The sequence below is a fragment of the Marmoricola sp. Leaf446 genome (assembly GCF_001424755.1).
Lineage (GTDB): Bacteria > Actinomycetota > Actinomycetes > Propionibacteriales > Nocardioidaceae > Marmoricola.
The window spans coordinates 372,880-484,432 of the sequence record NZ_LMRF01000001.1; the positions used below are offsets into that span (position 1 = coordinate 372,880).

The 111,553-nt window shown below is 72.9% G+C and carries 120 protein-coding genes (1 of these 120 cut by a window edge); 76 read left to right on the plus strand and 44 right to left on the minus strand.

The features are described 5' to 3' along the window. The 3 genes in view from ASG49_RS01650 to ASG49_RS01660 are tightly spaced (at most 51 nt apart) and all read left to right on the plus strand, a layout consistent with a single transcriptional unit that may run on beyond the window. A protein-coding gene (locus ASG49_RS01650) for an NUDIX domain-containing protein (RefSeq protein WP_200936176.1) crosses the window boundary here: on the plus strand, positions 1–443 show its final stretch. The gene continues 457 nt to the left of window position 1, outside the view; 443 of the gene's 900 nt are visible here — the last part of the coding sequence; the start codon falls outside the window, past its left edge; it ends in the stop codon at positions 441–443. A 51-nt stretch (positions 444–494) separates the two neighbouring features. Next, complete coding sequence (locus ASG49_RS01655) at positions 495–1,763, plus strand: hydroxyacid-oxoacid transhydrogenase (protein ID WP_056536236.1); 1,269 nt, start codon at positions 495–497, stop codon at positions 1,761–1,763. 50 nt (positions 1,764–1,813) lie between these two features. After that, positions 1,814–4,603 (plus strand): FAD-binding and (Fe-S)-binding domain-containing protein, encoded by a 2,790-nt coding sequence (locus tag ASG49_RS01660; protein WP_200936177.1) that lies wholly within the window; start codon positions 1,814–1,816, stop codon positions 4,601–4,603. A 28-nt stretch (positions 4,604–4,631) separates the two neighbouring features. On the opposite strand, the gene ASG49_RS01665 is transcribed toward ASG49_RS01660, so the two are convergent. Next, positions 4,632–5,906, minus strand: coding sequence for a uracil-xanthine permease family protein (locus tag ASG49_RS01665; protein ID WP_056536238.1), 1,275 nt, complete (start codon positions 5,904–5,906; stop codon positions 4,632–4,634). A 260-nt stretch (positions 5,907–6,166) separates the two neighbouring features. Here ASG49_RS01665 and rpsL point away from each other — a divergent pair, with 260 nt between their 5' ends. From rpsL to trmB, 5 genes are all read left to right on the plus strand, one after another. Next, entirely contained in the window at positions 6,167–6,541 is a 375-nt protein-coding gene (gene rpsL, locus ASG49_RS01670) for a 30S ribosomal protein S12 (protein WP_027860526.1), read from the plus strand. Continuing rightward, complete coding sequence (gene rpsG, locus ASG49_RS01675; protein ID WP_056536240.1) at positions 6,541–7,011, plus strand: 30S ribosomal protein S7; 471 nt, start codon at positions 6,541–6,543, stop codon at positions 7,009–7,011. Before rpsL ends, rpsG begins: the two co-directional genes overlap by 1 nt. A 131-nt stretch (positions 7,012–7,142) precedes the next feature. Then, on the plus strand, positions 7,143–9,203 hold the full coding sequence (fusA, locus tag ASG49_RS01680) for an elongation factor G (RefSeq protein WP_056539549.1): 2,061 nt from the start codon (positions 7,143–7,145) through the stop codon (positions 9,201–9,203). Positions 9,204–9,270: 67 nt separating this feature from the next. After that, the gene (tuf, locus tag ASG49_RS01685; protein ID WP_056536243.1) at positions 9,271–10,464 is read left to right on the plus strand and encodes an elongation factor Tu; all 1,194 of its coding nucleotides are present in this window, start codon (positions 9,271–9,273) and stop codon (positions 10,462–10,464) included. 168 nt (positions 10,465–10,632) lie between these two features. Next, a complete protein-coding gene (gene trmB / locus ASG49_RS01690; protein WP_056539552.1) occupies positions 10,633–11,379 on the plus strand; it encodes a tRNA (guanosine(46)-N7)-methyltransferase TrmB in 747 nt (248 codons plus the stop codon). Between the two features lie 10 nt (positions 11,380–11,389). Here the strand turns inward: trmB and ASG49_RS01695 are convergent, their stop codons facing one another. After that, positions 11,390–11,836 (minus strand): hypothetical protein, encoded by a 447-nt coding sequence (locus ASG49_RS01695; RefSeq protein WP_056536246.1) that lies wholly within the window; start codon positions 11,834–11,836, stop codon positions 11,390–11,392. Positions 11,837–11,971: 135 nt separating this feature from the next. On the opposite strand from ASG49_RS01695, the gene ASG49_RS01700 reads away from it, so the two are divergent. After that, positions 11,972–13,303, plus strand: coding sequence for an MFS transporter (locus ASG49_RS01700; RefSeq protein ID WP_056536249.1), 1,332 nt, complete (start codon positions 11,972–11,974; stop codon positions 13,301–13,303). Position 13,304: 1 nt separating this feature from the next. On the opposite strand, the gene ASG49_RS01705 is transcribed toward ASG49_RS01700, so the two are convergent. Next, positions 13,305–14,138 (minus strand): RDD family protein, encoded by an 834-nt coding sequence (locus tag ASG49_RS01705; RefSeq protein WP_082533707.1) that lies wholly within the window; start codon positions 14,136–14,138, stop codon positions 13,305–13,307. Between the two features lie 32 nt (positions 14,139–14,170). Between ASG49_RS01705 and ASG49_RS01710 the strand changes: the two genes are divergently transcribed. Beyond that, positions 14,171–15,166: a stage II sporulation protein M gene (locus tag ASG49_RS01710; RefSeq protein WP_056536253.1), complete on the plus strand. Its 996-nt coding sequence runs from the start codon at positions 14,171–14,173 to the stop codon at positions 15,164–15,166. Positions 15,167–15,176: 10 nt separating this feature from the next. On the opposite strand, the gene ASG49_RS01715 is transcribed toward ASG49_RS01710, so the two are convergent. The 5 genes from ASG49_RS01715 to ASG49_RS01735 are packed head-to-tail and all read right to left on the minus strand — an operon-like array spanning position 15,177 to position 20,165. Beyond that, the gene (locus ASG49_RS01715) at positions 15,177–16,463 is read right to left on the minus strand and encodes a DUF58 domain-containing protein (RefSeq protein ID WP_056536256.1); all 1,287 of its coding nucleotides are present in this window, start codon (positions 16,461–16,463) and stop codon (positions 15,177–15,179) included. A 6-nt stretch (positions 16,464–16,469) separates the two neighbouring features. After that, the gene (locus tag ASG49_RS01720; RefSeq protein ID WP_056536259.1) at positions 16,470–17,453 is read right to left on the minus strand and encodes a MoxR family ATPase; all 984 of its coding nucleotides are present in this window, start codon (positions 17,451–17,453) and stop codon (positions 16,470–16,472) included. Next, positions 17,450–18,586, minus strand: coding sequence for a DUF4350 domain-containing protein (locus tag ASG49_RS01725; protein ID WP_056536262.1), 1,137 nt, complete (start codon positions 18,584–18,586; stop codon positions 17,450–17,452). Before ASG49_RS01725 ends, ASG49_RS01720 begins: the two co-directional genes overlap by 4 nt. Continuing rightward, positions 18,583–19,233, minus strand: a complete 651-nt coding sequence (locus ASG49_RS18835; protein WP_056536265.1) for a DUF4129 domain-containing protein — start codon at positions 19,231–19,233, stop codon at positions 18,583–18,585. Before ASG49_RS18835 ends, ASG49_RS01725 begins: the two co-directional genes overlap by 4 nt. Next, the gene (locus ASG49_RS01735) at positions 19,230–20,165 is read right to left on the minus strand and encodes a hypothetical protein (protein ID WP_156384145.1); all 936 of its coding nucleotides are present in this window, start codon (positions 20,163–20,165) and stop codon (positions 19,230–19,232) included. The genes ASG49_RS18835 and ASG49_RS01735 overlap by 4 nt, the downstream gene beginning before the upstream one ends. A 573-nt stretch (positions 20,166–20,738) precedes the next feature. Here ASG49_RS01735 and rpsJ point away from each other — a divergent pair. The 32 genes from rpsJ to rplQ all read left to right on the plus strand — a co-directional run bounded on the left by rpsJ (position 20,739) and on the right by rplQ (position 38,122). Continuing rightward, positions 20,739–21,047: a 30S ribosomal protein S10 gene (gene rpsJ, locus ASG49_RS01740; RefSeq protein WP_008360994.1), complete on the plus strand. Its 309-nt coding sequence runs from the start codon at positions 20,739–20,741 to the stop codon at positions 21,045–21,047. A 10-nt stretch (positions 21,048–21,057) separates the two neighbouring features. Further along, positions 21,058–21,729 carry a 50S ribosomal protein L3 gene (gene rplC / locus ASG49_RS01745; RefSeq protein ID WP_056536271.1) on the plus strand — a complete coding sequence of 224 codons (672 nt, stop codon included), beginning with the start codon at positions 21,058–21,060 and terminating at the stop codon, positions 21,727–21,729. Then, the gene (gene rplD / locus ASG49_RS01750; protein ID WP_056536281.1) at positions 21,726–22,406 is read left to right on the plus strand and encodes a 50S ribosomal protein L4; all 681 of its coding nucleotides are present in this window, start codon (positions 21,726–21,728) and stop codon (positions 22,404–22,406) included. The genes rplC and rplD overlap by 4 nt, the downstream gene beginning before the upstream one ends. Continuing rightward, positions 22,403–22,708: a 50S ribosomal protein L23 gene (gene rplW / locus ASG49_RS01755; RefSeq protein WP_056536284.1), complete on the plus strand. Its 306-nt coding sequence runs from the start codon at positions 22,403–22,405 to the stop codon at positions 22,706–22,708. The genes rplD and rplW overlap by 4 nt, the downstream gene beginning before the upstream one ends. A 25-nt stretch (positions 22,709–22,733) precedes the next feature. Further along, positions 22,734–23,570, plus strand: a complete 837-nt coding sequence (gene rplB, locus ASG49_RS01760; protein ID WP_056536293.1) for a 50S ribosomal protein L2 — start codon at positions 22,734–22,736, stop codon at positions 23,568–23,570. Positions 23,571–23,586: 16 nt separating this feature from the next. After that, positions 23,587–23,868, plus strand: a complete 282-nt coding sequence (rpsS, locus tag ASG49_RS01765) for a 30S ribosomal protein S19 (protein ID WP_056536296.1) — start codon at positions 23,587–23,589, stop codon at positions 23,866–23,868. Between the two features lie 28 nt (positions 23,869–23,896). Further along, entirely contained in the window at positions 23,897–24,328 is a 432-nt protein-coding gene (gene rplV, locus ASG49_RS01770) for a 50S ribosomal protein L22 (RefSeq protein WP_056536299.1), read from the plus strand. After that, positions 24,328–25,161 carry a 30S ribosomal protein S3 gene (rpsC, locus tag ASG49_RS01775; RefSeq protein ID WP_056536302.1) on the plus strand — a complete coding sequence of 278 codons (834 nt, stop codon included), beginning with the start codon at positions 24,328–24,330 and terminating at the stop codon, positions 25,159–25,161. Before rplV ends, rpsC begins: the two co-directional genes overlap by 1 nt. 2 nt (positions 25,162–25,163) lie before the next feature. Further along, positions 25,164–25,583, plus strand: a complete 420-nt coding sequence (gene rplP / locus ASG49_RS01780) for a 50S ribosomal protein L16 (RefSeq protein ID WP_056536305.1) — start codon at positions 25,164–25,166, stop codon at positions 25,581–25,583. Beyond that, positions 25,583–25,816 carry a 50S ribosomal protein L29 gene (rpmC, locus tag ASG49_RS01785; protein ID WP_056536308.1) on the plus strand — a complete coding sequence of 78 codons (234 nt, stop codon included), beginning with the start codon at positions 25,583–25,585 and terminating at the stop codon, positions 25,814–25,816. Before rplP ends, rpmC begins: the two co-directional genes overlap by 1 nt. Next, positions 25,813–26,091, plus strand: a complete 279-nt coding sequence (rpsQ, locus tag ASG49_RS01790; RefSeq protein WP_056536311.1) for a 30S ribosomal protein S17 — start codon at positions 25,813–25,815, stop codon at positions 26,089–26,091. The genes rpmC and rpsQ overlap by 4 nt, the downstream gene beginning before the upstream one ends. A gap of 13 nt (positions 26,092–26,104) precedes the next feature. Continuing rightward, positions 26,105–26,473 carry a 50S ribosomal protein L14 gene (gene rplN / locus ASG49_RS01795; RefSeq protein WP_056536313.1) on the plus strand — a complete coding sequence of 123 codons (369 nt, stop codon included), beginning with the start codon at positions 26,105–26,107 and terminating at the stop codon, positions 26,471–26,473. Between the two features lies 1 nt (position 26,474). After that, the gene (rplX, locus tag ASG49_RS01800; RefSeq protein ID WP_056536316.1) at positions 26,475–26,822 is read left to right on the plus strand and encodes a 50S ribosomal protein L24; all 348 of its coding nucleotides are present in this window, start codon (positions 26,475–26,477) and stop codon (positions 26,820–26,822) included. Next, complete coding sequence (rplE, locus tag ASG49_RS01805; protein ID WP_200936178.1) at positions 26,822–27,421, plus strand: 50S ribosomal protein L5; 600 nt, start codon at positions 26,822–26,824, stop codon at positions 27,419–27,421. The genes rplX and rplE overlap by 1 nt, the downstream gene beginning before the upstream one ends. A 1-nt stretch (position 27,422) precedes the next feature. Beyond that, a complete protein-coding gene (locus tag ASG49_RS01810; RefSeq protein WP_056536319.1) occupies positions 27,423–27,608 on the plus strand; it encodes a type Z 30S ribosomal protein S14 in 186 nt (61 codons plus the stop codon). Between the two features lie 79 nt (positions 27,609–27,687). After that, positions 27,688–28,092 carry a 30S ribosomal protein S8 gene (rpsH, locus tag ASG49_RS01815; protein WP_056536322.1) on the plus strand — a complete coding sequence of 135 codons (405 nt, stop codon included), beginning with the start codon at positions 27,688–27,690 and terminating at the stop codon, positions 28,090–28,092. Positions 28,093–28,114: 22 nt separating this feature from the next. Then, a complete protein-coding gene (gene rplF / locus ASG49_RS01820; protein WP_056536325.1) occupies positions 28,115–28,654 on the plus strand; it encodes a 50S ribosomal protein L6 in 540 nt (179 codons plus the stop codon). Position 28,655: 1 nt separating this feature from the next. Continuing rightward, on the plus strand, positions 28,656–29,039 hold the full coding sequence (gene rplR / locus ASG49_RS01825; protein WP_056536328.1) for a 50S ribosomal protein L18: 384 nt from the start codon (positions 28,656–28,658) through the stop codon (positions 29,037–29,039). Between the two features lie 40 nt (positions 29,040–29,079). Continuing rightward, a complete protein-coding gene (gene rpsE, locus ASG49_RS01830) occupies positions 29,080–29,700 on the plus strand; it encodes a 30S ribosomal protein S5 (RefSeq protein ID WP_056536331.1) in 621 nt (206 codons plus the stop codon). Beyond that, positions 29,700–29,882 carry a 50S ribosomal protein L30 gene (gene rpmD, locus ASG49_RS01835; RefSeq protein ID WP_056536334.1) on the plus strand — a complete coding sequence of 61 codons (183 nt, stop codon included), beginning with the start codon at positions 29,700–29,702 and terminating at the stop codon, positions 29,880–29,882. The genes rpsE and rpmD overlap by 1 nt, the downstream gene beginning before the upstream one ends. Before the next feature lies 1 nt (position 29,883). After that, positions 29,884–30,324 carry a 50S ribosomal protein L15 gene (rplO, locus tag ASG49_RS01840; protein ID WP_056536337.1) on the plus strand — a complete coding sequence of 147 codons (441 nt, stop codon included), beginning with the start codon at positions 29,884–29,886 and terminating at the stop codon, positions 30,322–30,324. Between the two features lie 137 nt (positions 30,325–30,461). After that, positions 30,462–31,757 carry a preprotein translocase subunit SecY gene (secY, locus tag ASG49_RS01845; RefSeq protein ID WP_056536340.1) on the plus strand — a complete coding sequence of 432 codons (1,296 nt, stop codon included), beginning with the start codon at positions 30,462–30,464 and terminating at the stop codon, positions 31,755–31,757. Continuing rightward, positions 31,757–32,332: an adenylate kinase gene (locus ASG49_RS01850; protein ID WP_056536343.1), complete on the plus strand. Its 576-nt coding sequence runs from the start codon at positions 31,757–31,759 to the stop codon at positions 32,330–32,332. Before secY ends, ASG49_RS01850 begins: the two co-directional genes overlap by 1 nt. A gap of 5 nt (positions 32,333–32,337) precedes the next feature. Beyond that, a complete protein-coding gene (gene map / locus ASG49_RS01855; protein WP_056536346.1) occupies positions 32,338–33,177 on the plus strand; it encodes a type I methionyl aminopeptidase in 840 nt (279 codons plus the stop codon). A gap of 9 nt (positions 33,178–33,186) precedes the next feature. After that, positions 33,187–33,918: a glutamine amidotransferase gene (locus ASG49_RS01860; RefSeq protein WP_056536349.1), complete on the plus strand. Its 732-nt coding sequence runs from the start codon at positions 33,187–33,189 to the stop codon at positions 33,916–33,918. A gap of 239 nt (positions 33,919–34,157) precedes the next feature. Next, positions 34,158–34,379, plus strand: coding sequence for a translation initiation factor IF-1 (gene infA / locus ASG49_RS01865; protein WP_056536352.1), 222 nt, complete (start codon positions 34,158–34,160; stop codon positions 34,377–34,379). A gap of 27 nt (positions 34,380–34,406) precedes the next feature. Beyond that, positions 34,407–34,520 carry a 50S ribosomal protein L36 gene (rpmJ, locus tag ASG49_RS01870; RefSeq protein ID WP_056536355.1) on the plus strand — a complete coding sequence of 38 codons (114 nt, stop codon included), beginning with the start codon at positions 34,407–34,409 and terminating at the stop codon, positions 34,518–34,520. A 182-nt stretch (positions 34,521–34,702) separates the two neighbouring features. After that, on the plus strand, positions 34,703–35,077 hold the full coding sequence (gene rpsM / locus ASG49_RS01875) for a 30S ribosomal protein S13 (protein WP_056536358.1): 375 nt from the start codon (positions 34,703–34,705) through the stop codon (positions 35,075–35,077). A 79-nt stretch (positions 35,078–35,156) separates the two neighbouring features. After that, positions 35,157–35,564: a 30S ribosomal protein S11 gene (gene rpsK / locus ASG49_RS01880; protein ID WP_030483007.1), complete on the plus strand. Its 408-nt coding sequence runs from the start codon at positions 35,157–35,159 to the stop codon at positions 35,562–35,564. Between the two features lie 30 nt (positions 35,565–35,594). Continuing rightward, positions 35,595–36,203: a 30S ribosomal protein S4 gene (gene rpsD / locus ASG49_RS01885; RefSeq protein ID WP_056536361.1), complete on the plus strand. Its 609-nt coding sequence runs from the start codon at positions 35,595–35,597 to the stop codon at positions 36,201–36,203. A gap of 74 nt (positions 36,204–36,277) precedes the next feature. Then, positions 36,278–37,291 carry a DNA-directed RNA polymerase subunit alpha gene (locus tag ASG49_RS01890; protein WP_056536364.1) on the plus strand — a complete coding sequence of 338 codons (1,014 nt, stop codon included), beginning with the start codon at positions 36,278–36,280 and terminating at the stop codon, positions 37,289–37,291. An 87-nt stretch (positions 37,292–37,378) separates the two neighbouring features. Next, positions 37,379–38,122 (plus strand): 50S ribosomal protein L17, encoded by a 744-nt coding sequence (gene rplQ / locus ASG49_RS01895; RefSeq protein ID WP_056536367.1) that lies wholly within the window; start codon positions 37,379–37,381, stop codon positions 38,120–38,122. 87 nt (positions 38,123–38,209) lie between these two features. Here rplQ and ASG49_RS18460 read toward each other — a convergent pair whose 3' ends face one another. The 3 genes from ASG49_RS18460 to ASG49_RS01910 form a co-directional block, all read right to left on the minus strand. Continuing rightward, on the minus strand, positions 38,210–38,548 hold the full coding sequence (locus tag ASG49_RS18460) for a GatB/YqeY domain-containing protein (RefSeq protein WP_056536370.1): 339 nt from the start codon (positions 38,546–38,548) through the stop codon (positions 38,210–38,212). Between the two features lie 88 nt (positions 38,549–38,636). Continuing rightward, the gene (locus ASG49_RS01905; protein ID WP_056536372.1) at positions 38,637–40,328 is read right to left on the minus strand and encodes an FAD-dependent oxidoreductase; all 1,692 of its coding nucleotides are present in this window, start codon (positions 40,326–40,328) and stop codon (positions 38,637–38,639) included. A gap of 21 nt (positions 40,329–40,349) precedes the next feature. After that, entirely contained in the window at positions 40,350–40,961 is a 612-nt protein-coding gene (locus tag ASG49_RS01910; RefSeq protein ID WP_156384146.1) for a hypothetical protein, read from the minus strand. 53 nt (positions 40,962–41,014) lie between these two features. On the opposite strand from ASG49_RS01910, the gene truA reads away from it, so the two are divergent. Beyond that, positions 41,015–41,872 carry a tRNA pseudouridine(38-40) synthase TruA gene (truA, locus tag ASG49_RS01915; protein ID WP_056536378.1) on the plus strand — a complete coding sequence of 286 codons (858 nt, stop codon included), beginning with the start codon at positions 41,015–41,017 and terminating at the stop codon, positions 41,870–41,872. Here the strand turns inward: truA and ASG49_RS01920 are convergent. Continuing rightward, the gene (locus tag ASG49_RS01920) at positions 41,841–42,236 is read right to left on the minus strand and encodes a single-stranded DNA-binding protein (RefSeq protein ID WP_056536386.1); all 396 of its coding nucleotides are present in this window, start codon (positions 42,234–42,236) and stop codon (positions 41,841–41,843) included. The two genes, truA and ASG49_RS01920, sit on opposite strands and share 32 nt — an antisense overlap. Positions 42,237–42,363: 127 nt before the next feature. Between ASG49_RS01920 and ASG49_RS01925 the strand changes: the two genes are divergently transcribed. Further along, complete coding sequence (locus ASG49_RS01925) at positions 42,364–42,966, plus strand: class I SAM-dependent methyltransferase (protein WP_056536389.1); 603 nt, start codon at positions 42,364–42,366, stop codon at positions 42,964–42,966. Positions 42,967–42,981: 15 nt separating this feature from the next. Here the strand turns inward: ASG49_RS01925 and ASG49_RS01930 are convergent, their stop codons facing one another. The 5 genes from ASG49_RS01930 to ASG49_RS01950 are packed head-to-tail and all read right to left on the minus strand — an operon-like array spanning position 42,982 to position 47,825. Continuing rightward, positions 42,982–44,322 carry an ABC transporter substrate-binding protein gene (locus ASG49_RS01930; RefSeq protein ID WP_056536392.1) on the minus strand — a complete coding sequence of 447 codons (1,341 nt, stop codon included), beginning with the start codon at positions 44,320–44,322 and terminating at the stop codon, positions 42,982–42,984. Further along, positions 44,319–45,458 carry a branched-chain amino acid ABC transporter permease gene (locus ASG49_RS01935; protein WP_082533709.1) on the minus strand — a complete coding sequence of 380 codons (1,140 nt, stop codon included), beginning with the start codon at positions 45,456–45,458 and terminating at the stop codon, positions 44,319–44,321. Before ASG49_RS01935 ends, ASG49_RS01930 begins: the two co-directional genes overlap by 4 nt. Beyond that, positions 45,458–46,336, minus strand: coding sequence for a branched-chain amino acid ABC transporter permease (locus ASG49_RS01940; RefSeq protein ID WP_056536395.1), 879 nt, complete (start codon positions 46,334–46,336; stop codon positions 45,458–45,460). The genes ASG49_RS01935 and ASG49_RS01940 overlap by 1 nt, the downstream gene beginning before the upstream one ends. 12 nt (positions 46,337–46,348) lie before the next feature. Beyond that, positions 46,349–47,053, minus strand: coding sequence for an ABC transporter ATP-binding protein (locus ASG49_RS01945; RefSeq protein ID WP_056536398.1), 705 nt, complete (start codon positions 47,051–47,053; stop codon positions 46,349–46,351). Position 47,054: 1 nt separating this feature from the next. Next, complete coding sequence (locus ASG49_RS01950; protein WP_056539560.1) at positions 47,055–47,825, minus strand: ABC transporter ATP-binding protein; 771 nt, start codon at positions 47,823–47,825, stop codon at positions 47,055–47,057. A 158-nt stretch (positions 47,826–47,983) separates the two neighbouring features. Between ASG49_RS01950 and ASG49_RS01955 the strand changes: the two genes are divergently transcribed. Further along, positions 47,984–49,213: a CdaR family transcriptional regulator gene (locus ASG49_RS01955; protein WP_056536401.1), complete on the plus strand. Its 1,230-nt coding sequence runs from the start codon at positions 47,984–47,986 to the stop codon at positions 49,211–49,213. Positions 49,214–49,216: 3 nt separating this feature from the next. Here ASG49_RS01955 and ASG49_RS01960 read toward each other — a convergent pair whose 3' ends face one another. The 4 genes from ASG49_RS01960 to ASG49_RS01975 form a co-directional block, all read right to left on the minus strand. Further along, on the minus strand, positions 49,217–50,479 hold the full coding sequence (locus ASG49_RS01960; RefSeq protein ID WP_056539561.1) for an Nramp family divalent metal transporter: 1,263 nt from the start codon (positions 50,477–50,479) through the stop codon (positions 49,217–49,219). Positions 50,480–50,565: 86 nt separating this feature from the next. Continuing rightward, positions 50,566–52,062, minus strand: coding sequence for a long-chain fatty acid--CoA ligase (locus tag ASG49_RS01965; protein ID WP_056536404.1), 1,497 nt, complete (start codon positions 52,060–52,062; stop codon positions 50,566–50,568). A 71-nt stretch (positions 52,063–52,133) separates the two neighbouring features. Then, positions 52,134–53,285: an acyl-CoA dehydrogenase family protein gene (locus ASG49_RS01970; RefSeq protein ID WP_056539564.1), complete on the minus strand. Its 1,152-nt coding sequence runs from the start codon at positions 53,283–53,285 to the stop codon at positions 52,134–52,136. A gap of 43 nt (positions 53,286–53,328) precedes the next feature. After that, on the minus strand, positions 53,329–54,081 hold the full coding sequence (locus tag ASG49_RS01975; protein ID WP_056536406.1) for an SDR family oxidoreductase: 753 nt from the start codon (positions 54,079–54,081) through the stop codon (positions 53,329–53,331). Positions 54,082–54,490: 409 nt separating this feature from the next. On the opposite strand from ASG49_RS01975, the gene ASG49_RS01980 reads away from it, so the two are divergent. After that, a complete protein-coding gene (locus ASG49_RS01980; protein ID WP_056536409.1) occupies positions 54,491–56,182 on the plus strand; it encodes an ABC-F family ATP-binding cassette domain-containing protein in 1,692 nt (563 codons plus the stop codon). Between the two features lie 32 nt (positions 56,183–56,214). Further along, positions 56,215–57,123: a DMT family transporter gene (locus ASG49_RS01985; protein ID WP_056536412.1), complete on the plus strand. Its 909-nt coding sequence runs from the start codon at positions 56,215–56,217 to the stop codon at positions 57,121–57,123. Here the strand turns inward: ASG49_RS01985 and ASG49_RS01990 are convergent. After that, on the minus strand, positions 57,107–57,778 hold the full coding sequence (locus ASG49_RS01990; protein WP_056536415.1) for a DUF2993 domain-containing protein: 672 nt from the start codon (positions 57,776–57,778) through the stop codon (positions 57,107–57,109). The two genes, ASG49_RS01985 and ASG49_RS01990, sit on opposite strands and share 17 nt — an antisense overlap. Positions 57,779–57,880: 102 nt before the next feature. On the opposite strand from ASG49_RS01990, the gene ASG49_RS01995 reads away from it, so the two are divergent. After that, the gene (locus tag ASG49_RS01995) at positions 57,881–59,482 is read left to right on the plus strand and encodes a long-chain-fatty-acid--CoA ligase (RefSeq protein ID WP_056536418.1); all 1,602 of its coding nucleotides are present in this window, start codon (positions 57,881–57,883) and stop codon (positions 59,480–59,482) included. 66 nt (positions 59,483–59,548) lie between these two features. Here the strand turns inward: ASG49_RS01995 and ASG49_RS02000 are convergent, their stop codons facing one another. Then, positions 59,549–60,880, minus strand: coding sequence for a citrate synthase (locus ASG49_RS02000; protein ID WP_056536421.1), 1,332 nt, complete (start codon positions 60,878–60,880; stop codon positions 59,549–59,551). 375 nt (positions 60,881–61,255) lie between these two features. Between ASG49_RS02000 and rplM the strand changes: the two genes are divergently transcribed. The 4 genes from rplM (at position 61,256) to ASG49_RS02020 (ending at position 64,293) form a co-directional block, all read left to right on the plus strand. Beyond that, positions 61,256–61,699: a 50S ribosomal protein L13 gene (gene rplM, locus ASG49_RS02005; protein ID WP_056536424.1), complete on the plus strand. Its 444-nt coding sequence runs from the start codon at positions 61,256–61,258 to the stop codon at positions 61,697–61,699. Between the two features lie 33 nt (positions 61,700–61,732). Continuing rightward, the gene (gene rpsI / locus ASG49_RS02010; RefSeq protein WP_056536427.1) at positions 61,733–62,236 is read left to right on the plus strand and encodes a 30S ribosomal protein S9; all 504 of its coding nucleotides are present in this window, start codon (positions 61,733–61,735) and stop codon (positions 62,234–62,236) included. 120 nt (positions 62,237–62,356) lie between these two features. Then, positions 62,357–63,703, plus strand: coding sequence for a phosphoglucosamine mutase (gene glmM / locus ASG49_RS02015; protein WP_056536429.1), 1,347 nt, complete (start codon positions 62,357–62,359; stop codon positions 63,701–63,703). Between the two features lie 158 nt (positions 63,704–63,861). Continuing rightward, complete coding sequence (locus ASG49_RS02020; RefSeq protein WP_056536431.1) at positions 63,862–64,293, plus strand: organic hydroperoxide resistance protein; 432 nt, start codon at positions 63,862–63,864, stop codon at positions 64,291–64,293. 174 nt (positions 64,294–64,467) lie between these two features. Here ASG49_RS02020 and ASG49_RS02025 read toward each other — a convergent pair whose 3' ends face one another. From ASG49_RS02025 to ASG49_RS02050, 6 genes are all read right to left on the minus strand, one after another. Then, entirely contained in the window at positions 64,468–65,589 is a 1,122-nt protein-coding gene (locus ASG49_RS02025) for a 5-methyltetrahydropteroyltriglutamate--homocysteine S-methyltransferase (protein ID WP_056536433.1), read from the minus strand. Positions 65,590–65,644: 55 nt separating this feature from the next. Then, positions 65,645–66,277: a hemerythrin domain-containing protein gene (locus tag ASG49_RS02030; RefSeq protein ID WP_082533710.1), complete on the minus strand. Its 633-nt coding sequence runs from the start codon at positions 66,275–66,277 to the stop codon at positions 65,645–65,647. A gap of 106 nt (positions 66,278–66,383) precedes the next feature. Continuing rightward, positions 66,384–66,776 carry a universal stress protein gene (locus ASG49_RS02035; protein ID WP_056536438.1) on the minus strand — a complete coding sequence of 131 codons (393 nt, stop codon included), beginning with the start codon at positions 66,774–66,776 and terminating at the stop codon, positions 66,384–66,386. Then, positions 66,773–68,284: a tripartite tricarboxylate transporter permease gene (locus tag ASG49_RS02040; RefSeq protein WP_056536442.1), complete on the minus strand. Its 1,512-nt coding sequence runs from the start codon at positions 68,282–68,284 to the stop codon at positions 66,773–66,775. The genes ASG49_RS02035 and ASG49_RS02040 overlap by 4 nt, the downstream gene beginning before the upstream one ends. Position 68,285: 1 nt before the next feature. After that, positions 68,286–68,825, minus strand: coding sequence for a tripartite tricarboxylate transporter TctB family protein (locus ASG49_RS02045; RefSeq protein WP_056536444.1), 540 nt, complete (start codon positions 68,823–68,825; stop codon positions 68,286–68,288). 82 nt (positions 68,826–68,907) lie between these two features. Next, the gene (locus tag ASG49_RS02050) at positions 68,908–69,948 is read right to left on the minus strand and encodes a tripartite tricarboxylate transporter substrate binding protein (RefSeq protein ID WP_056536447.1); all 1,041 of its coding nucleotides are present in this window, start codon (positions 69,946–69,948) and stop codon (positions 68,908–68,910) included. A 93-nt stretch (positions 69,949–70,041) separates the two neighbouring features. On the opposite strand from ASG49_RS02050, the gene ASG49_RS02055 reads away from it, so the two are divergent. Together ASG49_RS02055 and ASG49_RS02060 are read left to right on the plus strand one after the other, a co-directional pair. Further along, positions 70,042–71,685, plus strand: coding sequence for an ATP-binding protein (locus tag ASG49_RS02055; RefSeq protein ID WP_056536450.1), 1,644 nt, complete (start codon positions 70,042–70,044; stop codon positions 71,683–71,685). After that, positions 71,682–72,374 (plus strand): response regulator, encoded by a 693-nt coding sequence (locus tag ASG49_RS02060; protein WP_235561858.1) that lies wholly within the window; start codon positions 71,682–71,684, stop codon positions 72,372–72,374. The genes ASG49_RS02055 and ASG49_RS02060 overlap by 4 nt, the downstream gene beginning before the upstream one ends. On the opposite strand, the gene ASG49_RS02065 is transcribed toward ASG49_RS02060, so the two are convergent. Continuing rightward, positions 72,347–73,006, minus strand: a complete 660-nt coding sequence (locus ASG49_RS02065; RefSeq protein ID WP_056536454.1) for a methyltransferase domain-containing protein — start codon at positions 73,004–73,006, stop codon at positions 72,347–72,349. The genes ASG49_RS02060 and ASG49_RS02065 overlap by 28 nt on opposite strands. Next, positions 73,003–73,971, minus strand: coding sequence for a type I pantothenate kinase (gene coaA / locus ASG49_RS02070; protein ID WP_056536457.1), 969 nt, complete (start codon positions 73,969–73,971; stop codon positions 73,003–73,005). Before coaA ends, ASG49_RS02065 begins: the two co-directional genes overlap by 4 nt. A 62-nt stretch (positions 73,972–74,033) precedes the next feature. On the opposite strand from coaA, the gene glmS reads away from it, so the two are divergent. Continuing rightward, positions 74,034–75,878 (plus strand): glutamine--fructose-6-phosphate transaminase (isomerizing), encoded by a 1,845-nt coding sequence (gene glmS / locus ASG49_RS02075; protein WP_056539570.1) that lies wholly within the window; start codon positions 74,034–74,036, stop codon positions 75,876–75,878. Between the two features lie 19 nt (positions 75,879–75,897). Further along, positions 75,898–76,239 (plus strand): holo-ACP synthase, encoded by a 342-nt coding sequence (locus ASG49_RS02080; RefSeq protein ID WP_056536460.1) that lies wholly within the window; start codon positions 75,898–75,900, stop codon positions 76,237–76,239. 262 nt (positions 76,240–76,501) lie between these two features. Here the strand turns inward: ASG49_RS02080 and ASG49_RS02085 are convergent, their stop codons facing one another. Beyond that, complete coding sequence (locus tag ASG49_RS02085) at positions 76,502–76,882, minus strand: GIY-YIG nuclease family protein (RefSeq protein ID WP_082533712.1); 381 nt, start codon at positions 76,880–76,882, stop codon at positions 76,502–76,504. 160 nt (positions 76,883–77,042) lie between these two features. Here ASG49_RS02085 and ASG49_RS02090 point away from each other — a divergent pair, with 160 nt between their 5' ends. Genes ASG49_RS02090 through tsaB form a run of 5 tightly spaced genes read left to right on the plus strand, consistent with a single transcriptional unit; the run spans position 77,043 to position 82,218 of the window. Beyond that, positions 77,043–78,425 (plus strand): NAD(P)H-hydrate dehydratase, encoded by a 1,383-nt coding sequence (locus ASG49_RS02090; RefSeq protein WP_056536463.1) that lies wholly within the window; start codon positions 77,043–77,045, stop codon positions 78,423–78,425. 29 nt (positions 78,426–78,454) lie between these two features. Continuing rightward, a complete protein-coding gene (gene alr, locus ASG49_RS02095; RefSeq protein WP_056536466.1) occupies positions 78,455–79,633 on the plus strand; it encodes an alanine racemase in 1,179 nt (392 codons plus the stop codon). Then, positions 79,630–80,679 (plus strand): alpha/beta fold hydrolase, encoded by a 1,050-nt coding sequence (locus ASG49_RS02100; protein ID WP_235561859.1) that lies wholly within the window; start codon positions 79,630–79,632, stop codon positions 80,677–80,679. The genes alr and ASG49_RS02100 overlap by 4 nt, the downstream gene beginning before the upstream one ends. Continuing rightward, on the plus strand, positions 80,676–81,578 hold the full coding sequence (gene tsaE, locus ASG49_RS18115; RefSeq protein WP_235561860.1) for a tRNA (adenosine(37)-N6)-threonylcarbamoyltransferase complex ATPase subunit type 1 TsaE: 903 nt from the start codon (positions 80,676–80,678) through the stop codon (positions 81,576–81,578). Before ASG49_RS02100 ends, tsaE begins: the two co-directional genes overlap by 4 nt. A gap of 10 nt (positions 81,579–81,588) precedes the next feature. Next, on the plus strand, positions 81,589–82,218 hold the full coding sequence (gene tsaB, locus ASG49_RS02110) for a tRNA (adenosine(37)-N6)-threonylcarbamoyltransferase complex dimerization subunit type 1 TsaB (RefSeq protein WP_056536468.1): 630 nt from the start codon (positions 81,589–81,591) through the stop codon (positions 82,216–82,218). Here tsaB and ASG49_RS02115 read toward each other — a convergent pair. The 9 genes from ASG49_RS02115 to ASG49_RS02155 all read right to left on the minus strand — a co-directional run bounded on the left by ASG49_RS02115 (position 82,211) and on the right by ASG49_RS02155 (position 92,150). Further along, a complete protein-coding gene (locus ASG49_RS02115; protein WP_056536471.1) occupies positions 82,211–82,957 on the minus strand; it encodes a hypothetical protein in 747 nt (248 codons plus the stop codon). The two genes, tsaB and ASG49_RS02115, sit on opposite strands and share 8 nt — an antisense overlap. 9 nt (positions 82,958–82,966) lie before the next feature. After that, positions 82,967–83,740, minus strand: coding sequence for a DUF1295 domain-containing protein (locus tag ASG49_RS02120; RefSeq protein ID WP_235561861.1), 774 nt, complete (start codon positions 83,738–83,740; stop codon positions 82,967–82,969). Between the two features lies 1 nt (position 83,741). Next, positions 83,742–85,070: a cyclopropane-fatty-acyl-phospholipid synthase family protein gene (locus ASG49_RS02125; RefSeq protein WP_200936179.1), complete on the minus strand. Its 1,329-nt coding sequence runs from the start codon at positions 85,068–85,070 to the stop codon at positions 83,742–83,744. After that, positions 85,067–86,356: a cyclopropane-fatty-acyl-phospholipid synthase family protein gene (locus ASG49_RS02130; protein WP_056536474.1), complete on the minus strand. Its 1,290-nt coding sequence runs from the start codon at positions 86,354–86,356 to the stop codon at positions 85,067–85,069. Before ASG49_RS02130 ends, ASG49_RS02125 begins: the two co-directional genes overlap by 4 nt. Beyond that, positions 86,353–88,416 carry an FAD-dependent oxidoreductase gene (locus tag ASG49_RS02135; RefSeq protein WP_056536482.1) on the minus strand — a complete coding sequence of 688 codons (2,064 nt, stop codon included), beginning with the start codon at positions 88,414–88,416 and terminating at the stop codon, positions 86,353–86,355. Before ASG49_RS02135 ends, ASG49_RS02130 begins: the two co-directional genes overlap by 4 nt. Then, the gene (locus ASG49_RS02140; RefSeq protein WP_056536485.1) at positions 88,413–89,183 is read right to left on the minus strand and encodes an anti-sigma factor domain-containing protein; all 771 of its coding nucleotides are present in this window, start codon (positions 89,181–89,183) and stop codon (positions 88,413–88,415) included. Before ASG49_RS02140 ends, ASG49_RS02135 begins: the two co-directional genes overlap by 4 nt. Next, entirely contained in the window at positions 89,180–89,758 is a 579-nt protein-coding gene (sigK, locus tag ASG49_RS02145; RefSeq protein ID WP_056536488.1) for an ECF RNA polymerase sigma factor SigK, read from the minus strand. Before sigK ends, ASG49_RS02140 begins: the two co-directional genes overlap by 4 nt. 107 nt (positions 89,759–89,865) lie before the next feature. Next, complete coding sequence (locus ASG49_RS02150; RefSeq protein WP_056536491.1) at positions 89,866–90,513, minus strand: fasciclin domain-containing protein; 648 nt, start codon at positions 90,511–90,513, stop codon at positions 89,866–89,868. 83 nt (positions 90,514–90,596) lie between these two features. Further along, positions 90,597–92,150: a molybdopterin-dependent oxidoreductase gene (locus ASG49_RS02155; protein WP_056536494.1), complete on the minus strand. Its 1,554-nt coding sequence runs from the start codon at positions 92,148–92,150 to the stop codon at positions 90,597–90,599. A 90-nt stretch (positions 92,151–92,240) separates the two neighbouring features. Between ASG49_RS02155 and ASG49_RS02160 the strand changes: the two genes are divergently transcribed. The 6 genes from ASG49_RS02160 (at position 92,241) to ASG49_RS02185 (ending at position 97,928) form a co-directional block, all read left to right on the plus strand. Beyond that, positions 92,241–92,726, plus strand: a complete 486-nt coding sequence (locus tag ASG49_RS02160) for an N-acetyltransferase (RefSeq protein WP_235561862.1) — start codon at positions 92,241–92,243, stop codon at positions 92,724–92,726. After that, positions 92,723–93,778, plus strand: coding sequence for a tRNA (adenosine(37)-N6)-threonylcarbamoyltransferase complex transferase subunit TsaD (gene tsaD / locus ASG49_RS02165; RefSeq protein WP_056536503.1), 1,056 nt, complete (start codon positions 92,723–92,725; stop codon positions 93,776–93,778). Before ASG49_RS02160 ends, tsaD begins: the two co-directional genes overlap by 4 nt. Before the next feature lie 251 nt (positions 93,779–94,029). Then, a complete protein-coding gene (locus ASG49_RS02170) occupies positions 94,030–95,115 on the plus strand; it encodes an S-(hydroxymethyl)mycothiol dehydrogenase (protein ID WP_056536506.1) in 1,086 nt (361 codons plus the stop codon). Between the two features lie 38 nt (positions 95,116–95,153). Further along, a complete protein-coding gene (locus ASG49_RS02175) occupies positions 95,154–96,887 on the plus strand; it encodes a glycoside hydrolase family 3 protein (RefSeq protein ID WP_056536510.1) in 1,734 nt (577 codons plus the stop codon). A gap of 34 nt (positions 96,888–96,921) precedes the next feature. Continuing rightward, the gene (locus ASG49_RS02180; protein WP_056536513.1) at positions 96,922–97,533 is read left to right on the plus strand and encodes an MBL fold metallo-hydrolase; all 612 of its coding nucleotides are present in this window, start codon (positions 96,922–96,924) and stop codon (positions 97,531–97,533) included. Beyond that, complete coding sequence (locus tag ASG49_RS02185; RefSeq protein WP_056536516.1) at positions 97,530–97,928, plus strand: hypothetical protein; 399 nt, start codon at positions 97,530–97,532, stop codon at positions 97,926–97,928. The genes ASG49_RS02180 and ASG49_RS02185 overlap by 4 nt, the downstream gene beginning before the upstream one ends. Here the strand turns inward: ASG49_RS02185 and ASG49_RS02190 are convergent. Together ASG49_RS02190 and ASG49_RS02195 are read right to left on the minus strand one after the other, a co-directional pair. Further along, positions 97,861–99,336 carry an MFS transporter gene (locus ASG49_RS02190; RefSeq protein WP_200936180.1) on the minus strand — a complete coding sequence of 492 codons (1,476 nt, stop codon included), beginning with the start codon at positions 99,334–99,336 and terminating at the stop codon, positions 97,861–97,863. The genes ASG49_RS02185 and ASG49_RS02190 overlap by 68 nt on opposite strands. Then, positions 99,333–100,526 carry a class I SAM-dependent methyltransferase gene (locus ASG49_RS02195; RefSeq protein WP_056536519.1) on the minus strand — a complete coding sequence of 398 codons (1,194 nt, stop codon included), beginning with the start codon at positions 100,524–100,526 and terminating at the stop codon, positions 99,333–99,335. Before ASG49_RS02195 ends, ASG49_RS02190 begins: the two co-directional genes overlap by 4 nt. A gap of 230 nt (positions 100,527–100,756) precedes the next feature. On the opposite strand from ASG49_RS02195, the gene groES reads away from it, so the two are divergent. Further along, the gene (gene groES / locus ASG49_RS02200; protein WP_056539586.1) at positions 100,757–101,050 is read left to right on the plus strand and encodes a co-chaperone GroES; all 294 of its coding nucleotides are present in this window, start codon (positions 100,757–100,759) and stop codon (positions 101,048–101,050) included. 122 nt (positions 101,051–101,172) lie between these two features. Next, positions 101,173–102,795: a chaperonin GroEL gene (gene groL / locus ASG49_RS02205; protein ID WP_056536522.1), complete on the plus strand. Its 1,623-nt coding sequence runs from the start codon at positions 101,173–101,175 to the stop codon at positions 102,793–102,795. Positions 102,796–103,134: 339 nt separating this feature from the next. Here groL and ASG49_RS02210 read toward each other — a convergent pair whose 3' ends face one another. Continuing rightward, complete coding sequence (locus tag ASG49_RS02210) at positions 103,135–103,845, minus strand: FadR/GntR family transcriptional regulator (RefSeq protein ID WP_056536525.1); 711 nt, start codon at positions 103,843–103,845, stop codon at positions 103,135–103,137. A gap of 140 nt (positions 103,846–103,985) precedes the next feature. Here ASG49_RS02210 and ASG49_RS02215 point away from each other — a divergent pair, with 140 nt between their 5' ends. The 7 genes from ASG49_RS02215 (at position 103,986) to ASG49_RS02245 (ending at position 111,496) form a co-directional block, all read left to right on the plus strand. Next, positions 103,986–104,528 carry a gluconokinase gene (locus ASG49_RS02215; RefSeq protein WP_056536528.1) on the plus strand — a complete coding sequence of 181 codons (543 nt, stop codon included), beginning with the start codon at positions 103,986–103,988 and terminating at the stop codon, positions 104,526–104,528. A gap of 5 nt (positions 104,529–104,533) precedes the next feature. Beyond that, entirely contained in the window at positions 104,534–105,925 is a 1,392-nt protein-coding gene (locus tag ASG49_RS02220) for a gluconate:H+ symporter (protein ID WP_235561863.1), read from the plus strand. 212 nt (positions 105,926–106,137) lie between these two features. Then, complete coding sequence (locus ASG49_RS02225) at positions 106,138–106,938, plus strand: GNAT family N-acetyltransferase (RefSeq protein ID WP_056536534.1); 801 nt, start codon at positions 106,138–106,140, stop codon at positions 106,936–106,938. Positions 106,939–107,040: 102 nt separating this feature from the next. Beyond that, entirely contained in the window at positions 107,041–108,552 is a 1,512-nt protein-coding gene (gene guaB / locus ASG49_RS02230) for an IMP dehydrogenase (protein WP_056536537.1), read from the plus strand. A gap of 3 nt (positions 108,553–108,555) precedes the next feature. Beyond that, complete coding sequence (locus ASG49_RS02235; RefSeq protein ID WP_056536540.1) at positions 108,556–109,248, plus strand: MOSC domain-containing protein; 693 nt, start codon at positions 108,556–108,558, stop codon at positions 109,246–109,248. Continuing rightward, positions 109,245–110,393 (plus strand): GNAT family N-acetyltransferase, encoded by a 1,149-nt coding sequence (locus ASG49_RS18465; RefSeq protein ID WP_156384148.1) that lies wholly within the window; start codon positions 109,245–109,247, stop codon positions 110,391–110,393. The genes ASG49_RS02235 and ASG49_RS18465 overlap by 4 nt, the downstream gene beginning before the upstream one ends. Beyond that, entirely contained in the window at positions 110,390–111,496 is a 1,107-nt protein-coding gene (locus ASG49_RS02245; RefSeq protein WP_056536543.1) for a GuaB3 family IMP dehydrogenase-related protein, read from the plus strand. The genes ASG49_RS18465 and ASG49_RS02245 overlap by 4 nt, the downstream gene beginning before the upstream one ends. Positions 111,497–111,553: the final 57 nt, after the last annotated feature.

A 111,553-nucleotide genomic window follows, 5' to 3' on the forward strand; every position in this document is an offset into this window, starting at 1 on the left:
AGCACCGCGCGGCGCGACGCCAGCGCCTGGCGGCGTACGCCCTGGTGGTGCGCGACGGCGAGGTGCTGCTGACGCGCAACTCCCCGCTCGGCCCGCGGCCCGGGGCGTGGACGCTGCCCGGGGGCGGCGTCGAGCACGGCGAGTCCCCGGCCGACGCGGTGGTGCGCGAGGTCGCCGAGGAGACCGGGCTGGCCGCCGAGGTGGGCCGGCTGCTGGGCCTGCACGACGAGCACTTCACCGGCACCGCGCCCTCGGGGCGCGAGGAGGACTTCCACGGGGTGCACGTGCTCTTCGAGGCCACTGTGACCGGAGGTGACGGGGCTCCTGCGGTGCGGGACCCGGACGGCACCACCGACGCCGTGGCGTGGGTGTCCCTGGAACGCCTGGTCGACGGCTCGCTCGACGTGCGGCCGCTGGTGCACGAGGCGCTCGGCCTGCGCTGAGGGCCATCGAGGGGCAGCCCCGGGCCGCCTGCGTCACATAGGTTGACCGGCATGAGCGCTGAGTCGATCTTCACCTACGGAGCACCCGGTCTGAAGTTCGGTGAGGGGGCGTCCGACGAGATCGGTCACGACCTCTCCCAGTACGACGTGAAGCGGGTGCTCGTCATCACCGACGCGGGCGTGGCCGCCACCGGCCACCCGCAGCGGGTGGCCGACCAGATGGCGCAGTACGGCATCGAGGCGGCCGTCTTCGACGGCGTCCACGTCGAGCCGACCGACGCCAGCCTCGAGCTCGCCATCGCCCACGCGAGGGACACCGGGCCGTGGGACGCCTTCGTCGCCGTCGGGGGCGGCTCGGCGATCGACACCGCCAAGGCCGTCAACCTGCTCACCACCAACGAGGGCGAGCTGATGGACTACGTCAACGCCCCGGTCGGCCGGGCGCGTGCGCCGCGGCACGCCCTCAAGCCGCTGGTGGCCGTGCCCACGACGACGGGCACCGGTGCGGAGTCGACCACCATCTGCGTCCTCGACGTGCTCGACCAGCACGTCAAGACCGGCATCAGCCACCCGCGGCTGCGTCCGACCCTCGCGGTGGTCGACCCCGAGCTGACCCGCACCCAGCCGGCGGGGGTCACCTCGGCGGCGGGGATGGACATCCTGTGCCACGCGCTGGAGAGCTACACCGCCCGCGCCTACACCTCCTACGAGCGCAAGCAGCCCGACCAGCGGGTGCCCTACTGCGGGTCCAACCCGATGTCCGACCTGTGGTCGGAGAAGGCGATGTCGCTGCTGGCGACCTCGTTCCGGAGGGCGGTGCAGCACGGCGAGGACGACGAGGCCCGCCACGACATGGCGCTCGCCGCGACCTTCGCCGGCATCGGGTTCGGCAACGCCGGCGTCCACATCCCGCACGCCAACGCCTACCCGATCGCGGGCCGGGTCCGGGACTTCCGACCCGAGGGCTACCCCCAGGACGAGGCGATGGTGCCGCACGGCATGGCCGTGTCGCTCACCGCGCCCGCGGCGTTCCGGTGGACCTTCGAGGCGTCCCCCGAGCGTCACCTGCGGGCGGCGGAGCTGCTGGCCCCGGGCCACTCCTACGACCGCGGCCCCGAGGCGCTTCCCTCGGTGCTGGCCGACCTGATGCGCGACATCACCATCCCCAACGGCCTGGCCGCGGTGGGCTACGGCGAGGCCGACGTCGACGCCCTGGTCGAGGGCACCCTGAAGCAGCAGCGGCTGCTGGCCACCGCGCCCCGCGAGGTCACCGAGGACGACGCGGCCGCCATCTTGCGGGGGTCGCTCGAGAACTGGTGAGGCCGCGGCCCGAGGGGGTCGGCGTGGCGGCGGGTGCGAGAATCGGGCACGTGCCGACCAGCGACCTCCTCCTCGCGCTGCGGGCCGCCGGGGTCACCGACGCCGACGACTCCGACCTGACCCGCACCCTCTACGCCAGCGACGCCGGCCTCTACCGGATCCCGCCCCGGGTGGTGGTCCGGCCGCGCCACACCGACGAGGTCGTGGCGACGCTCGCGGTCGCGCGGGAGAGCGGCGTACCCCTGACGATGCGGGGGGCGGGCACCTCGATCGCCGGCAACGCGATCGGCGCCGGCATCGTGCTCGACACCACCCGGCACCTCAACCGGGTGCTCGACATCGACCGCGAGGCCGGGGTGGCCCACGTCCAGCCCGGCACCGTGCACGCCATCCTGCAGAAGCAGGCGGTGCCGCTCGGGCTGCGCTTCGGGCCCGACCCCTCGACCCACACCCGTTGCACGATCGGCGGGATGATCGGCAACAACGCCTGCGGCTCCCGGGCGCTCGGCTACGGCCGCACCGTCGACAACGTCGAGGGCCTGACCGTGCTGCTGGCCGACGGGAGCGTCGTACGGGCCGACACGACGGGGGGCGCGCCCGCCGCGCTGACCGACCTCGTCGACGCGCAGCTGGCCACCGTCCGCACCGAGTTCGGTCGCTTCGGCCGTCAGGTCTCGGGCTACTCGATGGAGCACCTGCTGCCCGAGCGGGGCCGCCGCTTCGACCGCTTCCTGGCCGGCACCGAGGGCACCCTCGGGGTCGTGCTCGACGCCCACGTGCGACTGGTGCGCGACGCCCCCCACCGCGCCCTGGCCGTGCTGGCCTACACCGACATGGCCGAGGCCGCCGACGCCGTCCCGGCCCTGCTCGAGCACGACCTGGTGGCGTGCGAGGGCCTCGGCGAGCGGATCGTCGCCATGGTCACCGGCCACCCCGAGCTCCCCGTCGGCGGCGGCTGGCTGTTCGCCGAGGTCGTCGGCGAGACGGTGGCCGAGGTGGAGGCCGCGGCCCTCGCCGTCGCCCGGACCGCCGGGGTGCCGTTCCGCGTGGTCAGCGACGCCGCCGAGCAGGCCGCGCTGTGGAAGATCCGCGAGGACGGTGCCGGGCTCGCCGCCCGCTCGCTGAGCCGACCGGCCCAGGCCGGCTGGGAGGACGCCGCGGTGCCCCCGGCGAAGCTCGGCGCCTACCTGCGCGAGTTCGAGGCGCTGCTGCGCGAGAGCCGTCTCGACGGCGTGCCCTACGGCCACTTCGGCGACGGCTGCGTGCACGTGCGCATCGACTTCGAGCTGGAGGACGCCGGCGGCCGCGACCGCTACCGCGCGTTCGTCGAGCAGGCCGCCGACCTGGTCGCGGGCTACGGCGGGTCGATGTCGGGCGAGCACGGCGACGGCCGTGCGCGCTCGGAGCTGCTGCCCAAGATGTACTCCCCGCAGGCGATGGCGCTCATGGAGCAGGCCAAGCGGGTGCTCGACCCCACCGGACTGCTCAACCCCGGCGTGCTGGTCGACCCGGCCCCCTTCGACGCCGACCTGCGGCTCGCCCAGCCGCTGCCCGGGCTGCGGACCACCCTGCGGCTCACCCACGACGGCGGGTCGCTGACCGACGCCGTGCACCGCTGCACGGGCGTGGGCAAGTGCGTCGCGGACAACACGGCCGGAGGCGGGGTGATGTGCCCGTCGTACCTCGCCACCCGGGAGGAGAAGGACTCCACCCGCGGCCGCGCCCACGTCCTGCAGGACGTCGTCAACGGCACCCTCGACGTGCGCAGCGACGCCGTCGCCGACGCCCTCGACCTGTGCCTGTCCTGCAAGGGGTGCGCCCGCGACTGCCCCACGGGCGTCGACATGGCGACCTACAAGTCCGAGGTGCTGTCCCAGAAGTACGCCGGGCGGCTGCGCCCCCGCTCCCACTACGCCCTGGGGCAGCTGCCGCGCTGGGCCCGGATGACACCGCCGCGGCTGGCCAACGCGATGCTGCGCAGCCGGACCGTCGCCCGGGTCGCGAAGGCCGCCGCCGGGGTCGACCAGCGCCGCTCGCTGCCGTACTTCTCCGAGCGGCCGCTGCGCGCGCCGGCCGGACGCCGGGCCGACCGCCCCGCCGAGGACGCCCACGGCGTGGACCCGACCGTCGACGTGTGGGTCTGGGCCGACTCCTTCACCGACCGGTTCGCCGCCGACACCGGCCGCGCCGCCCTCGAGCTGCTCCGCTCCACCGGGCTGCGTGTCGAGGTCGTCCCCGACCCGGCCTGCTGCGGGCTGACGTGGATCACCACCGGCCAGCTCTCCGCGGCCCGCCGGATCGTGTCCGGAGCGGTGGCCACGCTGCACCGCTACGTCGCCTCCGGTGCCCAGGTCGTCGCCCTGGAGCCCAGCTGCCTGGCCGCGATGCGCGAGGACGCCGTCCAGCTCGTCGACGACCCCCGCGCGGCCGAGGTCGCGGCCGGGCTGCGCTCGCTCGCCGAGCTGCTGGCCGGGCTCGTGGCCGAGGGCCGCTGGACCCCGCCCGACCTGACCGGGGTCGAGGTCGTCGCGCAGCCCCACTGCCACCACCACGCCGTGGTCGGTTGGGCCACCGACGCCGCGCTGCTCGCGCAGACCGGCGCGACGGTCACGCGGGTGGGCGGTTGCTGCGGGCTGGCGGGCAACTTCGGCGTGGAGGTCGGGCACTACGAGACGAGCGTCGCCGTGGCCGAGCACGACCTGCTGCCCGCCGTACGGGCTGCGGGGCCGGACGCCCTCGTGCTCGCCGACGGCTTCTCCTGCCGCACCCAGCTCGACGACCTCGCCGACCGCCCCGCCCTCCACCTCGCCGAGCTGCTCCTCCGCGGCACCCCGCGCTGACGGCCAGCGGGCGGGCGGCGCGCCGGATCTAGGTGCGGGCTCGCGGCTCACCGGGGGAGCGGAGGCGCTCGACGGTCGACATGACGTGGAAGACGACGATGGCGGCGACGGTGCCCAGCGCGATGCCGTTGAGGCTGATGTCGCCGGAGGTGAAGGTGTAGTTGGCGATGCCGACGACCAGGGCGGTGGCGGCGGTGAACTGGTTGACCGGGCGGGAGAAGTCGACGCGGTTGTCGATCCAGATCTTCACGCCGATGACGCCGATCAGGCCGTAGAGGGCGGTGGTGACGCCGCCGAGCACGCCCGGCGGGACGGTGTTGACCAGGGCGCCGACCTTGGGCAGGAAGCCCAGGGCGATCGCGAAGGCGCCGGCCACCCAGTACGCCGCGGTGGAGTAGACCTTGGTCGCAGCCATCACCCCGATGTTCTCGCCGTACGTCGTGGTGCCGGACCCGCCGCCCAGGCCGGCGACCGTGGTCGCCAGGCCGTCGGCGAGCAGCGCCCGCCCGGTCTCCGCGTTCAGGGACTCGTCGGCGAGGTGGGCGACGCTGCGCACGTGGCCGACGTTCTCGGCGACGAGCACCAGCACGACCGGCAGGAACGCCGGCAGCACCGACCACGCCACGGTGGGGGAGCCGAAGTCGGGCAGGCCCACCCAGGCGGCCTCGCCGACCGGGGCGAAGTCGACCTGGCCGGCGAGCACCGCGGCGACGTAGCCCACGACGACGCCGAAGAAGATCGAGAGCCGGGCGACCAACCCGCGGAAGGCCACGGTCCACAGCAGCACCGCGGCCAGGGTCAGCACCGCCACCCACGGGGCCTGCACGAAGTTGTCACGGGCGGCCGGCGCCAGGTTGAGGCCGATCAGCGCGACGATCGCGCCGGCGACGACCGGCGGCATCAGCACGTCGATCCAGCCGGTGCCGGTCACGGTGACGACCAGCCCGACCAGGGCCAGCACGATGCCCACCACGACGATGCCGAACAGCGCTGCGCCCTGGCCGCCGGACGCGGTGGCCGCGCCGATCGGGGCGAGGAAGGCGAACGAGGAGCCGAGGTAGCTGGGCAGCCGGTTGCGGGTGACCAGCAGGAACAGGATGGTGCCGACGCCGGAGAAGAACAGCGTCGTGGTGGGCGGGAAGCCGGTGAGCACCGGCACCAGGAAGGTCGCCCCGAACATCGCCACCACGTGCTGCAGCCCGAGCCCGATCGTCGCGGGCCACGCGAGCCGCTCGTCGGGTCGGACGATCTCGCCCTCGGTGATGGTGGTGCCGTCGCCGTGCAGCTTCCAGGTCAGTGCCATGGGCGGCACTCTGACGCATCGGTGTGACGGCCGCGTGACGAGGGTCCGCCCGCCGTGCGCCGGGGCCGCGTGCCCGGCCGACCGGGCTCGTTTTGACCCTCGTGGGGCCGGCCGGTAATCTCATCCCTTGTGTCTGGTAACGCCAGGCCCGTCCGCGTGCCCTGAATCCAGCGCAGCGCGTCACCGCACCATCACACGCAACACCGTCGTGCCCGGCAGAGCGCCGCGTACTGAGAGTCGACAAGAGAGGGAACCACCAGGTGCCCACGATCAACCAGCTGGTCCGCAAGGGCCGACAGGACAAGGTGTCCAAGAACAAGACGCCTGCCCTGAAGGGTTCGCCCCAGCGACGCGGTGTCTGCACCCGCGTCTACACCACCACCCCGAAGAAGCCGAACTCTGCCCTCCGCAAGGTCGCCCGCGTGCGCCTGTCGAGCGGCATCGAGGTCACGGCCTACATCCCGGGCGTGGGCCACAACCTCCAGGAGCACTCCATCGTGCTCGTCCGCGGCGGCCGGGTGAAGGACCTCCCCGGCGTCCGCTACAAGATCATCCGCGGCTCGCTGGACACGCAGGGCGTGAAGAACCGCAAGCAGGCCCGCAGCCGCTACGGCGCGAAGAAGGAGAAGAGCTAATGCCCCGCAAGGGTCCCGCCCCGAAGCGGCCGATCGTCACCGACCCGGTCTACGGCTCGCAGCTGGTCTCGCAGCTCGTCTCCAAGATCCTGCAGGACGGCAAGAAGCAGGTCGCCCAGCGCATCGTCTACAACGCCCTCGAGGGCACCCGCGAGAAGACCGGCACCGACCCGGTCGTCACGCTCAAGCGCGCGCTCGACAACGTCAAGCCCTCCATCGAGGTCAAGTCCCGCCGCGTCGGCGGTGCGACCTACCAGGTGCCGATCGAGGTCAAGCCCAACCGGAGCACGACCCTGGCCCTGCGCTGGCTCGTCGGCTACTCCGCGGCCCGCCGCGAGAAGACCATGTCCGAGCGACTGATGAACGAGATCCTCGACGCGTCCAACGGCCTCGGCGCCGCTGTGAAGAAGCGTGAGGACACCCACAAGATGGCCGAGTCCAACAAGGCCTTCGCGCACTACCGCTGGTGATCTCCCGGTACGCCGCCGCGACCTGCGGCGGCGTGCCGATCACCTGACACACCGACAACCGAGGGGATCGAAGACCTACCGTGGCCGTCGACATCACCACCGACCTCAACCAGGTCCGCAACATCGGCATCATGGCGCACATCGACGCCGGCAAGACCACCACCACCGAGCGCATCCTCTTCTACACCGGGGTCACCTACAAGATCGGTGAGGTCCACGAGGGCGCTGCGACGATGGACTGGATGGAGCAGGAGCAGGAGCGTGGCATCACGATCACGTCCGCTGCGACCACCTGCTGGTGGAAGAACCACCAGATCAACATCATCGACACCCCCGGGCACGTCGACTTCACCGCCGAGGTCGAGCGCTCGCTGCGCGTCCTCGACGGCGCGGTCGCGGTCTTCGACGGTGTCGCGGGTGTCGAGCCCCAGACCATGACCGTGTGGCGGCAGGCCAACAAGTACTCCGTCCCGCGGATGTGCTTCGTCAACAAGCTCGACCGCACCGGCGCGGACTTCTTCCGCTGCGTGGACATGATGGTCGAGCGCCTCAACTCCACCCCGCTCGTGCTCCAGCTGCCCATCGGCGCGGAGTCCGACTTCCTCGGTGTCGTCGACCTGGTGGGCATGCGTGCCCTGACCTGGCGCGGCGAGACCAAGATGGGCGAGGACTACGAGGTCGAGGAGATCCCCGCGGAGCTGGCCGAGCAGGCCGCCGAGTACCGCGAGAAGCTGCTCGAGACCCTCTCCGACGTCGACGACGACATCATGGAGAAGTTCCTCGAGGGCGAGGAGTTCACCGTCGAGGAGCTGGAGTCCGCGATCCGTCGCGCCACGCTCGCCGACAAGGTCAACCCCGTCCTGTGCGGCACCGCGTTCAAGAACAAGGGCGTGCAGCCCCTGCTCGACGCCGTCGTGAAGTTCCTGCCCTCGCCGCTCGACATCGACGGCATCCAGGGCCACTCGGTCAAGGACGAGGACGAGGTCATCGTCCGGCAGCCCAGCGACGACGAGCCCTTCTCCGGCCTGGCGTACAAGATCGCGACCGACCCGCACCTGGGCAAGCTGATCTACGTGCGCGTCTACTCCGGAAAGCTCGTCGCCGGCTCGACCGTGGTCAACTCGGTCAACGGCCGCAAGGAGCGGATCGGCAAGGTCTACCAGATGCACGCGAACAAGCGTGAGGAGATCGCGTCGGTCGGCGCCGGCCAGATCGTGGCCGTCATGGGCCTCAAGGACACCAAGACCGGTCACACGCTGAGCGACCCGGCCCACCCGGTGATCCTGGAGTCGATGACCTTCCCCGCCCCCGTGATCGAGGTGGCCATCGAGCCCAAGACCAAGGGCGACCAGGAGAAGCTCGGCACCGCGATCCAGCGCCTGTCCGACGAGGACCCCACGTTCACCGTCAAGGCGGACGAGGAGACCGGCCAGACCATCATCGCCGGCATGGGCGAGCTCCACCTCGAGATCCTGGTCGACCGGATGAAGCGTGAGTTCCGCGTCGAGGCCACCGTCGGCAAGCCGCAGGTCGCCTACCGCGAGACCATCCGCAAGAAGGTCGAGAAGCACGGCTACACCCACAAGAAGCAGACCGGTGGGTCCGGCCAGTTCGCAAAGGTGCAGATCAGCCTGGAGCCGAACGTCGACCCCGAGACCGGTCTCGGTGCGGGCTACGAGTTCGTCAACAACGTCTCCGGCGGTCGCGTCCCCAAGGAGTACATCCCCTCGGTGGACCAGGGCGGCCAGGACGCCATGGAGTTCGGCGTGCTCGCCGGCTACCCCATGGTCGACGTGAAGTTCACGCTCGAGGACGGCGCCTACCACGACGTCGACTCCTCCGAGCTGGCCTTCAAGATCGCCGGCAACCAGGCCTTCAAGGAGGCCGCCCGCATGGCCAAGCCGGTCCTGCTGGAGCCGATGTTCGCGGTCGAGGTCGTCACCCCGGAGTCCTTCATGGGCGACGTGATCGGCGACATCAACTCGCGTCGCGGCCAGGTCCGCGCGATGTCGGAGCGCTCGGGCGACCGCGTGGTCGATGCCCTCGTGCCGCTGTCGGAGATGTTCGGGTACGTTGGTGACCTGCGGTCGAAGACCTCTGGCCAGGCGTCGTACTCGATGGAGTTCGACTCCTACGCCGAGGTTCCCCAGAACGTCGCCGACGAGATCGTCAAGAAGGTCCGCGGCGAGTAGTCGCGCGGCCTGCTGCACCACCCCGTAGTTCACCCACGAGTCAAGAACAACAACAGGAGGAGCCCCCGTGGCTAAGGCGAAGTTCGAGCGGACCAAGCCGCACGTCAACATCGGAACCATCGGTCACATCGACCACGGCAAGACGACGTTGACCGCAGCGATCACCAAGGTCCTGCACAACAAGTACCCCGACCTCAACGCCGCCTCGGCCTTCGACGAGATCGACAAGGCCCCCGAGGAGCGTCAGCGCGGCATCACCATCTCGATCGCGCACGTCGAGTACCAGACCGAGAACCGGCACTACGCGCACGTCGACTGCCCCGGTCACGCGGACTACATCAAGAACATGATCACCGGTGCCGCGCAGATGGACGGCGCGATCCTGGTCGTGGCCGCCACCGACGGCCCGATGCCGCAGACCCGCGAGCACGTGCTGCTCGCCCGCCAGGTCGGCGTCCCCGCCCTGGTCGTCGCGCTGAACAAGTGCGACATGGTCGACGACGAGGAGCTCATCGAGCTCGTCGAGATGGAGGTGCGCGAGCTCCTCTCCGAGTACGAGTACGACGGCGACGACATCCCCGTCGTCCAGGTCGCTGCCTTCCCGGCGCTCCAGGGCGACGAGAAGTGGGGCGAGTCGATCCTCAAGCTCATGGACGCGGTGGACGAGTACATCCCGCAGCCCGTGCGTGAGACCGAGAAGCCCTTCCTCATGCCCGTCGAGGACGTCTTCACGATCACCGGTCGTGGCACCGTCATCACCGGTCGCATCGAGCGCGGCATCGTCAAGGTCAACGAGACCGTCGACATCATCGGCATCCGCGAGGGCAAGCAGTCCTCGACGGTCACCGGCATCGAGATGTTCCGCAAGCTGCTCGACACCGGCGAGGCCGGCGAGAACGTCGGGCTGCTGCTCCGCGGCACCAAGCGCGAGGACGTCGAGCGCGGCATGGTCGTGATCAAGCCCGGCACGACCACCCCGCACACCAACTTCGAGGCCTCGGTCTACATCCTCTCGAAGGAGGAGGGCGGCCGTCACACGCCGTTCTTCAACAACTACCGTCCGCAGTTCTACTTCCGGACCACGGACGTGACCGGCGTGGTGACCCTCCCCGAGGGTCGCGAGATGGTCATGCCCGGCGACAACACCGACATGTCGGTCGAGCTGATCCAGCCGATCGCCATGGAGGACGGCCTCCGCTTCGCGATCCGCGAGGGTGGCCGCACCGTCGGCGCCGGCCGCGTCACCAAGATCACCAAGTGATCTAGCTCGACCTCTCGAAGGCCCCGGACCTGCTGGTCCGGGGCCTTCGTGCGTCCCGGGCCCTGGACGCCGAGGTGGGCCGGTCGGCCGCCTCCGCGCACGGGGCCGCCGCGAGCCACCACGGCCCGGGTGCGGTGCCGTCAACCCCGGGAGGGGAGGATGTCGGCCGTGGAACAGCGCTCACCTGCGACCCGGGACCAGCTGCCGCCGGCCCGACCGCACCAGAAGTACACCGAGGACGGCCAGCGGATGCGGGAGGTCCTCACCTACTCCCGACGCGGCAGCCGGTTCACGCCCTCGCAGCAGGAGTCGTGGGACGCCCACCACGAGCGTTGGGTCGTCCCCGACCACCGGGTCGACCAGCCCGGCTTCGACTGGGACGCGCTGTTCGGCCGGTCGGCCCCCCGCATCGTCGAGATCGGGTCGGGCGTGGGCGAGGCCACCGCCGTGCTGGCGGCCGCGCGGCCGGCGTACGACGTGGTGGCGCTGGAGGTCTGGCGTCCCGGGGTCGCCCACACCCTCGGGCTGCTCGCGGACGCGGGGGCCGACAACGTGCGGCTGCTCTCCGTCGACGCGGTGTGGTGCCTGGAGCACCTGTTCGCCCCGGGCTCGGTCAGCGCGCTGTGGACGTTCTTCCCCGACCCCTGGCCCAAGAAGCGGCACCACAAGCGTCGGCTGGTGACGCCTGAGTTCGCCGCGCTGGTGGCCTCGCGGCTGCGGCCGGGCGGGGAGTGGCGGCTGGCCACCGATTGGAGCGAGTACGCCGCCCAGATGGCCTCGGTGATCGACGCGACCGACGGGCTGACCGGCGGCGTCGTCGAGCGCTGGGCCGAGCGACCGGTGACGAAGTTCGAGCGCAAGGGCGTCGAGGCGGGGCGCCCGATCACGGACCTGCGCTACACCCGCGACTCCTGACCCGCGACGACTACTGCGGGAGGTCCTGCCCGGGTGACGGGCGTGGCTGCCAGACCAGGCCCGCCGCGGTGAGGGCGTGCTCGAGGCGCATCCGCTCCGCCTCGCGCTCCAGGCCGTAGAGCGGCAGCGAGAGCAGGCTGGTGGGCACCTCGAGCGCGGTCCCGGCGGCGGCCAGCCGCTCGTCGTACGCCAGCTGGACGCCCTGCTGCTTGGCCATCCGCGTGCCCGGTCGGGGGTGGTGCACGTCGGGGTGCAGCCGCCGCAGGTCGGCGGCGAGCTTTTCCAGCGGCGGCCCCGTGGGTGCCTCGGGACGGCGGCGGCGGGGGAGACGGGGGCCGACGACCCGCGCGCACCACGCCCAGGCGCGGGGCGCCCGCCCCAGCCCGACCAGCAGCGCGACGGGGACCAGGGAGATCCCCACCACCTGCAGCAGGCCCACGAGGACGGTGCGGTCCATCTCTCGACGCTAGGTCCGTCGGCGCGCCGGGACAAGGCCGCGGGTGCCGGTGGTCTCGCCCGGTGGCGGGATCACGGCGGTCCACGACCGTCGGCGGCCCGGCGGCGCGGGGACCGGGCGGCCTAGGATCCGCGGGTGTCCACCACCCCGGCCCGCCGCGCCGACGCGGCCCGTGCGCTCGGCTCCTCCCGGGCCTGGTGGGTGGCGCTGGCGACCATGGCGGCCCTGGTGGCCACCGCCGGTTTCCGCAGCTCCACCGGCGCGCTGCTGGAGCCGCTGGAGGCGGAGTTCGGCTGGTCGCGGACCACCACCTCGGGCGCGGTCACCCTCAACCTCGTGGTCTACGGGCTCACCGCCCCCTTCGCGGCCGCGCTGATGGAGCGCCTGGGCGTACGCCGCGTGGCCGCCGGCGGGCTGCTGCTGGTGGCCGCCGGGTCCGGGCTGACCCTGGTGATGACCCAGGCGTGGCAGCTGTGGCTGCTGTGGGGGATCCCGGTCGGGGTCGGCACCGGCTCGATGGCGCTCGTCTTCGGTGCGGTCGTGGCCAACCGGTGGTTCGTGGCGCGTCGTGGCCTGGTGACCGGGCTGTTCTCGGCCGCCAGCTCGGCCGGGCAGCTGGTCTTCCTCCCGACCATCGCGCGGCTGGCCGCGGAGCCGGGCTGGCGGTGGGCGGCCGGGCTGGTCGCCGCGGCCGCGCTGCTGCTCGTGCCCGTGGTCGCGCTGGTGCTGCGCGACCGCCCCTCCGACGTGGGCCAGGTGCCCCACGGCGCCCCTGCGTCGTACGTCGACCCGCCGCTCGACCACGACGGCCCCGGTGCCGCCCGCACCACGCTGCTGACGCTGCGCCAGGTCGCTCGCAGCCGGGTGTTCTGGGCGCTGTTCGCCAGCTTCTGGATCTGCGGCTGGTCGACCAACGGCCTGGTCGGCACCCACTTCATCCCGGCGGCCCACGACCACGGCATGCCGGCCACCACCTCGGCCTCGCTGCTGGCGCTGATCGGGGTCTTCGACATCGTCGGCACGATCGCCTCGGGGTGGCTCACCGACCGGGTCGACCCCCGCCTGCTGCTGGTCGTCTACTACACGCTGCGGGGGCTCTCGCTGCTCGTGGTCCCCTCGCTGCTGGGCCCCGACGTGGCGCCCAGCCTGTTCCTGTTCGTGGTCTTCTACGGCCTCGACTGGGTGGCCACGGTGCCGCCGACGGTCGCGCTGTGCCGCGTGCACTTCGGGCTCGCACGGTCCGGCGTGGTCTTCGGCTGGGTGTTCGCGGCCCACATGGTCGGCGCCGGCGTCGCGGCGACGTACGCCGGCTGGGTGCGGGAGGCGACCGGCGACTACCAGGGCGCCTGGCTGACGGCGGGCGGTCTGTGCGTGGCGGCCGCCGTGATGTGCGCGACCGTCCCGCGCGCGCCGCGGGAGGCGGTCGAGCCCGCCGCGGCCGGGCCCGAGGACACCGCCCAGATCTAGGTCAGTGGCGCCGGGCGAGCCGCTGCCGCTGGGCGACCTCGCCGCGCAGCCGGCGCTCGTCGCGGGCGCGCCGCTCGGCGCTGACGGCGGCGAGGAAGGCCCCCGGCGGGGTGCCGGGCGGTGGGGCCGGGGCGACGTGGCGCGACACCTCGGCCGCGGTGCGCAGCAGCAGCCGCTCGTGGGCCCGGGGGTCCAGGCCCTCGCCGCGGCCGAGCAGTCGGTGCACGGTGAGCGCGAGGGCGTCGGGGAGCGGGGCGATGTCGGCCCGTGCGGCCCAGGCCGCCAGCGGCGGCGGCATCGTCACCGGCCACGGGAGGCGCAGCGCGAAGCGGTCGCGCACGACGTAGGTCCCGGCCACGAGGTCGCCCAGGCGCTTGCCCCGGCGGCTGAGCAGCGCCGAGACGAGGGCGGGCACGCCCGCCATCACCCAGATCTCGACCACGCTCAGCAGGTGGCGCACGACGCAGTGGTGGAACGACGGCGGACCGGCGTCGTCGCGGACGGTGCGCAGCCCCAGCACCAGCTTGCCGAGCGAGCGCCCCGACGTCAGCGTCTCCACCACGGCCGGGCCGAGCACGAGCGTCGCCGCGGTCACCACCACCGAGCCCGCGGCGGCGAGCGCCTCGTCGGGCGCGGCGATCGCCACCAGCACGAGCCCGAGCACGAGCAGCACGCCCTGGGCCACCAGGTCGACGAGGCCCGACAGCACGCGTACGCCGAGCGACGCGGCCGGCAGGTCCAGCGCGACCGCCTCCCCGGTGACCAGGAGGTCGCCCGCACCCCAGGCGCCGGCGTCACCGTCCTCGGACCCCCAGTCGGGCGCGGCAGCACTCACCGGGCCAGCGTAGGGCGCCCTACCCTGGCCCGGTGGACATCGACGCCTTCGTGGGGGTGCACCAGCCGACCTGGCAGCGGCTGGAGGACCTGACGCGCCGGGCGCCACGCACCGGGGCGGAGGCCGACGAGCTGGTCGAGCTCTACCAGGAGGTCGCCACCCACCTGAGCGCCATCCGCTCCAGCTCGCCCGAGCCGCAGGTGGTGGCCTACCTCAGCGGGCTGCTCGCCCGGGCGCGGGTCCGGGCCGGCGGCACCCGGACGCCCGCCTGGTCGGGCGTCGCCGACTTCTTCTGCCGCCGGTTCCCGGCCGCGCTCTACCGCACCCGCCGGTGGTGGATGACGACGATGTTGGCCAGCTACGCCGTCGCCGCGGTGATGGTCTGGTGGCTGCTGGAGCACCCCCAGGTCGAGCAGTCGCTGCTGGACCCGGCGCAGGTGAGGCAGCTGGTCGAGAACGACTTCGAGGGCTACTACTCCGAGTCGGCCGCGGGCAGCTTCTCGGCGCAGGTGTGGACCAACAACGCCTGGGTGGCCGCGCTCTGCATCGCCCTCGGGGTGCTCGGCGCACCCGTGCTGTGGGTGCTGCTGCAGAACCTGCTCAACCTGGCCGTGGTCGCCTCACTCATGATCCGCTACGACCGCACCGCGCTCTTCTTCGGACTGATCACGCCCCACGGCCTGCTGGAGCTCACGGCCGTCTTCGTCGCCGCGGGGACCGGGCTGCGGCTGTTCTGGTCGTGGGTGGTGCCCGGCGACCGCACCCGCGGCCAGTCGCTCGCCGCGGAGGGTCGCAGCGCGGGCGGGGTGGCGCTGGGGCTGGTGGTGGTGCTGCTGGTCTCGGGGGTGATCGAGGGCTTCGTGACGCCGTCCGGGCTGCCGACGTGGGCGCGGGTGGGGATCGGGGTCGTGGCCGAGGTGCTGTTCCTGGCCTACGTGTGGGTGCTGGGCCGGCGCGCCGTACGGGCGGGGCACACCGGGGACGTCGACGACTCGCTGCTGGAGGACCGGGTGGCCACGGCCGGGTAGCCGGGCCGGCTCACAGCTGCCCGCGCGCCTTGAGGTCGAGGTAGTGGTCGGCCAGGCGCACCGCGAGCTGGTCGGCGTCGACGTCGAGCACGTCCACGCCCAGCGTCGCGAGCAGCCGGCCGGTGCGCTCCCGTCCGGTCGAGGCCTGCTCGGCGGCCGCGGCGGCGTACGTCGTGGCGGGGTCGTCACGGACCCGGGCGAGCCGGTCGATCTCGGGGTCGCGCACCGAGGCCAGGACGACGCGGTGCCGTGCGACCAGCGGGGCCACGAGCGGCAGCAGGCCGTTCTCGACGGCGGCGGGCTCGAGCGGGCTCAGCAGCACCACCAGCGAGCGCTGGCGGGTGAGGCCGTCCACGGCGCCGACCAGCCGTCGCCAGTCGGTCTCGGCGAGCACGGGCTGCAGCCCCGCCATCGCCTCCTGCACCGTCTCGACCTGGCCGGGTCCGCCGCGGATCCGGGAGCGGACCGCGAGGTCGCCCGCCACGAAGTGCACCCGGTCGCCGGCGCGACCCGCGAGCGTGGCGAGCAGCAGTGCGGCGTCCATCGCGGCGTCCAGGCGCGGCACGTCGTCGACGCGGCCGGCCGAGGTGCGTCCGGTGTCGAGCACGAGCACCACCCGGCGGTCGCGCTCGGGCTGCCAGGTGCGGACCACCACCGAGCGGCTCCGGGCACTGGCCCGCCAATCGACGCTGCGGACGTCGTCGCCGAGGACGTACTCCCGCAGCGAGTCGAACTCCGTGCCCTGCCCGCGCACCCGCACCGACGCCCGTCCGTCGAGCTCGCGCAGCCGCGCCAGCCGGCCGGGGAGGTGGCGCAGCGAGGGGAACGCCGGCAGCGCCCGCACCGTCCCGGCGACCTCCCGGGTGTGCTGCCGGGCGGCGAGCCGCAGCGGGCCGAGCGAGCGGACGGTGACGTGGTCGGCGCGGAGGTCGCCGCGCCGCCCGGGCCGCAGACCGGTGGTCAGCGTCCGGCTCCCGCCCGGCGCCAGGTCGAGCGGGTGCCGCGTCCCCGTCGCTCCGGCGGAGGGCTGCCAGGCGTCGCGCAGCGCTCCTCGGAAGCGGCGGCGGCCCGGGTGGGTCACCACGAGCGTGGTGGCGGTGGGCTCGCCGACGCGCACCCGCGCCGAGGTGCGGCGGCGTACGTCCAGGGCCGCGGGGCGCGCGGCCAGCGCGAGGTCGAGCGCGACGACCAGCGCGGTGGCGAGCAGCCACAGGCCCGCCGTGCTCGTGGTCGGGCGCAGCACCACGACCGGCACCCCGAGCAGCAGCAGGGCCGGGACCCGCCAGGTCAGTGCCACGCCGGCCTAGCGGGGGACCGGCACGGAGGCGATCGCGGTGTCGAGGACCTGGTCGACGGCGACACCGTCGAGCTCGGCCTCGGGACGCAGTGCCAGCCGGTGGGCGAGGGTCGCGTGGGCCAGCGCCTTGACGTCGTCGGGGGTGACGAAGTCGCGGCCGCTCAGCCACGCCCACGCCCGGCTGGCCCGCAGCAGCGCCGTCGCACCACGGGGGCTGACGCCGAGCGAGAGCGACGGCGACGCCCGGGTCGCGCGGGCGAGGTCGACGATGTAGGCGCCGACCTCCTCGCTGACGCGCACCGCGCGGACCGCGGCGATGCCGGCCTCGACGTGGGCGGCGCCGGCCACGGGTCGCACCCCGGCCCCGCGGACGTCCTGGGGGTCGAACCCCTCGACGTGGCGCCGCAGGATCGCCACCTCCTGGGCGCGGTCGGGCAGCGGCAGCTGCAGCTTGAGCAGGAACCGGTCCAGCTGGGCCTCGGGAAGCGGGTAGGTGCCCTCGTACTCCACGGGGTTCTGCGTCGCCGCCACCAGGAAGGGGCTGGGCAACCGCCGGGTGACCCCGTCGGAGGAGACCTGGCCCTCCTCCATGGCCTCGAGCAGCGCCGACTGCGTCTTGGGGGGTGTCCGGTTGACCTCGTCGGCGAGCAGCAGGTGGGTGAAGACCGGGCCCTCGCGGAAGCGGAGCTCGCCGGCCCCGCCCTCGATCACCATCGAGCCGGTCAGGTCGCCGGGCATCAGGTCGGGGGTGAACTGCACCCGTTTCGTGCCCACGTCGAGCGCCGCGGCGAGGCTGCGCACCAGCAGGGTCTTGGCCACGCCGGGCACGCCCTCCAGCAGCACGTGGCCGCGGGCCAGCAGCGCCACCAGCAGGCCGGACACGGCTGCGTCCTGGCCCACCACCGCCTTGGCCACCTCGCGCCGCACGGCGGTCAGGGCGTCGTGGGCCGCGGCGGCGTCGGGCCCGCTCCGGCTCGTCTCGGTCGTCATGCTCGGTGCACCTCGTCCTCCAGGTCGTGCAGACGCTGGCCGAGGTCGACCAGCTGGGTGTCGTCGGTGGGGCTGGGGGGCCGCAGCAGCGCCGTGACCTCGTCGGTGCGGCGTCCGGTGCGGGCGGCGACCGCGGCGACGAGCGCCTCGAGCGGCGCGTCGGTCGGGAGCCGCAGCCGGGCGTGCAGCCGGCGTCGGGTGGCGGTCACCAGCGCGGTCGCCGCGTGGGCGCGGTCACCGGCGCGCCGGTAGAGCCGTCCGCGGCTGTGGGTCGACTCCGCCGCCCGGACCACCACCGGGAGCGGCTCGGTCGCCAGCGGCCCGAAGCGCCGCCCCCGCCACAGCACCAGGGCCACGGTGGCCGCCCCGAGCAGCAGCAGCGAGGGGAGCAGCGCCGGCGGCAGCAGCGCCCCCAGCGCAGAGCCCTCGTCGACGGGGGCGTCGGCGAGGTCGGGGACGTACCAGACGACGCGGTCGCCCTGCCCGAGCAGGCGCAGCCCGAGCGCGGCGGCACCGGCCCGCGTCACGTGCTCGTTGGCCAGGACCGAGCCCCCGGCCAGGCCCCAGGTGGTGCCGTCGCGGGTCAGCGCCACGGTGCCGTCCACGCCGAAGCAGCCGGGCGCCTCGAGGCCGAGGCCCCCGCGGACCCGCAGCGCCAGGTCGCCGGCCAGCGGGTCGGCGCAGCGGGCCGGCCGGGTGCCGTCGCGCAGCGGTGCGGTGTCGAGGTCCAGCCGCTCCGCCACGGCGTCGGCCTCCCCGGCGTACACCAGGGCCGCGGCGCGGGCCGCGTGACGCTCGAGCCGGCGCTGGGTGGTGGGCACGAGGTCCTCCGGCGCCGTGACGACGACCGTGTCCTGCTCCCCGACCCGGCGCTCCAGCAGTGCCTCCTGCCCGCGCACCACCGCGACCTCGACCCCCTCGCGCTCCAGCACCCGCGCCAGGGCACGGGCGCCGTCGGGGCCGGGGTTGTCGGGGTCCAGCGGGGTGCCGGTGGCGGCCCCGTCCCGGCCCAGCACCGTCACCACGACGAGCACCAGCAGCACCAGGGCGCCCAACAGCCAGGGGGTGCGGGAGCGTCGGGGTCGGTCCAGGCCGTCGGGGGCGAGGGCGGCCGTCGCGGCGGCGTACGTCACCGAGGCACCGCGCCCACGGTGCCGGTCACCGCGGTGCCGGGCGTCGCCGCGGCGACCCGGCCCTCGAGGTCGAGCGCCGACCGCGCCGCCGGCTCGTCGGCCGGTCGGTCGCCGTAGCGGACCTCGTCGAAGCGCCGGCCCAGGCCGTCGAGCGGCTCGCGCTCCCCGGCGAACCGTCGTCCCGCCGCCGTCACGACCTCGTGGACGGTCAGCCCGGGCTGCTCGTCGAGGAGGCCCCGGTCGACGAGCCCGACGGCCAGGGCACGCACCGCCTCGACCACGGCGTCGTCCCACCGCCCCGCGTCGTACGCCGCGCGGGCGGAGGCCCGGTGCTCGGCCGCCTCCAGCCGGACCTCGCCGAACACCGTGGGGGCCGGGGTGGCCCGCGCCGGGTCCCGACGGAGACGGGACAGGGCGAGCACCGCGGCCCCGAGCAGGAGGAGCAGCAGCCCCACGGACGCGGCCCGACCGAGACCGTCCCCACCCTGCGCCGCCGCCCCGACCAGGTCCGAGACCCACCCGAGCACGCGCTGCAGGAAGGGCTCGCGGTACTCCGAACCCTCCAGCTCGCGCTGCAGCAGCCGCCGCGCCTCGTCCGGGCCGGGGTCGAGCAGCAGAGCTGCTGTCGCCGGGGTCACGGGCGTCACCGCCGCAGGGTCTCGTCGAGCAGCGTGATGTCGAGCCCCTCCTTGCGGAACCGCTGGTCGACGTACTGCAGACCGGTGACGCCGGCCGTGAACGGCCCGACCAGCGCCCCGGTAAGGACGGAGCCGACGTTGGAGGCCAGCAGCAGGCCCGGCAGGCCCCAGGCGGGTGGCAGCACGAACGCCAGCACCGCCCCCAGCACGCCGAACGGGACAGCGACCACCTGGCTCGCCACCCCGGCGACGAGGCTGGCCAGCAGGGCGATGCCGAACAGCCGCCAGAACTGCCCCCGGCTCAGCGCGCCGGCGCGCCGCAGCGAGGCCACCACCCCGAGCTCCTCGAGGACCAGCGCAGGGGCGGCGAGCAGCAGGAAGCGCGTCCAGAGCCAGACCGTCGCCACCACGGCGGCGAGTCCCAGCAGGATCCCGAGCACGACGCCGAGCGCCACGCTGTCGGTCACGGCCCAGGCCAGCACCCCGAGCGCGAGGGGCACTGCGAGCAGCACCACCGAGACCAGGCCGCCGAGCAGGCTGAGGCCGACGAGCGCGAGCAACCGGCCCCGGGTGCGTCGCCAGGCCTCGCCGGCGCGCATCGGCCGACCGACGACGGCGGCACCGACCACCCGCACGATCAGGCCGGCGATGACGACGGTCGCGAGCGCGCTGAAGACCGTGCTCACCCCGAGCAGGCCGTAGTAGGAGGCGCCACCCGCACCGGCGAACGGGTCCTCGGAGGCGGCGACGTCGAAGCCGGGCGAGGTCCCGGCGAGGCCGACCGCGACGGACGCGACCGCGGGGAGCAGCATGAACAGCGCCGAGACGAGCAGGGCGAGGCCGATGGTCGCGCGGGGGTTGCGCTGGATGGTCTGCACCGCCCCGCCGAGCAGGTCGCCCAGGGTCAGGGGCCGCAGCGGCACCACTCCGGGACGCGCCACGGGCGGCCCCCACGGCCCTACGGGGCTCGTGGGCGGCAGCGGCGCCCGGCCCTGGTGGTGCGGGCCCGGTGCTCCGGGCGGGGGCGCCGACCCCGGAGGTGGGTACGACGGGGGAGGCTGTGCCCGTCCCCACGGATCGTGCGTCATCTGGCTCCCCCCGGACGGGCCGTGACGGCCGGACCGCAGCGCCGACCTGCGCTCATCCTGCCAGCAGGGCGCCGGCGCGCCCCCGATTTGGCGGTCCGCGGGCCTCTCTGTCAAGATAGTCCGGTTGCTCCGGCGGGGTCGCCGGGGCGCGGACATTGACTTCTGAACAGGTTCTCCTGAGCCGTCCTTCGACGGTGTTCGTGGTCGTGCGTCCGCGCCGCACCAGGAGACCCCGTTCAGCCCGGCCCCCCGGGCTTCACCGGAAGTCTTCGACCCGCACTGCGACTGGCATGGTCGCGCGTTCTGGAAAGCGCGCGACACGCCCGACCGCGGGGGTCGGAGGAAGCCGATGAGGACACAGGGCGGACCGCCTCACCGAGGAGGTCCGAGACCATCGCAGGACTACGAAGCGAAGGACGTCGTTTGATGGCGGGACAGAAGATCCGCATCAGGCTCAAGGCCTATGACCACGAGGTGATCGACACCTCGGCGCGGAAGATCGTCGACACCGTGACCCGGACGGGCGCGAAGGTGGCCGGCCCCGTGCCGCTGCCGACGGAGAAGAACGTCTACTGCGTCATCCGCTCGCCCCACAAGTACAAGGACTCCCGCGAGCACTTCGAGATGCGCACGCACAAGCGCCTCATCGACATCATTGACCCCACGCCGAAGACGGTCGACTCGCTCATGCGACTCGACCTGCCTGCCGGCGTCGACATCGAGATCAAGCTCTGAGGTCGTCATCATGGCTAGTACTTTCGAACGCAACCTGAAGGGGCTGCTGGGCACCAAGCTCGGCATGACCCAGGCGTGGGACGAGAACAACCGCATCGTCCCCCTCACCGTCATCGCGGCCGGGACCAACGTGGTCACCCAGGTCCGCACGCCCGACAAGGACGGCTACAACGCCGTCCAGATCGGCTTCGGCGAGATCGAGGGCCGCAAGGTGGGCAAGCCCGCCGCCGGCCACTTCGACAAGGCCGGGGTCACGCCTCGCCGCCACGTCGCCGAGATCCGCACCAGCGACGCCGCCAGCTACGAGGTCGGCCAGGAGCTGACCACCGAGCTGTTCGCCGCCGGCGAGGTCATCGACGTCACCGCGACCAGCAAGGGCAAGGGCTTCGCCGGCACCATGAAGCGTCACGGCTTCTCCGGCGTGGGCGCCTCGCACGGTGCGCACCGCAACCACCGCAAGCCCGGCTCGATCGGCGCCTGCGCCACCCCGGGTCGCGTGTTCCGCGGCACGCGGATGTCGGGCCGGATGGGCACCGACACCGTCACCACGCAGAACGTCACCGTGCACGCGGTCGACGTGGAGAAGGGCCTGATCCTGATCCAGGGCGCCGTCCCCGGCCCCAAGGGCGGGCTCGTCCTGATCCGCTCGGCCGCCAAGAAGACCCAGGAGGCCGGAGCATGAGCACCGTCAACGTCGACCTCCCCGCCGAGATCTTCGGCGTCGAGACCAACGTCCCGCTGATCCACCAGGTCGTCGTGGCCCAGCAGGCTGCGGCCCGCCAGGGCACGCACGCGACCAAGACCCGCGGCGAGGTCCGCGGCGGTGGTCGCAAGCCCTACAAGCAGAAGGGCACCGGCCGCGCCCGTCAGGGCTCGACCCGCGCGCCCCAGTTCGCCGGCGGTGGCACCGTCCACGGCCCGCAGCCGCGTGACTACGACCAGCGCACCCCCAAGAAGATGAAGGCCGCCGCGCTCCGCGGTGCCCTCTCCGACCGGGCGCGCGCCGGCCGCATCCACGTGGTCGACCAGCTGGTCGAGGGCTCCGTGCCCACGACCAAGGCCGCGGTCAAGGCGCTTAAGGGCCTGTCCGACCGTCGCCGCCAGCTGGTCGTGCTGGAGCGCGACGACGCCGTCACGTGGCTCTCGCTGCGCAACGTCGCGTCGGTGCACCTGATCGCCGTGGACCAGCTCAACACCTACGACGTGCTCCTCGCCGACGACGTCGTCTTCTCCAAGGGCGCCTACGACGCGTTCGTCAGCGGTGCCGCCGCGGCGAGCTCGCGCCGGGCGACCGTGGTCGAGGCCCCGGCGCACGACGAGCAGCCCACCGCCACGACCGACGAGGAGGCCACCAAGTGAGCACCCTGCACAAGGACCACCGTGACGTCCTGATCGCGCCCGTGGTGAGCGAGAAGAGCTACAACCTCCTCGACGCCAACAAGTACACCTTCCTGGTGCGCCCGGACGCCAACAAGACCGAGATCAAGGTCGCGGTCGAGAAGGTGTTCGACGTCAAGGTGACCTCGGTCAACACGCTGAACCGCCCCGGCAAGACGCGCCGCACGCGCAACGGCCTGGGCAAGCGCAAGGACACCAAGCGCGCCATCGTCAGCCTGGCCGAGGGCCACCGCATCGACATCTTCACCGGCCCGGTCGGCTGACCGGGCGAGGAGCTGAGGAACTCACATGGCTATCCGCAAGTACAAGCCGACCACCCCGGGCCGTCGTGGCTCGTCGGTCGCCGACTTCGTCGAGATCACGCGCACCACGCCCGAGAAGTCGCTGGTCCGCCCGCTGCCCAAGAAGGGCGGCCGCAACAACCAGGGCCGGATCACGACCCGGCACCAGGGTGGCGGTCACAAGCGCGCCTACCGCATCATCGACTTCCGTCGCTACGACAAGGACGGCGTCCCCGCGGTCGTCGCGCACATCGAGTACGACCCCAACCGCACCGCGCGGATCGCGCTGCTGCACTACGCCGACGGCGAGAAGCGCTACATCATCGCGCCCGTCGGGGTCGTGCAGGGCACCCGCCTGGAGGCCGGCGTCGGCTCCGACATCAAGCCGGGCAACAACCTGCCGCTGCGCAACATCCCCGTCGGCACCACGATCCACTGCGTCGAGCTCCGGCCCGGCGGCGGTGCCAAGATCGCCCGGTCCGCCGGCAACAGCGCCCAGCTCGTGGCCAAGGAGGGTTCGCGCGCCCAGCTGCGGATGCCCTCCGGCGAGATGCGCTACGTCGACGTCCGCTGCCGCGCCACGATCGGCGAGGTCGGCAACGCCGAGCAGTCCAACATCAACTGGGGCAAGGCCGGCCGCATGCGGTGGAAGGGCAAGCGCCCGACCGTCCGCGGTGTCGTGATGAACCCCGTCGACCACCCGCACGGTGGTGGCGAGGGCAAGACCTCCGGTGGTCGCCACCCGGTCTCGCCCTGGGGCAAGCCCGAGGGCCGCACGCGCAAGCGCAAGGCCAGCGACGCCCTCATCGTCCGCCGCCGCCGCTCCGGCAAGAACAAGCGCTGAGTAGGGAAGAAACCAGATGCCTCGCAGCCTGAAGAAGGGCCCGTTCGTCGACGACCACCTGATGACCAAGGTGGACAAGCAGAACGACGCCGGGACCCACAACGTGATCAAGACGTGGTCGCGTCGCTCGATGATCGTGCCGGCCATGATCGGCCACACGCTCGCCGTGCACGACGGACGCAAGCACGTCCCGGTCTTCGTGACCGACTCCATGGTGGGCCACAAGCTCGGCGAGTTCGCGCCGACCCGCACCTACCGGGGCCACGTCAAGGACGACCGGAAGAGCCGTCGCCGCTGATCGCGGCGACCAAGGAGAGATGACTGCAATGAGCGTAGGAGAGCGTAGGCGCAGCAGCGCCCGCCGTGACTCGCTGCTCGGTGACAACCCGGGAGCGTTCGCGAGCGCACGCTTCGTCCGGATCACGCCGATGAAGGCGCGGCGCGTCGTGGACATGGTCCGCGGCCTGCCCGTCGACGACGCCCTGGCCCTGCTGCAGTTCGCGCCGCAGGCAGCCAGCGAGACCGTGTTCAAGGTGCTCGAGTCGGCGGTGGCCAACGCCACCACGACCGAGGACCTCGACCGCGGCGCCCTGGTCGTCAGCAAGGCGATGGTCGACGAGGGTCCGACGATGAAGCGGTGGCGGCCGCGTGCGCAGGGCCGGGCCACCCGGATCAACAAGCGCACCAGCCACATCACCCTCGTCGTGGAGCCCCGCGTCGAGACGACCAGCACTGCCAAGAAGGGACGGAAGGCCTGATGGGTCAGAAGATCAACCCGAACGGGTTCCGCCTCGGCATCTCCACCGACCACAAGAGCCGGTGGTACGCCGACAAGCTCTACAAGGCCTACGTCGGCGAGGACGTCGCCATCCGGCGTCTGCTGTCCAAGGGCATGGAGCGCGCCGGCATCTCCAAGGTCGAGATCGAGCGCACCCGTGACCGGGTCCGCGTCGACATCCACACCGCCCGTCCCGGCATCGTCATCGGTCGCCGCGGCGCCGAGGCCGACCGCCTGCGCGGTGAGCTGGAGAAGCTCACCGGCAAGCAGGTGCAGCTGAACATCCTCGAGGTCAAGAGCCCCGAGGTCGACGCGCAGCTGGTCGCCCAGGGCGTCGCCGAGCAGCTCGCCGGCCGCGTGCAGTTCCGCCGGGCCATGAAGAAGGCCATGCAGACCGCGATGCGCTCCGGCGCCAAGGGCATCCGGATCCAGTGCTCGGGTCGGCTCAACGGTGCGGAGATGTCGCGCTCGGAGTTCTACCGCGAGGGCCGCGTCCCGCTGCACACCCTGCGTGCGGACATCGACTACGGCTTCTACGAGGCCAAGACCACCTTCGGCCGCATCGGCGTGAAGGTCTGGATCTACAAGGGCGAGGTCGCCGCCACGCGCGCCGAGCGCGAGGCCCAGGCCGCCGCCCGTGCGGGCGCCCCCGGCCGTGGCCGTGGGCCCGCCCGCGGTGGCGAGCGACCGACCCGCGGCTCCCGCGGCGACCGTCCCGCCCGCAGCGACCGTGCCGACGCCCCCGCGGAGGCCACCGCTGCCCCGACCGAGGCGACCGCCTCGGCCGGCACGACCAGCAACGGGGAGGCCTGACCATGTTGATGCCCCGCAGGGTCAAGCACCGCAAGCAGCACCACCCCAAGCGGACGGGTGCGGCCAAGGGCGGCACCAAGCTCGCCTTCGGTGACTTCGGCATCCAGGCGGTGGAGTCGCACTACGTGACCAACCGCCAGATCGAGTCCGCCCGTATCGCGATGACCCGTCACATCAAGCGTGGCGGCAAGGTCTGGATCAACATCTACCCGGACCGCCCGCTGACCAAGAAGCCCGCCGAGACCCGCATGGGCTCCGGCAAGGGCTCGCCCGAGTGGTGGGTCGCCAACGTCAAGCCCGGTCGCGTCATGTTCGAGCTGTCCGGTGTCAGCGAGGACGTCGCCCGCGAGGCGATGCGTCGCGCGATCCACAAGCTCCCCATGAAGTGCCGGTTCATCACGCGCGAGGCAGGTGATTTCTGATGGCTACCGCACACGAACTCGACGACCTCAACGCCGTCGACCTCGAGGGCAAGCTGCGCGAGGCCAAGGAAGAGCTGTTCAACCTGCGCTTCCAGGCCGCGACCGGTCAGCTCGAGAGCCACGGCCGCCTGCGTGCGGTCAAGAAGGACATCGCCCGGATCTACACCGTGGTGCGTGAGCGCGAGCTCGGCATCCGGTCGGCTCCGGCGCAGGAGAAGGATGGTGCTGCATGAGCAACGACGTGAGCCCCGCGGGGCAGCGCACGGCGCGCAAGGTCCGGGAGGGCCTGGTCGTCAGCGACAAGATGGAGAAGACGGTGGTCGTCTCCGTGGAGGACCGCGTCAAGCACGCGCTCTACGGCAAGGTCCTGCGTCGCTCGACCAAGCTCAAGGCGCACGACGAGGCCAACTCGTGTGGCGTCGGTGACCGCGTACTGATCATGGAGACCCGCCCGCTCAGCGCCACCAAGCGCTGGCGCGTCGTGGAGATCCTCGAGAAGGCGAAGTAGGAGAAGACAAGCCATGATCCAGCAGGAGTCGCGACTCAAGGTCGCCGACAACACGGGTGCCAAGCAGATCCTGTGCATCCGTGTGCTCGGCGGCTCGGGTCGACGCTACGCCGGAATCGGCGACGTCATCGTCGCCACCGTCAAGGACGCGATCCCGGGCGGCAACGTCAAGAAGGGCGACGTCGTCAAGGCGGTCATCGTCCGCACCGTCAAGGAGCGCCGTCGTCCCGACGGTTCCTACATCCGCTTCGACGAGAACGCCGCGGTGATCCTCAAGGCCGACGGCGAGCCGCGCGGTACGCGCATCTTCGGCCCCGTGGGCCGCGAGCTGCGTGACAAGCGGTTCATGAGGATCGTCTCGCTGGCGCCGGAGGTGCTCTGAGATGAGCGTCAAGATCAAGAAGGGCGACACCGTCAAGGTGATCGCCGGCAAGGACAAGGGCGCCGAGGGCAAGGTCATCGAGGTGCTGCGTGAGCAGGGCCGCGTGATCGTCGAGGGTGTCAACCGCATCAAGCGACACACCAAGGCAGCCCAGCAGGGCGGCACCGGCGGCGGCATCATCACCGCCGAGGCCCCCATCCACGTGTCCAACGTGATGCTGGTCGACGGCGGGGGAGTCACCCGCCTCGGCTCCAAGCGCGTGGACGTGGAGAAGCGCCGCGGCGACGGGTCGACGTACGCCGCCCAGCGCAGCGTGCGCATCTCGCGCAAGTCGGGAGACGAGATCTGATGAGTGAGCAGATGACCGAGATCAACCAGGACCAGGCGGCCGAGCAGGCCCCGGGTCCCCGGATGAAGGCGCGCTACCGCGAGGAGGTCCTCCCCGCGATGCGTGAGCAGTTCGGCTACGCCAACGTCATGCAGGTGCCGGGGCTGACCAAGATCGTGGTCAACATGGGTGTGGGCGAGGCCGCTCGCGACTCCAAGCTGATCGAGGGCGCCGTGCGCGACCTCACCGCCATCACCGGCCAGAAGCCGCAGGTCACCAAGGCCCGCAAGTCGATCGCGCAGTTCAAGCTGCGCGAGGGCATGCCGATCGGCGCCCACGTGACGCTGCGCGGTGACCGGATGTGGGAGTTCCTCGACCGCCTGCTGGCGCTCGCGCTGCCCCGCATCCGCGACTTCCGCGGTCTCTCCGACCGCCACTTCGACGGCCGCGGCAACTACACCTTCGGCCTGACCGAGCAGGTCATGTTCCACGAGATCGACCAGGACAAGATCGACCGGTCGCGCGGCATGGACATCACGGTGGTCACCACCGCGACCAACGACGACGAGGGCCGGGCGCTGCTGCGCAAGCTCGGCTTCCCGTTCAAGGAAGGCAACTGACATGGCGAAGACTGGACTGAAGGTCAAGGCCGCTCGCAAGCCCAAGTTCGCGGTGCGCGGCTACACCCGCTGCCAGCGCTGCGGTCGCCCCAAGGCGGTCTACCGCAAGTTCGGCCTGTGCCGCGTCTGCCTGCGGGAGATGGCCCACCGCGGCGAGCTCCCCGGCGTGACCAAGAGCTCCTGGTAACCACCACCCACGACGATCGCTCCAGGTCGCACCCGAGATGCGGGTGCGAAACCGGAGTGGAGAAAGGGCCGATCCGGCCATGACGATGACTGACCCCATCGCAGACATGCTCACGCGTCTGCGCAACGCCAACCAGGCGTTCCACGACTCCGTCTCGATGCCCCACAGCAAGCTCAAGCAGGGTGTCGCGGAGATCCTCCAGCAGGAGGGCTACATCACCTCCTTCGCCGTCAGCGACGACGAGGGCGTGGTCGGCAAGACGCTGGAGATCCAGCTCAAGTTCGGCCGCAACCGCGAGCGTTCGATCGCCGGTGTCCGGCGCATCAGCAAGCCCGGTCTGCGGGTGTACGCCAAGAGCACGGGCCTGCCCAAGGTCCTCGGCGGCCTCGGCATCGCGATCATCTCGACGAGCCAGGGCCTGCTGACCGACCGTCAGGCCAACAGCAAGGGCGTGGGTGGGGAAGTCCTCGCCTACGTCTGGTGACCAGGAAGCAGAGGTAGAAGCAATGTCACGCATCGGCAAGCTGCCCGTCCCGGTCCCCTCCGGCGTCGACGTGCAGGTCCAGTCCAACACGATCACGGTCAAGGGCCCCAAGGGCACCCTGAGCCACGTCGTGGTGGAGCCGCTCACCATCGAGCAGTCCGACGGCGCGCTGGAGATCAAGCGCCCCGACGACCAGCGCCAGAGCCGTGCCCTGCACGGCCTGACCCGCACGCTCGTCAACAACATGGTCGTCGGCGTCACCGACGGCTACGAGAAGAAGCTCGAGATCGTGGGCGTCGGCTACCGGGTCCTGTCCAAGGGCCCGACCCAGCTGGAGTTCCAGCTCGGCTACTCCCACCCCATCACGTTCAACGCCCCCGACGGCATCACGTTCTCCGTCGAGGGCCCCACGCGACTCGGTGTCCAGGGCATCGACAAGCAGCTCGTCGGCGAGGTCGCGGCCAACATCCGCAAGCTGCGCAAGCCCGAGCCCTACAAGGGCAAGGGTGTGCGGTACGCCGGCGAGCAGGTCCGCCGCAAGGTCGGAAAGGCTGGTAAGTGACATGGCCATCTCGCTGAAGACTGGCAAGCACTCCTCGGCCCGGCTGGCGTCGCGCACGCGTCGCCAGATCCGTGGTCGCAAGAAGGTCAGTGGCACCTCGGAGCGTCCGCGCCTCGTCGTGACGCGCTCGAGCAAGCACATCACCGTGCAGGTCGTCGACGACCTGGTGGGCAAGACGCTCGCCTCCGCGTCGACGATGGAGCCCGACGTGCGCACGCTCGAGGGCGACAAGACGGCCAAGGCCCGCAAGGTGGGTGCGCTCGTCGCCGAGCGCGCCACGACGGCCGGTGTCCAGGGCGTGGTCTTCGACCGCGCCGGCAACAAGTACCACGGTCGCGTCGCGGCCCTGGCCGACGGCGCCCGCGAGGGCGGCCTGACCTTCTGATGGCGAGTGGTGCAGACATGACATTCAAGGGAGTTATCTGATGAGCGGATCCCAGCAGCGCGGACAGCGCGCCGGTGGCGGCCGCGGTGGCCGTGACGGTGGTCGCGGTGGCCAGCAGGAGAAGAGCCAGTACATCGAGCGCGTCGTCGCGATCAACCGCGTCGCCAAGGTCGTCAAGGGTGGTCGTCGCTTCAGCTTCACCGCCCTGGTGATCGTCGGTGACGGCGACGGCATGGTCGGCGTGGGCTACGGCAAGGCCAAGGAGGTGCCCGCGGCGATCGCCAAGGGTGTCGAGGAGGCGAAGAAGCACTTCTTCCGCGTCCCCCGCGTCCAGGGCACCATCCCCCACCCCGTCCAGGGTGAGAAGGCCGCCGGCGTCGTGCTCCTGCGTCCCGCCGCTCCCGGTACCGGTGTGATCGCCGGTGGTCCGGTGCGCGCGGTGCTCGAGTGCGCCGGCATCCACGACGTGCTCAGCAAGTCGCTCGGCTCCTCCAACCAGATCAACATCGTGCACGCCACGGTGGAGGCGCTGCGCTCCCTCGAGGAGCCCGAGGCGGTGGCCGCTCGTCGCGGCCTGCGTGTCGAGGACGTCGCTCCGGCGGCCCTGCTGCGTGCCAAGAACGAGGTGCCCGAAGGCGTGAGCCAGGAGGTGGCTTCCTGATGGCGAACCTCAAGGTCGAGCAGAAGAAGTCCACCATCGGCTGCAAGAAGAACCAGCGCGACACCATGCGCTCGCTGGGTCTGAAGCGGATCGGTGACGTGGTCGTCAAGGAGGACCGCCCGGAGTTCCGGGGCATGGTCCACACCGTCCGTCACCTCGTGACGGTCGAGGAGGTTGACTGAGATGACGCTCAAGCTGCACCACCTGCGTCCGGCCCCCGGGGCCAAGACCGCCAAGACCCGCGTGGGTCGCGGTGAGGCCTCGAAGGGCAAGACCGCCGGTCGAGGCACCAAGGGCACCAAGGCGCGCTACCAGGTCCCGGCTGCCTTCGAGGGCGGTCAGATGCCCCTGCACATGCGCCTGCCCAAGCTGCGCGGGTTCAAGAACCCGTTCAAGGTCGAGTTCCAGGTCGTGAACCTGGACCGGATCAACGCCCTCTACCCCGACGGGGGCGATGTCACCGTCGCCGACCTGGTGGCCAAGGGCGCGGTCCGCAAGGGCCAGCCGGTCAAGGTCCTCGGTCAGGGCGACATCGCCGTCGCCGTGTCGGTCACCGCCGACAAGTTCTCGGCCTCGGCCAAGGAGAAGATCGCGGCTGCCGGTGGCAGCGCGACCGAGCTCTGACCCCCAGCAGTTGAACCTGTCGCAGGGCAGGACGGCGTGACCGGCTCCGGCCGGTTGGTCACCGTCCTGCCCTGTTAGGCTTCCGAGGTTCGCCGACCCGACCTGCTCCGTGCCGGTCGCACCAGAGGAGAGGCACGTTGCTAGGCGCATTCGTCAACGCTTTCCGCACGCCGGACCTGCGCAAGAAGCTGCTGTTCGTGCTGTTCATCGTCGCGATCTTCCGGCTGGGGTCGCAGATCCCGGCCCCCGGGGTCAACGTGAGCAACGTGCAGAAGTGCTTCGCCCAGGTCGAGAGCGGCGGGGTCTATGGCCTCATCAACCTCTTCTCCGGAGGCGCACTCCTCCAGCTAACCATCTTCGCCCTCGGCGTGATGCCCTACATCACCGCCAGCATCATCCTGCAGCTGCTCGTCGTGGTGATCCCGCGGCTCGAGGCGCTGAAGAAGGAGGGCCAGTCCGGCCAGGCGAAGATCACCCAGTACACCCGCTATCTCACGCTGGCGCTCTCGGTGCTCCAGGCGACCGGCATCGTGGCCCTGGCCCGCGCCGGCAACCTGCTGCCCAACTGCCGCGAGGACCTGCTCTACGAGAACAGCGCCACGATCGCGGCGCTGATGGTCGTCACCATGACCGCGGGCACCGCGATCATCATGTGGTTCGGCGAGCTGATCACCGAGCGCGGCGTGGGCAACGGCATGTCGATCCTGATCTTCACCCAGGTCGTGGCCACCTTCCCCGGCGCGCTGTGGGGCGTCCAGCAGTCGCAGGGCCCCTGGGTCTTCGGTGCGGTGATGCTCATCGGGCTCGTCGTGATGGCCGCCGTGGTCTTCATCGAGCAGGCGCAGCGGCGGATCCCGGTGCAGTACGCCCGGCGCATGGTCGGACGCAAGATGTTCGGCGGCTCCTCGACCTACGTGCCGCTCAAGGTCAACCAGGCCGGCATCATCCCGGTCATCTTCGCCTCGAGCCTGCTCTACCTCCCCGCCATGGCGGTGCAGTTCAACCAGAGCTCCGACGCCGCCTGGGTGCGGTGGGTCTCGACGTACTTCGTGCGCGGTGACCACCCGCTCTACATGATCACCTACTTCCTGCTGATCATCTTCTTCACCTACTTCTACGTCGCGATCAACTTCAACCCCCAAGAGGTCGCGGACAACATGAAGAAGTACGGAGGCTTCATCCCCGGGATCCGGGCGGGCAAGCCGACCGAGGAGTACCTCTCCTATGTCCTGTCCCGCATCACGCTGCCGGGCGCTCTCTACCTGGGCCTGATCTCGCTCATCCCGCTGATCGCCCTGGTCTGGGTCAACGCCAACCAGAACTTCCCGTTCGGCGGCACCTCGCTGCTGATCATGGTCGGGGTCGCCCTCGACACGGTGAAGCAGATCGAGAGCCAGCTCCAGCAGCGCAACTACGAAGGATTCCTCCGTTAATGCGAATGATCTTCATGGGCCCTCCCGGGGCCGGCAAGGGCACCCAGGCCAAGCTGGTCGCGGACAAGTACGGCGTGCCCGCGATCTCCACCGGTGACATCTTCCGGGCCAACGTCTCGCAGGGGACCGACCTGGGCAAGCAGGCCCAGGAGTTCATGGACGCGGGGGAGTACGTCCCCGACGAGGTCACCAACCTCATGGTGCGCAACCGCATCGACGAGGCCGACGCCCAGCCCGGGTTCCTGCTCGACGGCTACCCGCGCACCCTGGCCCAGGTCGAGGAGCTCGACGGGATGATCCGTCACACCGGCCACGAGCTCGACGCCGTCGTGGTCCTCACCGTCGACCCCGAGGAGCTGGTGCAGCGGCTGCTGCAGCGCGCCGAGACCGACGGTCGCTCCGACGACACCGAGGACGTCGTACGCCGGCGCCAGGAGGTCTACACCGAGCAGACCGAGCCGCTGATCGAGGTCTACCGCGAGCGCGGGCTGCTGGTCGAGGTCGACGGCATGGGTCCGGTCGAGGAGGTCACCGCTCGCATCTTCGCGGCGCTCCAGGACGTGCGCGAGAGCTAGGCCCGATGGGACTGCGTGACCGGGGCGTCGAGATCAAGACGCCCGACCAGATCGCCCTGATGCGGGTGGCCGGCCTCCTGGTCGGCCGCACGCTCGAGGTGCTCCGCGAGGCGGTGCGCCCGGGCGTGAGCACCGGCGAGCTCGACCGCCTGGCCGAGCAGCACATCCGCGACGGCGGGGGCACCCCCTCCTTCCTGGGCTACGGCGCGCCGCCGTTCCCGGCCAGCATCTGCGCCTCGGTCAACGACCAGGTCGTGCACGGGATCCCGGGGTCCCGGGTGCTCGCCGAGGGCGACGTCATCTCGATCGACTGCGGCGCCATCGTCGACGGCTGGCACGGCGACGCGGCGATCACGGTGCCGGTCGGCGAGGTCGCACCCGACGTGCGCGAGCTGATGCGGGTCACCGAGGAGGCGATGTGGGCAGGGTTCGCGGCCGCGCGCCTGGGCGGTCGCGTCACCGACATCTCGCACGCGGTGGAGCAGCACGTCCGCTCGCAGGCCCACCCGACGGGTGGCTCCTGGGGGATCCTGGAGGACTTCACCGGGCACGGCATCGGCACCGCGATGCACCAGCCGCCCAACGTGCCCAACTACGGTCGCGCCGGTCGCGGACCCAGGCTGGAGCGTGGCCTCGCGCTCGCCGTCGAGCCGATGGTGACGCTCGGCAGCAAGCACGCCGTGCTCGACGACGACGAGTGGACCGTCCTCTCGGCCGACGGCAGCTGGGCCGCGCACTCCGAGCACACCTTCACGCTCACCCCCGAGGGCGCGTGGATCCTCACCGCCGTCGACGGTGGCCGGGCCCGGCTCGCCGAGCTCGGCGTGCCCTACGGCGGGGACTGACCCGCGGGCATGCTGCCCTTCCTCCTGGTCTCGATCCGGGCCGAGCCGGAGGCCGCGGACGACGAGTACGCCACCTTCCTTCGCTTCACCGGCCTCGACGAGCGTGACCTGCCCCGGGTCAACGTGCACGCCGAGGACCTGCCCGAGCTCGACCTCGACGCGTGGTCGGGCGTGGTGCTCGGCGGGGGACCGTGGAACGCCAGCGAGCCCGAGCCGGCGAAGTCGCCCCAGCAGCGGCGGGCCGAGGTGCAGCTGTCGCGGCTGCTCGACCGCGTGGTCGCGCAGGACTTCCCCTTCCTGGGGGCCTGCTACGGCATCGGCACCCTCGGCACGCACCAGGGCGGTGTGGTGGGGCGGGAGCACCCCGAGGCCGTGGGCCCGCTGCACGTGACCCTGACCGAGGAGGGGCTGGCCGACCCGCTGCTGGCGGGGCTGCCGCAGGACTTCGCGGCGTACGGCGGCCACAAGGAGTCGCTCGAGGTGCTGCCGCCCGGGGCGGTGCGGCTGGCCACGTCGGCCGCCTGCCCGGTGCAGGCCTTCCGGGTCGGCCGGCACGTCTACGCCACGCAGTTCCACCCCGAGCTCGACCTCGCGGGGGTCTGCACGCGCATCGAGGTCTACAAGGACGCGGGCTACTTCCCGCCCGACCAGGCCGAGACCCTCAAGGAGCTCTCGCGGAGCGTGACCGTGGAGCACCCCACCCGGATCCTGGCCAACTTCGTGGCGCTGCACGCCCGGTGAGCGCCGATTAACGCCGGGGGCCGGTTTTCACCTAGACTCTCTCCTTGGCCCAACGTGGGCTCGTCCCGTGGTGCCTCACGGCTGCCCGGACATCGCCGCACCTCTCCTCTTGGAGGTTGTGCTGCGTGCCCGGGAAGAGGTTCGGGGGACGGCTTCACGAGGTCCACCCGGTGCGCTCCAGGGCGCCCGGGAGGTTCCCGGGCCGACGGTAGACAACGGACGAGCAGATTGCGGAGGACATGCCGAAGAAAGAAGGCGTGATCGAGATGGAGGGCTCCGTCGTGGAGGCCCTCCCCAATGCCATGTTCCGGGTGGAGCTCTCCAACGGACACAAGGTGCTCGCCCACATCAGCGGCAAGATGCGCCAGCACTACATCCGGATCCTCCCCGAGGACCGGGTCGTGGTGGAGCTCTCGCCGTACGACCTCACCCGGGGTCGCATCGTCTACCGCTACAAGTAACCGCCAGCCGACCCAGGAAGGGCTGACATGAAGGTCAACCCGAGCGTCAAGCCGATCTGTGACAAGTGCAAGGTGATCCGTCGCCACGGCCGCGTCATGGTGATCTGCTCCAACCCTCGCCACAAGCAGCGCCAGGGCTGAGCCCCCGGTCCCGATCCGTCGGGGCCCGGCTCGAGCAGCAGCACAACTGAAGACACCACCTACGTGATCGCTAGGGGGCCGAGCGCCCCCGACCACCTCCGGAGCGGATGGCCGGAGCCCGACGACAGCTGCGGGACGCGACACGACCAGACCACCGTGACCCGAAAGGACACCGCCAGCACATGGCACGCCTCGTTGGTGTCGATCTCCCCCGTGACAAGCGGATCGAGATCGCACTCACCTACATCTTCGGCATCGGCCGAACCCGTTCCCAGCAGGTCCTCGCGGCCACGGGGGTGGACCCCAACGCGCGGGTGCACACCCTGGGCGACGACGAGCTGGTGAAGCTCCGCGACGAGATCGAGTCGCAGTTCAAGATCGAGGGCGACCTCCGTCGTGAGGTGCAGGCCGACATCCGTCGCAAGATCGAGATCGGCAGCTACCAGGGCCGCCGCCACCGCATGGGTCTGCCCGTGCGCGGTCAGCGCACCAAGACCAACGCGCGCACCCGCAAGGGCCCCAAGCGCACCGTGGCCGGCAAGAAGAAGGCCAAGTAGGCCTTCCGCCTGCCGCCGGTCCCGACCTCGGTCGGACCCGGTCCCGAGCTATCACCAGACTTTTTCGAGGAGTACAGCAATGCCCCCCAAGAGCCGCAGCGCGGCCGGCGCCAAGAAGGTGCGCCGCAAGGAGAAGAAGAACGTCGCTCAGGGCGAAGCCCACATCAAGAGCACGTTCAACAACACCATCGTCACGATCACCGACCCCACCGGTGCGGTGATCTCGTGGGCCTCGGCCGGCACCGTCGGCTTCAAGGGCTCGCGCAAGTCCACCCCGTTCGCCGCCCAGATGGCCGCCGAGGCCGCCGGTCGTCGTGCGATGGACCACGGCATGAAGAAGATCGACGTCTTCGTCAAGGGTCCGGGGTCGGGTCGCGAGACCGCCATCCGGTCGCTGGGTGCCATCGGCCTCGAGGTCGGCACCATCCAGGACGTCACCCCCACCCCCCACAACGGTTGCCGCCCGCCCAAGCGCCGGCGCGTCTGACGCAGAGACCGAACAGGAGACTTACGACCCATGGCTCGTTACATCGGCCCCATGACCAAGAAGTCGCGCCGTCTCGGTGTCGACCTCGTCGGTGAGGACAAGGCGTTCGAGAAGCGCCCCTACGCCCCCGGGCAGCACGGCCGGACCCGCATCAAGGAGTCCGAGTACCGCAACCAGCTGCAGGAGAAGCAGAAGGCCCGCTTCACCTACGGCGTGATGGAGAAGCAGTTCCACCGCTACTACGAGGAGGCGGCGCGGCGCACCGGCAAGACCGGTGACAACCTGCTGCAGCTCCTCGAGTGCCGTCTGGACAACGTGGTCTACCGCGCCGGGTTCGCCCGCACGCGTCGCCACGCCCGCCAGCTGGTCGTCCACGGCCACTTCCGGGTCAACGGCAAGAAGGTCGACATCCCGTCGTACCAGGTCGACGCCCACGACATCATCGACGTGCGCGAGAAGAGCCTGGAGATGACGCCGTTCATCGTGGCTCGCGAGACCCACGGCGACCGGCTCGTCCCGGCGTGGCTCGAGGCCATCCCCTCGCGGATGCGGATCCTCGTGCACTCCCGCCCCGTGCGTGCGCAGATCGAGCTGCCCGTCCAGGAGCAGCTCATCGTCGAGTACTACTCGAAGAAGTAATCACCACCCTCCCCGACACACCACGCATGTTCGAGCCCGTCAAATAGCGGGTGGGCTCGGAAAGGAAAACAACAGTGCTCATCGCTCAGCGCCCGACCCTGTCGGAAGAGGTCGTCGACGACACCCGTTCGCGGTTCGTCATCGAGCCCCTCGAGCCCGGCTTCGGCTACACGCTCGGCAACTCCCTGCGGCGCACGCTGCTCTCGTCGATCCCCGGTGCCTCGGTCACGAGCATCAAGGTCGACACCGCTCTCCACGAGTTCTCCACCGTGGAGGGCGTCAAGGAGGACGTCACCGAGATCATCCTCAACCTCAAGGCCCTCGTGGTCTCCAGCGAGCACGACGAGCCGGTGGCCATGGTGCTGCGCAAGACCGGCTCGGGCGTCGTGACCGCCGCCGACATCGAGGTCCCCGCGGGCGTGGAGGTCCACAACACCGACCTCAAGATCGCCACGCTCAACGCCAAGGGCAAGATCGAGATGGAGCTGATCGTCGAGCGCGGTCGCGGCTACGTCTCCTCGGCCCAGAACAAGGGTGCCGACAACGAGATCGGCCGGCTGCCGGTCGACTCGATCTACAGCCCCGTGCTGAAGGTGACCTACAAGGTCGAGGCCACCCGCGTCGAGCAGCGCACCGACTTCGACAAGCTCGTCATCGACGTCGAGACCAAGCCGTCGATCTCGCCCCGTGACGCGATCGCGTCCGCGGGCAAGACGCTGGTCGAGCTCTTCGGGCTGGCCCGTGAGCTCAACGTCGAGGCCGAGGGCATCGACATCGGCCCGTCGCCCGTCGACGAGCAGCTGGCGCAGGACCTGGCGCTGCCGGTCGAGGACCTCAACCTCACCGTCCGCTCCTACAACTGCCTCAAGCGCGAGGGCATCCACACCGTGGGTGAGCTGATCTCGCGCTCGGAGCAGGACCTGCTCGACATCCGCAACTTCGGCGCCAAGTCGATCGACGAGGTCAAGGCCAAGCTGGTCGAGATGGGCCTGTCCCTCAAGGACAGCGCGCCCGGCTTCGACCCGGCGACCGCCCTCGCGGCGTACGACGACGACGACGACTCGTTCGTCGAGGACGAGCAGTACTGATCGCACGACCGTGAGCGTGCGTGCGCTCACGTCCGAACCCCCTACTCGAGTACCTGACACGGCTCGGGAGAGAAAAGAGATCCCCAGATGCCCAAGCCCAAGAAGGGCGCCCGCCTCGGCGGCAGCCCGGCCCACCAGCGCCTGATCCTGCGCAACCTGGCCACCTCGCTGTTCCAGCACGGCAGCGTCACGACCACCGAGGCCAAGGCCCGCGCGCTGCGGCCCTACGCCGAGAAGCTCATCACCAAGGCCCGCAAGGGCGACCTGCACAACCGGCGCCTGGTGATGCGCGAGCTCTACACGAGCGTCGACCAGCGTCAGCTGGAGGAGGACGGCGTGCTGGCGGTCAACCAGTTCCCCCAGCACCGCCTGTTCGCCGAGATCGCTCCCGGCTTCGGTGACCGTCCCGGCGGCTACACCCGGATCACCAAGATCGGCCCCCGCAAGGGCGACAACGCCCCGATGGCCGTCATCTCGCTGGTGACCGAGCCCTACACCCCGTCGGCTCCCCGCACCACGGCCGCCACCGCCGCGGCGCCGGTGACCGAGGAGACCACCACCGAGACGGCCGAGTCCGCGGAGTCGGGCGACGACGTGGTCGTGGCCGAGGCCACCGAGGGTGGCGTGTCCGGCAAGTACGCCGGCTCGCACGCCCCGCTCGAGGACGAGCAGGAGGCCCCCGAGGGCTTCCCGATCAAGGGCAACGAGGACTCGATGAAGTACCACGAGCCGCTCAGCCCGGCGTACGCCCAGACCATCGCCGAGGTCTGGTTCGACTCCGTCGAGTCGGCCGAGGCCGCGGGCTTCACCGCCCCCGGTGGTCAGGACTGACCAGCAGCACCCACGCACGCGAGGCCCGTCACCCCTGGGGTGGCGGGCCTCGCGTGCGTCCGTGACCCGGCCGGCGGACCGGTGCCTTCAGTCGTCGAGGAAGGCGCGCAGCACCTCGGCCTCGGCCAGCATCCGGCTGGCGCGCCGCGGGTCGCCGGCCTGGCGGTAGCGCGCGGCCGCTCGTTCGCGCTGCTCGGCCTCGGCGGCGACGATGCCGGCGACCTCGAGCTCGCTGAGCGCCTGACCCGGGGGCTCCGACCCGCGGTCGCGCACACCCGGCCGGCCCTGGACCGCCTCGGCGCTGGCCAGCACGGCCAGGGTCGAGCGCAGCGCGATCGCCGTGGTGTGGTCGTGGTCCTTGGTCGCGTGGGCCAGCGCCACCACCATCCGGCGGCGCAGCGCGCGGGTCGTCGTGTCCCCCTGCATCCGCCGACCGTAACCGCGGCGAGCCGTCGGACCCAAGACATTTCGGCACCCGTGGGCCCTCGTGCGTCTCGGTGTGGCAGGTCCGGCCTCAGCGTCGGCGGTCGAGGTCGGCGAGGTGCCCGTGGACGAGGGGTACGACGCTCGCTCCCTCGCCCGACGCCGCCGCGACCCGCTTCATGGACCCCGCCCGGACGTCACCGGCGGCGTAGACGCCCGGGACGGCGGTCGCCAGCTCCGGTGGCGGCACCCCGTCGACCCACAGCCGCTGGGGCAGGTCGCGCCCCGTGAGCACGAAACCGCGCTCGTCGCGGCAGACGGCCTCCGGCAGCCAGTCGCACTGCGGGTCGGCGCCCAGGAGCAGGAACAGGCCCGCGAGCTCGCGGCGCTCGACCTCGCCGGTCTCGAGGTCGCGGACCGCGATCCAGCGCAGCCGCTCGTCACCGCCCCCGTCGACGACCTGGGCGCACGGGCGCACCTGCACCCGCGGGGTCCACCGCAGCTCGCGCACCAGGTAGTCCGACATGGTCTCCTCGACGCCGCGCCGACGCACCAGCACCGTGACCGAGCGCGCGAACCGCGCGAGGTGCAGCGCGGCCTGGCCGGCGGAGTTGCCGCCGCCGACCACGACCACGTCCTGGCCGGCGCACTCGTGGGCGGCGCTGACGGCCGCGCCGTAGTGGACGCCGACCCCGACGAGGTCCTCCAGCGGCTGCACCCCGAGGCGGCGGTAGGCCACCCCGGTGGCGACCACGACCGATCGCGCCCGGATGCTGCCGCCGTCGGTGACGACGGTGTGCCCGGGAGCGTCCGGGGTGCCGACGACCAGCTCCCGCACCGGCCAACCGGTGAAGAAGCGGGTCCCGAACCGCAGCGCCTGGCCGCGGGCGCGCTGGGCCAGGCGCATCCCCGAGACGCCCCGCGGGAAGCCCAGGTAGTTGCGGATCATCGAGCTGGTACCGGCCTGGCCGCCCACCGCGCCGGTCTCCAGCACCACGGTCGAGAGCCCCTCGGAGGAGCCGTAGACCGCAGCGGCCAGCCCCGCGGGGCCCGAACCCACCACGACGAGGTCGACCTCGTGCTCGACGTCGACCTGGTCGGGGGCGCCGTAGACCGAGGCGGCGACCTCGTGGACCGAGGTGACGGCCATCGGGGCCCGGCCGAACGCCCGCACCAGGGGGTACGCCGCCGGGCCGGGCCGAGCCGCGGCGTGCTCGGCCACCACGGCCGCGCCCTCGGGGCTGTCGGGGTCCAGGACCCGTGCCGGCATCCCCATCTGGTAGCAGAAGTCGCGGATCGCGGTGGTGAGGGCGTCGACCACGGGGGAGACCACCTGGACCGAGGCCCAGGTCGGGTTGTCGACGTGCGAGCCCCACTCCGAGAGCATCTCGGTGACGGCGCCGTGCCACTCCTCGTCCCGGACGCCCTGCGGCATCAGCAGGTAGGCGTCGTACTTGCCCGCGGCCAGGCCGCCGCGCAGGTCGTCGGCCCGGGCGCGGAACCGGCTCGCGTGCGCGGTCACCAGCCGCCGGGCGGTCGGCACCAGGGTGCGCCAGGAGTGGAAGGCACGCAGCACGTGGTCGTCGGGCAGGTCGGGCTCGGCGACCAGCAGGGCCACGTGGTCGTCGGGGTCGAGGCCGCGCAGCAGCGACATCGTCTCGGCCGAGGACCCGGTCAGCCGCACGTCGTACTCCGCCTCGTAGCGGCGCAGCGGCAGCGCGAGGTCGTCGGCGTGCTGCGGTGCGCAGACCACGATCAGCGGGCGGCGGTCGGTCGGGCTCACCGCGCCATCATCGCCCCGCGGTCAACTCCTGGCGGCGGCCCGGCCGGCCCGGGGCTGGTGCACGTCGAGGCGCAGGACGCGCCCGGCCAGGTCCACGAGCGGCCCGAGCAGCACCACGACCGCGACGGTGCCCACCCCGACCGTGCCGCCCAGCAACCAGCCCACCACCGCGCTCGCGCCCTGGGCGACGCCGTAGCTCCAGCGGAACGGCACCGGCGGGTCCCAGGCCAGGGCGGCGCTCTCGATCGGCCCGGCCCCGAGGTGTCCGGCGAGGTAGGCGGCGATGCCGAGCGCCAGGACGGGCAGCGCGACGGCGAGCAGCAGCCCGCGGCCGACGTACGACGAGGGGGTGGCGACCGCCGGGAGCAGCGCCGAGACCACCAGGCCGACCACGACCACCTGCACCACGGTGCCGACGCCGGGCAGCAGCCTCCGGCTGGCGGCGAGCAGCAGGTAGCCGGCGCTCACGACTAGGTTGGCGACCGCGAAGGGCAGCCCGCTCGTCCGGGAGAGCCCGTTGACCAGCGTCGAGAAGCCGTCGGAGCCGAGGTCGGCCGCCAGGAGCAGGGCGACACCGACGCCGAGGACGACGCAGCCCGAGGTGAGCAGGAGCAGCCGCCGGGACAGGGTCACGCGGCCGAGCATCCCAGACGGGCGCGCCCGAGCGGCGACGGTAGGTTGGCGCGGTGCGGCTGCGTCTCGACCTCGCCTACGACGGCTCCGGCTTCCACGGGTGGGCCCGCCAGCCCGGGCTGCGCACCGTGCAGGGCGAGCTCGAACGGGGCCTGACCACCGTGCTCCGGGTCGACGCCGCCGAGGTGACCGTCGCGGGGCGCACCGACACCGGGGTCCACGCCCGCGGCCAGGTCGCGCACGTCGACGTGGACGAGGACGCGCTGGCGGCGGTGGTGGGTCGCGGCACCGACGCCCCGGTCGACGCGCTGCTGCGTCGCCTCGGCGGGGTGCTGGACGCCGACGTCCGGGTGCGGTCGGTCGCCCCGGCGCCGGCCGGCTTCGACGCGCGGTTCTCGGCCGTCTGGCGGCGCTACGTCTACCGGGTGGCGGACCGGGTGACGCTGGTCGACCCGTTGGTCCGGGGCCACGTCCTGGCCTGGCCGCGGCCGTTGGACGAGGCCGTCATGGCCGAGGCCTCGCAGCGGCTGCTGGGCGAGCACGACTTCGCGGCGTTCTGCCGCAAGCGGGAGGGCGCGACCACGATCCGCACGCTGCTCGACCTGACCTGGGCCCGGCGCGAGCACGGCCCCGGGGCGGGCACCCTCGAGGCGACGGTGCGGGCCGACGCGTTCTGCCACAGCATGGTGCGGGCCCTCGTCGGGTGCCTGCTCGCGGTGGGCGACGGGCGTCGGCCCCCGGAGTGGGCCGCCGAGGTGCTGGCCGGTCGTCGACGCGACCCCGCGGTCACGGTCGCGCACGCGCACGGGCTGACCCTCGAGGAGGTCGCCTACCCCGCGGACGCCGACCTCGCCTCGAGGGCGCGCACGTCGCGGGCGCTCAGGACGCTGCCGCCGACGGCGCCCGCGTGAGCCGGGCGGCCTCCACCTCGTAGCGGCTGGCGCGCCCCGCGGCTCCGGCGAAGAAGCGGCGGCGCAGGGCACCCTCGACCCGGACCCCGTCGCCGGCGGCGAGCCGGCCCGCGGTGCGCTGGGTGCGCTTGGTCCAGCAGGCCACGTCGATGACGTCGACGGTGCGACGGGTGCTGCCCGTGACGGGCGGGCGGTCGACGACCACGCGCAGGGTGACGAGGCGGTCACCGCTCGGCAGGTCGCGCGACTCGGCCTCGGCGCTGACCCGTCCGACGAGGACGACCTCGTTGCGGTGGCCACCGGGCTCGGGGGACCGGTCGGCCGGGTCGGGGACGGGCGGGGTGGCGGCGGGCGCGGTGCTCATGGCGCCAGGGTGGGCCGGGCGGCGGGACGCCCGCGAGGGCGCGTGCGCGGCTGTGGAAAGGTGGGGCGCCGACGGCGGTTGTGGAGACCGGGCCCGCCGCGGGGCGGCGTACGACGAGAGGGACGGCGTGACCGAGGAGCACTACTTCGCAGCGAACCCGAGCACGCCGTTCACCCGGGTGCCCGTCCGCGCGGACGTCTGGGGCCACTGGCTGGAGCTCACCACCGGCTCGGGCGTCTTCGCCCGGGGCCGGCTCGACGTCGGCACCGGCGTGCTGCTGCGCGAGACCGCACCCCCCACGCAGGCCCGGGAGGTGCTCGACCTCGGCTGCGGCTACGGCGTCATCGGGCTCGCGGTCGCCGTCGCGGTGCCGGAGGCGCGGGTCACCGCGGTCGACGTCAACGAGCGGGCGCTGCTGCTGGCCCGCGAGAACGCCGAGCGGCTCGGCGTCGCCGACCGGTTCCGCGCCCTGCTCCCGGGCCAGGTCGAGGCCGACCTGCGCTTCGACGAGATCTGGTCGAACCCGCCGATCCGCGTCGGCAAGGACGCCCTCCACGAGCTGCTGCTGACCTGGCTGCCGCGGCTGCGGCCCGACGGTCGCGCGGTGATGGTGGTGGGCAAGAACCTGGGCGCCGACTCGCTGACCCGGTGGTTGGGGGAGCAGGGCTTCCCGACCACCAGGTCAGCGAGCGCGAAGGGCTTCCGGGTGCTGGAGTCGCGACCCTCCTGAAAGCCCGTCCTGACGTCAGTCCTGGCCGGGGATGCCCGAGGCGGGCGGTGCGTCCTTGCCGGCGTCGGAGGTGTCCGGCTCGATGGGGTTGTCGCCGATCTCGGTGACCTCGACCTCGGTCTCGGGCACCACCTTGGCGCCGTCGAGGCTGGCCACGCGCATGCCGGTCGTGCCCATGTGGCTGTCCTTGCTGTAGGCGAACGGCGCCACCATCGGGCCCTCGAAGTCGCCACCCTGCTCCTCGAGCGCGTCGACGATGCCCTGGCGGGTGAGGTCCTTGCCCGCGGCCTGCAGCGCCTGCACGAAGGTGTAGGCCTGGGCCATGCCGTAGACGCGGTAGTTGGTGAGCGGCTGGTCGTCGCCCTCCTGCTCCCACACCTTCTTCCAGAGCTTGATCCACTCGCTGTCGGCGTCGTCGACGGTGTCGAGGTACTTCGTGGTCAGCACCCCGTCGAGCGAGCTGGCGCCGCCCTTGACCGCACCTTCCGAGAACCGCGAGAGCAGCGAGCCGACGAGCGTCGCGTCGGAGCCGACGTTGGTGTAGAACCACTGCGGCTTGAAGCCGAGCTTGAGCGAGGTCAGCTGCGAGAGCGCGGTGTAGGACGGGGTGTTGAACCCGATCACCAGGTCGGCCCCGGAGGACTGCAGCGCGGAGATCTGCGGGGCCACGTCGGTGTTGCCCGAGGTGTAGCGCACGGTCTCGACGACCTGGTCGCCGATGTACTGCTGCAGGCCCTTCTCGCCGTCGGCGCCGAGGTCGTCGTCCTGGAGGAACAGCCCGACCTTCGCGTCGGGGAAGTTCTTCGCGACGTACTGCCCGATGACCTTGCCCTCGCTCTCGTAGTCGGTCTGCCAGCCGAACGTCCACGGCTTCTCCGCCGGGTCCTCGCCCCAGGCGAGCGAGCCCGAGGAGACGAACAGGTCGGGCACCTCCTCGTCGTTGAGGAAGTCGACGACGGCACCGTGGGTGGGCGTGCCGAGCCCGCCGACCATCGCGAAGATCTTCTCCTTCAGGACCAGCTCGTTGGTGACGGTGCTGGTCTTGGTGGGGTCGTAGCCGTCGTCGCGGACGAGGTAGTCGATCGTGCGGCCGTTGACCCCGCCGGCTGCGTTGACGTAGTCGTAGTAGGCCTTGGCGCCGGTGGGGATCTCGCTGTAGCCGGGCGCGGCGACGCCGGTCAGCGGGAAGTGGCCGCCGATCTTGACCGAGTCGTCGGTGACGCCGACCGTGGTGGCGCCGCCCTCGGGGCGGGTGCCGCCGCAGGCGCCGAGCACGAGCGTCGCCAGCGCGACCCCGGCGACGAGCGCGCGGGCCCGGCGTCTGGGCCGGGTGCCCCTGGTGTCGTGAGTGGTCATCGGACGTCTCCCTTCGAGGTGGGCACGGCCCCGGTCGGGGCAGCGTCGGTGTGCGTCGTACGTCGGTCCGGGGTGGTCCCGCCACCGGACCGCGAGCTGCGAGCGCGTCGGCGGGCCGCCGCCGACCGCACGGTGCCGACGAGCCCGGCCGGGGCCAGCAGCACGACCGCGACCATGACCAGGCCGTAGACCAGCGGGGCCAGCTCGGCGGCGCGGATGTCGCCGAGGCCGGCGCTGCGCCCGGCGTCGGTGACCACGTCGGGCAGGAACGTCAGCAGCGCCGCCCCGACGAGCGCGCCGGTGAGGGAGCCGAGCCCGCCGAGCACGACGGCGGCCAGCAGGGTCAGGCTGAGGGTGAGCGTGAAGCCGCTGGGGGCGGCGAGCCGGACCGCGAAGGCCATCACCGCGCCTGCGGCCCCGGCGGCCGCGGCGCTGACCATGAAGGCGGAGACCCGCGCCCGGCCCAGGCCGATGCCGGCGAGCTCGGCCGCGACCTCGTCGTCGCGCACCGCCCGCCACCGCCGCCCGACCCGGCTGCGGGAGAGGTTGGCGAGCAGCACGTAGGTGACGAGCAGGACCAGCCAGGCCAGGTAGGCGACGTAGCTGCTGCGGGTCAGCTCGCTGCCGGTCACGAAGTACGCCGCGTCGAGCACCCACTCCGGGATGTCGGGCAGCCGCACCCGCAGGCCGGCCTCGCCGCCGAGGGTCTCGCCGAACCGCAGCGCGATGCCGGGCACCGCGACGGCCAGGGCGAGTGTCGCGCCGGCGAGGTAGGGACCGTGCAGCCGCGCCGCGGCGACGCCCACGAGCGTGCCGACGGCCAGGGCGACCAGCATCGAGACCAGCACGATGCCGAGCAGGGGGATCGGGGGCTCGCCGTCCTGGAGCATCAGCGCCGCGGTGTAGGCGCCGATGGCCATCAGGGCGCCGTGGCCCAGCGAGATCTGGCCGTTGAGGCCGGTCAGCACGGTGAGACCGCCGGCGGCGATGCCGAGGTAGGCCAGCGCGGCGAGCTGGACGTTGCGGAAGTCGCTGACGCTCTCCACCACGAGCACCACCACGACCAGGCCCAGCAGGGCGAGCAGCAGGTGGCGTCCGGCGGAGGCGTCCCAGACGCGCGCGAGGCGTTGCTTCATCACACCCTCCGTTCCTGGGCCTGGGCGAACAGGCCACCGGGCCGCAGCAGCAGCACGGCCATGAGGATGCCGAGCGCGGCCAGCGCCACCAGCTCGGAGCCGAGGTAGCCGCTGACGAAGCTGAGCGAGAGCCCGAGGAGCAGGCCGCCGACGACGGCGCCGAGCGGGGAGTCCAGGCCGCCGAGCACCGCCGCGACGAAGCCGTAGACCACGATCGAGTCCATGTAGCCCGGGTGCACCAGGCTGCCGCCGGCGATGAGCAGCGCGGCCAACGAGCCGACGAGCGCGGCCAGCGCCCAGCCGAGGGTGAGCATCCGCCCGACCTTGACGCCCAGCAGCCGCGCCACCTCGGGGTTGAAGGCCGAGGCCCGCATCCGCAGTCCCACGTCGGTGAAGCGGAACAGCGCGACGAGCAGCCCCATCACGACGAGCACCGCGACCACGGTGAAGATGCCGAAGCCGGTCAGCCCGATGGTGGTCTCGCCGACCTCGATCCCGCGGATGCCGAACGGCGCGGGGAAGGAGCGGTAGCGGTTGCCGAAGACCACCGAGGCCAGCGCGTGCAGCACGATGAACAGGCCCAGGGTGAGGATGACCGCGTTGATCTCCGGGCCCCCCTCGACGTGGCGTACGACGAACCGCTCGATCACCGCGCCGAGCGCGAGCCCGGCCAGCAGCGCGACCACGAAGCCGATCCAGTAGGAGTAGCCCGCGTCGATGACGGTGAGGGCCACGAAGGTGGTCAGCATCGCCATCGGCGCCTGGGCGAAGTTGACGATCCGGGTGGAGCGCCAGATCAGCACGAGCGCCAGCGCGAACGCGGCGTACACCATGCCCAGGGTGAGGCCGCCGAGGGCGGTGTTGAGCAGCTGCTGCACGTCGGTCTCCCGTCAGAATCCGAGGTAGGCGTGGCGGAGCTGGTCGTCCCCGGCCAGCACCTCCGCGCGGTCGTCGGCCACGACGCGGCCGAGGTTGAGCACGACGCCGTGGTCGGCCAGCGAGAGCGCGCTGCGGGCGTTCTGCTCGACCAGCAGCACGGTGAGGCCCTCCTCGGCGACGAGGTCGCGGAGCAGCGCGAAGATCTGCGCGGTGATCCGCTGGGCGAGGCCGAGCGAGGGCTCGTCGAGGAGCAGCAGCGACGGCTCGGCCATCAGCGCGCGGCCGACCACGAGCATCTGCCGCTCGCCGCCCGAGAGCGTGTGCGCCCGGGCCTCGCGGCGCTCGCCCAGCACCGGGAACAGGTCGTAGACGCGGTCGAGGTCGCCCGCCTTCACCTTGCGCCCGCGGCCGAGCCCACCGAGGTGGAGGTTCTCGGCGATGGTGAGCTCGGTGATCACGCCCCGCCCCTCGGGCACGTGGGCCAGGCCCAGGGCGGGCATCGCCTCGGCCGGGGTGCGGCTGATGTCGTGCTCGCCGAGGTGGACGCTGCCGGAGTCGGGACGCACCAGCCCCGAGACGGTCCGGAGCAGGGTCGTCTTGCCGGCGCCGTTGGCGCCGAGGACGGCGGTCACCTTGCCGCGCTCGGCGGTGAAGGAGACGTCCTGGAGCGCCCGGACGGGTCCGTAGCTGGTGGTCAGCCCCTCGATGCGCAGCACCTCAGACCCCCTCGACGGCGTCGCCGAGGTAGGCGGCGAGCACCGCCGGGTCGTCGCGCACCACGGCGGGCGGCCCCTGGGCGATGCGACGGCCGAAGTCGAGGACGGTGATCTGGTCGCACACCCGCATCACGAGGTCCATGTGGTGCTCCACCAGGAGGACCGCCATCTCCCCGGTCAGCTCGCGCACCAGCTCGCCGAGCTCGTCCATCTCGTCGGCGGCCAGGCCGCTGGCCGGCTCGTCGAGCAGCAGCAGCCGCGGTCGGGCGGCCAGCGCCCGCGCGAGGGCGACCTTCTTGCGGACCGGGTAGGGCAGGCTCGTCGGGGTGCGGGCGGCGTACGACGCGACGCCGAGGCGCTCGAGCACCGTCATCGCCTCCTCGCGCAGCTGCCGCTCCTCGTGCGAGGAGCGGGGCAGCCCGAGCAGCGAGCTCCAGAAGCCCGAGCGGGCCCGGGTGTCGGCGCCCACCACGACGTTCTCCAGCACGCTCATCCGGTCGAAGAGGCCGACGCCCTGCAGGGTGCGGGCGATGCCCAGCCCGGCGAGGTCGTGCGGCCGCAGCCGGGTCAGCCGGGCGCCCTCCCAGGTCAGCGTGCCGCTGTCGGGGGCGGTGAAGCCGCAGGCGACGTTGAACAAGGTCGTCTTGCCGGCGCCGTTGGGCCCGATCACGCCGTGCACCGTGCCGGGCTCGACGTCCAGCGAGACCTCGCTGAGCGCGGTGAGCCCGCCGTAGGTGACGGTGATGCCGCGCAGCTCCAGGGCCCCGTCCATGCGCGCCTCCGAGACGTGGTCGCCGACTGTGACGTGCACCACCTTGGTCCCCGCGCACAGAATGCGCACTAGGCGCAGCGCACAAGACGTCTTGGTTTGAGCGGGACATCGCGCCCCTGCCCTGGTCAGGATTGTGCGGGGAGTGCGAACGTGGGCACGTGATCTCGGGAGGCGCCTCGCGCGACCCGGTGCTGCGGGCGCAGGTCGCCCAGGCCTGGGCGCTGCTGCTGCCGCGCGCCGACGAGGTCGCCGACGCCATCTCGGGCCGGTTGTTCGAGGAGGACGCCGAGGGCTACGAGCGGCTCACGCCCGAGCTGCGTGCCGAGGTGCGGCAGAGCACCCGGGTGCACCTGCGGCGCGGCCTCGAGGTGCTCGCCGAGGCCGACGTCGCCGGCGGTGCGACGGTGGAGCTGTGGCGTGAGACCGGACGCACCCGGGCCCGCCAGGGCGTGCCGATGGAGCTGGTCCTCAACGCCTACACGATGGGGTCGCGGGTGCTCTGGCAGGCGCTCATCGAGACGGCCCGGGAGACCTCGATCACCGACGCGGTGCTGATCGAGGCCGGACAGGCGGTGTGGGCCGCGCTCGACGTGCAGTACGCCGTGATGATCGACGGCTACCGCGAGGAGAGCCGCCGGCTGCGTCGCCGCGACCTGCAGCGCCAGCAGAGCACCCTCGACGCGCTGGTGGCGGGCCGGGGCGGCGACCCGGAGTTCGGGGCCGAGGTGCGCTCGGTGCTCGGGCTGGGGGTCGACGCCGCCATCGCCTGCGTCGTGGCCCTGTACGACGGGGCGCTGGACGAGCCGCTGACGGCGGCCGACGACCAGCTCGCGCGGCTGGGGGTGACGTCGTTCTGGCACGTCCGCACCGGGGTCTACTTCGGGCTGCTCGCCGGTTCGGCGCTCCGCGAGCCCGCGCTGGTCGAGCTGTTCGCCCCGCACGCCCGCGGTCGGGTCGGGGTGGCGGCCTCACCGGACGGCCTCGCCGGCTTCGCCACCGCCTTCCAGCTCGCCACCCGCGCCGCCGAGACGCTGCCGCGCGGCGAGCGCCGGGTGGTCTCGGTGAGCGACCGGCTGCCCGAGGTGCTGCTGGCCGGCAGCCCCGAGGTGCTGCCGCTGCTGCGCTCGCAGACGCTCGACCCGCTGCTGGCCCAGCCCGAGCACCACCGGCGCACCCTGCTGCGCACGCTCGCGGCGGTGCTGCGCCACGACGGGTCGGCCAAGCACGCCGCCGAGGAGCTCTACTGCCACCGCAACACCGTCATCTACCGCACCAAGCAGATCGAGCAGCTGACCGGCTGCACGCTGACCGACCCGCGCGACAAGCTGATGCTCGAGCTGGCCCTGATGACCGTCGAGCCCGAACCCGGTCGCGGCGAGGAGCCCTGAGACTCAGGCCCCGGCGACCGCCTTGCGGACCTCGTTGACGCACAGCGCCAGGAACGCCAGCGCGCACAGCACCATCGCGGCGTTGGAGTGCAGCTTGTTGCGCCACTCCTTCGGCGTCCGGTCGCTGTTGAGCAGCCACAGCAGGGTGACGGCGAGGAACGGCATGAAGAACGCCCCCAGCACGCCGTACGCCAGGATCAGCCAGACCGGCTTGCCGAGGAACAGCATGATCATCGGCGGGAAGGTCAGCCAGAGGATGTAGGCGCGGTACCACGTGCCGCCGGCACGGCGGGCCGGGTCGTCGGCGTCGAGCCCCCGGACGTGGCCCACGAAGTCGGCGAACATCAGGCTCACGCCGTTCCACACGCCCACGAGCGAGGACATCGCGGCGGCCCAGAAGCCGACCAGGAACACGGTGCCGGCGACGCGACCGTAGCGGTCGGCCAGCACCTCGGAGAGGTCGAGCAGGCCCTGGTCACCGGTGCTCACGGCGATGCCGGCGGAGTAGAGCAGCTCCGCGCCGACGACGAGCGTGGCGATCACGAAGAGCCCGGTCACGGCGTACGCCACGGTGTTGTCGATGCGCATCACCCGCATGTGGCGCGGGGTGATCCAGCCCTTCTCCCGCAGCCAGTAGCCGTAGGCCGCCAGCGTGATCGTGCCGCCGACGCCACCGGCGAGGCTGAGCACGTAGACCAGGCCGCCGTCCGGGACCAGCGGCACCAGCCCGGTGACGACCTCGCCGAGGTTGGGCAGCGTGACCGCGGCGGCGCCGACCATGGTGACGAACATCAGCAGCACGAGGGCGCCGAGCACCTTCTCGAACACCCCGTAGCGTCCCGCCCAGACCAGGGCCAGGCCGAGGAGCCCGGAGACGATGCCCCAGGCCGTGACCGACAGGACCGGGAAGAGCGAGTGCAGCGGGAGGCCGGTGCCGGCCATGGCCGCGGCGCCGTAGACGAAGCCCCAGACCACGATGTAGGGGCCGAAGTACCACGACGTCCAGGCGCCGAGGCTCGACCAGCCCTCGTAGATCGTCCTGCCGGTCGCCAGGCTCCAGCGGCCGGCGCCCTCCACCAGCACGATCTTCATCAGGCAGCCCAGGACGGCGCACCAGAGCAGGGCGTAGCCGTACTCGCTGCCGGCCACGAGCGTGGCCACCAGGTCGGCGGCACCGACCCCCGTGGCGGCCACCACGAGGCCGGGCCCGATGAGCCTCCAGCGGGGTGGGGAGTCGGTCTGGTCGGCCCGAGTCTGCTGAGACATGCGCTCCACCCCATCACGACCCGGGGACGGTGCGCACCCCGCGCGGGCCGCGACCAGGCCGCTACCAGGCCGGGACCAGGCCGGGATCAGCCGGAGAAGCGGGTGCGCAGCTCGCGCTTGAGCACCTTGTGGGTCGGCCCCACCGGCAGCTCGTCCACCACGTGCACGACGCGGGGGTACTTGTGCCCGGCGAGGCGCTCGCGGGACCACGCGACGAGGTCGGCGGCCTCGATCACCGCGTCGGGCGCGGGCACCACGACGGCGCAGACCTCCTCGCCCTGCTGGTCGTCGGCGAGCCCGATGACGGCGACCTGGGCGATGCCCTCGTGGCGCATCAGCACCTCCTCGACCTCGCGCGGGTAGACGTTGAACCCGCCGCGGATGATGAGGTCCTTGGTGCGGTCGACGATCCAGATGAAGCCGTCGTCGTCGCGCCGGCCGATGTCGCCGCTGCGGAACCAGCCGTCGACGATCGCGGCCGCGGTGGCGTCGGGGTCGTCGAGGTAGCCCGCGAACACGTTGTGCCCGCGGATCACGATCTCGCCGAGCTCGCCGCGGGGGAGCAGCCGGACCTCGTCGAGGACGTGCTCGTCGGCGATCTCGACGTCGACGCCCCAGATCGGGTGGCCCACGGTGCCGGCGCGGGTGCCGTACCAGGGCTGGTTGACCGAGGCGGTCGGCGAGGTCTCCGACAGGCCGTAGCCCTCGAAGACGGTGGTGGCGAAGGTCTTCTCGAACTCCTCGAGCACCGCCACCGGCAGCGACGCGCCCCCGGAGACGCACTCGCGCAGCTGCGGCAGCCGCTCCGCCGAGCGGGCGGCCGTGAGCAGCTGGATGTACATCGTCGGGACGCCGAAGAACAGCGTGGTGGCGTGCTCGCGCATCAGCTCCAGCGCCCCGGCCGGCTCGAAGCGGGGCTGCAGCACCAGCGTGGCGCCGACGCGGAAGGTGGAGTTCATCGAGACCGACTGGCCGAAGGTGTGGAACAGCGGCAGGCAACCGAGCACCACGTCGTCGCGCCGGATCGGGTTGGCGTCGAAGGCGTTGGTGGTCGCGTTGAGCACCAGGTTGAGGTGGGTCAGCACGGCTCCCTTGGGTCGGCCGGTCGTGCCGCTGGTGTAGAAGATCACCGCCGGGTCGTCGGCCTCGCGGGTGGCGTGGGCGGGCAGCGGCTCGGCGTCACCGGGCAGGTCGACGAGGTCGAGCGCGGCGACGCCGGTCTGCTCCGAGACGGCGGCCGCGACCTCGGCGTACGACGTGTGGTGGAGCAGCAGCTCGGCGCCCGAGGCCTGCACCAGGTAGGTCGCCTCCTCGGGCCCGAGCAGCGTAGGGATCGGCACCACGACGCCTCCCGCGGCGACCACGCCGTAGTAGGTGCGCACGAAGTCGGTGACGTTGGGCGCCAGGATCGCGACCCGGGCTCCTGCCCCCAGGCCCCGCTGCTGCAGCGCGGCCGCGCGGACGAGCGCGTCGCGCCAGAGCGCGGCGTAGGTCACCCGGGCCTCTCCCTCGACGACCGCGACGCGGTCGGGGGTCCGACGGGCGGACTCGGCGAGGATGCTGGCCAGCGACAGGACGGTCATGGGTCTCCTGGGAGGTGGTCGTCGGGCGAGCCGGTGCATCGGAGCCCGGCGGTCGAGCTCGTCGAGACCCCTCAGGTGAACGCGTTGATGCCGGTCTCGGCGCGGCCGATCAGCAGCTTCTGGATCTGGCTGGTGCCTTCGTAGAGGGTCATCACGCGGGCGTCGCGGAGGTACTTCGCGGCGGGGTACTCGTCGATGTAGCCCGACCCGCCGTAGACCTGGATGGCGTGGTTGGCGGCGCGGACGGCGGCCTCGGAGGCGTAGAGCTTGGCCTTGGACGCGGCGGTGCCGAACTTCTCGCCGCGGTCGCACAGGTCGGCCGCGCGCCACACCAGCAGCCGCGCGGCGTCGGCGTCGAGCGAGATGTCGGCGATCATGTCCTGCACCAGCTGGAAGCTGCCGATCGGCCGGCCGAACTGGGTGCGGCTCTTCGCGTAGTCGACGGCCGTCTCCAGGCAGCCCTGCACGATGCCGACGCAGCCGGCGGCGACCGCGATGCGGCCCTTGTCGAGCGAGGACATGGCGATCTTGAAGCCCTGGCCCTCCTCGCCGAGCATCGCCGAGGCGGGCACCCGGACGTCGGTGAGGAACAGCTCGGCGGTGGCCTGGCCGCGCAGTCCGAGCTTGCCCTTGATCTCACGGGCCTCGAAGCCCTCGCTGTCGGTGGGCACGATGAAGGCGGAGATGCCGCGCGGGCCCTCGCCGCCGGTGCGCGCGAAGACCAGCGCGATGTCGGCCCAGGTGCCGTTGGTGATGAACAGCTTCTGGCCGCTGATCACCCAGTCGTCGCCGTCGCGACGGGCCTTGGAGGTCAGGTTGCCCGCGTCGGAGCCGATGTCGGGCTCGGTCAGGCCGAAGCAGCCGAGGATCTGGGCGGTGGCGAGGCGCGGGAGGTACTCCTGCTTCTGCTCCTCGGTGCCGAAGTAGAGGATCGACTTGCCGACCAGGCCGCTGGAGACCGAGACGATGCCGCGCAGCGCGGAGTCGGCCCGACCGAGCTCCTCCATGCCGATCGCGTAGGTGACGTAGTCGCCGCCGACCCCGCCGTACTCCTCGGGGATGGTGAGGCCGAAGAACCCGAGCTCGGCCATCTTGGGCACGATCGCGAGGTCGACGGCCTCGCGGCGGTCCCACTCGACGCGGTGGGGGACCGCCTCCTTGTCGAGGAACTCGCGGGCGATCTCGCGGAAGCTGCTCTGCTCGTCGGTGAGGCTGAGGTCCATGCCGGCCACACTACGACCGGCCCCCGCGGCCTGTCCGTGGACCTCAGACGCCGCCGGTGAGCGTCACGCCGCCGTCGAGCACGACCGTCTGCCCGGTCGTCCACGACGACTCCTCGCTGAGCAGGAAGGCCACGGTGGCGGCGACGTCCTCGGGCGTCCCCAGCCGCTTCAGGGGGTACGCCGCGGCCACCTCCTCCTCGCGACCCTCGTAGAGCGCGGTGGCGAACCGGGTCTTGACCACCGCGGGGGCGACCGCGTTGACGCGCACGGTCGGGCCGAGCTCGACGGCCAGCGACTCGGTGAGCCGCACGAGCATGGCCTTGCTCGCGCCGTACAGGTCGATGCCGGGGGCGGGTCGCAGCCCGGCCACCGAGGCGACGTTGACCACCGCGCCGCCGTGCTCGCCGAGCCAGGCGCGGTGGGCGGCCTGCACCCAGCCCAGCGCGGCGACCACGTTGACCTCGGTGATCTTGCGGGCGGCGGCGAGGTCGAGGCCCATCAGGGGCCCGTAGACCGGGTTGATGCCGGTGTTGTTGACCAGCAGGTCGAGGCTGCCGTACGTCGAGACGGCCGCCGCCACGACCTCCTCGCGGTGCGCCTCGTCGTCGGCCGCCCCGGCGATCCCGAGCGCGTGGTCCGGCCCGCCGAGCTCGGCCACCGCGGCCTGGAGCGCGTCGTCCTTGCGGGCGGTGACCACCACCCGCGCGCCCTCCTCCACCAGGCGTCGGGCCACCCCCAGCCCGATCCCGCGGCTCGCTCCGGTCACGACGGCGGTCTTGCCGGTCAGTCCACGCATGCGCGCTCCTCGGGTCGGGTCCCGGCACTCTGCCAGACGGGTCTCGACGGGCTCGACGGGCTCGACCGGCGAGGGGCGCTCGGGCGGGTCCGGCGGGTCGGGCGGGTCGGATACGGCGGGTGGTCGAGGAGGTCGCTCTGCGACCGTCACGAGGCCACGCCCGGTGCACGTCGGGGTCGGGCCGGTGGGTCTCGTGACAGGACTTCGTCCTTCCTCGACCAGCCGGGGTCGGGCGGGTCGGTCCACGGCGTACGACCCCGCGGAGTCTTTCGGTCACCGGGTGGCCGCGATCCTCCGTCGTCGGGCCGCGGGGTCTCGTGACAGGACTTCGTCCTTCCTCGACCAGCCGGGGTGGGCCCGGGGGAAACCCGGGTGACACCCCGGCGGGCGGACGGGGAGAATCCGGGGCGTGGGTCATGTCGAGGTCGCCGGGGTGCGCTACGAGCTGCCGGACGGGCGGGTGCTGCTCGACGAGGTGTCGTTCCGGGTGGGCGAGGGGGCCAAGGTCGCGCTGGTGGGCGCCAACGGGGCCGGCAAGACGACGCTGCTGCGGATCGTCACCGGCGAGCTGGTGCCGCACGCGGGCGCGGTGACGCGCAGCGGCGGACTGGGCGTGATGCGGCAGATGGTGGGCCGCGACGCCGAGACGGTCGCCGAGCTGCTGCTGTCGGTGGCGCCGCCGCGGGTGCGCGAGGCGGCCGCCGACGTGGACCGGCTCGAGCTGCGGCTGATGGAGGCCGACGACGAGAAGACCCAGATGGCGTACGCGCAGGCGCTCTCGGAGTTCGCCGACGCGGGCGGCTACGACATCGAGGTGGTGTGGGACAGCTGCTGCACCGCCGCGCTGGGGGTGGGCTTCGAGAAGGTGAAGTACCGCGACCTCGCCACGCTGAGCGGCGGCGAGCAGAAGCGACTGGTGCTGGAGTACCTCCTCGCCGGGCCCGACCAGGTGCTGCTGCTCGACGAGCCCGACAACTTCCTCGACGTGCCCGGCAAGGTGTGGCTGGAGCGACGCATCCGGGAGTCGCCCAAGACGATCCTGTTCATCAGCCACGACCGCGAGCTGCTGGCCAACACCGCGACGCGGGTGGTCACCGTCGAGCTGGGGGCCGCGGGCAACACGGTGTGGACGCACCCGGGCGACTTCGCGTCGTACCACCAGGCGCGCAGCGACCGGTTCGCGCGCTTCGAGGAGCTGAAGCGGCGCTGGGACGAGGAGCACGCCAAGCTGGTGGCGCTGGTGCTGCGCTACCGGGTCAAGGCGGAGTTCAACGACGGGCTGGCCTCGCAGTACAAGGCCGCCCAGACGCGGCTCCGCAAGTTCGAGGAGGCGGGCCCGCCCAGCGGCCAGCCGCGCGAGCAGCAGGTCTCGATGCGGCTGACGGGCGGACGCACCGGCAAGCGCGCAGTGGTGTGCGAGCAGCTGGAGCTGACCGGGCTGATGCGGCCCTTCGACCTCGAGGTCTGGTACGGCGAGCGGGTGGCCGTGCTCGGCTCCAACGGCTCCGGCAAGTCGCACTTCCTGCGGCTGCTGGCCGCCGGTGGGTCGGACCCCGACGTCGAGCACCGGCCGGTCGGTGACGCCCCGCCCGACCCGGTCCGCCACACCGGACGGGCGCGGCTGGGCGCTCGGGTGCGGCCCGGCTGGTTCGTGCAGACCCACGCCCACCCCGAGCTGGTCGGCCGCACCCTGGTCGACGTGCTGCACCGCGGCGAGACCGGGCCCCACGGCGTGGGTCGGCCGGGCATGCCGCGCGAGCCCGCCTCGCGGGCGCTGGACCGCTACGAGCTCGCCCACGCCGCCGACCAGACCTTCGACTCGCTGTCCGGCGGCCAGCAGGCGCGGTTCCAGATCCTGCTGCTCGAGCTGTCCGGGGCCACGCTGCTGCTGCTCGACGAGCCGACCGACAACCTCGACGTCGAGTCGGCCGAGGCGCTCGAGGAGGGGCTGGCACGGTTCGAGGGCACCGTCCTGGCGGTCACCCACGACCGTTGGTTCGCCCGCGGCTTCGACCGGTTCCTGGTCTACGGCGCGGACGGCGCGGTCTACGAGTCCGACGGCCCGGTCTGGGACGAGGGGCGGGTCAGCCGGGCCCGCTGAGGAGCCGTGAGGACGCCACCTAGGCTCCTCGGGTGGTCGACGGAGCAGCTCGGGGGGCGCGCGTCGTCGTACCCGCTCCGCTGCTGGTGCTCGGCGGCGTCGTCTCGGTGCAGTTCGGCGGCGCGCTCGCCGCGACGCTGGTGCCCGAGATCGGAGCCGGCGGGTCGGTGCTGCTGCGCATCGGGATCTCGGCGCTGATCCTGGTCGCGCTCGTGCGACCCCGGCTGCGCGGGCACGCGCGCCGCGACTGGGCGACCGTGGTGGCGTTCGGCGTCGCGCTCGGGCTGATGAACTGGAGCTTCTACGGCTCGCTGGCGCACCTGCCGCTCGGGGTGGCGGTGACGGTGGAGTTCATGGGCCCGCTGCTCCTCACCACGGTGCTGTCGCGACGCCCGCTCGACCTCGTCGCCGTCGGGGCGGCCGCCGCCGGGGTGCTGCTGACCTCCGAGGCGCTCACGGTGCCGTACGCCGAGCTCAGCCTCGTCGGCCTGCTGCTGGCCTCGACGGCGGGCGTGTTCTGGGCGGCGTACATCCTGCTGAGCAGCCGCACCGGCGCCGCCTTCCCCCGGCTCGACGGTCTCGCCATCGCGCTGCTGGTCTCGCTGGTGGTGGTGGTGCCCGCCGGCCTGCCGAGCCTGGGGGAGTGGACGCCGCGGCACCTGCTGATGGGGCTGGGGCTGGCGGTGCTGTCCTCGCTGCTGCCCTACTCCCTCGAGCTGCTCGCGCTGCGTCGGCTGGCGGCGCCGGTGTTCGGCATCCTGCTCTCGCTCGAGCCGGCGGTCGCCGCGCTCGCGGGCCTGCTGGTGCTGGGCCAGCGCCTCGACGGGCTGCAGGTCCTCGGCCTGCTGCTCGTGGTGGCCGCCTCGGTGATCGTGCTGGGGCTGGGGGCGCGGCGCACGCCGGCGGCGGTCGCGGAGGCCGAGCTCAGCCCGCGAAGCTGAGGTCGCGGCCCACCAGCACCAGCCGCAGGCCCGACGCGGTGGCCGAGAGCGACTCCGGGCGCACGTCGTACGGCAGTGCGCCGACCGGCAGGTCGACGTCGAACGCCGCCTGCACCACCGCTGTCACGGCGGGCGGCAGCGAGCCCTCGGCGGCGGCGTCGACGAACCGCACCGCGCCCTCGGTCAGCCGCGGCCGCACCGTCACGCCCGGGTCGAAGCGCTGCCCGGCCACGGTGACCTCGCGGCTGCCCCGGACGCGGCCCTCTCCGACGTAGGTCACGTCGAGGCCCGTCAGCCGGCCGAGCTCGGCGTAGGAGATCGTCGCCACCGCCCGCCCCCGTTGGGCGGCGAACCGGGACAGGTCGCGGTCGGTGGTGACGTCGGTGAAGGTGACCCGCAGCCGGGCCAGGCGCAGCTCGCCGTCGGCGCTGCGCACCACGACGTCGTCCCCGGTCGCGCTCACCTCGCCGAACTCGCGCGCCAGCGCCTGGGTGAGGAACGGGAACCCGGCGATGTCGACGTCGGGCGTCGCGCCGAGGTCCTGGGCGGCCGCGAGCCGGGTGGCCGCCTCGCGCTCGGCCCACCAGTCGGCGCCGCGGTCCGCGCCGACCGCGAGCAGGGCCAGCACGACGAGGGTCCAGAGCAGGGTGCGCACCCGCCACAGCCTGGCAGGCGCGCCCGGCGGGAACCGTGGGCGTTGTCCGCTCGTGTGAGGTGTGTCACCCTCACCCCACCCGAGCCCGAGGAGAACCCCCCGATGACCGCCACCGAGACCGCGCCCGCCAGCCCCGAGGCGCTGCCCGACCCCGTGCTCCTCGACGACCGGCTGACCCACTGGGCGACCACGACGCCGGACGCGGAGGCGTTCACCTACCTCGGCCGCACCTGGACGTGGGCCCAGTGGGACGAGCGCGTACGCCGCCTCGCCGGTGCCCTGCGGTCGCTCGGGGTGGGGCGCGGCGACGTGGTGTCCTTCCTGGACAAGAACCACCCGGCGTGCGTCGAGCTGACCATGGCCGCGGCCTCGCTCGGCGCGGCCAACGCGATCATCAACTTCCGGCTCGCGGGCGACGAGATCGACTACGCGGTCAACGACTCCGGCGCGAAGGTGCTCCTCGTCGGCAGCGAGCTGCTGCCCGTGATCTCCCGCATCCGCGACAAGCTCGTCCACGTCGAGGAGGTGGTCGAGCTGACCCCGGACGGCGGCGAGGGCGACCAGTACGAGGCGCTGCTCGCGCGGTCGGAGCCGGTCGGCCGCGACCCCGAGGTGACGGCCGACGACGTGTGCCTGGTGATGTACTCCTCGGGCACGACCGGCCGACCCAAGGGCGTGATGCTCACCCAGGCCAACATGATCGCCCACACGCTGGCCGCCCACGACGGCTGGGGCTTCGACCCCGGCGACAAGAACATGGTCTCGATGCCGCTGTTCCACGTCGGCGGCTCGTCGTACGTCCTGTTCAGCATCCACGACGGCGTCCCCAGCGTGATGACGCGCGACCCCGACGGCGCCTCGCTGGCCGGCGCGATCATGCAGGGCGCCAACCGCACCTTCCTGGTGCCGGCCGTGCTCGCCCAGGTGCTGCAGTCCGGGCCCGACGCGGTGAAGCTGTTCGGCCAGCTCAAGACCTACTGCTACGGCGCCGCCCCGATGCCGCTGCCGCTCCTGCGCGCCGCGATCGAGGCGTGGCCCGACACCGACTTCATCCAGGTCTACGGCCTGACCGAGCTGTGCGGCGTCATCACCCACCTGATGCCGCCCGAGCACCGCGACCCCGAGCATCCCGAGCGGCTGGTCAGCGCGGGGCAGGTGCTGCCCGGCGCCGAGGTCCGCGTGGTCGACCCCGGCACGCTGGAGGACGTCGCGGTCGGGGAGCACGGCGAGCTGTGGTTCCGCAGCCCGCAGGTGATGAAGGGCTACCTCAACCAGCCCGAGGCGACCGCCGAGGTGATCACCGAGGACGGCTGGTTCCGCACCGGCGACATGGGCAAGGTCGACGCCGACGGCTACGTCTACGTCGAGGACCGGCTCAAGGACATGATCATCTCGGGCGGGGAGAACATCTACAGCCCCGAGATCGAGCGGGTGCTCGCCGAGCACCCGGCCGTCGCCGAGGTCGCCATCATCGGCGTGCCCGACGACCGCTGGGGCGAGTCGGTCAAGGCCGTGGTCTCGCTCAAGCCCGGCTCCTCGGCGAGCGAGGATGAGCTGATCGCGTTCTGCAAGGAGCACCTCGCCTCCTATAAGGCGCCCAAGTCCGTCGACGTGCTCGAGGCGCTGCCGCGCAACCCCACGGGCAAGATCCTCAAGCGCAGCCTGCGGGCGCCGTACTGGGAGGGGCAGGAGCGCCAGGTCTGAGCCGTACGACGCGACGAGGGCCGGCCCACCCGCAGGTGGACCGGCCCTCGGCGTACGACGTGGGGCTCAGCTGATGCCGGGCGTGATCCCGGCGTCGCCGGCCCACCGCTCCGAGCTCGGCACGAAGTCGAGGGTGCGGTCGCCGGTGTAGATCTGCTTGGGACGGGCGATCTTCTGGTCCTTGTCCTGGACCAGCTCCAGCCACTGCGCGAGCCAGCCGGGGGTGCGGCCGATCGCGAACAGCACCGTGAACATCTCCGGCGGGAACTGGAAGGCCTCGTAGATCAGGCCGGAGTAGAAGTCGACGTTGGGGTAGAGCTTGCGCTTGACGAAGTACTCGTCCTCGAGCGCGATCTTCTCCAGCTCCTGGGCGATCTCGAGCAGCGGGTTGACCCCGGTGACCTCGAAGACGTCGTCGCAGGCCTTCTTGATGATCTTGGCGCGCGGGTCGTAGTTCTTGTAGACCCGGTGGCCGAAGCCCATCAGCTTCTCGTTGCCGTTCTTCACGCCCTCGATGAAGGCGGGGATGTTCTCCTTGCTGCCGATGCGCCGCAGCATCCGCAGCACCGCCTCGTTGGCACCGCCGTGCAGCGGGCCGTAGAGCGCACCGATGCCGGCGGCGACCGAGGAGTAGGGGTCGACCTGCGAGGAGCCGACGGAGCGGACCGCGTTGGTCGAGCAGTTCTGCTCGTGGTCGGCGTGCAGGATGAACAGCACGTCGAGCGCCTTGACCAGCCGCTCGTCGGCGACGTACTTCTGCTCGCTCATCTTGAACAGCATCGCGAGGAAGTTCTCGGTGTAGGAGAGCTCGTTGTCGGGGTAGACGTAGGGCTTGCCCTGCGCGTGCCGGAAGGCCCAGGCGCCGAGCGTCGGCATCTTGGCGATCATCCGCACGATCTGCATGTGGCGGTTGTCGGCGTCGGTGATGTTGTTGGACTCGGGGTAGAACGTCGACAGCGCGCCGACCGACGCCATCAGCATGCCCATCGGGTGCGCGTCGTAGCGGAAGCCCTGCATGAACGTCTTGACGTTCTCGTGAAGGAACGTGTGGTGGGTGATCTCGTGCACCCAGGTGTCGTACTGCTCCTTGGTGGGCAGCGCGCCGTGGATGAGTAGGTAGGCGACCTCGAGGAAGCTGGACTTCTCGGCCAGCTGCTCGATGGGGTAGCCGCGGTACTCCAGGATCCCTTTCTCGCCGTCGATGTAGGTGACCGAGCTGCGGCACGAGGCGGTGTTGGTGAACCCGGGGTCGTAGGTCGACAGGCCGGGGCTGTCCTCGTCGATCTTGATCTGACCCAGCTCGGCGGCCTTGATGGCGCCGTCGCTGATCTGGATCTGGTACTCCTTGCCGGTCCGGTTGTCGCGGACGGTGAGGGTGTTGTCACCGGTGTCGGTCACGTCGACTCCTTGCGCTCGAGGGCGGGGCGGTCGCCCCGGCGTGGGGTGGTGCGGTCGAGACGGTGAGGACGGGGTTGCCGTCGCAGACGAGGCGGGCTGGTACGCCCGGTTCCATCGGCTTCAACCTAGTGCGTGGTCGGTGACCCCCACCAGTGGGGAGGCGTTTTGACGCCCCGCGCACGCGGCCGGTATCTTTGCAGGTCGCGTCTCCTGCCGCGCCCGGTCGACCCTCGTCGTCGACCTGGTGCAGTCCCGGGAAGGCTGGTCTACCAGCGGTGGTCCACGTCCCGGGCAGAGTTCGTCAGAAGCCGCTGCACCACCCACCGGTCCGGGAATCAGCCCGGGCGGTCACGAACGAGCAAGTAAGGCAACAACGTGCGCACGTACAGCCCCAAGCCCGGCGACGTCCAGCGCGAGTGGCACGTCATCGACGCCACCGACGTCCGGATGGGCCGCCTCGCCGTGCAGGTCGCGAACCTGCTCCGCGGCAAGCACAAGCCCACCTTCGCCCCGCACATGGACATGGGTGACTTCGTCATCGTCGTCAACGCGGAGAAGCTGTCCCTGTCGGGGACCAAGCCCACGAAGAAGATGTCCTACCACCACTCGGGCTTCCCGGGTGGTCTGTCGGCCACCCCCCTGGGTGAGTTGCTGGAGAAGGACGCCCGCAAGGCCGTGGAGAAGGCCGTCTGGGGCATGCTCCCCAAGAACCGCCTCGGTCGTCAGATGCTCAAGAAGCTGAAGGTCTACTCCGGCCCCGAGCACCCCCACACGGCCCAGCAGGCCAAGCCCTTCGAGATCACCCAGATCTCCCAGTAACTCTCCCCGACCCAGACTGACGTAAGGAACACCGTGGCTGACACGAACAACGAGACCGGCGAGGAGACCTACGAGGTCAACGAGCAGGGTGTCGCGTACTCCTCCGAGAGCGCTCCCAGCGCCGACGCCCCCGCCCGTCCGGCGACCATCGCCCCCGCAGCGGCCACCGGCCGTCGCAAGGAGGCGGTCGCCCGCGTGCGGATCGTCCCCGGCACCGGCAAGTGGACCGTCAACGGTCGCGAGCTGGACAACTACTTCCCCAACAAGCTCCACCAGCAGGTCGTGAACGAGCCGTTCGCCACCACCCAGCTGGAGGGTCGCTTCGACGTCATCGCCCGCATCCACGGCGGTGGCATCACCGGCCAGGCTGGCGCACTGCGCCTCGGCGTGGCCCGCTGCCTCAACGCGATCGACGAGGAGGCCAACCGTCCGGACCTGAAGAAGGCCGGTCTGCTGACCCGCGACGCCCGCGTCATCGAGCGCAAGAAGGCCGGTCTGAAGAAGGCCCGCAAGGCGCCCCAGTTCAGCAAGCGCTGACCTCAGCACCTGCACGTCGGCCGTCCCGCAGCCCTTGGGCTGCAGGGCGGCCGTCGTCGTTGTACGGTCGCGACCGCGGATCGCCGCGTCGTACGCACCGTCAACCCCGGAGGGTCACCCATGGCACGCCTGTTCGGCACCGACGGGGTCCGCGGCCTGGCCAACGGTGACCTCACCGCTGAGCTGGCCCTGGACCTCTCCGTCTCCGCCGCCCACATCCTCGCCGAGCGCGGCACCTTCGCCGGGCACCGGCCGACGGCCGTGGTGGGCCGCGACACCCGCGTCTCGGGGCAGTTCCTCGAGGCGGCCGTGGTCGCCGGGCTGGCCTCCGCCGGCGTCGACGTGCTGCTGCTCGGTGAGCTGCCCACGCCCGGCGTCGCGTGGCTGACCGCCGAGCTCGGCGCCGACCTCGGCGTGATGCTGTCGGCCTCGCACAACGCGATGCCCGACAACGGCATCAAGTTCCTCGCCCGCGGCGGGGTCAAGCTCGACGACGCCATCGAGGCGGCCATCGAGAAGCGGCTGCGCGAGCCCTGGGACCGGCCCACCGGCGCCGCGGTCGGGCGCGTCCGCACCCACGACACCGCGGTCGAGCAGTACGCCGCCCACCTGGTCGGCACCATCGAGCACCCCCTCGCCGGGCTCAGGGTCGTCCTGGACTGCGCGCACGGCGCCGCCTCCGCGGCCGGTCCCCGGGCGCTGCGCGACGCCGGGGCCGAGGTCGTCGCGATCTGCGCCGAGCCCGACGGCACCAACATCAACGAGGGCTGCGGCTCCACCCACCTCGAGGTGCTGCAGGCGGCCGTCCTCGAGCACGGCGCCGACGTCGGCTTCGCGCTCGACGGCGACGCCGACCGCTGCCTGGCCGTCGACCGTCGCGGCGAGGTCGTGGACGGCGACCAGATCCTGGCCGTCCTGGCGCTGTCGATGCGCGAGGCCGGTCGGCTCCACGACGACACCGTGGTCGCGACCGTGATGAGCAACCTCGGCTTCGTGCAGGCGATGAAGGCCGCCGGGATCGGGGTGCGCCAGACCAAGGTCGGCGACCGCTACGTCCTGGAGGCGATGAAGGTCCTCGGCTTCACCCTCGGCGGCGAGCAGTCCGGCCACGTCATCATGAGCCAGCACGCCACCACCGGCGACGGGCTGCTGACCGCGCTGCACGTGCTCGACCGGATGGTCGCCACCGGCCAGGAGCTCCACGAGCTCGCCGCGGTGATGACCCGCCTGCCGCAGGTGCTGGTCAACGTGCCGGGCGTCGACAAGGCCCGCGCCGACGAGGACTTCGTGCTGGCGGCCGCGGTCGCCGACGCCGAGGCCGAGCTGGGCGACGAGGGCCGGGTGCTGCTCCGCCCCTCCGGCACCGAGCCCCTGGTCCGTGTCATGGTCGAGGCCCCCACCGCCGAGCAGGCCCGGTCGGTCAGCGACCGCCTCGCGGGCGTGGTGCGCGACCAGCTCTCCCTGTAGCCGCCGGGGCCGTCCGGTTTCCCAGGTGATGAACCCGATCCGCCTCTCTGCACACGATGCGTGGTGTGCAGAGAGGCAGTTTCCAGGGTGAGGACGCCGTACGACGGGCCAGGCGACCGGGAGGAACAAAGGGGACGGCTCCGCCGGTTGGGCCAGGCATGACCAACACACCCGAGAAGATCGTCTACACCGCCCGCGCCACCGTGACCGGTGGCCGCCAGGGCCGCGCGACGTCCGAGGACGGGGTGCTGGACCTGTCGCTGACCGCCCCCAAGGAGACCGGTGGACCGGGCACGGGGACCAACCCCGAGCAGCTGTTCGCCGTCGGGTACGGCGCCTGCTTCCAGGGCGCGCTCGGCATGGTCGCCAAGAGCCACGGGGTGGACGCCTCGGGCTCGACCCTCGACATCGCCGTCGGGTTCGGCCCCGAGGGCGACTCCTACGCCATCACCGCCGACATCGTCGCCACCATCCCCGGCGTCGACGACGCCACAGCCCAGGAGCTCGTCGAGGCCGCACACCAGGTGTGCCCCTACTCCAAGGCGACCCGCGGCAACGTGCCCGTGACCGTCACCGGCAAGGGCGCCTGAGCCTCACGCACCACGTCGAGGGCCCCGGACGGCGCCCGTCCGGGGCCCTCGTGCGTGCCACAACTGCCCGGTCGGCGTCTCCACGCTGCGCACGACTGCCCGGTCGGCGTTCCTGGACGTGCCACAACTGCCCGGTCGGCGCTCCTGGGCGTGCCACGACTGCCCGGTCGGCGGCTAGCCCCAGACCTCCTGAGCGACCTCGACGACCAGGCGCAGCTTGGCGACCTCGTCGTCCTGGGTGAGGTCGTTGCCCTCCACGGTGGAGGAGAAGCCGCACTGGGGCGAGATGCTGAGCTGCTCGAGCGGCACGTGCTCGGCGGCCTCGTCGATGCGGCGCTTGAGGTCGTCCTTGCTCTCCAGCACCGGCGACTTGGTGGTGACCAGGCCGAGCACGACCTGCTTGCCCGGCGGCACGAAGCGCAGCGGCTCGAAGCCGCCGGAGCGCTCGTCGTCGTACTCCAGGAAGAAGCCGTCGACGTCGAGGCCGCCGAAGAGCGCCTCGGCGACGAAGTCGTAGCTGCCGGACGCCGCCCAGGACGAGCGGTAGTTGCCGCGGCACAGGTGGGTGGTCACGGCCAGGCCCTCCGGACGGCCGGCCAGCGCCTGGTTGATGGTGCGGATGTAGCGCTCGTGCTGGTGGTCGGCGTCGCCGCCCTTGGCCGTCACGGCCTCGCGCTGCGCGGGGTCGTTGAGGTAGGCCAGGCTGGTGTCGTCGAGCTGGAGGTAGGTGCAGCCCTGCTCGGCGATCATCCGCACCTGCTGGGAGTAGGCCGCGGCGAGGTCGTCGAAGAAGGCGTCCTCGTCGGCGTACACGTCCGGGTCGATCGCGGCCGTGCCGCCGCGGTAGTGGACCATGCTCGGCGAGGGGATCGTCAGCTTGGGCGTCATCTGTGGCGGCGCCACCGACCGCAGGTGGGCGAACGCGTCGGCGAAGATCGGCTCCCCGATCCGCACGGGCGCGTCGACCAGCAGCCCCGCCGAGGTGAACGAGCGGTCCTCCGAGGCGTTGCGCATCCGCACCTCGAGCTGCTCCTCGGTGCGGCGGACGCCCTCGATGGCGTAGATGAAGTCCATGTGCCACGACGTGCGGCGGAACTCGCCGTCGGTGACGGTCTGCAGGCCCGCGTCGGCCTGGAGGCGCACGACGTCGGCGACGGCCTCGTCCTCGGCAGCGCGCAGCCCGGCGTCGTCGAGGCGGCCGTCGGCGTGCGCGGCGCGGGCCTCGAGCAGGGCCGGCGGGCGCAGCAGGCTGCCGACGTGGTCGGCGCGGAAGGGCGGGGTGGTGCGTGCGGGCATGCGGGGCTCCCGAGGGTGAGGGTGTCGTCAACCTAGCCCCGGGCGGTGACGGCGATCAGCGCCAGACGCTGGCCACGTCGCGGCGGTAGCCCCGGCCCAGCACGCCGAGCAGCAGCAGCCGCAGCGGCGCGGGCACGATCCGGTGCAGCGTCTCGGTCTCGGCCGGCCCGGCGCCGTCGGCCACCCACGACATCATCACCGCGGCCCGTCCGAGACCGCCGGCGCGCAGGCCGGCCTCCATCTCCTCGGCCTCGGGGCTGTGCGCGAAGTCGCCCTGGAGCACCGGCTCGAGCTCGCGCTCCTCGTGCTCGAGGTGGGGCTCGGTGACCGCACGCAGGTGACGCACCGACTCCAGCGCCCGGTCGCGGGCGACGGGACCGGTGTCACCGACGAGGCCCTTCACCGCCGCGTCGGCCTCGGTCAGGGCGGCGGCCATCAGCCCGTGCTCGGAGTCCATCTCGGCGAGCAGTGCCGGGTCCACGCCGTACGCCGTGAGGGCGGGCCACACCACGTCGTGCTCGGCGTGGTGGTGGTGGTCGAGCTGGAAGCGGAAGTTCTCCCACGCCCGGGCCAGCCCGACCGCCCGGGCGGTGTCACCCGGCCCGAGCGAGGCCAGCGCCTCCTCGAAGCGGCCCAGGTCGCGTCGTACGGCGGCGTGGATGACCTTGTTCATGCTCAGCTGTGCCATGCCTTCGCAGGCTAGGCGCGCTCGCGCCGCAGGGGGAGGGTCGAGCACGACGACGGCCGCACCGGTCGAGACCAGTACGGCCGTCACTAGACGTGCCCGTCCGCGCCTACGCGTCGGGCTTGACCGCCAGGACCGGGCACCGCGCGTCGAGCAGGATCCGCTGGCCGACGCTGCCCATGAGGGCCTTGCCGACCGGGGAGCGGTGGCGGACGCCGACGACGACCAGCGCGGCGTCGGTCTCCTGGGCCACCTCGAGGACCGCCTGGGCGACGTCGGGCACCACCTCGTGGCGCACCGTGACGTCGAGGCCGCGTGCCTCGAGGTCGGAGGTGATCGCCGCGATCTGGTCGTCGTGGGCGTAGCGCGGGTCGACCAGGGCGTCGCCCTTGGTGGCGTTGACGACCACGAGCGCGGTGTCGCGGCGCACGGCCTCGGCGGCCCCGTGGTCCAGGGCGGCCTGCCCGTAGGCGTCGGGGGTGTAGGCGACGACGATGCTCATGCGTTGACCTCGTCCTTCTCGGTGACCGACGTGGGGGTGGTGGAGCGGGAGGAGCGGACCCGGGCGACGACGAGGCCGACGAGCAGCGCCGCCATGACGACGTACGCCGCGATCGCGACCGGCTCGCCGACGAGCGTCCCGTAGTCGCCGCGGGAGATCTCCAGGGCCTCCGACAGCTGCTCCTCGAGGCGGGGCCCGAGGATGACGCCGATGATCAGCGGCAGCACCGGGACGCCGAAGCGGCGCATCGCGAAGCCGAGCACGCCCAGCACGAGCAGCAGGCCGAGGTCGAACGACGAGGTGCCAGCGGCGTAGGCACCCAGGGTGGCGAAGAACAGGATGCCGGCGTAGAGGTAGGGCCGGGGGATCTGGAGCAGCTTGGCCCAGACCGGCGCCAGCGGCAGGTTGAGCACCAGCAGCAGCGTGTTGGCGACGAACAGGCTCGCCAGCAGCGCCCAGACCAGGGCCTCGTTCTGCGCCATGAACTGCGGGCCCGGCTGCAGGCCGTAGCTCTCGAAGGCAACCAGGATGACCGCCGCGGTGGCGGTGGTCGGCAGGCCCAGCGCGAGCATCGGCAGCAGGGTGCCGGCGGCCGAGGCGTTGTTGGCCGCCTCGGGCCCGGCGACGCCCTCGATCGCGCCCTTGCCGAACTCCTCGGGGTGCTTGGAGAGGCGACGCTCGGTGACGTAGGAGAGGAAGGTCGGCACCTCGGCGCCGCCGGCGGGCAGCGCGCCGAACGGGAAGCCGAACGCGGTGCCGCGCAGCCACGGCTTCCAGGAGCGGCCCCAGTCGGCCTTGCTCATCCAGGGCTGGCCGACCGGGATGATCTCCAGCGGCTTGCGGCGCAGGTGGGCGGCCACCCACAGCGCCTCGCCGAGGGCGAAGATCGCGACGGCGACGACGACGATCTCGATGCCGTCGGAGAGCTCGGCGAAGCCGAACGTCATCCGGGGCTGGCCGCTGGTCATGCCGACCAGGCCGATGGCCAGGCCGAGGAACAGCGCGATGAAGCCGCGCAGCTTGGAGGCGCCGAGGACGACGGTGACCGCGAACAGCGCGAGCAGCATGATCGCGAAGTACGACGGGGCGCCGAGCTGGACGACCAGCGGGCCCACCGTGGGGGCCAGCACGATCAGCAGGACCGTGCCGATGGTGCCGGCGACGAAGGAGCCGATCGCGGCCGTGGCCAGGGCCTGCGCGGCCCGGCCGTTCTTGGCCATCTTGTTGCCCTCGAGCGCGGTGATCACCGAGGAGGACTCGCCGGGGGTGTTGAGCAGGATCGAGGTGGTCGAGCCGCCGTACATGCCGCCGTAGTAGATGCCGGCGAACATGATCAGCGCGCTGTCGGCCGGGACGCTGTAGGTCACGGGCAGCAGCAGCGCCACGGTCATGGCCGGGCCGATGCCGGGCAGCACGCCGACGGCGGTGCCGAGCAGCACGCCGACGACGGCGAAGAGCAGGTTGCTGGGCGTCAGCGCGGTGGCGAAGCCGTCGAGGAGCAGGTCCATGTCACAGGACTCCGTTCAGGATGCCGGCGGGCAGCGGGACGCCCAGGCCGACGTAGAAGGCGTAGAAGGTGCCGACCGAGAGCGCGACGCCGAGCGCGATGTCGCGGACCCAGTGGCGGCTGCCCAGCACCCAGGCGGCGCCGGTGAACAGGATGGCGCCGGTGATGGCCCACCCGAGGATCTCGATCAGGAAGACGTTGACGCAGAGCACGGCGACGAGCAGGCCCAGCGTGCGCACGTCGGTGCCGCTGCTGAGGTCGACGTCCTCGCCCTCCTCGGCCTCGGCGACGTCGCCGCGGGCCGTCGCGACGGCCAGCAGGACCGCGAGCACGAGCAGCACGCCGCCGACGACGTAGGCGAAGGTGGAGGGGGGCAGGAAGTCCGCGGACATGCCGCCGCGGAGCTGGGTGCCGTTGTAGACGACGTAGGCGCCGGCCACGGCGAGGAACGCCGCCATGGCGTACTGCGCGGTGTCGACGACGCGGTGGCGCGTCGGCTCGGGCGCCGGGGGTGCCGCGGGGGCGGCGTGCTGCTGGGACATCGGTGTCTCCTCGATCGGCCGGGTGACCGGGCGGCCCCCAGCGGGGGGCCGCCCGGCGTCACCGGGGGGTGGTGCGGACTGCTCAGGCCAGGCCGAGGTCGGTCAGCGTGGTGCGGACGCGCTCGTTCTGCTCGTCGAGGTAGGTCTCGAACTCCTCGCCGGTGGCGAAGTTGTCGGCCCAGCCGTTCTTCTCCAGCGTGTCCTTCCAGGCCTGCGTGTCGTGCATCTCCTCGAAGGCCTTCACGTAGGCCTCGCGGGTGGCGTCGTCGATGCCGGGAGGGGCCAGGACGCCGCGCCAGTTGGTGAACACCAGGTCGATGCCCTCCTCGGTCAGGGTCGGGGCGTCGGTGGTCTCCAGGCGCTCCTCGCCGGAGACGGCGAGCACGCGCAGCGAGCCGTCGGCGATCTGGCCCTCGAACTCGCCGAGGCCGGACATGCCGACGTCGATCTTGGAGCCGAGCAGGGCCGTGGTGAGCGGGCCGCCGCCGTCGTACTCGACGTAGGCGACGTCCTTGGGGGTGACGCCCACGGCGTCGGCCAGCTGCATCGGGAACAGGAAGTCCGGGCCGCCGGGGGCCGAGCCGCCGCCGACGACGACCTTGTCGGGGTCGGCCTTCCAGGCCTCGACGAAGTCGTCGACGGTCTTGAAGGGGGAGTCCTTGGGCACCAGGATCGCCTCCTGCTCCTCGATGAGGCGGGCGATCGGGACGGCCTTGTCGACGGTGGCGTCGGACTTGTTGGTGTAGACCGCGCCGACGACGCCCAGGCCCATGGTCATGAGCAGGTCGTCGGAGCCCTTCTCGTTGAGCAGGCGCTGCATCGCGACGGTGCCGCTGGCGCCCTCGACGTTGCTGACCTCGAAGCGGCCGGTGATCTTCTCGTCCTCCATCACCTTGACCGCGGCGCGGCCGGTGAGGTCGTAGCCGCCGCCGGCGGCGTTGGGGATCATCATGCGCATCCGCTTGTCGGCGAGGTCGCCGCTCGCGTCGCCGCTGTCGGACGACGCGGTGACGCCGCCGCAGGCGGTGAGGGCGGCCAGCGAGACGACGCTGACGGTGGCCAGGACGGCGCGCAGTCCACGACGGGTGGACGGCGAACGGTGGGGGAACAGGTTGACGGTCATCCTGCGAGCACCTCCTCGGTGAGTTCCGTGGGAGCATGTCCCGCGCATGTGGCGCCCGTCACGCTTGCGGAAGCAAAGGAGGTTGCGGTCGTTGTGGTCACCGTCACGTCCGGCCGGCGTCGCGACCCCAGCCTCGCGGCGCAGGTGCTCGTCCTGCAGCTCGCGGTCGTCGTCGGGGTGCTCGCCCTCGTCGCGGTGATCTCGCTGCGGCAGTCGGGCGCGACCTTCCGGGAGCAGTCGGGGGCGCAGATGCGCGGCATCGCGGAGTACGTCGCTGACACCTTCCAGGTGCGCACCAAGCTCGAGGAGGCCTCCGACGGCGCCACCGGCACCTCGGCCCGCGACACCGTCAACGAGCTCGCCCCCACCCTCGAGGCGGCGCTGACCACCTCGGCCGCCGACGAGATCGACATCGCCACCCCCGACGGCGAGGTGCTGGTCAGCTCGGACCCGCTGCGCGTCGGCGAGCGGCTCGCGATCGAGGGTCGGGCCGGGGCCCAGTGGTCGGGGCTGCGGGAGGTGGACGGTGCCACCGTGGTGGCGGCCCGCGCCCCGGTGCTCTCCGACGACGACGGCCAGGAGGGCGACCTGGTCGGGCTGGTGCTGGTCGAGCAGGACTACCCCTCGGTGTGGGAGCGGCTGACCTCGAGCGCGGCCAACCTGGCGCTGTTCCTGGGTCTCGGCGCGCTGCTCGGCGTGCTCGGCACCTACGTCGTGTCGCGGGTGGTCAAGCGCCGCACCCGCGGTCTCGGCGCCTCGGAGATCGCGCGGCTGGCCGACCACCGCGAGGCGCTGCTGCACAGCATCCGCGAGGGCGTGCTCGCCGTCGGCACCGACGGCCGGGTGACGATGGTCAACGACGCCGCGCTCGACCTGCTGGGCCTGCGGGCCGATCCCGTCGGGGAGCCGGTGGCCGGGCTGGGGCTGGCCGACCAGGTGGTGGCGCTGCTCGACGGCTCCGCCCCGGCCGACGAGGACGCGGTCGCGGTGGTCGCCGAGCGGGTGCTGGTGTTCAACCGTCGTACGGCGTCCAGCGGCGGCAGCCGGATCGGCACCGTCACCACGATGCGCGACCGCACCGAGCTGGTCTCGCTGCAGAGCCAGCTGTCCTCCAACCTCTCCATCTCCGACACGCTGCGCGCGCAGACCCACGAGTTCAGCAACCAGCTCCACACCATCTCGGGCCTGGTCCAGCTCGGGGAGTACGACGAGGTGCGCTCGCTCGTCGGCACGCTGACCCGGCGACGGGCCGAGAGCGAGGACTTCGTGACCAGCCGGATCGACGACCTCGCGGTGGCCGCCCTGGTCCTGGCCAAGGCGAGCGTGGCCGCCGAGCGCGGCGTACGCCTGGAGCTGACCGAGGACTCCGCGCTGCCGCCGCTGGTGGAGCTGGACTCCGCCGACCTCACCACCGTGCTCGGCAACCTGGTCGACAACGCGATCGACGCCTGCAGCGGCCGCCCCGGCGCCGAGGTGACGGTGGCGCTCCAGTCCGGCACGTCCTTCCTCCACGTCGAGGTCGGCGACAACGGTCCCGGCGTGCCCGAGGAGCTGCGCGGGGCGATCTTCGTGCGCGGCTACAGCACCAAGCCCGACGTGCTGGGCGGACGCGGCATCGGGCTGCCGCTGGTCCAGCTCATCTGCGCGCAGCGGGGTGGGAGCATCGAGGTCCACCAGCGCGACGGGGCCGTGTTCTCGGTCCGGCTGCCCTACTCCGCCACCAGGAGGGTCTCGTGAGCCCGACGTCCCTGCGCGTGCTCGTCGTCGACGACGACTTCATGGTGGCGAGCGTCCACGAGCGGTTCGTGCAGCGCACCGAGGGCTTCGAGGTGGTCGGCAGCGCCCGCACCGGCGCCGACGCCCTCGAGCTGGCCGAGCGGCTCCGCCCCGACCTCGTCCTGCTCGACGTCCACCTGCCCGACCTGAGCGGCCTGGAGGTGCTGGCCCGGCTGCGCGCCGCCGGTTCCGAGGCCGGCGTGCTGATGGTGACCGCGGAGCGCGGGGCCGAGACGGTGCGCCAGGCGCTGCACGGCGGTGCGACGCAGTACCTCGTCAAGCCCTTCGAGTACGACGACCTCGCCGGTCGCCTCCGCCGGGTGGCCGAGGCCCTGGGCGAGCTGCGCGGCGGGCAGGCCGACCAGGACACCATCGACCGGCTCTTCGGCACCGTGACCCCGGCGGCCGCCGGTCCGCCGCCCCTGCCCAAGGGCCTCAGCGCCGAGACCGGCCAGCTGGTGCGGGCCGCGCTGCAGGCCGGCGAGGAGCTCTCCGCGGCCGAGGCCGGCGAGCGGCTGGGGCTCTCGCGGGTCAGCGCGCGGCGCTACCTCGAGCACTTCGTGGCCACCGGCGACGCGGTGGTGCGGCTGCAGTACGGCGGCGCGGGGCGTCCGGAGCGGCGCTACCGCGCGTCGGGCCCGGCCCGCTGAGCGCGCAGCACCGCCACCACGTAGTCCTCGCCCGGGGGCCGGAGGTCGTAGCTCCCGGCCAGCAGGTCGACCTGGAGCCCGGCCGCGGCCGCGTGCTCGCGCAGCTCGGCCGCGGGGTAGTCGCGGCTGCCGGTCGGGCCGGCCACCGGGTGGAAGCCGACCAGCAGGCAGCCGTCGGCGGCCAGCAGCCCGGCCAGCACCCGGAGCACCGCGACCTGGGTGTCGTCGGCGAGGAAGACCATCACGTTGCCGACCACCACGACCACGTCGTACGCCGCGGGCCGGTCGTGCGAGCCGAGCAGGTCGGGCGTCAGGTCGAGCAGGTCGGCCTCGACCACGGTGACCTCGGGGAAGCGCTCGCGCGAGATCGCCACCAGGGCAGGGTCCTTCTCGACTGCGGTGACGTCGTGGCCGCGCCGGCGCAGCGCGTCGGCCACCCGTCCGACCCCGGACCCGGCGTCGAGCACCCGGGCGCCACGCGGGGCCAGCACGTCGGCCAGCCGCGCCTCGCCGTCGTCGCCCGTGCCGGACCCCTGCTGCTCGAGGAAGGTGCGGACGTAGCCGGACTCGTGGGAGTCGCCGGCCAGCTCCCATCGGGTCCGGGGCGGCGGTCCGGCGGAGGCGTCGCTCACAGCTTGCGCAGCCTGACCCACCGCACCGAGTGGTCGTGGTCCTTGCGCAGCACCAGCGTTGCGCGCGAGCGGGTGGGCTGGACGTTCTGCTTCAGGTTGGGCCCGTTGATCTCGTCCCAGATGCGGCTGGCCTCGGCCACGGCCTCGTCGTGGGTCAGGGCGGCGTACTTGGCGAAGTAGGACTGCGGGTCGCGGAACGCGGTCTCGCGCAGCCGCAGGAAGCGGTCGGTGTACCACCGGCGGATGTCGCTGGTCGCCGCGTCGACGTAGACCGAGAAGTCGAAGAAGTCGCTGACGGCCAGGCCCACGCGGCCGTCCTGGCGCACCCCGGCGGCCTGGAGCACGTTGAGGCCCTCGACGATGACGATGTCGGGGCTGCTGACCACGACCTTCTCGTCGGGCACGACGTCGTAGACGAGGTGGGAGTAGATCGGCGCCTCGACCTCGTCGCGGCCCGACTTGATGTCGACCACGAACTTCAGCAGCGCCTTGCGGTCGTAGGACTCCGGGAAGCCCTTGCGGTGCAGGATGCCGCGGCGGCTCAGCTCGGCGTTGGGCAGCAGGAACCCGTCGGTGGTCACCAGCGAGACCCGCGGGTGCTCGGGCCAGTGCGCCAGCATGTGCTGCAGCACGCGGGCGGTGGTCGACTTGCCGACCGCCACCGAGCCGGCCAGCCCGATCACGAACGGCGTGCGCGGGGGCTGGCGCTGGTGCAGGAACTCCTCCTGGCTGCGGTGGAGCTGGCCGGCCGACTCGACGTACAGGCTCAGCAGGCGTGACAGCGGCAGGTAGACCTGCTGCACCTCGTCGAGGTCGAGCTGGTCGCCGAGGCCCTTGACGCGGTCGATCTCGTCGGCCGACAGCGGCTGCTCGGTGGCCCGCCCCAGCGCCGCCCAGGCGGTGCGGTCCAGCTCGACGTACGGGGAGCTCTCGCCCGCGTGCAGGCCGTGCGACCCGTTCGACATGCCACGCACCCTAGGACGTGGGCGTCCGGTGGGGACGCTCGCACCCACCTATGCTGTCGCCCATGTGTGGAATCGTCGGGTACGTCGGACCCCAGCAGGCGCACGACGTGGTGATCGCGGGCCTGCGCCGCCTGGAGTACCGCGGCTACGACTCCGCCGGCATCGCGGTCATCGACGGCGGGGCCATCGCCTCGGACAAGCGGGCCGGCAAGCTCGCCAACCTCGTGACCGCGCTGGAGGAGTCGCCGCTGCCGGCCGCCACCACGGGCATCGGCCACACCCGCTGGGCCACCCACGGCGCCCCCACCGACGTCAACGCCCACCCGCACCTCGGCGAGAAGCGCCGGACCGCGGTGGTGCACAACGGCATCATCGAGAACTTCGCCACCCTGCGCGAGGAGCTCGAGCTCGCCGGCCACGAGCTGCTCTCGGAGACCGACACCGAGGTCGCCGCCCACCTGCTCGAGGTCGCCCTCGCCGAGTCCGACGACCTGACGCAGGCGATGCAGGCGACCTGCCGCCGCCTCGAGGGCGCGTTCACCCTGGTCGCGATCGACGCCCAGGACCCGAGCCGGGTGGTGGCCGCGCGGCGCAACTCCCCGCTGGTGGTCGGGCTCGGGGAGGGCGAGAACTTCCTCGGCTCCGACGTCGCGGCCTTCATCGAGCACACCCGCGAGGCACTCGAGCTGGGCCAGGACCAGGTCGTCACCATCACCGCCGAGGGCGTGGCGGTGACCGACTTCGAGGGGCACGCCGCCGAGGGCACCCGCTACCACGTCGACTGGGACCTCTCGGCCGCCGAGAAGGACGGCTTCGACTGGTTCATGCGCAAGGAGATCTTCGAGCAGCCCCGCGCGCTGGCCGACGCGCTGCTGGGCCGCCACGACGGCGACGGGCTGCTCCAGCTCGACGAGGTCCGGATCTCCGAGGACGAGCTGCGCGAGATCGACAAGATCGTGATCATCGGCTGCGGCACCGCCAACTACGCCGGCCTGGTGGCGAAGTACGCCATCGAGCACTGGACCCGCATCCCCTGCGAGGTCGAGCTCGCCCACGAGTTCCGCTACCGCGACCCCATCCTGACCCGCAACACCCTGGTGGTGGCGATCAGCCAGTCCGGCGAGACCGCCGACACCCTGATGGCGATCCGCTACGCCCGGCAGCAGAGGGCGCGGGTGCTCGCGGTCTGCAACACCAACGGCTCGACCATCCCGCGCGAGTCCGACGCGGTGATCTACACCCACGCCGGGCCCGAGATCGGCGTCGCCTCGACCAAGGGCTTCCTGACCCAGCTGATCGCCTGCTACCTGCTCGGCCTCTACCTCGCCCAGGTGCGCGGCACCAAGTTCGGCGACGAGATCGCCGCGGTGGTCGACGAGCTGGCCAAGATGCCCGCGCACGTGCAGCGGCTGCTCGACTCCGCCGACCAGGTCTACGAGCTCGCCCGCACCTACGCCGGCACCCGGTCGGTGCTGTTCCTGGGCCGCCACGCCGGCTTCCCGGTCGCGCTCGAGGGCGCGCTGAAGCTCAAGGAGCTGGCCTACATCCACGCCGAGGGCTTCGCCGCCGGCGAGCTCAAGCACGGCCCGATCGCGCTGATCGAGGAGGGCCTGCCCGTCTTCTGCGTGATGCCTCCCCGGGGGCGGGACCAGCTGCACGACAAGATGGTCAGCGCCATCCAGGAGATCCGCGCCCGCGGCGCCCGCACCCTGGTGCTGGTCGAGGAGGGCGACGAGGAGGTCACGCGGTACGCCGACGAGCTGATCCGCCTGCCCGTCGTACCCACGCTGCTGCAGCCGGTCGTGGCCACCGTCCCGCTCCAGCTCTTCGCCTGCGAGCTGGCCACGGCCATGGGCCACGACGTCGACCAGCCCCGCAACCTGGCCAAGTCCGTCACCGTCGAGTGACCCGGGGGTCGGTGGAGCCGTGATCGTCGGGATCGGCACCGACGTGGTCGACCTGGCGCGCTTCGAGGCCACCCTGACCCGCACGCCGTCGGTCCGCGAGCGGCTGTTCACCCCGGCCGAGGCGGCCCTCCCGCTCGCCTCCTTGGCGGCCCGCTTCGCCGCCAAGGAGGCGCTGAGCAAGGCCCTGGGCGCCCCCGCCGGCCTGGACTGGCACGACGCCGAGGTCGTCACCGACGGGTCCGGCGCACCCTCCTTCGCGCTGCGCGGCACCGTCGCCGCCGCCGTGGGCGGGGCGCGCCCCCACCTCTCCCTGTCCCACGACGCGGGAGTCGCCCTCGCCTTCGTCGTCCTGGAGTCGTAGCACGCCGGCCGGTCGAGGAGGTCGCGCCGACGTCCGGCTGGTCGAGGAGGTCGCGCAGCGACCGTCACGAGACCCGGTGGGTGCGCCCAGGGGTCTCGTGACAGGCGCCAGGGCGCCTTCCTCGACCACCCGGGACTGACCTCGACCACCCGGGGACCGGACCCGACCACCCGGGATGGACATCGGCTGGTCGAGGAGGTCGCGCAGCGACCGTCACGAGACCTGCGGAGACAGGTGGCGCCGGCCTCCCCGGTCCTCGATGTCAGGTCTCGGTCGTCCCGGGGTGTCCGTCACGACCGTGGTCTGTCAGTAGGTCGACCGGTGGCCCGCCCCGCGCCTCGTACTCGCTCCGGGTGCGGGTGCCTCGAGCGGAACGGGACGCCAGCTCCGGCAGCATGTCCAGCTCACCGCGGACGAGCGCGAGCCGCTTGGCCCGGCCCCACTTCCGGATCCGCTTCTCCAGGGCGAACGCCTCGGGGATGGTCTCGAGCTCGGCGTACCAGACCAGGGTGACCGGTCGCCGGCTCCGCGTGCGCACGGCACCCATCCCGGTCTGGTGCTGGTGGAGGCGCGCCATCAGGTCGGTGGTGCTGCCGACGTAGAACGAGCCGTCGCGGCACTCGAGCAGGTAGGTCCAGGCCATGCGCCGGATCCTGCGCGACGACCCTCTCAGGTGCCAGGGGTCGTCGCTGGGCTGTGGACGAGCGGGTGGTCGGGGTGGGCTGTGGGGTCACCGGGTCTCGTGACGGTCGCTGCGCGACCTCCTCGACCGGCCGGACCCACGACTGCCTAGGTTGGGGGGCATGAGGTGGGCGCATTCCGTGGAGCAGGTTCGCAGTGCCGAGCAGGACCTGATGGCGCGGCTGCCCGAGGGGGCGTTGATGCAGCGGGCGGCGGCGGGGTTGGCGACCGCGGTGGCCGAGCTGCTCGGGGCGATGTACGGCGCGCGGGTGCTGCTGCTGGTCGGGGGCGGGGACAACGGCGGCGACGCGCTGTACGCCGGAGCACGGCTCGTGCGTCGCGGGGCGGTCGTCGAGGCGGTGCTGCTCTCCGAGCACGCCCACACCGACGGGCTGGCCGCCTTCCGCGGCGCCGGGGGGCGGGTCGTCGACCGGGCGGACGCGCACCGGCCCGACGTGGTGGTGGACGGCATCGTCGGGATCGGCGGCCGGCCGGGGCTGCGGCCCGAGGCCGAGCAGGTGCTCGCCGGGCTGGCCGGGGTGCCGGTGGTGGCCGTCGACCTGCCCTCGGGCGTCGACGCCGACACCGGACGCCTCGACGGGCCCCACGTGCGGGCCGACCTGACGGTCACCTTCGGCACCCACAAGACCGCCCACCTCGTCGACCCCGCCGCGCTGGCGTGCGGGGTGGTGCACCTCGTCGACCTGGGGCTCGAGCTGCCCGCGCCGGGCGTCGAGGCGCTGCAGGCCGAGGACGTCGCGGCACTGCTGCCGCGGCCGGGGCCCTTCGACCACAAGTACACCCGCGGTGTCGTCGGGGTGCACGCCGGGTCGGCGGCCTACCCGGGCGCGGCGGTGCTGGCCACCTCGGCGGCGGTCTCGGGGCTGGCCGGGATGGTGCGCTACGCCGGCTCGGCGGCCGACGCGGTGCGCGCCCGCCACCCCGAGGTCGTGGTCTCGGACGGGCGGGTGCAGGCCTGGGTGGTGGGCTCGGGCGGCGACGCCGACGCCGAGCAGGCGCTGGCCGCGGCGCTCGCCGACGGGGTGCCCGTCGTGGTCGACGCCGACGCCCTGGTCCACCTCGAGCAGCACCCCGGTCGACGTCGGGGGCTGGTGCTGACCCCCCACGCCGGTGAGCTGGCGCGGATGCTCGACGCCGACCGCGCCGAGGTCGAGGCCGACCAGCTGGGATGGGCCCGGCGGGCCGCGGCGGCGTACGACGAGGTGGTGCTGCTCAAGGGACGCCACACCCTCGTCGCCCACCCCGACGGCCGGGTCCGCGTCACCACCAGCGGGGTGCCGTGGCTGGCGGTGGCGGGCGCGGGCGACGTGCTCGCCGGGCTGGTGGGGTCGCTGCTCGCCGCCGGCCTCGAGCCGTACGACGCCGCGTCGGTCGGCTCGTGGCTGCACGGCGCCGCCGCGGCGCTGGCCGCCGACGGGGGACCGCTGCAGGCCTCGGCCGTGGCCGACGCCATCCCGGCCACGGTGCGGCGGCTGCTCGCCTGAGCCGGCGCAGGTGGGAGGATGTCCGGGCCATGGACGCCTCCGACCCCACGCTGCGCCCGCGCCCGGACGCCGAGGTCGTGGTCGACCTGGAGGCCGTCCGGCACAACGTGCGCCGGCTGCGCGAGCTGGTCTGGGGGGACCGTCCGGCCGACGAGCGCGGCCAGGTGATGGTCGTGGTCAAGGCCGACGGCTACGGCCACGGCATGGTGCCGGTCGCCCGCGCCGCCCGGCAGGCCGGCGCGGAGTGGCTCGGCGCGGCCACCCCGGCGGAGGTGCTGGCACTGCGCGAGGCCGGCGACACCGGCCGGCTGCTGTGCTGGCTCGCTGCCCCCGGCCACGACTTCGCCCCGCTGGTCAGCGCCGACGTCGACGTCACGGCGTACTCCGTCGCGCAGCTCGACGAGGTGGTCCGCGGCGCCCGGGTAGCCGGCCGCCCGGCGCGGCTGCAGCTCAAGCTCGACACCGGCCTGTCCCGCGGGGGTGCCGCGCGCGACGACTGGCTCGCGCTGGTCACCGCCGCCCGGCACGCCCAGGACGACGGCGACGTGCGCGTGACGGGCGTCTGGTCGCACCTGGCCTGCGCCGACGAGCCCGACCACCCGGCCAACGCCGCGCAGCTCGCGGCCTTCGAGGACGGCCTCGCGCTCGTGGCCGACGCCGGGCTGGAGCCCGAGGTGCGCCACCTGGCCAACAGCGCGGGCGCGCTGTGGCACCCCGGTGCCCGGCACGACCTGGTGCGGCTCGGGATCGCGTCGTACGGCGTCAGCCCGGCGCCCGACGTCGCCACCAGCGACGAGCTGGGACTGGTGCCGGCGATGACCGTGCGCGGCCGGCTGGTGATGGTCAAGGAGCTGGCCGAGGGCGCCGGGGTGTCCTACGGCCACACCTGGACCGCGCCCGCGCCGACCCGCGTCGGGCTGGTGCCGATGGGCTACGGCGACGGCGTGCCGCGCCACGGGTCCTCGCGCGCCGAGCTGCTGGTGGCCGGTGCGCGCCGCCCCGTGCTCGGCCGGATCTGCATGGACCAGCTGGTGGTCGAGGCGATCGGTGCGGAGGCGGGCGACGAGGTGCTGCTGCTCGGTCCGGGGTCGGCCGGCGAGCCGACGGCGGCCGACTGGGCGGCGTGGTGCGACACCATCGGCTACGAGGTCGTGACGCGGATGGGCGGCCGTCAGGTCCGCTCCTGGGTGGGGGAGTACGAGCGGTGAGCAAGCGCAGGCTGGCCTACGCGACGGGCGGGATGGCGGTCGCGGCCGTCACCGCCCTGGCGAGCGGGTTCGTGGTCGAGAAGCGGGTCGTGGCGGCCCGGCGCGAGGGGGCCGCCGAGGCCGACCGGCTGGGGTCGCTGCACTCCCCGGCCCGCCCGGTCGAGGCCGACGACGGGGTGGTGCTGCACGGCGAGCTCGACGAGCCCGACGACGGCGCCGACACCGCTCCGGGCACGACGCTGCTGTTCGTCCACGGCTTCGCGCTCAACCTCGACTGCTGGCACTTCCAGCGCGACGCGCTGCGCGGCCGCTACCGGATGGCGTTCTACGACCAGCGCTCCCACGGCCGCTCCCAGCGGTCGGCGAAGGAGAACGTCAACATCGACCAGCTCGGCGACGACCTCGCCCGCGTGCTCGAGGAGCTGGTGCCCGACGGCGACGTGGTGCTGGTCGGCCACTCCATGGGCGGGATGTCGATCGTCGCCTTCGCGGAGCGTCACCCCGAGGTGTTCCGCGAGCGCGTCCGCGGCGTCGCGCTGATCGCCACCACCGCGGGCGGTCTGAAGCCCCACCGCACCATCAGCCGCTTCATCCCCGACGGCCTCGGCCAGCTGGTGGCCCCCCGGGTGGTGGCGGCGCTGGCGATGGCTCCCGAGCTGGTCGACTCGGCCCGGCGCGGCGGCTCCAACATCGGCTTCCTGGTCTCGGAGATGTTCGCCTTCGGTCACGACGTGCCGGCGGCCGAGGTGGAGTTCCTCGACGAGATGCTGGCCGGTACGCCGTTCGAGGTGCTGGCCGCCTTCTTCCCCAACTTCTCCACTCTCGACAAGTTCGCCAGCCTCGAGCTGTTCCGCACCGTGCCCACGGCGATCGTCTGCGGCACCAAGGACCGGCTCACCTCGATCGGGCACAGCCGCAAGATGGCCGCCCTGATCAGCAACGCGCGGCTGGTGGAGTCCGAGGGGTCGGGCCACATGGTCATCTTCGAGGACCGCGAGCGCGTCAACGCCACCCTCGTGGAGCTGGTCGAGGAGGCGGTCCGGTGACCCCGGCCGACGAGCCCGTCATCAGCATGGTCGACGGCAGCCGCGCCGCCGACGTGCTGGCCGTGATCCACGAGGCCTTCGGTGACCGGCCCCCGCTCGACCCGCCCGCCACCGCGCTCGACGAGACCGAGGAGTCGGTGCGCGCGGCGCTCGACGAGCACGGCGGCCTGCTGGTCGAGCACGACGGTCGGCCGGTGGGCTCGCTGCTGTTCGAGCTGCGCGGCCGGATGCTGGGGCTGCGCCGCGTCGGCGTCCTCGGCAGCGTCCGCGGTCTCGGCGTGGCCGCCCGGCTGACGGCCGAGGCGATGCGGATCGCCACCGAGCGGCACTTCGGCGGCATCGAGCTCGAGGCCCGGGTCGAGCTGCCGAGGACGGTCGCGATGTGGCGCCACTTCGGCTTCGTCGAGGCCGGGCGCAACGGCAACCGCCTCACCATGCTCAAGCTGCTTCCCGTGCGCCGCGTGCTGCCGACCGCCGAGGACACCCGCGCCTTCGGCGGCTGGCTGGCGACGCTGATGCGCGAGGGCGACATGGTCATCCTCACCGGCGACCTGGGGGCCGGCAAGACGACCCTGACCCAGGGCCTGGGGCAGGGCCTGGGCGTGCGCGGCGACGTCACCTCGCCGACCTTCGTGATCGCCCGGGTGCACCCCTCGCTCGGCGACGGACTGCCGCTGATCCACGTCGACGCCTACCGGCTCGGCGACACCGCCGAGCTCGACGACCTCGACCTCGACACCGACATCGAGGAGGCGGTCACCGTCGTGGAGTGGGGGGAGGGGCTCGCCGAGACGTTGGCCCACAGCCGGCTCGAGATCAGCCTTGAGCGCGGCGACGACGACGTCCGCTCGCTCACCCTGACGCCCGTCGGCCCGCGGTGGCGCGAGCTGGTCTTCTAGGCTCACGCCCGTGCTGCTCGCCTTCGACACCGCCACCTCCCGGGTCACCGTCGCCCTCCACGACGGCAGCTCCGTCGTCGCGTCGTACGCCGCGGACGAGGCGATGCGCCACGGCGAGATGCTGGCGCCGGGCATCGCCCGGGTGCTCGCCGACGTCGGCGCGACCGTCCGCGACCTCACCGCCGTCGCCGTCGGGGTCGGCCCCGGACCGTTCACCGGCCTGCGGGTCGGCCTGGTCACCGCCCGCACCCTCGGGCTGACGCGCGGGATCCCCGTCCACGGCGTCTGCACCCTCGACGTGCTGGCCGCCGCGGCGACGGACGCCGGCCTCGACGACTTCGCGGTCGCCACCGACGCCCGCCGCAAGGAGGTCTACCTCGCGACGTACGCCGGGGGCCGCCGCACGTCGGGACCGCTGGTCGTCAAGCCGCTGGACGCCGGCGTCACCGGCCCGGTCGTGGGCCGGGGTGCCGTGCTCTACCCCGAGGCCTTCCCCGACGCCCGCGGCCCCGAGCAGCCCGACGCGGAAGTGCTGGCCGAGGTGGTGCAGCAGCAGCGGTTCGAGCTGCTGGGTCCCGACCCGCTCTACCTGCGACGGCCCGACGCCGCCACGCCCGGCGTGCCCAAGCGGGTCAGCTGACCCGGAGCTCCTCGGGCCGGGCGCCGCGACGCTGCTGGAACAGCACCAGGGCCGCCACCACGACGGGCGAGACCAGGCCGACGTAGCCCGGCCACGCGTCGGCGGCGACCAGTGCGATGCCCGTCCACACCCCGACGTCGCCGACCCACGAGCGCCCCACGGCGACCGCGGCCTGGCCCAGAGCCCAGATCAGCAGGCCCGCCCAGCTCAGCGCGCCGAGCACGCCGACGGTGAACACGGTGATCTGCAGGGGGGAGGAGACCAGCCACAGGGCGGGGATCGCGACCGTCACCGGCACGCCCAGCAAGGGGGAGTGGTGCCCGGTGCCGGAGCGGAGCACGTGCAGCACCGACCACAGCAGCGCCATCACGCACGGCAGCCAGACCAGGGTCAGGATGCCGGGGGAGAGGAGCTCCTGGTCGGACCAGACGATGGGCAGGGAGCTGCCGTCACCGGCCTCGAGGGGGGCGTAGCTGCCGCTCCCGAGCTCGGAGTCGCTGGTCACCGCCACGACCCGGGGCTCGGGGCGCGACCACGGGGCGATCCACGCCAGCGACAGCACCGCGACCACGGCCATCGACGACGACCAGGTCAGCGCGGCGGCCGCGTCGGCGCTCCAGCCACGGCGCGGGGCCAGCGCCCGCACGACGAGCACCACGACGCCCACGGCGACCAGGCTGGTGAGCGCGACGAGCACCAGCGAGCCGGGGTCGAGGGCGAATCCGATGTCCGAGTCCACCCCGGGAGCCTAGGAGACGGGCTGCTTCCGGGGCGGGAGGGGGACGAACATCGAGGTGCGCTCGGCGTACTCCGGGTAGCCCTCGCGCTGCATCATCGTCTTCTCCAGCAGCTTGGCGCCGGTGGCGAAGACGAGGAAGTAGGTCATCACGGCCGGGGAGAGGACCGTGGCCAGCCCGACCAGGCCGCCGCCGAGGCCGACGAGCCAGATGCCCCACCACACGCAGGCGTCGCCGAAGTAGTTCGGGTGCCGGGTGTAGCGCCACAGGCCCTGGTCCATGACCTTCGGCCGCGACTCCTTCGGCTGCTTCTTGTACGCCGCCAGCTGGGCGTCGCCGACGGTCTCGAAGACCAGCCCGACGGCCCACACCACCACGCCGACGGCGACCACCCACCACCACCGGGTCTCGGTCACCGCGGCCACCTGCACGGGCAGCGAGACGAACCACATGGCGACCCCCTGGGTCAGGAACACCCGGGTGACGGCGTAGGAGAACGGCTTGCCGTCGAGCAGCTCGGCGTAGCGCGGGTCCTCCTCGCCGCTCTGCAGCAGGCGGGTCAGGGTGTGCCGGGCCAGGCGCAGGCCCCACACGCCGACCATCGCCAGCAGCAGCCAGCGCACCGGGGCGTCGCCGAGCGCGGCGCAGACGACGGCGACGAGCACGAACCCGGTGCCCCAGGCGGCGTCGACCACCACGACCTGTCGGCGCCGGCGGGCGACGAGGGCGGTCACGGTCATCAGGGCCGCGACCGCGAGGGCCGAGGCGAGGAGGACGGTCAGCACGTCAGGAGTGTCGCACCGCGGGCAGCGTGTGCGCGGCTCCGGGCCGCACCATGAGGATCTGGTCGACGCCCATGCGGCCGTCGCGGAAGGCCATCGCGCCGCCGACGAGGTAGAGCCGCCACACCCGGACGACCTCCTCGCTGGTCAGCTCGGTGAGCCGGTCGAGGTTGCGCTCGAAGTTCTCCAGCCAGCCCGCCACCGTCTTGACGTAGTGCTCGCGCATCGCGTGGACGTCGCGCACCTCGAGCCCCCCGCGCTCGAGGAACGCGACGGTCTCGCCGACCGGTCGCATCGTCATGTCGGGGGCGATGAAGGACTCGATGAAGGGACCGCCGCCGGGGTGGCCCTGACGCCCGCCCGCCCGCGACATCTGCTGGACCAGCACCCGGCCGCCGGGGCGCACGGCGTCGTGGAGCACCTGCGCGTAGGTGCCGTAGTTGCGCTCGCCGACGTGCTCGCCCATCTCCAGCGAGCCGACGGCGTCGAAGGGGCCGGCGCCACGGCCGTGGGCCTCGGGGACCTCGCGGTAGTCCTGGAGCCGGATCTCGACCCGGTCCTCCAGCCCGCGCTCGGCGATCCGGGCGTCGATGAACTTCTTCTGCTCCGCGGCGATGGTCACGCCGACCACCTGGGCGCCGAAGTGCTCGGCGGCGTGCAGCGACAGCGAGCCCCAGCCGCAGCCGACGTCGAGGAAGCGCATCCCGGGCTCGAGGCCGAGCTTGGTGCAGACGAGGTCGAGCTTGTCGCGCTGCGCGTCCTCCACGGTGTACGCCGGGTCGTCGCTGGTGTGGTAGCCGCAGGAGTAGGCCATCTGCGGCTCGAGGATCAGCGAGTAGAACTCGTTGGACAGGTCGTAGTGGTGGCTGATCGCGCGGCGGTCGCGCAGCTTGCTGTGCAGCCGGCCCTTGACCTGGGCCTGGGAGTCGGGGGTCCGCGGCGGGCGACCCACGGCGCCGACGTCCACGGCGGTGCGCAGCGCCCGGGCGAAGGCAGCGGGCGAGGGGCGCACGCCCGACAGCCCGCGCTCGGCGGCGACGGCCCAGACGTGGGTCAGCGCCTCGTCGAGGTCGTGGTGGACCTCGAGCTCGCCGGTGACGTAGGCCTGCGCGGCCCCGAGCTCGCCCGGGTGCCACAGCAGCCGGCGGATGGCGTCGGGGGAGCGCAGCTCGACGAGCGGCGCCTCGGCGGGGCCGGTCTCCGAGCCGTCCCAGGCGCGCAGCCGCACCGGCAGGTCGCCGCGGACGAAGGGACGCAGCGCCTCGGCCAGCCGCTGGGCCACCCCGGCGTCGGTCGGTCGGGCGTCGGTCGGTCGCTCCTGGGTCGCGGTCACGACGTGGTCCTCTCGAAGGTGAGCTGCTGGACGTCGAGGTAGCCCGAGGCGAAGCCCGCCCGGGAGTACTCGAGGTAGAAGTGCCACATCCGCTCGAAGGTGTCGTCGAACCCGAGCTGCGCGACGTCGTCGTGGGCGGCGGCGAAGGTCTCGTCCCACCGCTGCAGGGTGGCGGCGTAGTGGCGGCCGAAGGAGAGCCGGTCGCTGATCCGGAGCGAGGTGTCGGTCGTGACGACCTCGTCGATCGCCTGCACCGAGGGCAGGAAGCCGCCGGGGAAGATGTACTTGTTGATCCAGGTGTAGGTCTGGCGGGTGGCGAGCATCCGGTCGTGGGGCATCGTGATCGCCTGGACCCCGACCTTGCCGCCGGGGGCGAGCAGCCGGTCGATGGTCCGGAAGTACGTCGACCAGTACTCGTGGCCGACGGCCTCGATCATCTCCACGGACACGATCGCGTCGTACTGCCCCTCGACCTTGCGGTAGTCGCACAGCGCGATGTCGACCCGGTCGGAGAACCCCGCCTCGGCCACGCGGGCCTCGGCCAGCTCGAGCTGCTCGCTCGACAGGGTCACCGAGTGCACCGTGGCGCCGCGGCGGGCGGCTCGGATGGCCAGCTCGCCCCAGCCGGTGCCGATCTCGAGCACCCGGGTGCCCTCGCCGACGCCGGTCTGGTCGAGCAGCCGCTCGATCTTGCGCGCCTGCGCCTGCTCCAGCGGCTCGTCGGCGGCCTCGGGCGGCGCGGCGACGAGGTGGCGGCGGCCGTCGGCCACGACGCGGGTGACCGAGGTGTCGAACAGCGCCGAGGAGTAGCTCAGCGTCTGGTCGAGGAAGAGGCGGAACAGGTCGTTGGACAGGTCGTAGTGGTGCGCGATGTTGTCGCGGGTGTTGCTGGTGGTGTTGCGGTGCATCGACGGGGGCCGCTGCACGTAGACCTTGCGCAGCCGCTGCATCCAGCCCGGGACCAGGCGCGGCATCTCGGCCGCGAGCACGGTCAGGAAGCCCCCGAGGTCCTCCGCGTCCCACGCGCCGGTGAGGTAGGCCTCGCCGAAGCCGATCAGCCCGTCGCTCCCGACCCGCCGGTAGAACTCGGCCGGGCGGCGCACGGTCATGGTGGGTCCGCCGAGTCCGATCACGTCGCCGCCGTCGCGGACGGTGACGGGCAGGCGCCTGACGGCGGCGTGGAAGATCTTGCGCGCGATCGGCGCCGCGACGTCGGCGCGACGTCCCGAGGGGACGACGTCGAGGTCGGGCCAGGCCGAGCGGGTGCGGGAGGGGGTGGTGGTCATCGGGTGACCCCTTCCTGTCGTGGGTGCTCCGGGCGCGGTCGCACGCCCAGGCGTCGGGTCCACAGCCAGAGGCCGTGGACGTGGATGAGCACGGTGTGTCGCAGCGCGGCGGGGGCGGCCCGCAGCGTGCTGGGCGAGGTCTGCTCGCCGTCCAGCGAGGCGCTGAAGGTGGCGCCGTCGTCGGTGTGCAGGGTGACGGCGACGTGGAGCCGGTCGGTGGGGACGGGCACGGCCACGTCGTACCAGCCGTCGGTGCCGTGGAAGGGCGAGACGTACATCTGCTTCTCGGTGCGGGCCCGGCCCTGCGCGTCGGGGTGCACGAGGTAGGCGTGACGCTCGCCGTAGGTGTTGTGCACCTCGACCACGACCGCCGCCAGCGCGCCGTCGCGGCGGTGGCACCAGAAGACGCTGATCGGGTTGAAGCAGTGACCCAGGGCGCGGGCGTTGGCGGCCATCACGACCCGACCGCCGTCGGGCTCGACGCCCTGCAGCCGCAGGAAGTGCTCGACGTTGCCCTTGAGGGTGCCGTCGGGGTCGCCGAGGTGGTCGCGGGCCTCGAAGCTGCCCAGCACGCCGCCGGGACCGGCGGGCGCGGGCACGTGGTCGAGGTCGACCAGCCAGGTGGTCGAGCGGTGCTCGAAGCTGCGGCGGAACGGCCGGCGGCGGGTGTGCCGGATCGTCGTGGCGTACGCCGTGGGCTCGCGCGGCGGCGCAGCTGGCGGGGTCGAACCCGACTCGGTACCCCATTCCACGCCGAGCCTGCGTGCTGCCTCGACCCCGCTGCGGGCGCCGTCCTCGTGGAAGCCCCAGCCGTGGTAGGCCCCGGCCAGCACGACCCGGTCGCTGTCGCACTCGGGCAGCCGGCGCTGGGCGGCGACCGAGGCGGGGGTGTAGATCGGGTGCTCGTACTGCATCGTGTCCAGCACCAGGTCCTGGTCGACCAGGTCGGTGCCGCCCAGGGTGACGAGGTAGCGGGTGCCGTCGGCGGGCAAGGGCAGCCGCATCAGCCGGGTCATGTCGTAGGTGACGGTGACCGTGCGGTCCTCCGCCGAGGGGCGGCGCAGGTAGTTCCACGACGCCCGGGCGCGCGGCAGCCGCGGCAGCACGCTGGTGTCGGTGTGCAGCTGCGCGGTGTTGGGGGAGTACGGCATCGCGCCCAGCACCTCACGCTGCACCGGCGTCGGGTCGGCCAGCATGGCCAGGGCCTGGTGCGGGTGGGTGGCGAGCACGACCGCGTCGTACGCCTCGACGGCGCCGTTGCCGTCGGTGACCTCGACGCCGGTCGCCGTCTCCGACACGGCCGTCACCTTGGTGCCGGTGCGGACCTCGGCCAGCCCGGCGGCGACGCGGGTGACGTACTCCCGCGACCCCCCCGTGACGGTGCGCCAGGTGGGCGAGCCGAAGATGCCGAGCATGCCGTGGTGGCGCAGGAAGGAGAACAGGTAGCGGGCGGGGTACTCCAGCGCCACGGCCGGGTCGCAGGACCAGACGCAGGCGACCAGCGACTCCATGAAGTGGGTGCGGAACAGCGGCGTGAACCGTCCCCGGTCCAGGAAGGCACCGAGGGTCTCGCCGTCGTCGGCGACCGAGGTCGCCCCGTCGGTGTCGTCGAGCAGCCGGCGGGCCATCCGGTGGAAGCGGGGGACTTCCACGAGCATCCGCAGGTAGGCCGGTCGCAGCGCGTGGCGCCAGGTCGGGAACAGGCCCGAGGCGCCCAGCGCACCGGCGTACTCCAGGCCGCCCTGGCGGTCGACGCGCTCGTCGGAGCGCACCGACATCGACATCTCCGACTCCTGCGTCGCGACGCCGAGCTCGTCGAACAGGCGCAGCAGGTGGGGGTAGGTGCGGTGGTTGTGGACGATGAAGCCGGTGTCGACGCCGATGCGGCCGACGCGGGGGTCACCGGTCTCGACGTCGTGGGTGTCGGCGTGGCCGCCGAGGCGGCTGTCGGCCTCGTAGAGGGTGACCCGGGTGCCGCCGCGCGTCAGCACGTGGGCGGCCATCAGCCCGGCGACCCCGCTGCCGACGACGGCGACACGGTCGGGGGTAGGACGGCTCATGCAGTGCCCTCGAACTCCAGGTAGGCGATCGGGGCGCTCGTGGGGGCGGCGGACCCGCTCTCGGGCTCGACGGTGATGCCGACCGCGGTGGCGGCGCCGCCGTCGCCGGTGAGCACGAAGGTCTGGTCGCCCCCGTCGGTCATCAGCCCGGCGGGAGCCATCCGGCCGTCGATGCGCAGCCACATCTCGAAGGCCTTGCCCTCGGGCGGGGCGGCCATCCGCTTGGTCGAGAGCACCGCGCGGCCCTCGCTCACCGAGCGGGTGACGGTGGCGCTGGAGCCGTCGGGGAAGCGCTGGGTGACGGCCTCGGCGTCGGGAGCCGAGAGCACGCGGTCGGCGGCCGAGAGGTTGCGCGACGGGCTGGTGGGGTCGGGGTTCCAGGGCTGGGTCACCGCACCGACGCCGACGACGCCGAGGATCGCGGCGGCGACGGCCAGGTTGGCCAGGCGACGACGCCGGCTGCGGCCGATCGGGACCACGTTGCTCGCGGGGGTGGTGGCGGCGGTCGGCTCGAGGGCGGGCTCGGGCGCTGCCTCGGGGGGCAGCGGACGCACGGTCGCGATCGCACCGAGCACCGAGGCGCGCAGCGCGGCGGGGGGCTCCTCGGCGACGTCGTGGGCCAGCTCGGCCGCGGCGCGGCGCAGCTCGGCGACCTCGACCTGGCAGTCGCGGCAGCCGGGCAGGTGCGCCTCGAAGCCGGCGCGCTCGTCGTCGTCGAGGGCGTCGACGGCGTACGCGCCCGACAGCGCGTGGATCGACGTGGTCACTGTCCCACCCCCAGGTGGTCGCGGAGGCGGATCAGGCCGTCTCGGATTCGGGTCTTGGCGGTGCCCAACGGGAGGTCGAGCATCGTGGCGACCTCGCTGTGGGTGTAGCCCTTGAAGTAGGCCAGGTCCAGCGCCTCGCGCTGCGCCTGGGTGAGGCCCGCCAGTGCCTGGCGGACCCGGTGCGCCTCGAGCGACGCGGTGGCCGCCTCGGCGGTCGAGTCGTGCTCGGTGGCGTGGTTCTCGTGGTGGTAGGTCGTGTCGCGGCGGGTGCTGGCCTCGGCCGAGCGGACCCGGTCGACGGCCTTGCGGTGCACGACGGTGAGCATCCACGACACGGCGTGGCCCTGGGACTCGTCGAACCGTCCCGAGCTGCGCCAGATGTCGAGGAACGCCTCCTGCGTGACCTCCTCGGCCTGGGCCGGGTCGCGCACGACGCGCTTGGCGAGTCCGAAGACCCGCGCGGCCATCGCGTCGTACAGCGTCGCGAAGGCCTGCTCGTCGCCGCGGCCGCAGCGCCGCAGCAGCTCGGCCAGGTCGGGAGGGCCCGTCTGGTCGGCCGCGGTCGACCTGCTCACGACAGCGGCGACCCCCGCCCCCTCGGAGGAGGGGACGGAGGTCGGGAACCCGCTGTCATCCACAGGTCAACTTTCGCAGACGTCGGTGCTCGGTGTCCGTCGACTGCTCAGGCAGCCGGGGGCATGAGCACGCCGTCGATGATGTAGACGGTCGCGTTGGCGGTCTGCACGTTGCCGCAGATCACGTTGGCGCCGCTCTCACCGACGGTGAACTCCTCGCCGGAGCCCTCCACGGTGACCTCGCCACCCTGGAGCGTCTTGTGGGTGCCCGCGAGGTCCTCGGGGGCCAGCTTGCCGGGCACCACGTGGTACTGCAGCACCTTGGTCAGCGTGGCCGTGTCGGCCAGCAGCGCGTTGAGGTCCTTCTTCGGGACCGCGGCGAACGCGTCGTTGGCCGGGGCGAAGACGGTGATGTCCTGCGCCGAGTTGAGCGTGTCGACCAGGTCGGCCGCGGTGACGGCCTGCACCAGGGTGCTCAGGACCGGGTTGTTGCTGGCGGCGGTGGCCACCGGCGACTCGGACATGCCCTGGAAGGAGCCGGGGCCGTCGGCGGGGACGGCCGAGCAGGCGGAGCCGAACTCGCCCGAGGCGGCAGCGGACTCGCTGGGGCTCGAGGACTCGCTCGGGCTGGAGGACGACGACGAGCTGGAGGACGACGAGCCGGAGCCCTCGTCGGAGGAGCCACAGGCAGCCATGCCGAACGAGACGGTGAGGGCCATGGCGGCGAGGCCGGTGCGGCGGAGCTTGGTGTTCATCATGGTCGGGCCTTTCGGTCGGTGTGTGACGTGATGCAGTTCGGAGCGGTGGTGCTCCTGGATGGGAGAGAAAGAAGAAATTTCTACGAGACCGTGACGACGACGGTCTGGATGCCCGTCGAGCCGGCCGGGAACGGGGTCGCTCGGTCGGCCGTCTGCACCTCGCCACGGGCGTCGGTGGCGCGCACCGCGAGCGTGTAGGTGCCGGGCGTGGCGTCCCAGGGCAGGAACCACTGGCGCCAGTAGACCGAGCCGGCGTCGGGGCCGAGCTCGGCCTCCTGCCACGGGTTGTCGCCGCCCTCGCCGTCGTCGATGCGGACCTCGACCTTGGCCACGCCGTCGGGCTGCGCCCAGGCGACACCGCCGATCACGGTGCTGCCGGCGTCGATGTTGTTCAGCGCCTTGGGGGTGTCGATGCGGCTGGACAGGCGGATCGGTGCGTCGGTGGCCCACTTGCGCTCGGTCCAGTAGGCCTCCTGCTCGGCGTACGTCGTCAGGGTGAGGCGCTCGAGCCACTTGGTCGAGCCGACGTAGCCGTAGATGCCCGGGGTCAGCAGCCGCACCGGGAAGCCGTGCTCGCGCGGGAGCGGCTCGCCGTTCATGCCGAACACGACCAGGGAGTCGCGGCCGTCCAGGGCCACGTCGAGCGGGGTGGAGATGGTGAACCCGTCGACCGCGGTGGAGAGGATCTGGTCGGCCTTCGTGCCGTCGATGCCGGCGCGGTCGAGCACCTCGCGCAGCGGTACGCCGAGCCAGCGGGCCGAGCCGAGCAGGTTGCCGCCGACCTCGTTGCTGACACAGGTCATGGTGATGTCCTTCTCCACGACCTCCATCTGCGTGAGCTCGTCGAAGGTCAGCGTGACCTCGCGCTCGACGTCGCCGTCGATGGTCAGGGTCCAGCCCTCGACGTCCACGGCGGGCACCGTGAGGTTGGTGTCGACGCGGTAGAAGCTCGCGTTGGGGGTGACGAACGGCGTGATCGCGTCGTAGGTCACCTCGAGGCCGTCGGCCAGCGGGGGCAGCGGCCGGCGCGCGGCGGGCAGCGCGATGTCGGTGATCCGCTCCTTGGCCCGGATCAGCAGCTGACCGGTGCCGCCGACGACGGCCGCGAGCACGGCGGTCGCGCCCGCGCCGACGAGGAACCCGCGGCGGCTGGCGCCCCGGCCCGGCTCGGAGTCGATGCGGGCCCCGCGGGTGCCGGTGCCGCCGCTCGCGCGGGTGAGGAACGCCAGCACGGCCAGGCCGACGACCGCGGTGGCGACCGCCGGGAGGGCGTCGAGGGGGCCTGCGGCCGGCTGCACCAGCGCGGCCAGCCCTGCCAGGGCGACCAGCACCATCAGCATCGCGACGCCCAGCCCGAAGCGGCGCCGGGCCACCAGGCCCGCCACGCCGGCGAACAGCAGCGCCACGACGAGGACGCTGCCGATCAGCACCGGCTTGTCGGCGCTGCCGAGCTCGCGCACCGCCCAGACCTTGACCGGCGTGGGCGTCAGGTTGATCACCGCCGTCCCGACGGCGAGCACGGGCGAGGACGCCGGGTTGGTCAGCGCCGCGACGAGGTGGCCGGCGGCGGTGCCGCCGAGGGCGGCCAGCAGGCCGGCGACGAACGAGGACAGCGCGGGGCGGGGACGTGGCATGCCGGTGGTTCGGCGCGGTGCGGCGACCGGATGGGGTGGCCGGACGGGGTGGCCGGCCCGACCGGCCCGGACCCGCGCGACCATGGTGCGGTGCCGACGACCTCCTCGCCCGTGACCGTGCGCCCGGGCCGCGACGCCGACCTGGACGCCGTCGTCGACCTCGAGCGGGTCTGCCTGGGCCGGGACGCCTGGGGCGAGGCGCTGGTCGCGCCCGGCCTGGCGGGCGACCTGCCCACCGTGTCGTACGCCGTGGCGGTGGCCGCCGACGACGTCGTGGGCCACGCCGTGCTGTCGGCCGTCGGCGACGTGGCCGAGCTGCAGCGCATCGGGGTGGCGCCGGCCTGGCGGCGGCGCGGGGTGGCCGGGCTGCTGCTGGCCGCCGTCGTGGAGCACGCGGGGGCCGCGGGGGCCGACCGGTTGCTGCTGGAGGTGCGCGAGGACAACGGGCCGGCACTGGCGTTCTACGCCCGCCACGGGTTCGAGGAGCTGGCCCGCCGCCGGCGCTACTACGCCGACGGAGCGACGGCCGTGGTGATGCAGCGGGGGCTCGGCGGGGCTGGGAGGATGGCCCCGTGAACGACTCCTCGGCGCCCCTGGTGCTCGGCATCGAGACCTCCTGCGACGAGACCGGCGTCGGCATCGTCCGCGGCCACACCCTGCTCGCCGACGCCGTCGCGTCCTCGGTCGAGGAGCACGCCCGGTTCGGCGGCGTCGTCCCCGAGGTGGCCTCGCGGGCGCACCTGGAGGCGATGGTGCCGACCCTGGAGCGCGCCTGCGAGACCGCCGGCATCGCGCTCTCGGACGTCGACGCCGTGGCGGTCACCTCGGGCCCGGGCCTCGCGGGCGCGCTGCTCGTCGGGGTCGCCGCGGCCAAGGCGCTGGCGCTGGGCCTGGAGAAGCCGCTGTACGGCGTGAACCACCTCGCCGCCCACGTCGCCGTCGACCAGCTCGAGCACGGCCCGCTGCCCGATCCCTGCCTGGCGATGCTCGTCTCCGGCGGCCACTCCTCGCTGCTGCGGGTCGACGACGTCACCTCCTCGGTCACCCCGCTCGGCGCGACCATCGACGACGCGGCGGGGGAGGCCTTCGACAAGGTCGCCCGGCTGCTGGGCCTGCCGTTCCCCGGCGGCCCCCACATCGACCGCGCCGCCCGCTCGGGCTCCTCGGTGGCCATCGACTTCCCCCGAGGCCTGTCCTCGCGGCGCGACCTCGAGCGGCACCGCTTCGACTTCTCCTTCTCCGGCCTCAAGACCGCCGTCGCCCGCTGGGTGCAGGCCCGCGAGGCCGCCGGGGAGCCGGTCCCGGTCGCCGACGTCGCCGCGTCCTTCCAGGAGGCCGTCTGCGACGTGCTCACCCGCAAGGCCGTCGACGCCGCCGTCTCCGCGGGCATCGAGGACATCCTCGTCGGCGGCGGCGTGGCCGCGAACTCCCGCCTGCGCGTCCTGACCGAGGAGCGCGCCGCCCGCCACGGCATCCGCGTCCGCGTCCCCCGCCCCGGCCTGTGCACCGACAACGGCGCCATGGTCGCCGCCCTCGGCGCGGAGATGGTCGCCCGCGGCCGCACCCCCTCCTCCCTCGACCTCCCCGCCGACTCGAGCCTCCCGGTGACCGAGGTGCTCGCCGGGTAGGTGGGGGTGGCGGCCGAGGTCGGCGACCGATGGTCCGGCGTACGGCGGTCCGGTTTCCCAGGTGATGAACCCGAACTGCCTCTGTGCACACGTCGCGTCGTGTGTGAGGAGGAGCCTTGGGTTCATCACCTGGGAAACTGGCCCCCGGAGGCGTACGCCGCCCGCGACCCCGCCGCCCACCCTCGCCGTCCCGACCGGTCGTCGGCTTGGATGGGACCCGCCCCACCAGCCCACCCTCCCCAGGAGCCCCCATGCAGCAGGTCAAGGCCGTCATCGCCCGGAGCAAGGGAGCGCCGGTCGAGCTCGTCACCATCAACGTGCCGGACCCCGGGCCGGGGGAGGCGCTGGTGCAGGTGCAGGCGTGCGGGGTGTGCCACACCGACCTGCACTACCGCGAGGGCGGCATCAACGACGAGTTCCCGTTCCTGCTGGGCCACGAGGCCGCGGGCGTGGTCGAGGCCGTCGGCGAGGGCGTGTCCGAGGTGGCGCCCGGCGACTTCGTGGTCCTCAACTGGCGCGCGGTGTGCGGCGAGTGCCGCGCCTGCAAGCGCGGCGAGCCGCAGTACTGCTTCGCCACCCACAACGCCACCCAGAAGATGACCCTCGAGGACGGCACCGAGCTGTCCCCGGCCCTGGGCATCGGCGCGTTCGCCGAGAAGACCCTGGTCGCGGCGGGCCAGTGCACCAAGGTCGACCCCGAGGCCCGACCGGCGGCCGTCGGCCTGCTCGGCTGCGGCGTGATGGCCGGCATCGGCGCCGCCATCAACACCGGCAACGTCGGCCGCGGCATGTCCGTGGCCGTGATCGGCTGCGGCGGCGTGGGCGCGGCGGCCGTCGCGGGCGCGGCGCTCGCCGGCGCGGCGAAGATCATCGCCGTCGACCTCGACGACAAGAAGCTCGACGGCGCGAGGAAGCTCGGCGCCACGCACACCGTCAACAGCAAGGAGCAGGACGCCGTCGAGGCGATCCAGGGCCTGACCGACGGCAACGGCGCCGACGTCGTCATCGACGCGGTCGGGCGCCCCGAGACCTGGAAGCAGGCGTTCTACGCCCGCGACCTCGCCGGCACCGTCGTGCTGGTCGGCGTGCCCACGCCCGACATGACGATCCCGGAGATCCCGCTCATCGACGTCTTCGGACGCGGCGGGTCGCTGAAGTCGAGCTGGTACGGCGACTGCCTGCCCAGCCGCGACTTCCCGATGCTGGTCGACCTCTACCGCCAGGGCCGCCTCGACCTCGACGCGTTCGTGACCGAGGAGATCGGCATCGGCGACGTCGAGGCCGCCTTCGAGAAGATGCACCACGGGGACGTGCTCCGATCCGTCGTCCTGCTCTGACGCCCCCGTCCTCGCGGCTGCGGCTCCTCGTGGGGGCCGTGGCGCTGTCGCTGTGCCTGACCGGGTGCAGCGGCGGTGGCGACGACGACGGCGACCGGGGCGAGCGTGCCCCCGGCGCCGGGGCGTCGCCGGCCAAGCCGCCCGAGCCCAGCTTCGGCGAGCAGGCCGTACGCCGGATGACGCTGCGCCAGCAGGCGGGCCAGGTGATCGTCGCCTCGTGGGAGGGGACCGGCTCGCCCGCCCCGCTCGTACGCCGCCTCCACCTCGGCGGCGTGATCGCGTTCAGCGACAACGTGGAGTCCACCGACCAGATCCGGCGCGTCAACCGTGACGTCCGCCGGGTCGTCGCCCGGCGGGGCTGGCCGGCCTTCGTCGGGGTCGACCAGGAGGGCGGGCTCGTCGACCGCGTCGGGGCGCCGAGCACCGGCTTCCCGGCCTTCATGGCCGCCGGGGCCGCCGCCGACCCGCGGCTGACCGAGCAGGCCGCCCGGGCCAGCGCCGCCGAGATGCGCGGACTGGGCTTCGACGTCGTCTTCGCCCCCGTCGCCGACGTGACGGTCGGTGACGGCGACGCGGCGATCGGGTCCCGGTCGGCCGGCGGCGACCCGCAGCAGGTGGCGCGCCAGGTCGTCGCCGCCACCGAGGGCATCGCCGCGGCGGGCGTGCTGCCCGTCGTCAAGCACTTCCCGGGCCACGGGTCCCTCGGGGCCGACAGCCACGCCGAGCTGCCGGTGCAGCGTCGGCCGCTGCGGGCGCTGGAGCGCCGCGACCTGGTGCCGTTCGAGCCCGCGATCGTCGCCGGCCAGGACGGTCCCGTGGGCGCCCCGGCCGTGCTGACCGGCCACATCGCCGTCCGGGCCGTCGACCGGGGCGTCCCCGCCAGCATCTCCCGCAAGGTCACCACCGGGCTGCTCCGCCGTGACCTCGGCTTCGAGGGCCTCGTCGTCACCGACGCGCTCGACATGCAGGGCGTGCAGCGCCTGGCCCCCGGCGCGCAGGCCGCCGTCCGCGCGCTCCGCGCCGGGGCCGACGTGCTCCTGATGCCGCCCGACCCGGCCGCCGCCCGCGACGCCATCGTGCGGGCGGTGCGGCAGGGCGACCTCCCGCGCACCCGCCTGGCCCAGGCCGCCGCTCGGATGGTGGACACCCTGCACGGGCTCGGTCGGGGTGCCGCCGCGGCGCCGGGCAGTGGGGGTCGCGCCGCGGACGCGCTGGCACGCCGGTCGGTCACCTCGGTGGCCGGACCCTGCGAGGGCCGGCTGCTCGCCGACCGGGTCCGTGTCGTCGGCGCCCCCGACGACGTGGCCGAGTTCGACGCGCTCGTCCAGGCCCGGGGGGTCACGGTGGCCCGCGACTACACCAAGCGGGTGCGGGCGGGCTCCAGGTCGGTCGTGGTCGGCACCAAGACCGTGGTGAGCAAGGTCCGCAAGCGGGTCAGGGTCAAGGGCAAGGTCCGGGTCAAGGTGGTCGAGGTGCGCACGAAGGTGCCGGTGCGCGAGCGCAGGCCGGTCTACAAGGACGTGCTGGTGATCGCCGACGCCCCGACGGTGGCGCTGGTCGGCAGCGGCGGCGGCACGCCCGGGTCGGCCGACGTGACCGTGGCGCTGGACCGGCCGGGCGTCCTGGGCCGGGTCTCCTCGCGGGTCGAGCTGGCGGCGTACTCCGACCAGCCGGCCTCGCTCCGCGCCGTCGTCGACGTGCTGCTCGGGGAGCGGGGCGCGCCGGGACGGCTTCCCCTCGAGGTCCCCGGGGCCGAGCGCCGCGGCTGCTGACCCCGTCGCGACGGGGCGCCGCTAGCCTCGGACCATGAGCACCCTGCGCATCGACCACGCCGTCTCCAGCGGCACCTTCAGCCTCGACGGCGAGACCCACGAGGTCGAGAACAACCTGTGGGTGGTCGGCAACGACGACGAGTGCGTCGTCATCGACGCCCCGCACAGCGTCGAGGACATCCTCGCCCTGGTCGGCGGCCGGCAGGTCAAGGCGATCATCGCCACCCACGCCCACGACGACCACGTGCGCGTGGCCCCCGAGCTGCGCGAGCGCGTCACCGCGCCGATCCTGCTGCACCCGGCCGACCGCGAGGTCTGGGAGCTCACCCACACCGACCACCTGTGGGACGTCGACCTCGAGGACGGCCAGTCGGTCAAGGTCGCCGGCGCCTCGATCAAGGTGCTCCACACGCCGGGCCACGCGCCGGGCGCGGTCAGCCTCTACGTCCACGACCTCGGCTGCGTCTTCACCGGCGACACCCTCTTCGAGGGCGGTCCCGGCGCCACCGGACGCTCCTTCAGCGACGAGGACCTGATCAAGGACTCGATCCGCACCAAGCTCTTCGACCTGCCCGACGAGACCGTCGTGCACACCGGCCACGGGCCCGACACCACGATCGGTGCCGAGCGCGCCAACCTCGGGTGACCCGGCTGCGGCTGCTCGGCCGCGTGCTCTTCGGCGTCCTGCTGGTGGCCTCGCTGGTCTCGTTCCTCACTCCGGCCGACGACCTCGCCGACCCCGGCGTCGACGACAAGGTGATGCACGCGCTGACCTTCCTCGCGCTCACCCTGTCCGGCGTGCTCGCGGGGGTCCGGCCGCCTCCGCTGCTGGCCGGGCTGGCGGCGTACGCCGTGGGCACCGAGGTGCTCCAGCACCTGCTCCCGCTCGGGCGCCACGGCGACGCGCTCGACGCCCTGGCCGACCTGGTCGGGGTGCTCGTGGGACTGCTGCTCGCGACCGGCGCCCGCACCCTCAGCCGGCGTGCGCGGCCCGCCCGGCCCGCCGCTCCCGCACCACCTCGAGCACCCCGACCGCGGTAGCCGCCAGCACGAAGCACAGCGAGACCCCCACCGCGACGGCCAGCGCCACGGCGTACGACGTGGGGCCGGGGCCGGCGACCGCGGCGAAGAACGCCGCCCCGATGACCGCCTGCCCGACCGCGAGGCCCACCCGCTGCGCGGTCTGGAGCACGCCGCCGGCGGTGCTGCCGACGACGGGGTCGACCTCGGCGAGGGTGAGCGCCTGGTTGGGCGTGATCACCGCGCCGTTGCCGACGCCCATGAGGAACAGCGGCAGCGCGAGGGCGTACGCCGCGACCCCGGGCGGGGTCAGGTGGGCCGCGACCGCCAGCGAGACGCCGCCGACGCCGAAGACCGCGGTGCCGACCACGGTGAGCGGCCGCCCGACCCGGGTGACGAAGCGCCCGGCGGCCTGCGCGGCGACCGCGCTGCCGACCGCGAACGCCGTGACCGCCAGCGCGGTGTGCAGCGCGCTGTAGTCCAGGCCGCGCTGGAAGTAGAGCGTGAGCACGAGCGGGATGCCCGCCTGCGCCGGGAAGTAGAGCAGCGCCAGCACCACGCCGGAGGTGTACGACGGCTGCCGGAACAGCCGCAGGTCGACCAGCGGGTCGAGCCGGGAGCGGGTGAGCCGCCGCTCGCGGCGCCAGAACCCGGCCAGCAGCGCCGCGGCCGGCACCAGCAGGCCGAGCACGACCGGGCCGACCCGCTCCAGCTCGACGGCGATGAACAGCACGCAGAAGGTCGCCGCCCCCAGCAGCAGCGACCCGACGACGTCGAGCCGGTGGCGTCCCGTCGACGGGGTCTCGGGCAGCAGCCGCCGGGCCAGCACGAGCACCACGACGGCGATCGGGACGTTGACGAAGAACACCAGCCGCCAGCCCAGCTCGGGGCCGCCGACCGCGATCAGCAGGCCGCCGACCATCGGGCCCAGCGCGACGCCGAGACCGACCGTGGTGCCGAGCGCCCCGAACGCGCGGCCGCGCTCCTCGCCGCGGAACATCTGCTGGACCAGCCCCGAGACCTGCGGGTTGATCAGGCCGCCCGCGACGCCCTGCAGCACCCGGGCCGCGATCAGCAGCTCGGGCGTGGGGGCGAGACCGGCGACCGCGCTGGTGACCGCGAACCCGACCACGCCGACCTGGAACATCAGCTTGCGGCCGTGGTCGTCTCCGAGCCGTCCGGCGAGCACCGGCACCAGGCCGAAGGCGAGGGTGTAGCCGCTGACGATCCACTGCAGCTCGGCCGGGCCGGCGCCGGTGGCGTCGCTGATCGAGGGCAGCGCGACGTTGGTGATGGAGACGTCGAGCAGGGTCATGAAGAGCGCGCTGCAGCACACCAGCAGGGCCAGCCAGCGGTTGGTCGGGGCGGCGGTCGGTGCCGGAGTGCCGTGGTCCTCGCGGGCGTGCTGCTCGTGGGGGAGCTCGCTCACGCCGGCGGCTCCACCAGCAGCGCCACGCCCTTGCCCGCGACCCGGGTCATCACCAGGGTCGCCTCGGCGGTCCCGCGCAGCGCCAGCCGCCTGCGCAGCTCCTCGGGCACCACCTGGACGCCGCGCTTCTTGATCGTCAGCCGGCCCACGCCCCGCTCGCGCAGCGCGGCGCGCAGCGACTTCTCGCGGTAGGGCAGCTCCTCGACGACGCGGTAGCAGCGCGCGAACGGCGTCGCCACCGGCGCCGGTGCGCCGACGTAGGCGATGTGCGGGTCGAGCAGGTGTCCGTCGGCCAGCGCCGCGACCGCCTGCACCAGGCCGGCGCGGATGACGGCACCGTCCGGCTCCAGGACGTACGCCGGCAGGCCGTCCGCCTCGCGCAGCGACCCCTCGGCCGGCAGGTCCTCGTCGGTCAGCGTGGCCAGGCCGGCGGCCGCTCGTCCTGAGCCCGTCGAGGGGATCACGGTCGCCCGCCGAGCGGTGGTGGCGAGCCGGCCCGACCACAGCACCGCCTCCTTGACCTCGCGGCGGTCGCTGACCCACTCCGCCTCGACGCCGTCCGGCACGACGTCGTGGGGCAGGCCCGGCGCGAGCTTGACGCAGGCGTCGCGGGTCAGCAGGTCGAGCACGAACGGCCACGGGGGCGTCCAGCCGTCGACGTCGAAGACCCGGCCGCGAGCGGAGCGGCGGGCCGGGTCGGCGTACGCCACGTCGAAGGCGGTCGTGTCCACCTCGGTCGCGTCGGCGACGCCGACGGCACCGCCCAGCCCGAGCGCGGCCAGGTTGGCGCGGGCGACCTCGACCCGCACGGGGTCGAGGTCGACGCCGGCGACGGTGAGCCCGGCCCGCGCCAGCGCGACCAGGTCGCCGCCGATGCCGCAGCCGAGGTCGACCACCGTCTGCAGTCCCGAGGCGCGCAGCCGGGCGGCGCGGTGGGCGGCGACCGGGGCGCGGGTGGCCTGCTCGAGGCCGTCGGGGGTGAAGTACATCCGGGCCGCGTCCTCGCCCAGCTTGGCCGTCGCGCGTCGCCTCAGCTCCACCTGGGTCAGCGCCGCGGCGACGTGCTCCGGGGCCGCCGTACGCCGCAACGACTCCGCGTCGGACAGCGACCTCGGGTCGAGGCCCGCCGCCCGCCCGAGCAGTCGCTGGCCGTCGTCGGTGAGCAGCCAGCGGAAGGCGTCGAGGTCCACCCGGCCATCCTGGACCACCGGTGGGCCGGCGGCCCGGGCCGGGGACGGCTGCGCGGGGGAGGGGCGGCCTGGCACTCGGCGGATGTGAGTGCTAGTTTTTCGTTGGCACTCTCCCCGTGAGTGTGCCAGCGCTTGTACGGCGTACGACCCCCGCGACGGCGTGCTCCGCCACAAGTGCCGAACTTGCAAGCCAACCCCAGACAACTGCGTGGAAAGTGGAGGTCGACACCGTGTCGGTCAACATCAAGCCCCTCGAGGACCGGATCGTCGTCAAGGCCCTGGAGGCCGAGCAGACCACGGCGTCCGGCCTGGTCATCCCGGACACCGCCAAGGAGAAGCCCCAGGAGGGCGAGGTCCTGAGCATCGGTCCCGGCCGCGTCGACGACAACGGCAACCGCGTCCCGCTCGACGTGCAGGTCGGCGACAAGGTCATCTACAGCAAGTACGGCGGCACCGAGGTGAAGTACGCCGGCGAGGAGTACCTCATCCTCTCCGCGCGCGACGTCCTCGCCGTCGTCTCCTGATCCACCTGCACCACCCCTGATCCACCGCCAGTCCGGGCCCCGGTCGTCCGCGAGCCCGCTCGCCGACGTACCCCGGCCCGGACTGTCGTTTCCTGACCCGACCGGAAGGAGCATCCACCGAGATGCCGAAGATCCTGGAGTTCGACGAGCACGCCCGCCGCTCGCTGGAGCGGGGCGTCGACGCCCTCGCCAACGCCGTCAAGGTGACGCTGGGCCCGCGTGGCCGCTACGTCGTCCTGGACAAAAAGTGGGGAGCCCCCACGATCACCAACGACGGTGTCACCGTCGCGCGTGAGATCGAGCTGGACGACCCCTTCGAGAACCTCGGGGCCCAGCTGACCAAGGAGGTGGCCACCAAGACCAACGACGTCGCCGGTGACGGCACCACCACCGCCACCGTCCTGGCCCAGGCCATGGTCCACGAGGGCATCCGCGCCGTCGCCGCCGGCGCCAACCCGCTGGCGCTCAAGCGCGGCATGGACCTCGCGTCCGCGTCGGTGTGCGAGGCCCTCTCGGCCGCCGCCCGCGACGTCGACGACCGCTCCGACATGGCGGCCGTGGCCACCGTGTCCAGCCGCGACGCCCACATCGGCGACCTGCTCGCGCAGGCCTTCGACAAGGTCGGCAAGGACGGTGTCATCACGGTCGAGGAGTCCAACACCATGGGCACCGACCTCGAGTTCACCGAGGGCATGCAGTTCGACAAGGGCTACCTGTCGCCCTACTTCGTCACCGACCAGGAGTCGATGGAGGCCGTCCTCGACGACCCCTACATCCTGCTGCACCAGGGGAAGATCTCGGCCATCGCCGAGCTGCTGCCCCTGCTGGAGAAGGTCATCCAGGCCGGCAAGCCGCTGTTCATCCTGGCCGAGGACGTCGAGGGCGAGGCGCTCTCGACCCTGGTCGTCAACAAGATCCGCGGCACCTTCAACGCCGTCGCCGTCAAGGCCCCGGCCTTCGGTGACCGCCGCAAGGCGATGATGCAGGACATCGCCACCCTCACCGGTGGCCAGGTCGTCGCCCCCGAGGTCGGCCTCAAGCTCGACCAGGTCGGTCTCGACGTGCTCGGCACCGCCCGTCGCATCGTGGTCACCAAGGACAACACCACGATCGTCGAGGGCGGCGGCAAGGCCGACGAGGTCAACGGCCGCGTCAACCAGATCAAGGCCGAGATCGACGCCACCGACTCCGACTGGGACCGCGAGAAGCTCCAGGAGCGTCTCGCCAAGCTCGCCGGCGGCGTCTGCGTCGTCCGCGTGGGTGCGGCCACCGAGGTCGAGCTCAAGGAGAAGAAGCACCGCATCGAGGACGCCGTCTCCGCGACGCGCGCCGCGATCGAGGAGGGCATCGTCGCCGGTGGCGGCTCCGCCCTCGTCCACGCGGCCTCCGCCCTCACCGACCTCGGCCTGACCGGCGACGAGGCGACCGGCGTGCGCATCGTCCGCCGCTCCGTCGACGAGCCGCTGCGCTGGATCGCCGAGAACGGTGGCGAGCAGGGCTACGTCGTGGTCGCCAAGGTGCGCGAGCTCGGCGTCGGCAACGGCTACAACGCCGCGACCGGCGAGTACGGCGACCTGGTCTCCCAGGGCGTCCTCGACCCGGTCAAGGTCACCAAGTCGGCGCTCACCAACGCCACCTCCATCGCGGGCATGCTGCTCACCACCGAGACCCTCGTGGTGGACAAGCCCGAGGAGGAGGAGCCGGACGCCGGTGGTCACGGCCACGGGCACGGCCACGGCCACTGAGCCCCTCGCTCCACCAGCTCCACCAGCTCGAGCTCTCCGGCCCGTCGCGCTCTGCGCGGCGGGCCGGTGTGCGTCTGGAGCTGCTGATTACCCGGACGTCCGGGTAATCAGGAGCTTGTCCGCCGTCGCAACAGCGGCCAAGTGCCTGAAAAGGCTGCCAAGCAGCCCGAGATGTCCGAGTGTCCGGTCCGGCTGCCCGTCGTACGCCGCTGCGCTGCCCGGCCGGAGGTCTGGCTGCTCGGCCGGGGTTGTTTCTCCGGCGGGGTGACGGTTTCCCAGGCGACCTTGGGAAACCGCCAAGCCCGAAGAGCAGGCCCGCCCCCCGGGAGACGACCCGCCCTACCCGCCCGCCTGCTCGCCCAGCGCCTCGGCGGCCTCGTCGATGATCCCGCGCATGGCCGCCTCGGCGGCGGGGGCGTCGCCCTCCCGGACGGCGCGGGCGACGGCGTCGTGGAGGGCGATGGCGACCGGGTTGGGGCGGGCCGGCATCAGGTCGTGGTGGGTGCGGCCGGCCAGGACCTCGGCCACGACGTCGGCCAGGGCCCGGATCATCTCGTTGCCGCTGGCGGCGAGCAGCGTGGCGTGGAAGCGCACGTCGGCGACGAGGTAGGCCTCCAGGTCGCCGGTCCGGCCGTGGACGGCCATGTCGCTGACGGCGGCGGCGAGGGTGGCGCACTGCTCGGTGGTGGCGCGGGTCGCGGCCAACGAGGCGGCGACCGGTTCGAACCCGCGGCGCAGCTCGGCCAGGGACAGCAGCTGTGCCGCCCGGTCGTCGCCGGCGAGCCGCCACCGGATCAGGCGGGGGTCGAAGACGTGCCACCGCTCGCGCGGCTGCACCGTGACGCCCACCCGGCGGCGCGAGGTGAGCATCCCCATCGAGTCAAGGACGCGCACCGCCTCGCGGGCGACCGGGACCGAGACGCCGTGCTCGCGCGCGATGCCCTCCAGCGTCAGCACGGTGCCCGCGGGGAGTCCGTCCGCGACCAGGCGTTCGCCGAGGGCGTCGAGCAGCTCGGCGTGCAGCGCGCCGTGCACGCGGGGGACGGTCATGCCGCGATCCTGGCAGGCGCCACCCTGGAAGGAAAGATCTGATCAATATGCGGCGACCTCTTGCAAAGATCAGATCTTTGGCGGCATGCTGTGGCGACCATCACAGACGCCGCCCGTGGGCGGCACCCCGGGAGCCACGCATGCCAGCACCCCCTCGACCGGCCGCGGCCGGCAGCCCCCTCGTCGTCGTCATGGGCGTCTCCGGCTCGGGCAAGTCCACCGTCGGGGCCGCGCTCGCGCAGCGCCTCGGGGTGCCGTACGCCGACGCCGACGACTTTCACCCCGACGCCAACATCGCCAAGATGAGCGCCGGCCACGCGCTCGACGACAACGACCGCGGGCCCTGGCTCGACGCGGTGGGCGCCTGGTTGGCCGACCACGACGCCTCGGGCGGCGTGATGAGCTGCTCGGCGCTCAAGGTGGCCTACCGCGACCAGCTGCGCCGCCACGCGCCGCGCGCCGAGCTGGTCCACCTCGACGGCACCCGCGAGGTCATCGCGCGGCGCCAGGCCAGCCGACCCGGTCACTTCATGCCGGCCTCGCTGCTGGACTCCCAGTTCGCCACGCTCGAGCCGCTCGGCCCGGACGAGCAGGGCCAGGTGATCGGCGTCGACCAGTCCGTCGACGCGATCGTCCAGGCCTACGTCGACCAGCACCCCACCACCGAGAGCAGGACCCGATGATCCCGTTGCCACAGCTCCTCCTGCCCGGCGCCGACGCCGCGCCGCTGGCCGAGCCCGTCGCCTCCGGCCTCCAGCTGGTCGTCGCCGCCCTGGCCGCGATCGCGCTGATCGTCGTGCTGATCACCTGGGCCAAGGTCCACCCGTTCCTGGCGCTGATCCTCGGCGGGCTGACCGTCGGCGTCGTCGCCGGCCAGAACATCAACGACGTCATCACCAGCTTCTCCACCGGCTTCGGCACCACGGCCGCGGGCGTGGGCGCGCTGATCGCCCTGGGTGCGATGTTCGCCAAGCTGCTGGCCGACTCCGGCGGCGCCGACCAGATCGTCGACACCATCGTCTCGCGCGCCTCGGCCCGGACGCTGCCGTGGGCGATGGCCGGCGTGGGTGCGCTCATCGGGCTGCCGATGTTCTTCGAGATCGGCCTCGTGCTGCTGATGCCGGTGATCTACCTCGTCGCCCGCCGCGCCCAGATGTCGGTGATCGCGATCGGCATCCCGACGCTGGCCGGCCTCTCCGCGATGCACGGCCTCGTCCCGCCCCACCCCGGTCCGCTCGTGGCCATCGACTCGCTGGGCGCCGACCTCGGCACCACGCTGCTCTTCGGCGTCATCGTCGCGGTCCCGACCGTCGTGGTCGCCGGTCCGCTGTTCGGCAAGCTGGCCGGCCGCTGGGTCGACGTACCGGCTCCGGAGCTGTTCGAGTCCCGCGAGGAGAAGCCGGTCGAGAGCCGTCCCGGCTTCGGCGTCACCCTGTTCACGGTGCTGCTGCCCGTCGCGCTGATGATGCTCAAGGCGCTGGTCGACATCTTCATCACCGACGAGGAGAACACCGTCCGCCAGGTCTTCGACGTGATCGGCAACCCCTTCACCGCGCTGCTGATCGCCGTCCTGGTCGCGATGTTCACCTTCGGCCGCGGCTCGGGCATGGACCGCGCCGGCATCACGAAGTCGGTCGAGACCTCGCTCCCGGCGATCGCCGGCATCCTGCTCATCGTCGCCGCCGGCGGCGGGTTCAAGCAGGTCCTGGTCGACACCGGTGTGGGCACGTTGCTCGCTGACTGGGCCCGCGACGCCAACGTCTCGGTGCTCCTCCTCGCCTGGTTCGTGGCCGTGCTGATCCGGCTCGCCACCGGCTCCGCGACCGTGGCCACCATCACCGCCTCGGCGCTGATGCTCGGCCTGGTCGAGGGCCTCAGCCAGCCCGAGGTGTCCCTGGTCGTCCTGGCCATCGGTGCCGGCTCGGTGTTCTTCAGCCACGTCAACGACGCGGGCTTCTGGCTGGTCAAGGAGTACTTCGGCCTCTCGGTCGGCCAGACGATCAAGTCCTGGTCACTGATGGAGACCGTCCTGTCGGTGTCCGGCCTGGTGTTCGTGCTGCTGCTCGGGCTGGTCGTCTGAGCAGCCCCCCGCCGGCGTACTCCGAGACGAGAAGCACCGTCGCGAGCCCTCGCGCGGTGATCCTCGTCTCGGACTACCCGGCCGCGCGGAGCCGGGGGACGACCGGCCGCGCACGGGCCGACATGGGCTCGCCGCGGATCGTGCGGGCGAGTTGACCTGGCCGAAATACGGACGCATCGGATCCGCAACACGGGCCCAGCACAGTGACGCACATGTTCTTCCGAGTGCGTGCCTCGCTGACGGACCGTCCCGGTGCGCTCGCGAGGCTCGCCTCGACCTGCGGGGAAGCGGGCCTCAACATCCTGGGCCTGCAGCTGTTCCCCGATCTCGGGAAGGTCACCGACGAGCTGGTGATCAGCACGCCCGAGGGCTGGACCGCGCGGGCGGTCGCTGAGCTCGTGGGTGGTGCAGGCGGGGACGAGGTGAGCGTCGAACCCTGCACCACCCACGACCTGATCGACCAGCCCACGCGGTGGCTCGCCGCCGCCCAGGACGTGGTGGGCGACCCCACCCGGCTGCCGGAGCTGCTGGACAAGCTGCTGGGGCCGCACCCGGAGCGGTGGACGGCCACGGAGCACTCCCGTGCCGGCGCGCTGACGGCGCTGGCCGAGGCGGGCGACCGGGACGAGGCCGCGCCGGCCGTCGGTCGGCCGCGCTCCGCCGGGGTGGTGTACGCCGCGTCGCCGACCGGGCTCGTGGCCCGCATCGGTGGTCACACGGTCGGGGTGGCGACGGTCGCGCCGACCGACGCCCAGGAGGTGACCATCGAGGTCGCCCCCGCCTGGCGCCGGCTGGGCATCGGCTCCGCCCTGCTCCAGCGCGCCTGCGACCTGGTGGCCGACCGCGGCCTGGGCGAGATGGTGCTGCTGGCGCCGGCCGAGGACGAGGGCTTCGTCTCGATGGTCTGCAGCACCGGGATGCGCGCCCGGATCCGGGTGACGCAGGGCGTGCTGCAGGCCCGGATCCCCTTGGCGGGCCACGGCGCCCGCGGCACCGCCACCGCCGTCGGCTGAGCGCCGGGACGGCCCATCCGCGCCCGAGCCGGGGGAAGAAGGCGCCGTCGCCGACGGTTAGGATCGAGGTCCGTCCCACCCGCTCCGGAAGGCCCCGCGACGATGACCTCCGACGACGTCCCCGCCAAGTTCGCGACGCTGGGCCTGACCTACGACGACGTCCTGCTGCTGCCCGGCGAGACCGACGTGATCCCCAGCGAGGTGGACACCGCCACCCGGCTGACCCGCGGCATCTCGCTGCGTACGCCGCTGATCTCCAGCGCCATGGACACCGTCACCGAGTCGCGGATGGCGATCGCGATGGCCCGGCAGGGCGGCATCGGCATCCTGCACCGCAACCTCTCCATCGAGGACCAGGCCTACCAGGTCGACCTGGTCAAGCGGACCCAGACCGGCATGATCTCCAACCCCGTCGTGATCGGCCCCGACGCGACGCTGGAGGAGCTCGACGCCATCTGCGGCGAGTACCGCGTCTCCGGGCTGCCCGTCGTCGACGTCGACCACCGGCTGCTCGGCATCATCACCAACCGCGACCTGCGGTTCACCCCGGTCGCGGAGTGGGCCACGACCAAGGTCGACGAGGTGATGACGCCGATGCCGCTCATCACCGCTCCCGTCGGCATCTCCCGCGACGACGCCACCGCGCTGCTGCGCCAGCACAAGCGCGAGCGGCTCCCGATCCTCGACGAGCAGGGCCGGCTGGCCGGGCTCATCACCGTCAAGGACTTCGTGAAGTCCGAGCAGTTCCCGATGGCCTCCAACGACGCCGACGGGCGGCTGCTCGTGGGGGCAGCGGTCGGCTACTTCGGCGAGTCCTGGGAGCGGGCCACCACGCTGGTCGAGGCGGGCGTCGACGTGCTCGTCGTCGACACCGCGCACGGTCACGCCCGGCTGCTGCTCGACATGGTCCGCCGCCTCAAGTCCGACCCGGCGACGCAGCACGTGCAGGTGATCGGCGGCAACGTCGCCACCCGCGCCGGCGCGCAGGCGCTCGTCGACGCCGGTGTCGACGCCGTCAAGGTGGGCGTGGGGCCGGGCTCGATCTGCACGACCCGCGTCGTCGCCGGGGTCGGCGTGCCCCAGGTCACCGCGGTCCACGAGGCCTCGCTCGCCTGCGGCCCGGCCGACGTGCCGCTGATCGCCGACGGCGGGCTGCAGTACTCCGGCGACATCGCCAAGGCGCTGGTCGCGGGAGCCGAGTCGGTGATGTTCGGCTCGCTCCTGGCCGGCTGTGAGGAGAGCCCGGGTGAGCTGGTCTTCGTCAACGGCAAGCAGTACAAGTCCTACCGCGGCATGGGCTCGCTGGCCGCCATGAGCAGCCGCGGCAAGAAGTCCTACTCCAAGGACCGCTACTTCCAGGCCGACGTCGAGAGCGACGACAAGATCGTGCCCGAGGGCATCGAGGGCCAGGTCGCCTACCGCGGCCCGCTCGCCGCCGTCGCTCACCAGCTGCTGGGCGGACTGCACCAGTCGATGTTCTACGTCGGCGCCCGCACCGTCCCCGAGCTGCGCGAGCGCGGCCGCTTCGTCCGGATCACCTCGGCCGGGCTCAAGGAGAGCCACCCGCACGACGTGCAGATCACGGCCGAGGCGCCCAACTACTCCTGGCGCTGAGCGGTGCGGGTCACACGACTGCGCCGCTACCCCGTCAAGGCCATGGCGGGCGAGGCGCTCGAGGTCGCCGAGGTCGACCACCGCGGGCTGGTGGGCGACCGCTGGTACGCCGTGGTCGACGACGACGGCCGGTTCGCCAGCGGCAAGGCCGGCCGTCGGTTCCGTCGTCGCGACGAGGTGCTCGCCCACGCGGCGGCCACGACGACCGACGGGGTCCGCGTCAGCGGCCCGGGCGGCGCGTGGGCGGTGGGCGACCCCGCCCTCGACGCCGCGCTGAGCGAGGAGATGGGCGCCCGGGTGCGCGTGCTCCCCGAGGCAGGGGCTCCCCACCAGGACGCCGCTGCGGTGTCGCTGGTGGGCACCGCCACCCTCGACTGGTGCCGCGAGCACCTGGGCGTCGACGGCGAGGTCCGGCGGCTGCGCGCCAACCTGCTCGTCGAGACCGAGGAGCCGTTCGTCGAGGAGGGGTGGGAGGACACCGAGGTCGAGGTCGGCGGGGTGGTGCTCCACCTGCTCGGGCGCACCGTGCGCTGCCGGATGGTCGACGCCGCCCAGGACGGCCTCACCGAGCAGCCGGGTCTGCTCACGGCACTCGGCCGCGAGCGCGACGCCTGCCTCGGTGTGTACGCCGAGGTCCGCACGCCCGGGACGATCCGGGTCGGCGACCCGGTGCGGCCCCGGCGAAGGTCGCGGTGAGCGCACCCGTCCTGGTCCGGCCCCTCGTGGAGCAGGACTGGCCGCAGGTGCACGCCCTCGTGGTCGAGGTGGCCCGGGCGGGCGAGACCTACGCGCTCGAGGTGCCCGCCGGAGAGCAGGAGACCCGCGACTTCTGGGCCGGCGAGCTCCTCGTGGTGGCGGTGGACGCCCAGGACCCGGCCCACGTCCTCGGCACGGCCAAGGCGGGCCCCAACCGGCCCGCGCAGGGCAGCCACGTCGGCACCGCGTCGTTCATGGTCGCCGCAGCGGCCCGCGGCCGCGGGGTGGGGCGGCTGCTGGGCGAGCACGTCGTCTCCTGGCACCGCGAGGCGGGCTACGCCGCCATCCAGTTCAACGCGGTCGTCGCCACCAACACCGCGGCGGTCGCGCTGTGGCGCTCGCTGGGCTTCGCCGTCGTGGGCCGGGTGCCCGGCGCCTTCCGGCGTCCCTCCGGCGAGGTGACCGACCTGCTGGTGATGCACCGCGACCTGGCCGACGCGCCGACCCCCACCCCGGCGGTGGACGACGCCGCCGCCGCGGACCGCGCCCGGGTGCTCGACGCCGCCGAGCGCTGCTTCCCGGCGCAGGGGTGGGCGGGCACCACGCTGCAGCACCTCGCCGAGGAGGCGGGTGTCACCACCTCACGGGTCCACCGCGTCCTGGGCACCAAGGGCGAGGTGTTCTCGGCGATGGTGTGGCGCACCATCATCGGCGACCGGGCCGACCTGCAGTCGGTCTTCGACGACCTGCGCCTGACCGAGGAGCCCGACGTCGACGTACGCCTGACCAGGGTCGCCGACACCGTCCTGCACGCCGCCTCGGGGATGGCCCACCTCGTGCCGGTCATCGCCGAGGCGGTGTCGCGCGACGCCACCGTGCGCGGCATCGTGCAGGGAGCCGAGCTGCAGCGGGTCGGCACCTCGCGGATGCTGGTGCGCGCCCTCACCCGCGGCGCGGCCCCGCGTCCCGACGCCGTGGTGGAGGTGCAGATGCTCTGCTCGGGGGAGGCCTACCGTTCGATGGCGGCCTTCGGCTGGTCGCACGAGCGGCACGCCGCCTGGTTGCGCCAGGCCTTCGACCACGCGGTCAACGGCCCGGGCGCGACCCCGGGGCCGGGCGCGAGCACCGATAGGCTCCCCGGGTGACCGAGATCGAGATCGGCCGTGCCAAGCGCGGTCGCCGCGCCTACGCCTTCGACGACATCGCGATCGTCCCGAGCCGTCGCACCCGCGACCCCGAGGAGGTCTCGACCGCCTGGCAGATCGACGCCTACCGGTTCGACCTGCCGATCCTCGCCGCCCCGATGGACTCCGTGATGTCGCCGGAGACCGCGATCGCCTTCGGTGGTCACGGCGGGCTGGGCGTGCTCAACCTCGAGGGCCTGTGGACGCGCTACGACGACCCGAGCGACCTGCTGGTCGAGGTCGCCGGCCTCACCGGCCCCGACGCCGTGCGCCGGATGCAGGAGATCTACACCGCCCCGATCCGGGCCGAGCTGATCACCGAGCGCATCCGCGAGGTCCGCGACGCCGGGGTGGCCGTGGCGGGCTCGCTGAGCCCGCAGCGCACCAAGGAGTTCGCCAAGACCGTCGTCGACGCCGGCGTCGACATGTTCGTCATCCGCGGCACCACCGTGAGCGCCGAGCACGTGTCCTCCAACGCCGAGCCGCTGAACCTCAAGGAGTTCATCTACGAGCTCGACGTCCCCGTCATCGTCGGCGGCTGCGCCACCCACCAGGCGGCGCTGCACCTCATGCGCACCGGCGCGGCCGGCGTCCTCGTCGGCTTCGGCGGGGGAGCGGCGCATACCACCCGCACCGTGCTCGGCGTCGCCGTCCCGATGGCCAGTGCGGTGGCCGACGTCGCCGCGGCCCGCCGCGACTACATGGACGAGTCGGGCGGGCGCTACGTCCACGTGATCGCCGACGGCTCGATCGGCCGCAGCGGCGACATCGCCAAGGCGATCGCCTGCGGGGCCGACGCGGTGATGATCGGCTCGCCGCTGGCGCGGGCCACCGACGCCCCCGGGCGCGGCTTCCACTGGGGCGCCGAGGCGCACCACCCGGAGCTCCCGAGGGGACAGCGCGTCGAGTTCGGCACCGTCGGGACGCTGGAGGAGATCCTGTTCGGACCCTCGGTCGTGGCCGACGGCACGATGAACCTCGTGGGGGCCCTGAAGCGCGCGATGGCCACCACGGGTTACACGGACGTAAAAGAGTTCCAGCGCATCGAGGTCGTCGTCTCGTAGGAGCGCGGCGCGGTTGACACCTCCGCGCGATACCGCTGGAGTGGGGCGAATCGTTCC

Coding starts and splice junctions, on each gene's coding strand:
- infA (WP_056536352.1), top strand. CDS start 34,158: ATGCCGAAGAAAGAAGGCGTGATCGAGATGGAGGGCTCCGTCGTGGAG.
- ASG49_RS01810 (WP_056536319.1), top strand. CDS start 27,423: ATGGCGAAGACTGGACTGAAGGTCAAGGCCGCTCGCAAGCCCAAGTTC.
- rplV (WP_056536299.1), top strand. CDS start 23,897: ATGAGCGTAGGAGAGCGTAGGCGCAGCAGCGCCCGCCGTGACTCGCTG.
- ASG49_RS01720 (WP_056536259.1), bottom strand. CDS start 17,453: ATGACGACCGAGACGAGCCGGAGCGGGCCCGACGCCGCCGCGGCCCAC.
- ASG49_RS01860 (WP_056536349.1), top strand. CDS start 33,187: ATGCTGCCCTTCCTCCTGGTCTCGATCCGGGCCGAGCCGGAGGCCGCG.
- ASG49_RS01935 (WP_082533709.1), bottom strand. CDS start 45,458: ATGAAGCAACGCCTCGCGCGCGTCTGGGACGCCTCCGCCGGACGCCAC.
- rplX (WP_056536316.1), top strand. CDS start 26,475: ATGAGCGTCAAGATCAAGAAGGGCGACACCGTCAAGGTGATCGCCGGC.
- rpmC (WP_056536308.1), top strand. CDS start 25,583: ATGGCTACCGCACACGAACTCGACGACCTCAACGCCGTCGACCTCGAG.
- rplE (WP_200936178.1), top strand. CDS start 26,822: ATGAGTGAGCAGATGACCGAGATCAACCAGGACCAGGCGGCCGAGCAG.
- rpmJ (WP_056536355.1), top strand. CDS start 34,407: ATGAAGGTCAACCCGAGCGTCAAGCCGATCTGTGACAAGTGCAAGGTG.
- rpsH (WP_056536322.1), top strand. CDS start 27,688: ATGACGATGACTGACCCCATCGCAGACATGCTCACGCGTCTGCGCAAC.
- rplP (WP_056536305.1), top strand. CDS start 25,164: ATGTTGATGCCCCGCAGGGTCAAGCACCGCAAGCAGCACCACCCCAAG.
- ASG49_RS02155 (WP_056536494.1), bottom strand. CDS start 92,150: ATGCCACGTCCCCGCCCCGCGCTGTCCTCGTTCGTCGCCGGCCTGCTG.
- ASG49_RS01970 (WP_056539564.1), bottom strand. CDS start 53,285: ATGGACCTCAGCCTCACCGACGAGCAGAGCAGCTTCCGCGAGATCGCC.
- ASG49_RS01930 (WP_056536392.1), bottom strand. CDS start 44,322: ATGACCACTCACGACACCAGGGGCACCCGGCCCAGACGCCGGGCCCGC.
- rpsE (WP_056536331.1), top strand. CDS start 29,080: ATGAGCGGATCCCAGCAGCGCGGACAGCGCGCCGGTGGCGGCCGCGGT.
- ASG49_RS02035 (WP_056536438.1), bottom strand. CDS start 66,776: ATGAGCATCGTCGTCGCCTACACCCCCGACGCCTACGGGCAGGCCGCC.
- rpsC (WP_056536302.1), top strand. CDS start 24,328: ATGGGTCAGAAGATCAACCCGAACGGGTTCCGCCTCGGCATCTCCACC.
- rpsS (WP_056536296.1), top strand. CDS start 23,587: ATGCCTCGCAGCCTGAAGAAGGGCCCGTTCGTCGACGACCACCTGATG.
- ASG49_RS01975 (WP_056536406.1), bottom strand. CDS start 54,081: ATGCGTGGACTGACCGGCAAGACCGCCGTCGTGACCGGAGCGAGCCGC.
- rpsJ (WP_008360994.1), top strand. CDS start 20,739: ATGGCGGGACAGAAGATCCGCATCAGGCTCAAGGCCTATGACCACGAG.
- ASG49_RS02020 (WP_056536431.1), top strand. CDS start 63,862: ATGACCAACACACCCGAGAAGATCGTCTACACCGCCCGCGCCACCGTG.
- rpsG (WP_056536240.1), top strand. CDS start 6,541: ATGCCCCGCAAGGGTCCCGCCCCGAAGCGGCCGATCGTCACCGACCCG.
- ASG49_RS01960 (WP_056539561.1), bottom strand. CDS start 50,479: ATGTCTCAGCAGACTCGGGCCGACCAGACCGACTCCCCACCCCGCTGG.
- ASG49_RS02025 (WP_056536433.1), bottom strand. CDS start 65,589: ATGCCCGCACGCACCACCCCGCCCTTCCGCGCCGACCACGTCGGCAGC.
- ASG49_RS01995 (WP_056536418.1), top strand. CDS start 57,881: ATGACCGCCACCGAGACCGCGCCCGCCAGCCCCGAGGCGCTGCCCGAC.
- ASG49_RS02170 (WP_056536506.1), top strand. CDS start 94,030: ATGCAGCAGGTCAAGGCCGTCATCGCCCGGAGCAAGGGAGCGCCGGTC.
- rpsK (WP_030483007.1), top strand. CDS start 35,157: ATGCCCCCCAAGAGCCGCAGCGCGGCCGGCGCCAAGAAGGTGCGCCGC.
- rplF (WP_056536325.1), top strand. CDS start 28,115: ATGTCACGCATCGGCAAGCTGCCCGTCCCGGTCCCCTCCGGCGTCGAC.
- ASG49_RS01655 (WP_056536236.1), top strand. CDS start 495: ATGAGCGCTGAGTCGATCTTCACCTACGGAGCACCCGGTCTGAAGTTC.
- ASG49_RS01850 (WP_056536343.1), top strand. CDS start 31,757: ATGCGAATGATCTTCATGGGCCCTCCCGGGGCCGGCAAGGGCACCCAG.
- guaB (WP_056536537.1), top strand. CDS start 107,041: ATGACCTCCGACGACGTCCCCGCCAAGTTCGCGACGCTGGGCCTGACC.
- ASG49_RS01920 (WP_056536386.1), bottom strand. CDS start 42,236: ATGAGCACCGCGCCCGCCGCCACCCCGCCCGTCCCCGACCCGGCCGAC.
- glmS (WP_056539570.1), top strand. CDS start 74,034: ATGTGTGGAATCGTCGGGTACGTCGGACCCCAGCAGGCGCACGACGTG.
- rplD (WP_056536281.1), top strand. CDS start 21,726: ATGAGCACCGTCAACGTCGACCTCCCCGCCGAGATCTTCGGCGTCGAG.
- ASG49_RS02045 (WP_056536444.1), bottom strand. CDS start 68,825: ATGTCCCAGCAGCACGCCGCCCCCGCGGCACCCCCGGCGCCCGAGCCG.
- rplQ (WP_056536367.1), top strand. CDS start 37,379: ATGCCCAAGCCCAAGAAGGGCGCCCGCCTCGGCGGCAGCCCGGCCCAC.
- ASG49_RS02050 (WP_056536447.1), bottom strand. CDS start 69,948: ATGACCGTCAACCTGTTCCCCCACCGTTCGCCGTCCACCCGTCGTGGA.
- ASG49_RS02040 (WP_056536442.1), bottom strand. CDS start 68,284: ATGGACCTGCTCCTCGACGGCTTCGCCACCGCGCTGACGCCCAGCAAC.
- rpsD (WP_056536361.1), top strand. CDS start 35,595: ATGGCTCGTTACATCGGCCCCATGACCAAGAAGTCGCGCCGTCTCGGT.
- ASG49_RS02210 (WP_056536525.1), bottom strand. CDS start 103,845: ATGACCGTCCCCCGCGTGCACGGCGCGCTGCACGCCGAGCTGCTCGAC.
- rpsM (WP_056536358.1), top strand. CDS start 34,703: ATGGCACGCCTCGTTGGTGTCGATCTCCCCCGTGACAAGCGGATCGAG.
- rplO (WP_056536337.1), top strand. CDS start 29,884: ATGACGCTCAAGCTGCACCACCTGCGTCCGGCCCCCGGGGCCAAGACC.
- ASG49_RS02215 (WP_056536528.1), top strand. CDS start 103,986: ATGCCAGCACCCCCTCGACCGGCCGCGGCCGGCAGCCCCCTCGTCGTC.
- ASG49_RS01665 (WP_056536238.1), bottom strand. CDS start 5,906: ATGGCACTGACCTGGAAGCTGCACGGCGACGGCACCACCATCACCGAG.
- ASG49_RS01965 (WP_056536404.1), bottom strand. CDS start 52,062: ATGACCGTCCTGTCGCTGGCCAGCATCCTCGCCGAGTCCGCCCGTCGG.
- ASG49_RS01950 (WP_056539560.1), bottom strand. CDS start 47,825: ATGGACGGGGCCCTGGAGCTGCGCGGCATCACCGTCACCTACGGCGGG.
- rplB (WP_056536293.1), top strand. CDS start 22,734: ATGGCTATCCGCAAGTACAAGCCGACCACCCCGGGCCGTCGTGGCTCG.
- ASG49_RS02150 (WP_056536491.1), bottom strand. CDS start 90,513: ATGAACACCAAGCTCCGCCGCACCGGCCTCGCCGCCATGGCCCTCACC.
- ASG49_RS02180 (WP_056536513.1), top strand. CDS start 96,922: ATGAGCACCCTGCGCATCGACCACGCCGTCTCCAGCGGCACCTTCAGC.
- coaA (WP_056536457.1), bottom strand. CDS start 73,971: ATGTCGAACGGGTCGCACGGCCTGCACGCGGGCGAGAGCTCCCCGTAC.
- glmM (WP_056536429.1), top strand. CDS start 62,357: ATGGCACGCCTGTTCGGCACCGACGGGGTCCGCGGCCTGGCCAACGGT.
- alr (WP_056536466.1), top strand. CDS start 78,455: ATGGACGCCTCCGACCCCACGCTGCGCCCGCGCCCGGACGCCGAGGTC.
- ASG49_RS02130 (WP_056536474.1), bottom strand. CDS start 86,356: ATGACCACCACCCCCTCCCGCACCCGCTCGGCCTGGCCCGACCTCGAC.
- ASG49_RS02085 (WP_082533712.1), bottom strand. CDS start 76,882: ATGGCCTGGACCTACCTGCTCGAGTGCCGCGACGGCTCGTTCTACGTC.
- ASG49_RS02225 (WP_056536534.1), top strand. CDS start 106,138: ATGTTCTTCCGAGTGCGTGCCTCGCTGACGGACCGTCCCGGTGCGCTC.
- rplC (WP_056536271.1), top strand. CDS start 21,058: ATGGCTAGTACTTTCGAACGCAACCTGAAGGGGCTGCTGGGCACCAAG.
- rplN (WP_056536313.1), top strand. CDS start 26,105: ATGATCCAGCAGGAGTCGCGACTCAAGGTCGCCGACAACACGGGTGCC.
- groL (WP_056536522.1), top strand. CDS start 101,173: ATGCCGAAGATCCTGGAGTTCGACGAGCACGCCCGCCGCTCGCTGGAG.
- ASG49_RS02090 (WP_056536463.1), top strand. CDS start 77,043: ATGAGGTGGGCGCATTCCGTGGAGCAGGTTCGCAGTGCCGAGCAGGAC.
- ASG49_RS02030 (WP_082533710.1), bottom strand. CDS start 66,277: ATGGCACAGCTGAGCATGAACAAGGTCATCCACGCCGCCGTACGACGC.
- map (WP_056536346.1), top strand. CDS start 32,338: ATGGGACTGCGTGACCGGGGCGTCGAGATCAAGACGCCCGACCAGATC.
- ASG49_RS02135 (WP_056536482.1), bottom strand. CDS start 88,416: ATGAGCCGTCCTACCCCCGACCGTGTCGCCGTCGTCGGCAGCGGGGTC.
- fusA (WP_056539549.1), top strand. CDS start 7,143: ATGGCGCACATCGACGCCGGCAAGACCACCACCACCGAGCGCATCCTC.
- rpmD (WP_056536334.1), top strand. CDS start 29,700: ATGGCGAACCTCAAGGTCGAGCAGAAGAAGTCCACCATCGGCTGCAAG.
- rpsQ (WP_056536311.1), top strand. CDS start 25,813: ATGAGCAACGACGTGAGCCCCGCGGGGCAGCGCACGGCGCGCAAGGTC.
- ASG49_RS01695 (WP_056536246.1), bottom strand. CDS start 11,836: ATGGACCGCACCGTCCTCGTGGGCCTGCTGCAGGTGGTGGGGATCTCC.
- ASG49_RS18460 (WP_056536370.1), bottom strand. CDS start 38,548: ATGCAGGGGGACACGACGACCCGCGCGCTGCGCCGCCGGATGGTGGTG.
- rplR (WP_056536328.1), top strand. CDS start 28,656: ATGGCCATCTCGCTGAAGACTGGCAAGCACTCCTCGGCCCGGCTGGCG.